Here is an 84,070-nt window from a genome sequence, read left to right as displayed (position 1 = left end):
ATATAATCACCTCATTAGTTATGTCAGTTATAACCTCTGAGCGTGTCTAAATCTATTAAGCCACTACACAGACACGCTCCCGGCGTGGCTGCGACTCTCGCGGAATTATTCGCCCCATCCATGGGGCTCACCCCTTCGGGGCCAACGCTTTGCGTTGTTCAAATTGGCTCCCGGCCAATTTGTCCTGTGTGCTCGCCCGGCCCTGCGGCTCCATTCGGCAATGATTTTTACGCCCCCACCACCTCTGCAAATCTTTTGGTATGTAAGGAAATAGTAGGTAGGGGTATTCATGGATTCTTATTCCAGCGTAAAGGCGCAATATTCGCTATGCTGTCGCCCTTTATTCAGCGGCAACAGGAGTCTGCATGCCCGTTCCCCCCGCACTGCTTGAACTAAACAGCGTCAGTTACCGCCTTAACGATCGCCCCCTGCTTCAGGCCCTCTCCTTTTCCCTTGCCCCCGGCGAGTTTGTGATGCTGCGCGGCCCATCCGGCAGCGGCAAAAGTACCCTGCTGAAGCTGATGGCCTCGATGCTGACGCCTGACAGCGGCCGCATCCTGTTTACCGGGCAGGACATCGCCGCGCTTGACCCGGTCGCCTACCGGCGGCAGGTCTCGTACGGTTTCCAGTCGCCGCAACTGTTCGGCGACACCGTGCGGGACAATCTGGCGTTTCCTTACCTGATCCGCAACCTGCCGGTGGATGAGGCGAGGATCCGTGACGGGCTGGCGCAGGCCGCGCTGCCGGAGGCGACCCTGACGAAGCCGGTCACGGCGCTCTCCGGCGGTGAAAAACAGCGGGTGGCGCTGCTGCGCAACCTGCAGTGTATGCCGCGCGTGCTGCTGCTTGATGAAGTGACCAGCGCGCTGGATGAGGAGAACAAACAGCGGATCGGCGCGTTTATCCGCCACGAGACGCGCCAACACCGCACCGCCGTGGTGTGGGTCAGCCACGACCGGCAGGAAGAATGCCAGGCTGACCGGGTGCTGTGGCTGGAAAACCAGCACGTCACTGACCTTCCCCCCTCTGCCGTGGAGCAACCATGACTCACCCTGCGATAACCAACAGTTCCCTGATAATGGCACTGGGTCTGGTGCTGGTTGCCCTGCTGGTCAGCCGCCGTGAAAAACTCGGGCTGGAAAAAGAGATGATCTGGAGCATCATCCGGGCCGTGGTGCAGCTGGTGCTGGTCGGCTACGTGCTGAAAACCCTCTTCGCGCTGGACAACACCTGGCTGACGCTGCTGATGGTGCTGTTCATCTGTTTCAACGCGGCGCTCAATGCGCGCAAGCGCAGCCGTAACCTGCCGCACGCGTTCACGATCTCGTTTGCGGCCATCGGGGTGGCCACCGGGCTGACGCTGGCGCTGCTGCTCGAAAGCGGCGCAATTGCCTTCCTGCCAATGCAGGTGATCCCTATCACCGGCATGATCGCCGGTAACGCGATGGTCGCGGTGGGCCTCTGCTATACCCAGCTCCGCCAGCGTTTCCGCGACCAGCAACAACAGGTGCTGGAGATGCTGAGCCTCGGCGCAGCCCCCGGCCAGTCGTCACGCGCCATTCTGCGCGGCAGCATCCGCGCGGCGCTGATCCCGACCGTGGACGCGGCGAAAACCGTGGGGCTGGTGAGCCTGCCGGGCATGATGTCCGGGCTGATTTTTGCCGGGGTCGATCCGGTGATGGCGATTAAGTACCAGATCATGGTGACCTTTATGCTGCTCTCCACCGCCAGCCTGGCGGCGATCATCGCCGGTTACCTCGCCTGCCGCACCTTCTTCAATGCCCGGCAACAGCTTACCCTGCCCGGCACGGAGTAACGGCGGATACGGATTAACGGATCGTGAGGCGGTACTTCTGCAGCAGCCCCAGCGCCGCCTCCAGCGGCAGCGAGACCTCGTTGATGGCGTTGCTTTCGGCGTCCAATACCAGCCCTTCGCTGTCGAGGAAATTGGCCCCGTTCAGGCAGCAGTGCTCAAAGGTGGTGTGGATGAACTCGCTGCCGGTGAAATTGCTTTTGCGCAGGTCACAGCGGGTGAACTGGGTGTCGATCAGGTTGCAGTGGGAGAACTCAATCTCCGGCAGGCTGTTGCCGTGGAAAGTGTTGTAGATAAGTTTGCTGCCGGTCATGCAGAAAGAGAGTGGAAAGTTGAGGCTTTCCCATTGGATGCCGAGCACTTTGCACGCCTGAAAACGCACCGACAGCACTGAAAGGTGCTGGTGCGTGAGGTTGGTCAGGCTGCAATTGATAAACTCGCACTGTTCAAACGAACAGGAGGCGAGCGCCAGCGAGGAGAAATCACACCCTTCGAAGGTGCACTGGTAGAAGCCCAGCCCGCTGATGCGTTTATCTTTAATCCGCAGTGATCTGAAATGCCGGTTCTCGACCGGGCGATAGTGGCGCATAAATACGTACCTGTCCTTTGCCGGGAATGGCGGGGGTAATCCGGTTACAGCCGCAGATTTTCCCCCTTAATCTGCCCGATCCCCGGCAGGCAGGCAACCGGCCGGTGCCGGTTTTCAGCATTATGCCCGGTGGCGCGTCAGCGCCTGTCCGGTGCGGGCTGTACCGCCCCGGATTCCAGCGAGGCACGCAGGCAGACCGTCTGGTGGATTTCGATGTCGAAATAGTCCGCTTCCGCCCCTTCGTTCAGGTAGCGCTCATAACAGGCACCCAGGCACGGGCGGTATTCGCTCTCCAGCAGGCGCTGCTCGTAGAACTCACGCCACGCTTTCACAAAATCGGTCTTGAACACCCGGGTGCGCCACATGGCGTAGATTCCGCCGGGGATTACCTGCTGCGTAATGCGCACATTGCCGCGCGTCATCTGCTCCGGCGGCGGCAGCGTCATGCCCTCTTCAAAGGTGAACACCACATCAGCGCGCAGCGTCTCCTGCGCAATGGTCAGCGGGTTGTCCCAATAGAGGCTCATGATGTCACCGCCGCTGATATTGCGCGCCTTACGCCAGCGGGTCAGTTGGGTAAACCCCAGCGGAATGGTGCGCTCATAAGGGCCGACGACCCGGACGCCATACACGACCTGATCCGGCTGTTCCGTAATAATCAATGACATACTCTCTCCTCACGGCATGGGCTGTGGCCGCAGCAGCAGGCGGAACACGCCTGTTTCCCGGGCGGGCGCGGGCCTGATGCGCCCCGCTTTACAGGTTAGGATAGACTATCCGGCGCAGGGTGGCAGCAGGCGGCAGGGTTAAGGATGGCCTCTTAATGCAGGATAAATCTTATACATTCTTTCTCAATCGTATCGGTTCTGATAGGCTGGTTATAATTACAGTGATGGAGTGAATGTTTTGGCCAGACGTGCTTCCGCCCACCGGCTTGAGTTTGAACCGGCGGCAATTTACCAATACCCCGAGCATCTGCGTGACTCCCTGGACGCCCTGCCGAAGTGCCCCGGCGTTTATGTGTTTCACGGTGACAGTGACGTGATGCCGCTCTACATCGGCAAAAGTGTCAATATCCGCAGCCGGGTGCTGTCACACCTGCGCACGGTGGAGGAAGCACGGATGCTGCGCCAGTCGCGCCATATCACCTTTATCCCCACGGCCGGGGAAGTGGGCGCATTGTTGCTGGAAGCGCAGATGATCAAGCAGCAACAGCCGCTGCACAATAAGCGGCTGCGCCATAACCGCCAGCTCTGCTCTTTGCAGGTGCTCGACGGCAAACCCACGGTGGTGTATGCCAAAGAGATCGACTTCTCCCACGCGCCGGGGCTGTATGGGCTCTACTCCAGCCGCCGCGCCGCCCAGCAGACGTTGCTGACGCTGGCGGATAACCACCAGCTCTGCCACGGCCTGCTCGGGCTGGAAGCGACCCGCGTCGGGCGCGCCTGTTTCCGCGCCAGCCTGGGGCGCTGTGCCGGGGCCTGTTGCGGTAAGGAGACGGTAGAGGCGCACAACCAGCGCCTGCTGGATGCGCTGGCCTCGGTGCGGGTGGTCTGCTGGCCCTACCCGGGCGCGATTGCCCTGGTGGAGGAGCGGCCGGGCATGAAGCAGTACCACATCATCCATAACTGGTTCTATCTGGGGTCAGTGGAGGATCTGGCTGATGCGCCGCGCCTGAAAGCCACGGCCAAAAGCTTTGACAGCGACGGCTATAAAATCCTGTGCGGGCCGATCGTCCGCGGCAAGCTGCCGATCGTAGAGCTGTAACGGGTAACCGGGCGGGATAAGGCGGAATGTGCCCTCTGTCCCGTAAATGAAAGTGCCATAAATGAAACGCCTGTGCCGGCCATGAAATGTTTAACGCGGCCGCCGGGCGTCAGCGCACCGGCAGGCGGCGCAGAAACGCCGTATGGGCGGCAGACTGCACCTGTTTCAGCGCGGTTTTCAGGGCCACCAGGGCGGTGTCACACCAGTCTACCCGCAGATCCAGATCGGGGTAACGGCGTTCGCCATACACCTGCAGGGCAGCCGCTTTAACCCCGCGCACATCACCCCCGGCATGTTCACCGGCCAGCAGCGCCAGCAGCAGCCGGGTCGCCAGTGGTTTGCCCTGGGATTTCAGCCAGCTGTTCATCATCCCTTGCAATACCCCACGCCCGGCCAGGAAACTGCCGGCAATCGCCACCTGATCGGCCTGCACATGCCCGGCATACCCCTCACATTCTGCCCCGGTCCAGGCCGCCGTACGGCCAAAACGATCCAGAACAATCAGTTGCCGCCCGGCCCGCCCCTTATCGGCACTCAGCAACCGCTCCAGCGTACAGGCGGCATTGACGCCTGAACCAAGCTGCGCCAGCCCTTGTGCGCCGTAAAGCGGGTTCGGCATCCCCTGGCTGGCAAGCACCCCAACCTGTGAAAACCCGTGCGGCACCAGCGCGCCAATTGCCGGCTGGCCGGCGGCCACCGCCACTCCCAGCGCCCCTGTCGCCTCATCCCGCGCCACAATAGAAAATGTCATGCCAATCCTGCCTGTGCTGTCCTGCAGCCTCCCCGGCTGCCCTGCTGGGTTACAGGGACTTCCCTGTTGTTGATGACAAAACCGGGAACGTTCCCTGATATTAAAACATTTATGATTATAAATAACATCATGTCTATTTGTTAGCAAAACCTTGGTTTCTTGTATATTTAGTGTGCCGTTGCTCACATATCTATATTAAAAGCGCATCTAATTACTAATGATTGTCATAAAAATAGTTCATCATGCTAAGTATTGTGTTTCGCCGCCTTTAGTGATCCCTCTATGCTGGCCAGGCTTGCACATCCGCACCGGAAAACTCCGCCTTTCCGGCTGACCGTATCTGCATGCTGCCCTCACCAGGTGATACGTTAATATCGCCGCTGCGAACGCATTTTCCATCGTTAATTTTTCAGGCCTGGCTTTGCCGGCCGATGTTGCATATTGCAGAAGGGCCCTGACACGAGCCCCAGGAGAATGCCTTTTCCGTGAACCGGAAAAACGTATGTGCCCGATATGTAACTGGGCAAGGCTGGCCCCCTGCTGTCCGGCATGGGTTTTTTAAGGGAACTATGATGACTGAACACGACGACAAGCCAGACGTGGCCCGGCGTAAACGCACTGATGAAATCGCCCACGCAATTAAAGACAACATCATTGAACAAAACCTGGGGCCGGGCGACCGCCTGCCGCAGGAGAAAGACCTGATTAACCAGTTTGCTGCCGGTAAAAGCACGGTGCGCGAGGCGCTGAAATCCCTGGAGGTACAGGGGCTGATCCGCACCCGCACCGGCCCCGGCGGCGGTGCCTTTATTGAAACCATGTCTGAATCCCGCGCCATGAGCCTGCTCTCCAACTACCTGTTTGGTAAAAACATCTCCATTGCGGACATCTATGCCCTGCGCAAGGCGCTGGAACCGCTGGTGGCTGAGAGCGCGATTGGCCGGATTGATGAAGCGGGGTTCGCACGGCTGGAGGCACTGATTGCGGTCTATGACCATGAGCCTGCGGACAATGATGAACGCTGGCGGCAACGGATGGCAGAACTCGATTTTCACTCGCTGGTGGCCAGCTACTCTGATAACAGCCTGCTGGCGTTTATGTGCCGTTTTTTACAACGACTGCTGAAGGAGCTGGCGATCTGCAAAGACATCTACCTGCTCTCCCGGCCGGTGGTGCGCCATCAGGGCATTGAATGGCAGCGCCAATTAATTGCGGCCCTGCGTGACCAGGACGGCCCATCAGTACACCGGATTACGACAGACCACATGCAGCATGCTGAGCAGGCGATGCTGGGGTTACAGGCGACGCTGACCAGTCAATTCTTACATGATGAATAGCTGCATGATGACTGGCTGTGCGTTACAGCGGAATGTGATCTGTTTCAGAATTTTTGTTTTATTGGGTTGGAAATTGGATATTTAATTTCAAAAAAGCGTTGGCGGTGGCTAAGGTAACGGCTTGACCTCTCTCAGCACAGGATCGCTACTATGCCACTTCCAACCCATCTCCCTGCTCCCCGGCGGTTGCCGGCCGCTCAGATCCCTGCATTACGCTGGGGCATTTTCGGCCCCGGCTGGATTGCGGAACGTTTTGTTCAATCCCTGCTGCAACACTCCCACCAGCGGATTGTGGCGGTCGGGTCACGCACCCGCCACCACGCGCAGGCCTTTGCCGACAATTTCGGCATCCCACGTGCCCACGGCGGCGGCATCAGTGCGCTGGTGAACGACCCGAATGTGGATGTGGTGTATATCGCCACGCCCCATAACCACCACTTCCCGGCGGCGCTGGCGGCCATCAATGCCGGTAAACATGTGCTGGTAGAGAAACCGCTGGCGCTGAATGCCCAACAGGTACAGGGGCTGGCCGAGGCCGCCGCAGCGAAAAAGGTGCTCTGTATGGAAGCGTTCTGGAGCGACTTCCTGCCGAAATTTGATGTGTTGCGGCAGGTGCTGGCCGACGGGATGCTGGGTGAAGTGCATACCCTGCTGGCAGACCACGGGGAGTTTTTCACCCCCGATCACCGCATTATGGATGCCTCACTGGCCGGTGGGCCGCTGCTCGACCTCGGCACCTATCCGGTGGCGCTGGCGACCAAAACCCTGGGCGCGCCCACGCAGATCCTGGCGATGGGCGAACCGGCCCCGGCCGGGGTAAACGGCCAGGCCTCGATGCTGTTCCGCCACCCGGGCGGCGCACAGTCGGTGCTGAATACCACGCTGTTCAGCCAGACGTCCAACCGGGCGCTGATCGCCGGCAGTGAGGCTACCCTGACCCTGCCGGACTGCTTCTATGCGCCCGGCCCCTTCACCCTCACCACCCATGACCGCCGCCAGACGCTGCACTGGGAAGAGGAGTGCAACCGCTATCAGCAATTGCACCATGAGGCGGAGCATTTCGCCTGGTGCGTGGGGGAAGGGTTGCTGCAATCCCCGGTGCGGCCGCTGAGTGACACGCTGCTGACCATGGCGACCCTGGACGAGGTACGGCGGCAGCTCGGTATCGTGTTTAACGAAGAGAAAGCCTGATCGCCTGACGTTTTCTGTGGCGGCATCCGGCGCTTTTTCATCACGCCCGGCCACGGCTGAAAGATTTCTACATACTCGCTTACCTGCGGTGGGCAGGAATGCCCACCGCATCCACTTTTTCTCCATAATTGCCCCGCAGACTGTCCCCCGCCTGATTTATTGCGCATTTCCTTTATGAATGAGTGACTTGCCTTTCTGTTATTTCCCGCTGACCTGATGGTGATGTTTTCCCCCATGTTTTTTTCCACGCTGCTTCGCCGTTTACCCCCGCTGCTTGCCCTGTTCCCGCTGGTGTTATTTCTGCTGTTGCCGCCCACACCGGCACAGGCCGCGACGCGGAAACCGCGCCTGCAATCGCGTTCGGTATATGTGATTAATGCCGTGACCGGCCGGGTGCTTTACAGCAAAAACAGCGCCCGCGCCTACCCGCTGGCCTCGCTGACCAAACTGATGACCGCGATGGTGGTGCTGGAAGGAAAGCGCCCGTTGACCACCCGCCTCCAGGTTAACCCCACGGATCGGGATCTGCTGAAGAAAACCCATTCGCGCCTCACTGTCGGGTCGGTGCTGTCCCGCCGCGACATGCTGCACATTGCGCTGATGTCCTCGGAGAACCGCGCCGCCGCCGCGCTCAGCCGTTATGCACCGGGCGGGCGGCCCGGTTTTCTGCGCCAGATGAACCGCAAGGCGCGGCAGCTCGGGATGCGCCACAGCCATTTCGTTGATCCGACCGGCCTGTCGCCGCGCAATGTGGCCTCCGCACAGGATGTGGCCCGGATGGCGCGTGCCGCCTGGCACTTCCCGCTGATCCGCCGCTTCTCAACCGATCAGGGCGAGGTGGTCTACCCCGGCCACGGGCGGCTGGTGTACCACAGCTCCAACGGGTTGATCCATAACCACCACTGGCACATCCAGCTGCAAAAAACCGGCTTTACCAACGAGGCGGGCCACTGCATGGTGGTGCGCACACTGATCCACGGTAAGCCGGTGTTAATGGTGATCATGGGCGGGAAAAACCGCTACGCACACTACAGTGACGCGCTGCAACTGAAAAACTGGCTGGCGCGCCACGGTTAGCGCGCCGGAAGGGGTTATTTCTCCTGTTCGACCAGGAAGGTTTTGAACTGCGGGGACATGTAGTGGGCGAAATGGTCGCCCTCGCGGGTGATCAGGTAGACTGCCAGCTGCTGCTGTTTCGCCAGCGCCAGCGCTTTGTCGGTGCCGAGCACCATCAGCCCGGTGTCCCAGGTATCTGCCAGGGTGGCCGTCGGGGCGATCACCGTGGCGGAGACCAGTTTGTGGTTAATCGGGTGGCCGGTGGCCGGGTCGATGACGTGGGAGAGGCGTTTGCCGTCCAGCTCATAGTAGTTGCGGTAGCTGCCGGAGGTGCTGATGCCGTGGCCCTGCAGATCCACAATCGCCTGCACCGCGTTCTCCCGGTCGGTGGGTTTCTGGATCGCCACCTGCCACGGTTTGCCCTGCGGGTTATGGCCGCGTGACAGCACCGCGCCGCCCACCGACACCAGATAGTTGCTGATGCCGTGTTGCTCCATCAGCCGGGCCAGGTGGTCCGTGGCGTACCCCTCGCCCACCGTGGAGAGATCCACATACAGCCCCGGCAGATCCTTTTGCAGCCACTGGCCGTCAGCGCGCGCGGTCACCGTCAGGTGTTGCAACCCCACTTTTTGCTTTGCTGCGGCAATCTGTGCCTCATCCGGCGTCTTGACCGGCTGCTTGTCTGGCCCGAAGCCCCACAGGTTCACCAGCGGGCCGACGGTAATGTCCATGGCACCCTGCGTTAATGTCCCGATCCGTAAGGCCGTGACCACCACATCCGCCATGTCGGCGCTGATCGGCTGCGGCGCACTGCCCTGGTAACGGTTAAAGCGTGACAGCACCGAGTCCGGCTTATAGGTGGAGATTTCGTGGTCGTCGGTGTTCAGCACGTTCAGGATGTCGCGTGCCAACGCCGGGCGCTGAGCCTTGTCGACCCCCGCCACACTGACGCGGTAAACGGTGCCCATGATCTTGCCCTCAATCACCATGCCGGGGTCGGCGGGTGCGCCGTCACACCCGGCCAGCAGCAGCACCCCGGCCAGCAGGCCCCACGTGCGGGCGGGAAAAAGGGAAGATAGGGAAAGGGGGAATGGCATAACAGGTTATCCGGCAAAAAAATCAGGCGCTGATTTCACCAAATCGGGCGGGGAATTGCAGCAACCCCGCCTCAACAAAGCGAAAAAAACCGGCCTGGGGCCGGTTTTGGCGGGTCAGCGGCTGTGTTTGGCGTGCCGCTCCCAGTTTTGTTGCTTGGCCTGCGCGGATTTTTTCAGCACCACGTAGCAGGCCCCCGGCCCGCCATCCTGTTTCAGCGCCTCGCAGTACGCCTGTACCTGATCGAGCTGCTTCAGCCATTTGGCCACGTAACTGCGGATGATATTGGCATGGCTGTTGGCGTCGCGCCCGCGGCCATGCACAATCAGCAGGGTACGCCACTGGTTTTCCTGCGCGCTGAGGTAGAAGTCAAACAGCATCTGGCGGCACTCCGCCACCGGCTTTCGCAGCAGGTTCAGGGTGGCCTGCGTGGGATATTTGCCTTTGCGCAGCTTGTCCAGTACGCCTTGCTGCACGCCGGGGTCTTTGTAATCCAGCGGCTCATCCAGCGCGATAATATCCAGAAAACCCTGGGTCAGCGGGTTGTCCAGCGCCTTGAGGCGCGCCTCTTCCGCCTCGCGGCGTTCGGCCGGGCTGCTGCTCTTGAGGTAAACCACACTGCGCTTCTCTGACAGCGGCGTTACGCCCGCCATCTCCTGACTGAACAGGTCATCATCATCACTCATTCTGGTTTCCTCCTGAGGTGTAGTGTAGCCACGATGTTGCCCGCAGGAAACCGGTACGCCGCAAGCAGCTATACTCAAGGCCGGGCCATCAGGGAGCAGCGCAATGGGACGAGGTATCAGGCGGGGAGTGGTCATTGGGGTATTGGCTGCCGCAGCGATCGCCGTGCCGCGGCTGTTTCCGGACTGGCGGCCGTGGATCATGGCGCAGATCCCGCCCGGTTATAACCCGTTTGTGCCGCTGACGGTGGATGACCCGCCCACCTTTGTGACCCGCTTTAAATTGCGCCGCCTGCAAAACGATCCGGCGGCCTGTTTGCAGGTGCTGACGCAGGCGCGCGAGCGCGGCCGCATCAGCTTTACCCTGCCCGCCCCGCTGGGCGGCAAATGCCCGTTACCGGCCCCGGTGCGCGTCACCCGTTTCGGCCCGGTGGCGCTGAGCAGCAGCTTTCTGGCCAGTTGCCCGCTGGCGCTCAGCAGTGCGATGTTCGTCAGCCAGGCCGCCGCGCCGCAGGCCAGAGAGCTGCTCGGCAGCCGCCTGACGCGCATTGACCACCTCGGCAGCTACGCCTGCCGCAATATCTACCACCGGGAACATGCGCGGCTGAGTGAACATGCCACCGCCGAGGCGCTGGACGTCGCCGGGTTCCGCCTGGCGGACGGGCGCAGCATCAGCGTGCTGAAACAGTGGCCGCAGGCCACCCCTGCGGCCGGTTACCTGCATCAGGTGTTCAGCCAGAGCTGCCAATTTTTCGGCAACACCCTCGGGCCGGACTACAACGCCGCCCACGCCAACCACTTCCACCTCGGGATGCGCGGCTTCGGCATCTGCCGGTGATTAGCCGCCTGAATGCCTTTCGCCGCGTGATTTATCCGCCGTTTTGGGGTTATGGCAAAAGGATACGCTGGCTGGTGCAAAAAACAGCAATGATAACATTCAGAATTTGTCTGTTTACAGCCGAACCATTGCCTGTCTGAATAGCGTATATACTTTTAACTGGCCACACCGTCACTGTGACAGAAAAGTGCCGTGCAGGGGGCCGGAGGCTCCCTTGTCCACGGAACGCAGAGAGATCGGCTGAGTGCGCGATCAGGACCATGATTTGGGGAACGACAATGCCGTATCTGGATAATTCACTGCTTATTTTTACCGATTTGGACGGCTCCCTGCTGGATCACGACGATTACAGCTGGAAGCCCGCACAAGGCTGGCTCGACCAGCTGGCGGCGCATCAGGTGCCGGTGGTGATCACCACCAGCAAGACCGCCGCAGAAGTTACGGAACTGCAAAAGGCGCTGAACCTCACCGAGGTGCCGTTTATCGCCGAAAACGGCGCAGTGATTGCCCTGCCGGAGAGCTGGGGCGACCACCTCGCGTATCCGCGCAAAGTGTTTGGTGCCGAATATGGCGAAATCCGAAAAATCATCGACGCGCTGCGGCTGCGCTATGATTTTGAGTGCCGTGGTTTTGGTGACGTCAACGCCGCGCAGGTGGCGGACTGGACGGGTTTACCGCTTGACGACGCGCAACTGGCCATGACGCGTGAAGGCTCCGAGCCGCTGGTGTGGTTCGGTGATGAGCGGGATCTGACGCGTTTTGAGGGTTACCTGAACCAGGAAGGCCTGGCGCTGACCCGTGGCGGCCGGTTCTGGCATGTGATGGGGGCCGGCGTCAGCAAGGGCCAGGCGGTGCAGTGGCTGGCCGGGGAGTACCGCCGCCGGCGCGGCCACCCGATGGTGACCCTCGGCCTGGGCGATGGGCCGAATGACCTCACGATGCTTGAGGCGGTAGACCATGCCGTGGTGATCCGCGGGCACCATGACCAGCCGATGCCGCTGAACCATGAGGGCAGCGACAGAATATTCCGCACCACCCTGTACGGCCCGCAGGGCTGGAAACAGGGGCTGGACCATTTTATTAAGAAGAGTGCGCCGGTCTGAGGCCGCGTTTTCTTCCATTTTTCAGGACAGGTTTTGCCGTTTCTCTGTTTTGGGTAAGGGAATACCGGCACCCGCAGAGGTGCCCTGCGCCGGCCTTTATGGGCGGCTAAAGTCCCAATACGTTTATTAATTCTAAAAGTGGAGCGTTTATGAGTGATTTTTATCAGGACGGTGTGATTACCAACTTCCATAACTTTTCCCGCCGTAAGCTGGAAGAGCTGGAGTACGATCTGCAGGTGTTCTCCGGGCGACGTTCCATGGGGCTGATTCTGCCTTCCCTGTTCTCCGAACTGGAAGGCCCGGCACTGACGCACATCGTGGATGAGCTGTGCAAGGTGAACTACCTGGAAGAGATCGTCATCGGCCTGGATCGCGCTGACCGCGATCAGTTTTTGTTTGCCCGTGAGTTCTTCAGCCGCCTGCCGCAACGCCACCGTATTCTGTGGAATGACGGCCCGCGCCTGAAAGCGCTGGATGAGGAGCTGGCGAAAGAGGGCCTCTCCCCGCAGGAGCCGGGCAAAGGCCGTAACGTCTGGTTCTGCGTGGGTTACACCCTCGCCTCACGCCGCACCACCGCCGTCGGCCTGCACGATTGTGACATTGTCACCTATAACCGTGAAATGCTGGCGCGCATGATGTACCCGATCGCCAACCCGAACTTCCATTACGACTTTTGTAAAGGGTATTACGCGCGCGTGGCCAACGGCAAACTCAACGGCCGCGTGGGCCGCCTGCTGGTCTACCCGCTGCTGAAATCCCTGGAGCGCGTGTATGGCCGCTCGGACTTCCTGGAGTACCTGCGCAGCTACCGCTACCCGCTCTCCGGCGAGTTCGCGATGCGTACCCATGTGCTGAATGACCTGCGCATCCCGAGTGACTGGGGCCTGGAGATCGGCGTGCTCTCTGAGTTGCACCGCACTACCTCCACCAAGCGTATCTGCCAGGTGGATATTGCCGACAATTACGACCACAAGCACCAGCCGATGTCTGAGGATGACGCCACCGCCGGCCTGCAACGCATGAGTATCGACATCACCAAGGCGCTTTACCGCAAACTGGCGATCCTGGGTGTGCCGATCACCAGCGAATCGTTCCGCGTGCTGCGCGCCACCTACTACCGCACGGCGCTGGACATGATCGATGACTTCGACCACGACGCGCGCATGAATGGCCTGACCTTCGACCGCCACAGCGAAGAGTCGGCGGTGGAGATGTTCTCCAACGCGATCATGGAAGCGGGTGCCGCCTTCACGGACACGCCAAGCGAAAAACCGTTCATCCCGAGCTGGAGCCGCATCCAGTCTGCGTTCCCGGATATGCTGGAACGCATCTACGACGCGGTGGAAAAAGATAACGCGGGTGACGTGTAGCCTTTTAGTCACGCAATAAGCGTATAAGAGATGCCGGTCAGGCCACTGACCGGCATTTTTTATGGCAGTCAGGCACTGCGCACCTGGATACTTTCGTCAAACTGCTGCCGGTATTGGGTCGGGCTGAGGGCTACATGTTTACGGAAGAGGCGTGAAAAGTAGAGCTGGTCTTCATAACCTACCATTCTGGCGATGGTGGCAATCGGCAATTGGCTTATCTGTAACAGGCTTTTGGCACGGCTGACCCGCTGCGTCTCGCGCCAGCAGAGGATGGTGGTGTCCAGTTCCTGCCGGAACAGGTGCGCCAGCCGCGAGGGGGAAAGATAGACGCGCTGCGCCAGCTCCTCAATTTTGACATCCCGGTCGAGATTCTCATTCAGGTACTGGCAGAGGGCAGCAATACGCGGATCGCAGGTGGGCACCGGCTGCGCCGGCAGCAGTTGCTGGCAGCACAAAATCAGCTTCTCCAGCGCATTCATCGCCAATGCTTCAGAAAGGTGGCCACCGCTGTCGCTGAACGTCAGGATCGCCTGGAACAGCGTCATCACTTCTGCCGCCGGCTGCGCACCCGGCAGCCGCAGCCGTTTGACGCCCAAACCGGGCTGGTGCCAGTCCAGCCAGTCAATCCAGTAGGGGCGTGGGCGGAAATAGACCCACAGATGATCCCAGCTGTCGCTGTCTGCCGCCCGCCGATAGTGGTGCGGCGCACCGGGCGGGAACAGCAGCATGTCGCCCGGTACACAATATTGCCGCGTGTCGTAGGTTTCCACCTCCCCTTTGCCGGTCAGCGTCAGGTTCAGGATGTAGCCTTTCATGCCCTTGGGGCGGTTGATCAGGTCATCCAGTACGCTGCCGGCGGCGATCGGCGTAAAGCCGGCCACCAGATAGGCGTGGAAGCTGAAATTTTTCATCAGCGGTGAATGGCGCAGAAAATTAAACGCCGCCGGGTTGTCCATCTGCCCTGCTCTCCTGTTTTTGGTTATGACGGGGAAGCCACGATCGCCACGCCCCACGGCGGCAGATCCCAGGTGCCGTCCATGTCGTTTCCGCTGAGCAGTTCGCGGCCTGTTATGCCGGTGACCTGTTGCGGTTCGCCGGAGAAATTCAGGCAGTAGCGCACCCGTTCCCCCGCCGGGTTGACGCCGCCGCGCACCACCAGCGGAAACACCTGTGCGGTGTGCCGGGATGCCAGCGCCTCACTGCCCAACCGCTGCATCAGGATTTTGATCAGATCACCGTGCGGCAGGAAACCGATATACAGGGCGGTGCCGCGGCCATAGCGGTGTTCGGTCACTGCCGCATAATCCCCCCAGGCCGGGTGGTCGTAGTGCGCCAGCACGTCTGCGCCGTCCGGGGTCAGCAGCTCCATCCACATCCCTACCTGGGTTGCGGTTTCCGGCAGTGCCAGCCTTTTTGGGCGCAGCGTGGCGCCGTCCGGCAGTACAAACTGGCTGTAACGGACGCCGCAGCAGTGGCTGAGCAGCCCCGGTTGCACGCATGTCCGCACTTTGACCTGTTCGTCACTGAACCCCGAGCGGAAACTTAGCAGCGCCTTGCCGCCTTTCTCCACGTAAGCATTGATCCGGTGCAGCAGCGCATCTTCCGCCGCGTACAGCGCGGGGATCACAATCACTTTATACCGTTCACTTGATTCATTCACGTCATTGATAATATCGATCGGGATGTTCTCTTCATACAGCGCATCATAAAAGCGCCGTACCACATCATTGTAGGCATTGCCCTCTGTACCCTGCGGTTTGAACGCATTGAAGGCATCCATCGCCTCGTTGCTGACCAGCAGCGCCACCTCATTGGTGACCCGCAGATCTGCCAGTTGCGGCGCCAGCCGCTGGAAATCTGCGCCAATGGTGGCCGCTTCCCGATACGTTGGGTTGGCGGCGAAATCATGGCTGAGCAGCCCTTTCCAGTACGTCTCAAACGAGTTATGGATCGAGTGCCAGTGCCAGTAAGAGACCATATTGGCCCCGGAGGCCAGGTGGCTGAAGGCCTGCAACCTTAACTGGCCGGGGAATGGCGTCCACTGTGCGAAGCCCTGGGCCTGCGTCTCCATGACAAAATAGTTGCCGCCGCCTTTCATACCGCGCGCCATATCACCGCCAAAGGCGATCTCTTTGCCGGTTAGCTGGCGTTGGGACGGGTGGTAAATATCGACGCTGGCAAGGGTCATCGCTTTTGCCGCAGCAAAATGGTCGACCCGGGGCTGCACACCGTAAGAGTAACCACGCCACTCAAAATCAAAATTTTGGGTGACAAACTGATCCGGGCGGCGTACCTCATTCACCAATGCGGCCTGCCACGCCAGATACTCCGTGACGCACCGGCGCTGGAAGCGTGAGAAAGCACAGGCCAGGCTGGCGTTGATGGTGGCTTCCGGCGGCGGGAAGTCCTGCCAGTCGTCAATGCGGTTGCTCCAGTAGTCCAGCCCCCAGGCACGGTTTATGGCATCGGTGTCACCAAATTCTTCCTGAAGATGGCGGACGAACTTCCCGCGCATTACCGGCCCGCAATTGTCATAGTGCTTGGTTTCGTTATCCACCTGATAACCGATAATCGCCGGGTGATCTTTCACATGCGCCAGCAGCGTGCGGATAATGGTTTCCGCATGGCGTAAAAAGTCCGGGTTGACGATGTCCATGATCTGCCGCCGCCCATACTTCTGCTGCCCCTCCGGGGTGGTGACCATGATGGCGGGATACTTACGGGCCAGCCAGGCCGGGATCGCGTAGGTCGGGGTGCCGATGATGACGCTGATGCCGGCCGCATGCATGGCATCCAGCACCCGGTCAATATGGAAAAAGTGATACTCGCCCTCACGCGGCTCTAAGGTGCTCCAGGTGGATTCCGCAATCCGCACCACATTAATATTGGCGTCGCGCATCATGGCAATATCCTGCGCCAGCCGGTCGGCGGGCATATATTCATCATAATAGGCTACGCCATAATAGAGTTTGCTCATGTCATTTCTCTCTGTTAGTAATAATAAATCAGCTGGGAACGGCATCCTGTACTATTGGGCGGCGAATGGCCGACAGGGTGACACAGGAAATCAGGGTGAACCCCAGTGCGGTTAATCCGAGGATAATATAGGTGTCACGGAAATCGAGGGTGCTGTACATTTTCCCAATCACGCTCGACAGGAATATTTCGCTGAACCGTTTTGAAAACTGGAAACCGATTAAATACACGGTGGCGGAAATGGCGGCATTAAAGTTGGCCCCGATATATTTCAGCCCCGCCACCAGAAACACCGAACTCTCAAAGCCGTGCAGCATTTTAACGGCGCTGATGCTGACCGGCCCGATGGCATAGGCGGAGCCGACAATCCGCAGGCTCATGATTAACCCGCAATAGATCAACGCATTTTTGGGGCCGATTTTATTCACAAACCAGGGGGCAAAAAACATCACGACGGCATCCAGGAAGATCTGCGCGGTATAGAGGTAACCGAAGACCGCCGCCCCTTCTGCTTTGGTGGCAAAGAACCTGCTGTAATAAATGGCGAACTGCTGGTCATAGGTTTCATAGACTGCCCCGACGCCCACCATATACAGGGCAAAAAACCAGAAACGCCGCATTTTCAACAGGTCACCGACATCGGTCAGGGTAATTTTGCGCGTCACTGCCCCCAGTCCGTGCAGGGGGGCCGGGGCTTCCGGCCGGGTCACATACACCACGGCCAGCAAAGCAACACCGGCCAGCGACGCCATCCAGAAGATGTAGTCCTGATTGATGCCGTACAGTTCCCCCGCCATAAAGGTGCCGAAGGCTGCGCCCAGCCCACCAAACATCCGGGCGCGGCCAAACTCAAAGCCACTCATCCGGCTGACTTTATCAATATAGGCCTCACAGACGCCGCACCCGGCACCAAATGCAAAGCCAATATAAATACCGCCGGCTAACGCACCCAAAAAGACGTTATATTTCATCAGGGGGGCGAACACCAAAATCCAGTAAGGTGCAAACAGCACCATAATAACGGCCAGCATCCACATTAAGTTTTTACGGAATTGCAGGCGGTCGGAAATAAACCCAAACAGTGGCTGAATACAGACTGAGACAACGGCAGTAAATGAGTAAACCAATCCAACATCACTGTAACTGACGCCAATCGTATCGGTCAGCCATAATGACAAATAGGGATAACAGGCTCCCCAACAAATAAAAAAGAAGAAAAAGAACAGACAACTCATAAGGTAATTTTTATTGGCCCTGAACATGATGCCCTTCCTTTATTTTCATTATGATTATGCCGGTAACGCGATACTGCTGCGCCTTCACAGGGTAAAACATGACTGCTATCCGCGTGATGCGGATACCAATCGGGCGATACACCGTGTTCTGCTGACTAACATACGCAGGCCGCAGTCAGGAATTTAGAGGGAAATCCGCTACCCGTATGAAAAAACTTGCTGCGCCGCAGCAATGTGTGATGCAGCTCCCGATTAGGCAGCGACAACGGTGCACGGGCAGGAAGTCAGCAAAGGGCGGATGGGTGATAACGGGCGGCGAGCCGCCCTGACCAAGGAAAGGGGAAATATGTGGCCGTTACGCCTGTTCAGGCAGCCAGACGCCGTGCGGCCGGATGCCGCTGCAATAGACCACATGAAAACCGTCCGGCGAGCGGAACACCGGGCTGAGGGTGTCGGCGTCCAGCGCGAACAGTACCCGCTCCAGGCAGGCGGGCAACATGCCGCGGGTTACCCAGCCAAGTGAGCCCCCTTCGGCGGCGTGTGGGCCGTCGGAGTGGCGTTGCGCCAGCCGGGGAAAGCGGCGGATGTCGATCAACAGACGCTGGTAAAGGCTGCGCATACGTTGCTCCGTGTCGGCGGCCTGCGCCGGGGTGCAGGCGAGAAACAGATGGCTGGCCAGCCGGCGTTCCGGCAGGTGCAGCGGCGTGGCGGCTTCCGGACGGCGCGCGGAGGCAGGCCGTGGCTGCGGGGCCGGGGCGCAGAATGCCCATGCCTGTTCCGTGGCGTGATGAAGTGTGTCCTGCTCTGCCATGATATCTCCTCCTGCTGCTATGCGACGCAGATGCGATGCTGTGTGATGACCGGGCTGACGCCGCTGCTTCAGCCTTGGTTATAAGGAGTAAGCAAAGGCTGTGCCAGCCCACCGGGCGCGCCCTGCCCACCTTTTCACCCCGCATTTCCCGCGGGTTGGCAGATAACGGTGCAACCACAGCCCCCCGGAAGAAAAGCTGCACACTGCCGGGGCAGCACGCGCTACACTCGGGGTTCTGACAAGCATTCAGGAGAGTGACGATGCTGACACTGTTAATCGGGAAAATGCCGACGCCGCTGGGGGAACTGCTGGTGGTGGCGGATGAGCAAGGCCGCCTGCGCAGCGTGGAGTGGCAGGAGTTTGAGGGCCGGATGCAGCGGTTACTGGCACTGCATTACGGGAAGCCGGGGTTTGTGCTGCGGGAGGCGGTGAACCCGCATGGCCTCGCCACCGCGCTGGAGGCCTACTTCAGCGGCGAGCTGAGCATCATTGATACCCTGCCGGTCGCGACCGGCGGCACAGAATTCCAGCGGCGGGTCTGGGCTGCGTTGCGCACCATTCCCTGCGGGCAGACCCTCAGCTATGGTGCGCTGGCGCAGCAGCTCGGCGTCCCCGGCGCATCCCGCGCAGTGGGTACTGCCAACGGCGCGAACCCGGTGAGTATTGTGGTGCCCTGCCACCGGGTGATTGGGGCCAACGGCACCCTGACCGGCTATGCCGGGGGCGTAAACCGCAAGCAGTGGCTGCTGCACCATGAGGGGGTCACCGGTCATGCCCCGGCACAGCATAAACAACAGTTAAGCTTGCTTTAAGTTAAATTTAAATTCTCTTAAACAGCGCCGGCACCTCTTTTTCTGCGTGTGCACCACCCCTTTTCTTTTTATTTTGGGGTTGGTGTCACGTTTTTTTTGCACAAAATAACAGCACCGAGATCTACCTGTTATTTCCCTATGTAAAATAAGTCTTTATTTTCATGTGCCTATCCCTAACCCCATGCCCTGTCTCATTTTTTTGACATACACCGCGTCTGGGGTGGCTTATCAGTGACCAAAAAAGATGTTAAAATTGACCAATATCAATTCCTGCCTGAGTGACTATTATGATCCCAGAAAAACAGCGCATCATTCGACGTATCCAGTCTGGCGGTTGTGCCATCCATTGCCAGGATTGCAGCATCAGCCAATTGTGCATTCCCTTTACCCTGAACGAACATGAACTCGATCAGCTCGATAATATTATCGAAAGGAAGAAGCCGATTCAGAAAGGACAGGCGCTGTTCCAGGCGGGCGACGAGCTGAAATCACTGTATGCCATCCGTTCCGGCACCATCAAAAGCTACACCATCACCGAGCAGGGCGACGAGCAGATTACCGGGTTCCACCTGGCGGGCGATCTGGTGGGGTTTGACGCCATCGGCACCCATCAGCACCCGAGTTTTGCCCAGGCGCTCGAAACTTCCATGGTCTGTGAGATCCCGTTTGAGACCCTGGACGATCTCTCCGGCAAGATGCCCAACCTGCGCCAGCAGATGATGCGCCTGATGAGCGGCGAGATTAAAGGCGATCAGGACATGATCCTGCTGCTCTCCAAGAAAAATGCGGAAGAGCGGCTGGCCGCCTTTATTTACAACCTGGCGCGCCGTTTCGCCCAGCGCGGCTTCTCACCGCGTGAGTTCCGCCTCACCATGACCCGCGGTGACATCGGCAATTACCTCGGCCTGACGGTGGAAACCATCAGCCGCCTGCTTGGCCGTTTCCAGAAAAGCGAGATCCTCAGCGTGAAAGGCAAATACATCACCATCGAAAATGGCGATGCGCTGGCCCAGCTGGCCGGAAACCCGCGTCAGGTCGCCTGATTTCCCCCCGCGGTTACTGATACAAGTTGTCTATTGGTCGGGATCAATAAATTCAAGCAATTTATTGATCCGACTCACTTCTCCGTCTGTCCTGTTCGCCAATGTTGAGTTACTCTGTATGCTGACAGTCTGTATTTTACAGCTCTGTGAGGAGGACCTTATGGCGAATTATCAACATCTGCTGGTGGCAATTGACCCCAACCAGGATGACCAGCCCGCCCTGCGGCGTGCGGTTTACCTGGTGCAGCACAATGGCGGGCGCATTAAAGCCTTTCTGTCCATTTATGATTTCTCGTATGAAATGACCACCCTGCTTTCGCCGGATGAACGGACTGCCATGCGTCAGGGCGTGATCAGCCAGCGGGCAGCCTGGATCAGTGAGCAGTGTCGTCACTATATTGATGCCGGGGTCCCGATCGAGATCAAAGTGGTGTGGCACAACCGCCCTTACGAAGCGATCATCCAGGAAGTGCTGGCCGAGAAGCACGATCTGGTACTGAAAATGACCCACCAGCACGACCGGCTGGAGTCGGTGATTTTCACCCCGACCGACTGGAACCTGCTGCGCAAATGCCCCTGCCCGGTCTGGATGGTGAAAGACCAGCCGTGGCCGGAAGGCGGCAAGGCGCTGGTGGCCGTCAACCTTTCCAGTGAGGAGCCGTACCATGACCCGCTCAACCTGAAACTGGTGAGCGAAACCCTGGCGCTGGCGAAAAATGTGAACCAGACCGAAGTGCATCTGGTGGGGGCCTACCCGGTGACGCCGATCAATATCGCGATTGAGCTGCCGGACTTTGACCCCAGCGTCTATAACGATGCGATCCGCGGCCAGCACCTGCTGGCGATGAAAAGCCTGCGGCAGAAATTTGGCCTGGGCGAAGAGATGACCCACGTTGAAAAAGGGCTGCCGGAAGAGGTGATCCCCGATCTGGCCGAGCACCTTCAGGCCGGGGTGGTGGTGCTCGGCACCATCGGCCGCACCGGGATTTCAGCGGCCTTTATCGGCAACACCACGGAACATGTGATTGACCACCTGAAATGTGACCTGCTGGCGCTGAAACCGGATGATTTTGTCTGCCCGCTGGAACTGGAACAGCAGGAACCGAAAATGCCGACGGCGGAGCCTACCCCGCCCAGTGAAAATAACCCGGTCTCCTGAGGGCAGCCGGGCCGTTATAAAAGACGGGCCGTTATCAACCGGTCGCCAAAAAGCAGCAAAAAGGGTCGCCACGGCGACCCTTTTACTTTCTGTTCAGCGTTACGGTTCGTTTACCGTGATCTGTTTACCGTTATAGCGCCCGCAGGATGTTGTCCACGCTCTCTTTGGCATCGCCAAACAGCATCTGGGTGTTTTCCTTGAAGAACAGCGGGTTCTGCACCCCGGCGTAGCCGGTGTTCATCGACCGTTTAAACACAATCACATTCTGCGCCTTCCACACTTCCAGCACCGGCATCCCAGCAATCGGGCTGCGCGGGTCGTCTTGTGCGGCCGGGTTGACCGTGTCATTCGCGCCAATCACCAGCACCGTGTCGGTGTCACTGAAATCATCGTTGATCTCATCCATCTCCAGCACGATGTCATACGGCACTTTGGCTTCGGCCAGCAGCACGTTCATGTGGCCCGGCAGCCGCCCGGCAACCGGATGGATGCCGAAACGCACCTTAATGCCGCGGGCGCGCAGTTTGGCAGTGATGTCATGCACCGGGTATTGCGCCTGCGCCACCGCCATGCCGTAGCCGGGGGTGATGATCACGGAAGTGGAGTTTTTCAGCAATTCCGCCACCTCTTCCGCCGTGGTTTCGCGGTAATCGCCCATCTCTTCCGCGTCGCCGGTGGAGGAGCCGTCAGTGCCGAAGCCCCCGGCAATCACGCTGATAAACGACCGGTTCATCGCCTTGCACATGATGTAGGAGAGAATTGCACCGGAGGAACCCACCAGCGCCCCGGTCACGATCAGCAGGTCGTTGCTCAGCATAAAACCGGCCGCCGCCGCGGCCCACCCGGAGTAGGAGTTCAGCATCGACACCACGACAGGCATGTCCGCGCCGCCGATGGATGCCACCAGATGCCAGCCGAACGCCAGCGCAATCACAGTCATCACCAGCAGGGCAAAGGCTTGCCAGCCGGCGCTGTCGGTACGCACGAAGATGATCAGCATCATCGCGGAAACCACCAGTGCGGCCAAGTTCAGTTTGTGCCGGTTCGGCAGCATCAGCGGTTTGGAGGAGATTTTGCCGCGCAGTTTGCCGAACGCCACAATCGAGCCGGTAAAGGTCACCGCACCGATAAAGATCCCGAGGAACACCTCAGTGAGGTGGATATTCTCCATTACCGGCATCATCGGCGCGCTGCCGTGATCCAGATAGCTGTTGAAGCCGACCAGCACCGCCGCCAGACCGACAAAGCTGTGCAGCACCGCCACCAGTTCCGGCATTTCAGTCATTTCGACTTTACGCGCCAGGTGGATGCCGATGGCCCCGCCAATCAGCATCGCCACAATAATCCAGCCGACGTGCCCGGTATCGGGGCCGAGAATGGTGGCAATCAGCGCGATCGCCATCCCGGTGACGCCAAAGATATTCCCCTGGCGGGAGGTTTCATGTTTCGACAGCCCAGCCAGGCTGAAAATGAACAGAATAGCGGCAACAATATATGCTGCAGTAACCAATCCTTCAGACATATAGGGCCTCTTAGTTTTTCCGGAACATTTTCAGCATGCGCTGCGTGACGGTGAAGCCACCGAAAATATTGATGCTGGCAATCAGCACCGCAATAAAGGAGAAGAAGCTGACCCAGCCGCCATGGCCGATCTGCAACAGGGCACCGACCACAATAATCCCCGAGATGGCGTTGGTCACAGACATCAGCGGCGTGTGCAGTGCATGGCTGACGTTCCACACCACGTAGTACCCCACCACACAGGCCAGCGCGAACACCGTGAAGTGCGACAGGAATTCACGCGGCGCGACATTGGCCAGCCAGCCAAACAGAATGATGGCAATCGCCAGGAAGGCATATTTTTTCAGCGGAGACGGCGGCGTTTTCGGTTGTGCAGCCAGGGGTTCCGCCGTGGCGGCCACCGCTTTCGGCTGGGCAGAAACCTGAATCGGCGGGGCCGGCCAGGTGATCTCACCGCGGTTGACCACCGTGACGCCGCGGATAACGGTGTCCTCAAAGTCGATCACCACCTCGCCGTTTTTCTCTTTACAGAGCAGTTTCAGCAGGTTCACCAGGTTGGTGCCGTAAAGCTGGGAAGACTGGGTCGGCAGGCGGCTCGGCAGGTCGGTATAGCCGATGATGCGCACGCCGTTTTCTGTCACCGTGATCTGGTCAGCCACCGTCAATTCACAGTTGCCGCCGGTTTGTGCCGCCAGATCGACAATCACGCTGCCCGCCTTCATCGAGGCAACCATCTCGTGGGTAATGAGTTTTGGTGCCGGGCGGCCGGGGATCAGCGCCGTGGTGACGATGATGTCCACCTCCTGCGCCTGCGCAGCAAACAGCGCCATCTCCGCCTTGATAAAGGCCTCAGACATCACTTTGGCGTAGCCGTCACCGCTGCCCGCTTCCTCTTCAAAATCGAGCTCCAGGAACTCGGCACCCATGCTCTGTACCTGCTCTTTCACTTCCGGGCGGGTGTCGAAGGCGCGCACGATGGCCCCCAGGCTGCCGGCCGCACCGATGGCGGCCAGCCCGGCAACCCCGGCCCCGATCACCATCACTTTGGCCGGCGGCACTTTACCGGCGGCGGTGATCTGGCCGGTAAAGAAGCGGCCAAACTCATGCGCCGCTTCCACAATCGCCCGGTAACCGGCGATGTTGGCCATGGAGCTGAGCGCATCCATGGACTGCGCGCGCGAGATGCGCGGCACCGAGTCCATCGCCAGCACTGTGACCTGGCGTTCGGCCAGTTGCTGCAAGAGTTCCGGATTCTGCGCCGGCCAGATGAAACTGATAAGCGTGGTGCCCGGCTGCAGCAGCGCCACCTCCTGTGCGTCCGGCGCATTGACTTTCAGGATGATGTCCGCATGCCAGATCTCATGGCTGTCTGTCAGGGTCGCGCCCACGTCCTGAAATGCCTGATCCGCAAAGCTGGCAGCCTGCCCCGCGCCCTGTTCAACGGCGACGCTGAACCCCAGTTTCAGCAGCTGCTCCACCGTTTTCGGTGTGGCAGCGACCCGGGCTTCATTGGCCGCCCGCTCTTTAGGTACACCAATACGCATAATGATCCTTTTACCGTTAAGAGGTGGTTGTTGTTGTAAAGGTGGTGATTGTTGTAAAGGTAGTCGTGGTAACGGTACCTGTTATTCATGCCACTGCACGCTTTGGCCCGGCGGAAAGTGCCGGTCTGCTTGCGGAATAACCCGTTACAGAACCGGTATAACCTACTGAATATGTGACCTATGATCTATAAATGGCCCGGTGGGCCACGCTTTTTTTGTTAAAAATGGAAGGCAGCACGCTTTTTTGCGATATTCTTTTCAAATAAAAGCAACATTTTGTCTAAATATTTGCAAACTCTCGCCCTTCGATGACAATCCCTCACCGTGTAGTCAGCGGCGCCGCCTGCTTAGCCGTTAGAAGAGTGTTAATTATTGCTGCTTATGCTGCGCATTGCGTTATAGATAAAACTAATCCACATTATTGCGTCAGCGGGGGCCGGGGGCGTCACCACCGCCTGTGGCGGCCGGTGCCATAAATAGCTGAGACACCCAACCTGTTTACATGTAATAATTATCGCTGTTTTGTTATACATTACTGTTACATAACAAGAAGTCAGCACGTTACTTATGTAAATGCGCAAGGCGAAAGGATTTATTATGAAGCTGAAGAACACGATTATCGCATCAGCCCTGTTTTCAATTTCTGCGCTCTCTGCTGCTCACGCCGCGCAGGAACTTACTCCAGAGAAAGCCGCAGCCCTGAAACCGTTTGACCGCATCACCGTCAGCGGCCGGTTCAACGCGATCAATGATGCGGCCGAGGCCGTCTCCCGGAAAGCGGACAAACAAGGGGCAGATGCCTTCTATATTCAGGACATCAATAATAGCAATAATGGCGGCAACTGGCGGGTCACGGCCGACATTTACCACAACAATGCCGCTGAGACTGCCAAGCCGGAATACCGCGTTTTCAACGGCGTGCGTGAGCTGCCGAAACCGGAAGCGTACCGCCTGGAGCCGTTTGATACCGTTACCGTCAGTGGTTTCTTCCGCAGCCAGCCGGACATCAGTGATGCTGTCTCCAAGGCTGCCGCGAAGAAAGATGCGGATGCGTTCTTCATCATCCGCCAGATTGATGCCAACCAGGGCGGCAACCAGTTCATCACCGCCTATGTCTATAAAAAAGACGCCAAAGAACGCAAACTGCAGAGCCCGGATGTGATCCCGGCGAACTCTGAAGCCGGTAAAGCCGCGCTGGCTGCCGGCGGCACCGCAGCGGCGCAGGTTGAGATCCCGGGCGTTGCCTCCTCCGGCACACCAAGCCGTGAAGTCGGCCGCTTCTTCGAGACCCAGTCCTCTACCGGCGAGCGCTATACCGTAACCCTGCCGAGCGGTACCAAGATCCAGGAGCTGAATAACGCCACGGCCGCGCAGATGGTGCCGTTCGACTCCGTGACCTTTACCGGCCACTTCGGCAGCATGACGGACATCTCGTCTGAAGTTGCCAAGCGTGCGGCGGACAAAGGCGCGAAGTTCTACCACATCACCCGCCAGTGGGAGCAGAACCAGAGCGGCGGCAACCTCACCATCAGCGCCGACCTTTACAAGTAACGCGCCTGCAGGTGTAAAAGGCAGCCCCGGCTGCCTTTTTTATTGCCTTTTCCGCAGCATACCCGCCTGAAGTGTGTTTATTTATGCGGATCGCCTGCATAATTTTATGCCGCAATCGTTGCATCCTCCGGCATCACTCCGTAGAATCTGCCCACTTTTTCAGGGCAATCCCCCGACATAAGTAAGCAACACATCAACATTGTGCTGACTTGAATTTAACACTTGGTCATTTATTCTGCATTGGAATAGGACATTGGAAAAAAAACTAGGGTTAACCGCACTGACTGCGCTGGTGCTCAGCTCCATGCTGGGGGCCGGTGTTTTCAGCCTGCCGCAAAATATGGCGGCCGTTGCCAGCCCCGCCGCCCTGCTGATCGGCTGGGGTATTACCGGCGTCGGCATTCTTTTCCTGGCACTGGCGATGCTGCTGATCTCCCGGTTACGGCCGGATCTGGACGGCGGCATCTTCACCTATGCCAAAGAGGGGTTCGGCGAGCTGATTGGTTTCTGTTCCGCCTGGGGCTACTGGCTCTGCGCGGTGATCGCCAACGTCTCCTATCTGGTTATTGTGTTTGCGGCGATCAGTTTCTTCACCGATACGCCGGACAGGGTGATCTTTGGTGACGGCAACACCTGGCAGGCGCTGATTGGCGAATCCATTCTGCTGTGGGGTGTGCATGCGCTGGTGCTGCGCGGGGTGAAAACGGCCGCCGGCATCAACATGGCCGCCACCCTGGCCAAGCTGCTGCCGCTGGGGTTGTTTGTGGTGCTGGCCGCCCTCGCCTTCAAGCTCGATACCTTCAGGCTGGACTTCAAGGGCCTGGCGCTCGGCACCCCGGTGTGGCAACAGGTGAAAGACACCATGCTGTTTACGCTGTGGGTGTTTATCGGTGTGGAAGGCGCGGTGGTGGTGTCAGCACGGGCGAAGAACAAGCGTGACGTTGGCCGTGCCACCATGCTGGCGGTGGTCAGCGCGCTCGGCGTCTACCTGCTGATTACCCTGCTGTCACTCGGCGTACTGCCGCGTGCAGAGCTGGCGGAAATGCGTAACCCGTCAATGGCCGGGCTGATGGTGGATCTGATGGGCCCGTCCGGCCAGATTATCATCGCTGCCGGGCTGATTATTTCGGTGTGCGGCGCTTACCTGAGCTGGACCATCATGGCAGCGGAAGTGCCGCTGCTGGCGGCAGAACAAGGCGCCTTCCCACGCATTTTCTACGGGCAGAACAACTATGGTGCCCCGGCCCCGTCACTCTGGATGACCAACGGATCGGTTCAGCTGGCGCTGGTGCTGATCTGGCTGACCGGCAGCGATTATAACAATCTGTTGACCATTGCCTCGGAGATGATCCTGGTGCCTTACCTGCTGGTGGGTGCATTCTTATTCAGGCTGGCCCGCCAGCGCCATGACCTGCGCCTGACGCTGGCCGCGTGTGGTGCCTGCGCCTATGGCCTGTGGATGCTCTACGCCTCCGGGCTGATGCACCTGCTGCTCTCGGTGCTGCTGTATGCGCCGGGGGTGCTGGTGTTCCTGTATGCCCGCCGCGGCCATGCCGCCCCGAAAGCCCTGAACCGGATGGAGTGGTCGGGCATTGCCCTGCTGCTGCTGGCGAGCCTGCCGGCCGGCTGGGTGATGGTGCATTAAAACGTAAATCCGGCGGAAACAAAAAGGCCGTATCGAAAGATACGGCCTTTTTTATCGGCTCATGCGCTTAATGCGTGGCGGGATTGAGGGTCACGGTCAGGCATTCGCCATGCTGCACCAGCACCACATCCTGTTCGCACTCCTCACGCACTACCGCCAGCTGTTCCGGCGTCAGCGCATAGGGCAGGCAGATGTCCACGGAGAGCAACCCCTGCTGCCTGGCCAGCAAAATCAGCCGGGCAATATTCACTTCGTCACTGACCTGGGTGGAGACCACCTGCAACGCCAGCTCCTTAAGCTGTTCCTGCCGCGACTGGGCATGGGCCGTACGGGATTTCAGCACCAGACCAAAAATGGGCATAACCCCATAAATCGCATCAACGAAACGCCACTGTTTCTTGCACGACGCAGAGAGATACTCCATGTAATTGAAGCAGACGCGTTCACTGCGCGCATCGGATGCAAGACGATCTGTCGTCATCCCCTGTTCCTCTCCTGGCCGGTGTCTGGCATTGAAATAATTCATTGAAAAGATGTTTCAAAGGTAACGGCGCTTATCATGGCATAACCGGCCCGGTTATTGCCAGCAACAGTCCATTCATAAAACAGGATAAACTGTAATGATTCATTGTCACCCTGAATATTACAGCGACGGCGCACTCATACCCTATTACCATTGCGGCGTGGCATCCCTTCCCGGCACGCGTTATGCTGGGGTTCCGGCTCCTTTCGTTTTCTTATCTGTGTAACGTTATGAATAGAATAGTCTTCGTTGAAGATGACCCGGACGTCGGCAAACTGATTGCCGCCTACCTGGGCAAACATGATATTGACGTGGTGGTGGAGCCGCGCGGCGATACTGCCCAGGCGGTGATTGCGCGCGAACAGCCTGACCTGGTGCTGCTTGACATTATGCTGCCCGGCAAAGACGGCATGACGCTCTGCCGCGATCTCCGGCCGGAGTTTCCCGGCCCGATCGTGCTGCTGACCTCGCTGGACAGTGACATGAACCATATTCTCTCGCTGGAGATGGGCGCGAACGACTACATCCTGAAAACCACGCCGCCGGCGGTGCTGCTGGCGCGGTTGCGCCTGCATCTGCGCCAGCACAGCCAGCAACCGGCGCGTGACGAGTCGCCGCTGCTCTCCCGCAATGCCCTGCACTTTGGGCTGCTCTGCATCGATCCGGTTAACCGCCAGGTGACGCTGGGCAGTGAGGTCATCACCCTTTCCACCTCTGACTTCGACCTGCTGTGGGAGCTGGCGACCCATGCCGGGCAGATCATGGATCGCGAAGCGCTGCTCAAAACGCTGCGCGGCGTGAGTTATGACGGCATGGACCGCAGCATCGACGTGGCGATCTCCCGCCTGCGCCGCAAACTCTATGACAACGCGCTGGAGCCGTTCCGCATCAAAACCGTGCGCAACAAAGGCTACCTGTTCGCCCCCAACGCCTGGGAGACGGCGCAGCCATGAGAAAACTGTTTATCCAGTTCTTCCTGCTGCTGTTTGTCTGTTTTCTGGTGATGGCGATGCTGGTCGGGCTGGTGTACAAGGTCACGGCGGAGCGCGCCGGGCGGCAGTCGATGGATGACCTGATGAAAAGCTCGCTCTACCTGATGCGCAGCGAACTGCGGGAGATCCCGATCCGCGACTGGAACAAGACTTTGACCACGCTCGACCTGAACCTGTCATTCAAGCTGCACATCGAACCGCTCGGTAAGCGCTCGCTGGGCGCGGATCTCGACCGCCGCCTGCGGCTGGGGGAGATTGTGGCGCTGGACGATGAATACACCTTCCTGCAACGGGTGCCGCGCAGCCATTACGTTCTGGTGGTCGGGCCGATCCCTTACCTCTTCTACCTGCACGAGATGCGGCTGCTGGATCTGGCGCTGCTGCTGTTCATCGGGCTGTCGCTGGCGTTGCCGGTGTTTTTGTGGATGCGGCCGCACTGGCGCGACCTGATGCAGCTGGAGAACGCCGCCCAGCGGCTGGGGGCCGGGCACCTGGATGAGCGCACGCATTTTGACAGCACCTCCAGCCTGAACCGGCTCGGCATCGCCTTTAACCAGATGGCGGACAACATCAACACCCTGATTGCCAGCAAAAAACAGCTGATTGACGGCATCGCGCATGAGTTGCGCACGCCGCTGGTGCGGTTGCGCTACCGGCTGGCGATGAGTGATAACCTGGAAGAGAGCGAACAGACCGCGCTGAACCGCGACATCGGCCAGCTGGAATCATTGATTGATGAACTGCTGACCTATGCGCGCCTCGACCGCCCGCAGGTGGCGCTGAAACTAGACCCGGTGGATCTGCCCGCCTGGCTGGCCGACCGGGTGGAGGATATCCAGCTGGTTAACCCACAGCGTGAGGTGACGCTGGCGATGCCGCACCAGGGCGATTACGGGGCCATTGACCAGCGGCTGATGGAGCGGGTGCTGGATAACCTGGTGAATAACGCCCTGCGCTACGCCAGCGAACGCCTGCGCATCAGCCTCTGGCTGAATGGCGAGGAAGCCTGTTTACAGGTCGAGGATGATGGCCCCGGCATTCCGCCGGACGCGCGCCAGCGGGTGTTCGAACCTTTTGTGCGCCTCGACCCGAGCCGTGACCGCGCCACCGGCGGCTGTGGCCTGGGGCTGGCGATTGTGTTTTCGATTGCGCAGGCGTTCCAGGGGCGGGTGTTTGTGGAAACCAGCCCGTTGGGCGGTGCCTGTTTCCGTTTCTGCTGGCCGGTGAAATCCGCCTTCAGCCTGACGGCCGAGCCGCGCTGAGCGCCCTTGACTGTTTTTAAAGAATGTCCTTTCTATCAAGGACGTATTGATTATGGAGAACGCGATGACTTCTGCTTATTCCCACCTGCAACGCACCTTTACCCGGCTCTCCCGCTTTGGGCACCTCTCGGCGATCGCCGGCTGGGACATGCAAACCATGATGCCGCCGCAGGGAAGCCAGGCGCGTTCGGAAGCGCTGGCTGAGCTGAGCGTGTTGTGCCACGGCATCCTGACCGCTCCGGAAGTGGGTGACTGGCTGACTCAGGCGCACCAGGAGACGCTGGATGAGGTGGCCCGCGCTAACCTGCTGGAGATGCAGCGCGCCTATGACAACGCGGTGCTGCTGCCCGCGTCGCTGGTTGAGGCGAAATCCCTGGCAGGTGCGCGGTGCGAACATGCGTGGCGCAGCCAGCGCCCGGCGAATGACTGGCAAGGGTTCGCGGCCAACCTGAAAGAGGTGGTGCGCCTGAGCCGCGAAGAGGCGGCCATCCGCGCACAAGCCGCCGGCACCGGCCGCTATGACGCGCTCCTGAACCTGTATGAACCGGGCATGACCAGCGCCCGGCTCGATACCCTGTTTGGTGACCTGAAACAGTGGCTGCCGGATCTGTTGCAGCGGGTGGTGGAGAAGCAGCGCGCCGAGCCCTGCCTGACGCCGCAAGGCCCGTTTGCGGTGGAGACCCAGCGCCGGCTGAGCCTGAAAGTGATGGCGCTGCTGGGCTTTAATTTTGACGGCGGCCGGGTGGACGTCAGTGCGCATCCGTTCTGCGGCGGGGTGCCGGAGGATGTGCGCATCACCACGCGTTACAACCCGGAAGAGTTCCTGACCGCGCTGATGGGCATTGTGCATGAAACCGGCCACGCCCGTTACGAACAGAACCTGCCGCGCGACTGGGCGGGCCAGCCGGTTGCCCTCGCCCGTTCAATGGCAATTCATGAATCCCAGAGTCTGCTGTTTGAGATGCAACTGGCGCGCAGTGCGCCGTTCCTGCACTGTTTGCGCCCGCTGGTCATCGCCGCGTTTGGTGATCAAGACGCGCTGAGCGAACAGAATTTCCTGCGCCTGAACCAGCGCGTGCAGGCCGGCCTGATCCGGGTAGATGCCGATGAAGTGAGCTACCCGGCGCACGTCATTTTGCGTTATGAAATCGAAAAAGCGCTGATTGAGGGCGAGATCGAAGTTGATGACATCCCTGCCCTGTGGGATGAAAAAATGCAGCACTATCTGGGGCAGGATACCAAAGGGAACTACCGTAACGGCTGTATGCAGGATATTCACTGGACGGACGGTGCCATAGGTTACTTCCCGACCTATACGCTGGGCGCGATGTATGCCGCGCAACTGTTCCAGGCCGCTAACCGCGCCCTGCCGACGCTGCAACAGGATATTGCCGCCGGTAATCTGTCGGGCCTGTTTGAGTGGCTGAAACAGAACATCTGGCAGCACGGCAGCCGCTTCTCCACGGATGAGCTGATCACCCGTGCCACCGGGGAGCCGTTGAACCCTGCGCATTTCCGTCAGCACCTGGAAAGCCGTTATTTGTAATTGATGTCGGGCCGGTTTATCGGCCCGTTTGCTGATGCCTGAGTGTGTATATTATGATAATAATATGTATGTTGTAACTAATAAGAGAGGTGATTGATAACTTTGCGCAATTCCAGCCTTCCAGCTCGCTTCTTTGCTGTTTTCCTGCCGTACATTCGGTTACACGCCGACACCAATCACTCACGGAAAGCGCCCGGTAACCGGCCTAGTATCACCTCACGGCCCTGCTCCAGGGCAACTTACCGAGTTCACTGAGGAATACCCGATGAAAAAATTAATCGCACTGGCTGTCGCCGCTACCCTGGGCCTCTCTTCCGCCGCGTTCGCTGCAGAAACCACCGCTGCACCGGCCACCGCATCCCATACTGCCCCGGCAAAACACCATAAAGCCCATAAAAAAGCCGCTGAGCAGAAGGCGCAGGCAGTGAAGAAACACAAAAAAGCCACGCACAAAAAACCGGCGGCCCAGAAAGCCCAGGCCGCCAAGAAAAAGCACGCGAAAAAACATCACGCTGCTCCGGCCGCAACGGCAACCCCGGCTGCCTGATCCGCCCCGCCGGTGAGGCCCTCCTTACAGTGCCCGCCCGTCTTACCGTCTGACACCCGGCTTATGCCGGGTGTTTTTTTATCAGGACCCGTTAATGAGGCAGGAGAGATATGCTGCGCCGCTACCTGTTTGAAATTATCCTGGCCGCCCTGCTCCTCTGTGGCCTGATTGCCGTCTGTTGTTATCTATGATGACTATTTGTGACCGGTGCCGGGTAAGCGAAAGAAATCCTTCGCAAAATCAAACGGCGCCAATTCATACTAAAGATGAATGCAGCTATAGTTACTTATATAAAAATCTTAGGGATATCCCCTTTTCAAGGCCAGCTTGTTATGCGCATGTCGTTAGTTGTTGTCTGTTTATTGGGGTTCTGCGCGCCACTGGCACACGCAGATTCACCGGAAAGTGAGCAAACCCGGCTGTTCTTTGGCCATGACGATCGTACCCGCCCTTCCCACGCCACCGACTGGCCGTGGCAGGCCATTGGCCAGGTAGAGACCGCAAGCGGCAATCTGTGCAGCGCGACCCTGATCTCCCCCCATCTGGCGCTGACCGCCGGCCACTGCGTGCTGGCCCCACCGGGCGTGATTGACCACGCCGTGGCGCTGCGCTTTATCAGCCGGGGCGGCAAATGGCGTTACGAATACACTAAGTTGCAGACGCTGGTGAACAAAGAATTGGGCAAGAAACTCAAGGCCGAAGGAGATGGCTGGATTGTGCCGCCGAAAGCCGCCATCTGGGATTTCGCGCTGATCCGCCTGCCGGAGCGGGTGAACGTGCCGCTGAAACCGCTGCCGCTCTGGCAGGGGACGCAACAGGAGCTCACCACCGCGCTGAAGCTGGCTGACCGTAAAGTGACGCAGGCAGGCTACCCGGAAGATCACCTGGAAACGCTCTACAGCCACCGCGACTGTGTGGTGACCGGTTGGGCGCAGAGCGGCGTGCTGTCGCACCAGTGTGACACCCTGCCCGGCGACAGCGGATCGCCGCTGTTGCTGAAGCAGGGGAAAAACGGCTGGGCGCTGATTGGGGTGCAAAGCTCAGCCCCGTCGGCGGAAGATCGCTACCGCGCTGACAACCGCGCCCTGGCCGTGACAGCCATCCGGGCGCAGTTAACCGCGCTGGACCCGCGCGCCGGGGCTAGCTCAGCTGCTCCATAGCCTGCAGAATGCGCTTGTCGGAGATTGGGTATGGCGTCCCGAGTTGCTGCGCGAAATAGCTGACGCGCAGCTCCTCAATCATCCAGCGGATCTCCGTCACCTCCGGGGCCTCACGGCGGGCAGGCGGCAGTTTATTCAGCCACTGCTGCCACGCCTGCTGCACCTGCTCCACCTTCAGCATCTGGGCGCGATCGCGGTGCGGGTCGGTCGGTAGTTTTTCCATCCGCCGCTCAATCGCCTGGAGATAACGCAGGGTATCCGGCAGTTTTTTCCAGCCGTTGCGGGTCACAAAGCCGCGGTAAACCAGCCCGGACATCTGGCTTTTGATGTCCGAGAGCGCCAGCGCCATGGACATGTCCACCCGCCCCTTCAGCCGTTTATTGATGTTAAACACCGCCGTCAGGATCTGCTCGACCTGCTGGGCAATCTCCACCACTGCCTCGTTGAGGCGCGCCCGCACAAACTCATGCAGCCGGGCGAAGCCGTCCTCATCCCAGGCCGGGCCGCCGAACTCGGCGATCAGCTTGTCCACGCCGCAGGCGATGCAGTCATCAATCAGCTCCAGCACTTTGCCGTAAGGGTTGAAGTACAACCCCAGCTTGGCCTTGTTGGGCAGCTTCTCATGCAGGTACTTGATCGGCGACGGGATGTTGAGCAGCAATAAACGGCGCGTGCCCTGCCACATCGCCTGCTGCTGTTCCGGTTCGCTGTCAAACAACCGGATGCCGATGCTCTCTTTCTCATCCACCAGCGCCGGGAAGGCGCGCACCTGGTAGCCGCCGCGCTTCTGCTCGTAGCGTTCCGGCAGCGCGCCGAAGCTCCAGAGATGCAGGCCGCTCTGCTCGATGCCGTCATCCGCCACCGCTGAGAGCGTCTCCTGCACTTTCTCTTTCAGCTGCTGGCGCAGCGCAGCCAGGTCTTTGCCCTCACGCAGCGTTTTGTTTTTCTCATCCACCACCCGGAACGTGATTTTCAGGTGATCGGGCACCTGATCCCACTGCCACTCCTCGCGTGACACTGTCACGCCGGTCATTTTACGCAGCTCTTTTTCCAGTGCGTCCAGCAGCGGCATGGCCAGCGGCGTGGTGCGCGCCAGAAACGCCTCGGCATAGTTCGGCGCCGGCACAAAATTGCGCCGTACCGGTTTCGGCAGGGATTTGATCAGCGCGATAATCAGCTCACGGCGCACGCCGGGGATCTGCCACTCGAAGCCCTGATCCTCCACCTGGTTCAGCAGCGGCAGCGGGATATGCACCGTCACGCCGTCGGCGTCCGCGCCCGGTTCAAACTGGTAGGTGACCCGCAGCTTGAGGTTGCCCTGATGCCAGAAGTTCGGGTAATCCAGCGCGCTGATGCTGGCCGCACCCTCTTTGATCAGCATCGCCTTCTCAAAGTTGAGCAGATCGGCGGGCTGTTTTTTCCACCAGCTGTCAAAATGCCGGGCTGAGATCACCTCATGGCCGATGCGCTGGTCATAGAAGGAGAACAGCGTTTCGTCATCCACCAGAATGTCGCGGCGGCGGGACTTGTGCTCCAGCTCCTCCACTTCCGCCAGCAATTTCAGGTTGGCGCGGAAGAAGGCGTGGCGCGTCTGCCAGTCCCCCTCCACCAGCGCATGGCGGATAAACAGCTCACGGCAGAGCGCCGGGTCGATCTGGCTGTAGTTGACCGGGCGCGCCGCCACAATCGGCAGGCCGAACAGCGTGACTTTTTCAGTCGCCATCACTGCCCCCTGCGCTTTCTCCCAGTGCGGATCGCTGTAGCTGCGCTTGATCAGGTGCTGGGCCAGCGGCTCGATCCATTCCGGTTCAATTTTCGCTGCAATACGCCCCCACAGGCGGCTGGTTTCCACCAGTTCGGCCACCATCAGCCACTTCGGCGGCTTCTTGAACAGCCCGGAACCGGGGAACACTGCAAAGCGGGCGTTGCGCGCGCCGGTGAACTCCTGTTTCTCCGCGTCTTTCTGGCCGACATGCGACAGCAGCCCCGTCAGCAGCGCACAATGCACCTCGCGGTACTCCGCCGGCAGGCTGTTGACCGGCAGCCCCAGCTCTTTCACCACCTGGCGCAATTGGGTGTAGATGTCCTGCCATTCACGCACCCGCAGGTAGTTGAGGAAATCACTGCGGCAGAGTTTGCGGAACTGGGCCGACGAGAGCGCTTTCTGCTGCTCTTTCAGGTAGTCCCAGAGGTTCACAAAGGCCAGGAAATCGGAGTCTTTGTCGGCAAAGCGGCGGTGTTTCTCATCCGATGCCTGCTGCTTGTCGAGCGGCCGCTCGCGCGGGTCCTGGATCGACAACGCGGCGGTGATGATCATCACCTCGCGCACGCAGCCGTTTTTCTGCGCTTCCAGCACCATGCGCGCCAGCCGCGGGTCAATCGGCAACTGGGCCAGTTGCCGCCCCTGCGCGGTCAGCTGGTAGTGCCCCTTCTCATTGCTGTGGATCGCCCCCAGCTCCTCCAGCAGGCGCACGCCGTCCTGGATGTTGCGCTTGTCCGGCGCTTCCACAAACGGGAACGCGGCGATGTCGCCCAGCCCGAGCGAGGTCATCTGTAAGATCACTGACGCCAGGTTGGTGCGCAAAATCTCCGGGTCGGTAAAGGCCGGGCGTGACAGGAAATCCTGTTCGTCATACAGCCGGATACAGATCCCCTCGGAGACGCGGCCACAACGCCCTTTACGCTGGTTGGCCGACGCCTGCGACACCGGCTCAATCGGCAGCCGCTGCACTTTGGTGCGGAAGCTGTATCGGCTGATGCGCGCGGTGCCGGGGTCAATCACATATTTGATGCCCGGCACCGTCAGCGAGGTTTCCGCCACGTTGGTGGCCAGCACGATGCGCCGCCCGGAATGGGACTGGAACACCCGGTTCTGCTCGCTGTTGGAGAGGCGCGCATAGAGCGGCAGGATCTCGGTATGCGGCAGGTTGAGCCGGCTCAGCCCGTCCGCCGTGTCGCGGATTTCACGCTCGCCGCTCATAAAGATCAGGATGTCGCCCGGGCCTTCGCGCCCCAGCTCGTCGACCGCATCAAAAATGGCCTGTAACTGGTCGCGTTCGGTGTCGTCTGCGTCATCCACCACCGGCCGGTATCGCACCTCCACCGGGTAGGTACGGCCGGAGACCTCAATGATCGGCGCATTGTTGAAGTGGCGCGAGAAGCGCTGCGGATCGATGGTGGCCGAGGTGATGATCACCTTGAGATCCGGGCGTTTCGGCAGCAGCTGGCGCAGGTAACCGAGGATGAAGTCAATATTGAGGCTGCGTTCGTGCGCCTCATCGATGATCAGGGTGTCGTACTGCATCAGCATCCGGTCTTGCTGGATCTCCGCCAGCAGAATGCCGTCGGTCATCAGTTTCACCTGGGTGGTGTCGCTGACCTGATCGTTGAACCGCACTTTATAGCCGATGGCCCCGCCGAGCGTGGTTTCCAGCTCGTCAGCAATACGGTTGGCCACGGTACGCGCCGCCAGCCGGCGCGGCTGGGTATGGCCGATCTGGCCTTTGATGCCGCGCCCGAGTTCCATACAGATTTTCGGCAACTGGGTGGTTTTGCCGGAGCCGGTCTCACCGGCCACAATCACCACCTGATGGTCACGCACTGCCTCCAGGATCGCCTGTTTCTTCTGGCTGACCGGCAGGTTTTCCGGATAGGTGATGCGCGGGCGCGCCGCCATACGCTGGGCCACCCGCTGGCGGGCTGCGTCGATGTCCTGGCTGAGTTCGGCGGCGATCGCCTCCTGTGCCTGCGGATTACTGACCTTGCGCGCGCCCTGCAAACGACGCTGCAGGCGCTGTTGGTCACGGAGCATCAGGTCCGGCAGGTGCTGGGCCAATGCCGCGAGCGGAGATTTCACAATGGTGTTCCTTGTTGCTGGCAAGCGCCCGGTAAGGCACTTGATTCTGAAAGAGTTCGGCTTTGGCGGGCCATACTGGTTTTTATGGTAGCACAGGCCGGCCCTGCTCCGGCACCCTTCGCACGGCAGGCGCTTCTACTTGTTCAATAAAATCGAATATAGCGCTCGAAATATTGCGCTTTTACCGTTGCGGTTTTACCCCTACAGTAGCAATCATTCAACGGGCATACAGCCCTGACCTGACGAACTAAGGAATAACCTATGAGCAAAGTTCTGGTACTGAAATCAAGCATCCTGGCGACCTATTCACAATCGAATCAACTGGCTGACTTTTTCACCGAAGAGTGGAAAGCAGCACACGCGGCGGATGAGATCACCGTGCGTGACCTGGCTGCCAACCCGGTACCGGTACTGGACGGCGAGCTGGTCGGTGCCCTGCGCCCGTCCGATGCCCCGCTGACCCCGCGTCAGGAAGAGGCGCTGGCCCTTTCCAACGAATTGATTGAAGAACTGCAGGCCCATGACGTCATCGTTATGGCGGCACCCATGTACAATTTCAATATCCCGACCCAGCTGAAAAACTACTTTGACCTGATCGCCCGTGCCGGCGTGACCTTCCGTTACACCGAAAACGGCCCGGAAGGCCTGGTAAAAGGCAAACGTGCGGTGATCCTGACCACCCGCGGCGGCATCCACAAAGATACCCCGGCTGACCTGGTTAACCCGTACCTGAGCCTGTTCCTGGGCTTCCTCGGCATCACCGACGTTGAGTTCGTGTTCGCAGAAGGCATGGGTTACGGCCCGGAAATGGCCAGCAAAGCGCAGGAAGAAGCGAAGGCAGTGATTAAGCAGGTTATTGCGGCGTAAGTTTTATTGGTTTAGATATCCTCATTTTTTGCCCTTTGTTGGGGTGAAGGTTGATTGGGCGCACTCTTTGGGGAGTGTGCCTTTTTTATTTGCGGGGGATTCGTAATGGCTTACGTGGGCGTTGAATGGGGATCGAGGGTTGTTCGTTGGCTTACGTGGGCGTTGAACGGGGATCGAGGGTTGTTGCGTTGGCTTGAGTGTGAAGTCATTCTGCGACCTCGCTGCCGCCACCGCGCAAGGGGCGCGTAAGCGCCCGCCCCTTGCATCCCCGCGCTTTGGGTGCCCCGGCTGAATCATTGCCCGCGTAGCGGGTACCCTCATTTCGCCTCCGGGCTTTTCGGGCCGGTACAGACACGCTCCCAGCGTGGCTGTCCCTCTCGCGGGCGTCCTGCCCGCTCACCCGGCCCTGCGGCTCCATTCGGCAATGATTTTTACGCCCCCACCAGACTGCAAATCCTTAAGTATGTAAGGAAATGGTAGGTGGGGGCGTGGCGCTGGATGTGCATGTATTCTCGCCCTGCGGCTCCACTCGGCAATGATTTTTACGCCCCCACCACTTCTGCAAATCTTTGGGTATGTAAGGAAGTAGTAGCTCGCCTATTTTCACTGGGCGTGGGTATGTTCATACCCTGCGGCTCCGCTCGGCTATGATTTTTACGCCTCACCGGAATGCAAGCCATAGGATATTTAAGCAAATAGCAGGGGAACATTTTTCTCAGTGAGAAAATGTGAGGGGAATATTTCAGGGATCAGACGCGGGTTGCCCTTTTTGCAGCCAGAGGCCGTTGATGCCGCGGACGTAGTCGCCGGGGCGGGCGCGGGCCACCAGTTTTTGACCGGCCAGGCGGGCGACGCTCTCCGCCGGTACCCGGTTCTCTTCGGCAATCGCGCGGTAGCGGTCGCGGCGCGCCTGGTTGATGCGATCGGCCAGTGCGGCGGCTTCCGGGTCGGGCTTCACCACCGCCACATACCCGTCAAGCGTTTCACCTAACCGGCCCTGCGTGCGGGCGTCGTCCAGCGTCAGCGCATGGGATAAGGTGCTGAAACCCAGCGCGCTGAGGGCCAGCGCCAGCCCGATAATGCCGTGTCGTCTCTTCATACGCGCTCCTCAGAACAGATCGCTTTGGCTCTTCAGCAGATCTTCCACATCCTTGTCCACCTTGATGTGAATCTCATGCTCAATTTTAACATTCATGTTAATCGTGATGGGCTGCGACGGCGTCGCCAGCTCAATGCGCGGCACGCAACCGGCCAGCAGCAACAGGGGCAGCAGGCCGGTCAGCCTGTGGGCGGAAAAAGGGGTCATGGTTGCGTCCTCGCAGGTTGAGAGAGCGTCTCAGAGAGCCACTCCTGCACATTGTCGCCAAAGCGCAAACTGCGCCACAGCTGAAATACATTCTCCTGATGGTGATAATTCAGGATGATATTGCGCCGCTGGGTTTCGCCCGGGCTGACGCCGTCAATCTTCGCCGCCAGCGTCAGCTCGCCCAGGTTATCCAGGCTCACCTGCGCCGAGGTGCGGCTAATCTCCAGATAGCGCAGCCAGTCCACTACCAGCCGGTTGGTCAGGTTGCCCTCGGCCAGCGCTTTCGCCATCTCCGGCGCCAGCCGCAGCGTCAGCAGGCCGTGGTTGCGCACCCAGCCCTCCTTCACCAGCCAGTGCGGGTTATCCAGCCAGAGCGGCAACTCGCCGTCTACTTTGCCGGACATGGCAAACTGCTTCGGCTTCAGCGCGGTGAACACCTCACTCAAATCGACCTGATCCAGCTTCAGCACCGCGGCCTGATGCTGCGGCAACCGCAGGGCCGACAGGCTGACATGGCCGCCCAGCATATCCACGCCAACGTTACTGAGCGTCAGCGGCAGGTGCTCGCTATAGGGGTAATTGCCTTGCAGATCGGCGGTGATGTTCTTCATCGCCACCAGATTACTGAGCAACCCGATGCGCAGCGACACCGGCTGCTGCGCGCCAAACTGCCAGCGATGGTTGTCCAGCCGGTAAGGCAGAATGAAATCCACCCCGCTCACCTCGCTATCTTTCAGCCAGGCACCGCCCTGCTGTACCACCCAGTGGCCGCCTGCCACCAGCCCCTGACCGCGGGCGGCAGAGAAGGCCGTCTGGGCGCGGAACCGCCCATCGCGCAATGTGATCTTCAGCGCCGGGTCCAGCAGCGACTGGAAAGCCGTCAGCGGTTGATCCGGCCACCACCCTTCACCGCGCAGCCGCTCACCGTCCCAGCGGCCGCGCAGGGCTATCGGCCCGATGGGTGCCGCCGCCAGGCTGCCGCGCCACAGGAACGCCTCCGGCGACGCGCCTTTAATCTGCAACGTCAGCGACGACGGCGGCAGATAGCCACCGCTGCCCAGCCCGATGCGATCCGCCGCCAGCGTCAGCCCACCTTTCAGGTCTTCCGGCGTTGGTGCAGCGGCCTTTGACGGGCGCTGCCAGACCAGCGGCTCGCTCAGCGTCAGGCGCGGTTTATCCACCGTCATCAGCCCATAGTGCAACTGGTTAAACCCGGTGGAGAGCGCAGAAACCGTAAGGCGCGCATCATCCCAGCGCCCTTTGCCGGTCATGTCCCAGCGTGCCTGTAACGGCGGCAGCGTGCCGTTGCCCCAGAAGTTGTACTGCCAGTGGCCGCTGTCCGGCCAGAAATCCTGCGCTTTGCCGTCGAGGTGCAGTTTAACCGCGCCCCAGTAGCGGTCGGTCAGCCGCACAATCGCCTGCAACGGGCCGTTAATCCCGGCGGGCGACAGCGTCACCCCCGCCAGCGGCCAGCGGGCTTCCTCCAGCCGTTGTTGATCCGTAAGGTTGCCCCAGGCACGCAACAGCGCGCCGCTGCGCAACGTGAGCGCCGGGCTGAGCAGCGGGCCGTGCAGCCACGCCGGGAGAGAAGCCGTAAACGAAAGGCGGGCGGCGTTCGCCTGCCCGGTCAGCTGGAGGCGCAGATCGCTCTCCGTCAGCCCGACCGTGCCCGGCCCGGCAGAGAGCACCACATTGGCGCGGCCGTTATGGCCGCGGGTGAGCATGTTCGCCCGGCCTTCCAGGGTGGCACGGGTAAAGTGGCTGTCCCAGTCACGCAACGTCAGGCTGAGGCCGCCCGCCAGCGGCTGTGCCGTGTAAGGCCAGCGCCAGGTGCCGTCGTGAATCGTCAGCGCCGCCGGGGAGAGCTGCCACGGCAGGCGCAACAGCGGCTCCGGGGCGTCTTGCGCGGACACGGCCAGTGTGCCCTGCGCAGCCTGCCAGTTCAGCGTCATCACCAGCGGGGCCGGTACCCCGGCCAGGGTCAGGTGGGCCTGTAAATCGCCCTGCTCCGGCAGACTACTGCCCGGCGCGACAGGCAGCGTCACCCGCCCGGCCAGCGTCAGCGGGGCGTCCATTCCGGCCAGGGTAACCGCGAAGCGGGAAAGGGTCAGTTGTTGGTGGCGATCGAGGGAGGCGTCCAGCGCCAGCTGCGGCGCGCCGTTTGCCGCCGGTTCGCGGCTGAGGTAACGCAGGTGCTGGCCTGCCGCGCTGCTGCTGAAGGTCAGGCGCCCGGCATAGGGCTGCCAGGGGGCGATGGTGAGCTGGTTGATGGCAATTTCCAGCGGCGGCAGCCGCTGTTGCCAGGCCGCCGGGGAGAAGGGCGTACCGCCCGGCTCGCCGGCGGGCAACTGGCTCAGGCAGGCGCTGTCCAGCGTCAGGCGATCGGCAGTCAGCACCCAGCGCCGGTGCCGGTGCCGGTACTCAAGCCGGGCGGCGCTGCTGTTGGCCAGTTGGCACCCGCCGGCCGAGAACACCATTGGCGGTAACCGCAGGCCGTGGCGGGTCAGGTATAAGGGGCCGCCCAGCGTCAGGTGCGTGCCTGCCGGCAGCCAGTGCTGCACCACCGCCGGCAACCAGCGCGGCAGTGTCAGCCAGCCGGTGCCCATAACCAGGGCAATGCCCGGCAGACCGATCCCCAGCGCTTTCCATCCTTTTCTCATTACCTGTCCTGTTTTCCCCAAAAAACGCTGCAAGATACCATAATTAACGCTATTCATCCGCCGCGGCGGCGTACCCGGTGCGTAGCTGCGCCAAAAACCTGTGACGATACACCGTGTTACCGTTGGTGATGGCCCCGTCTTCTGTTACGTTGGACTCAGACCTTTTACGGAGAACCCAGTATGAAAATGGCGATATACAGTACCAAGCATTATGACCGTAAATACCTGGAACTGGTAAATCAGCAGTTTAATTTCGAAATGGAATTCTTCGATTTCCTGCTGACCCCTGCTACCGCCAAAACCGCCGTGGGGTGTGACGCGGTCTGCCTGTTTGTGAACGATGACGGTGGCCGCGAGGTGCTGGAGGAGTTTGCGGCGCTGGGGGTGAAAATCCTGGCACTGCGCTGCGCAGGCTTCAATAACGTCGATCTGGAGGCAGCCAAAGAGTTGGGCATTCAGGTAGTGCGGGTGCCGGCCTACTCCCCGGAAGCGGTGGCCGAGCACGCCGTGGGCCTGATGATGACCCTCAACCGCCGCATTCACCGCGCCTACCAGCGCACCCGTGATGCCAACTTTGCGCTGGATGGGCTGATTGGCTTCAATATGCATAACCGCACCGCCGGGGTGATCGGCACCGGCAAAATTGGCCTGGCGACGTTGCGCATCCTGAAAGGGTTCGGGATGAAGCTGCTGGCCTTTGACCCTTACCCGTCGCCGCAGGCGCTGGAGCTGGGTGCGGAGTATGTTGACCTGAACACGCTTTATGCCCGCTCAGATGTGATTACCCTGCACTGCCCGCTGACCCCGGAAAACCATCACCTGCTGAATGCGCAGGCCTTCAGCAAGATGAAGGATGGGGTGATGGTGATTAACACCAGCCGCGGCGGCCTGATTGACTCCACCGCCGCCATTGAGGCCCTGAAGCAGCAGAAAATCGGCGCGCTGGGCATGGACGTGTATGAGAATGAGCGCGGCCTGTTCTTTGAGGACAAATCCAACGACGTGATCCAGGATGATGTGTTCCGCCGCCTCTCCGCCTGCCACAACGTGCTGTTTACCGGCCATCAGGCCTTCCTGACGGAAGAGGCGCTGACCAGCATTGCCGAGGTCACGTTGCAGAACATTTCCCAGTTAGTAAATAACCAACCCTGCCCTAACCTGCTGACGGCCTGATGCCGTTGTCCGGCCGGTCAGCCGGCCGGGCACGCCCCGCGCATCAGCGCCCACTCCTCACACTGTTTGCCGTCCGGTAACTGGCACATGCCGATGGTGCTGCCGTCCAGTTGCCGGGCCAGCGCCAGCGTACCGCCCACCAGCCCACAGTTGGCTGAAGCCGGGTTAGCCCGGTTCAGCGAATGTGACGGGTTTACACTGGTCGCCTGCTGTACCGGCTCATTGGAATAGAGTTCATCATCGTCGTGGCTGCTGCACGCGGTCAGTAAAAAAAGTGTGCCTGCAACCACTAAACCGGCGGTTAATTTCATTGGCCTGCTCCTGCTCATGATGGGCATAGGGAAAAAGGAACGGGCGACGGCGTAAACGGAAGAGAGGAGCCTGCCCAGCGCTATTTTTAGCGTTAATTGCCGGGCGAGTAAATATGGGATTGATAACGGCCGCGCAATAATTAATGGATACTGATATATGGATTTGATCGGTTGCCGGCGTCAGGTGCCCACGGTGAAATAAGCCAATAACGCAATATTTGCAAGATCAACCGGTTAGCTGCATCACCACTCCCGTAAGGAATGTCTGAAAAGGGTTGACAGCTATCCACTGCTTTTTTTAGCTCAGGCTGCGCCAGCCGGGCATTCTGGTAACATTTTATTTCTGCTGACTAATGCCGTAACAGCCCACGGCATTTTTTGTTGTTGCGGTTATTATCTCGTTTTATATAGTTCCCGGGCTAAGCAATTAGCATCCACTGTTTTTTCAGTTAATACTGACTGATTTTCTGCCGGCAAAACCAACCCTTTTGCCGGTCTTTTTTACGCCCTGATGCTTTTTTCTGATATATCCCCTGGATATCCACTTCCGGTAAAAAGAGGCTTTTCCTGACCTCAATGCGTTTTGTTTTTTATCACATGAGATCTGCCCTCTCCTTTTCTGCTGCCTGGCCTCTTTCTTTTTTTCTTAGGTGGAGGTTTGCACCGGTGTTATTCTGGCAATAATAAGTATGTTGTAACTAACAATGGATGGATAGCGATCTGCCGGGTAATTTTCCTGTTCACAGCACAAAACCCGCTGGCATTCGCCGCTGCAATCCGTACCATACAGCGCATTACTGACAGCAGACTCCCCGGCTCCCGCCCCGTTCTGCGGGCGGGCGCGATAACGATGCAAGAGAAAGACGTGGTTAATCAAAAAGAACAGTACAACCTGAATAAGCTGCAAAAGCGGCTGCGCCGCAATGTCGGCCAGGCGATTGCGGACTTCAACATGATTGAGGAAGGCGACCGCATCATGGTGTGCCTGTCCGGCGGCAAAGACAGCTATACCATGCTGGACATCCTGCTGAACCTGAAGCAGAGCGCGCCTATCAATTTCTCGCTGATCGCGGTGAACCTCGACCAGAAACAGCCCGGTTTCCCGGAGCATATCCTGCCGGCCTACCTGGAGCAGCTGGGCGTTGAGTATAAGATTGTTGAAGAGAATACTTACGGTATCGTTAAAGAGAAGATCCCGGAAGGTAAAACCACCTGTTCGCTCTGCTCCCGTTTACGCCGCGGCATTCTCTACCGTACCGCCACGGAACTGGGCTGCACCAAAATCGCGCTGGGCCACCACCGGGATGACATGTTACAGACGTTGTTCCTCAATATGTTCTACGGCGGCAAGCTGAAAGGGATGCCGCCGAAATTGATGAGTGATGACGGCAAACATGTGGTGATCCGCCCCCTCGCCTACTGCCGCGAGAAAGACATTGAGCGCTTCTCGGAGGCCCGCGCCTTCCCGATTATTCCGTGTAACCTGTGCGGCTCCCAGCCAAACCTGCAACGTGCGGTGATTAAAGAGATGCTGCGTGACTGGGACAAAAAATACCCCGGCCGCATCGAAACCATGTTCAGCGCCATGCAGAATGTGGTGCCGTCACACCTGGCAGACCACGCCCTGTTTGATTTCCGTGGCATCCGCCATGGCAGCGCGGTGGTGGACGGCGGCGATCTGGCGTTTGACCGCGAAGAGTTGCCGTTGCAGCCGGTGGGCTGGCAACCGGAAGACGCGGATGAGCCGGTGATAGCGGAACGCCTGAACGTGCTGGAAATCAAATAGCCGTTCTGTTTGAGCAGCCAGAAAGCGCACCCCGGTGCGCTTTTTTTATGGCAGAACGTGGGAGAACGCCCCAACGGCGGCGAAAAACAGGCAAAAAAAAGCCGGTCTGAAAGACCGGCATGGTATGAATCAATATGTGCTATGCAGTAATTCTAAACGTAAGAAATAAGACAATATGGAGCGCAACGCCCATCGCTTGACGTTGCATTCACCTGCGGAAGGGATAATGCGCCCTTTTGCCGTAACAAATGTTGATTTCGCTCAATTTTGCCTGCATTTACTGGAATAACATGCCGTCGCCTAGAGCCATTTGCGGCGTTTCAGCCACCAGGCCACACCCACCACCAGCACCATCAGCGACAGGCAGAAAGTCGCAAAGCCGTAGTGCCACTCCCCGCCGGGAATGCCGCCAAGGTTAACGCCGAACAGGCCGGTCAGGAAGGTGGTCGGCAGGAACACCATCGCCAGCAGCGACATGGTATAAGTGCGGCGGTTCATCGCATCCGCCAGCTGGCTGGCGATTTCGTCAGTGAGCACGGCGGTGCGGGCGATGCTGGCATCAAGATCGTCGAGGCCGCGCCCGAGGCGGTCAGCAATCTCCTGCATCCGGCGGCGATCATCCTCACTCATCCACGGCAGGCGCTCACTGGCCAGCCGGGTGAACACGTCCCGCTGCGGGGCCATATAGCGGCGCAGCACAATCAGTTGCTTGCGCAGCAGCGCCATCTGCCCGCGCTCCGGGATCTGCTGGTCCAGCAGCCCGTCTTCCATGTCGATGATCTTGTCATGCAGATCTTCAATGAATTCGCTGGCGTGCGCCGTCAGCGCGTCGCACAGCTCAATCAGCCAGGTGCCGCTGTTCACCGGCCCGCTGCCCTGTTGCAGGTCATTGAGCACGTCATCAATCGAATAGACTTTGCGGTGCCGGGTGGTGACGATCAGTTTATCCGTGATGTAGACGCGGATAGTCACCAGCTGATCGGGCCGGGAGTCAGCATTGAAATTGATGGTACGCAGGGTGATCAGCGTCCCGTCGCCCATGCGGCTGACGCGCGGGCGCATACTGTCGCCGCCCAGCGCATCACGCACGGAGTCCGGCAGCAGCGGCGTGGTGCTCAGCCACTCCCCGCTGGCCGGCAGCGTATAATCGAGATGGATCCAGCAGGGTTTTTCGCTGGTGACGTCACTGGTGGGATCGATGGGTGTGGCGCCGCCCTTGCCGTCCAGTTGGTAGGCATAGACTGCGTCGGAGATCTGAAGTTGCTTGCCGCTGATTACATCCACTGTTTCACCTGCATAAGAAAACATACCGCGCGGCCACGTGCCGCCGGCTTTTGCCCCATTCTAGCGTTAAGGACTTGGGGATCAAGGTTATGGGCCGGTAAGAAGTATGACTGACTGTTTACGCGGCCCGGCACCGGATCAGTGTTTCAGCAGATACAGGGTATGGCTGTAGGCCACATCTTCCGGGTTGGTGATCGGGTAGCCTTTCACCCAGGGCTTGATCAACCGGCCGTTGGTGTACTGGTAGATCGGCGCAATCGGGGCCTGTTCGGCAATCACCTGTTCTGCCCGGTTGTAGTCGGCATTACGGGCGGCGGCGTCGGTCTGTCGGCTGGCCGTGTCCAGCAGCCGGTCATAGGCCGGGTCGCTGAATTTGGCGATATTCCCGGTGTGCGTTGAGGTCAGCAGGCTCAGGAAGGTCGAGGCTTCGTTATAATCCCCGACCCAGGAGGCGCGCACCACGTCGAAATCGCCGCTGTTACGGCTGTCGATGTAGGCTTTCCACTCCTGGTTCACCAGCTTCACCTCCACGCCCAGCGTTTTCTTCCACATGGAAGCCACCGCAATGGCGATTTTCTGGTGGTTCTCCGAGCTGTTGTAGAGTAGCGAGAGGTGCAGCGGTTTGCCGGGGCCATAGCCTGCCGCCGCCAGCAGGGCTTTGGCCTGCGCATCGCGCTCCGCCTGGCTCAGTTGCTGTAGCGGGCTGGCATCCGCGTGAAAACCGGCGGTAACGTCCGGGGTGAAATGCCAGGCGGGCTTTTCCCCGGTGCCGAGCACTTTTTCCGCAATAATGCGGCGGTCAATGGCGTAAGAGAGCGCACGGCGCACGCGGGCATCACTGGTGGGGGCGCGGCGGGTATTAAAGGCGTAGTAGTAGGTGCCGAGCTGGTCCGGGGTGTAGACCTGCCCCGGAATATCCTTCAGCAACTTCTGGTACATGTTTTTCGGGAAGGATTCGGTGATGTCGATGTCCCCCGCCAGATAGCGTTTGGTGGCGTTGGACTCCTGATTGATCGGTACCAGCGTCACGCGGGTCAGCACCGTATGGGCGTGATCCCAGTAATGCGGGTTCGGCACCAGCACCAGTTTCTCGTTGACCACCCGTTGTTGCAGCGTGAACGCGCCGTTGCCCACCAGATTGCCGACTTTTGTCCAGTCATCACCATACTTCTCTACCGTGGCCCGATGCACCGGGAACAGGCTGAAATTCGCCAGCAGGCTGATAAAGTACGGCACCGGTTTTGTCAGGCGGATGGTCAGCGTATGCGCGTCAACCGCCGTTACCCCCAGCTTCTCCGGCGGCAAGGTGCCGGCGATGATGGCGTCGGCGTTCTCCAGCCCCGCCAGCCCGGCAAACCAGGCGGATGGCGAATGGTTTGCCGGGTCCACCAGCCGCCGCCAGCTGTAAACGAAGTCCTGCGCCGTCACCGGGTCGCCGTTCGACCAGCGCGCCTCTTTGCGCAGGGTGAGTCTCCAGTGCTGGTTGTCCTGGGTTTCCCAGCGCACCGCCACCCCGGGGATCACCTTGCCCTGCGCATCCTGATTGACCAGCCCTTCGAACAGATCCCGCGCCACCTGTGCTTCCGGCAGGCCCACCTCTTTGATCGGGTCAAGTGACGCCGGTTCGTCCTTAATGTGGCGCACAATCTCCTGTTTTTCAGCCAGTGCGGTGCCCGGCGGCACCTCTGCCGCCCCGGCAGCGGGCAGTATGGCCATCAGCAGCGCCGCCGTGCTCAGGCGAAAGCGAATGTAACGAGTTGGCATCAATTTTTACCCCGCTTAATTAGTTGATTTGTTTATATTGACTGTTGTATCACTCCTTTTTCCACGACAGAACAAAAATCCCCCGGCCGCTGTCACGAAAACGCAACTTCATCGCCCTGCCGCCCCTCCGCAGCCATGGTGCAAGAAAAGACTGTTACCAGCACAGAAACAGGCGTAAATAGGAAAGACACGCTTTCTGGAGAATAACACCATGACCTCATTACGTTTACGCAGTGAACGCGGGCCGTTAACGGTACCCGGCGTGGAGTATGGCCGTTCGGCCCTGGGCGCGCCGCTGCTCTGGTTCCCGGCCAGCCACAGCACGCCGGAGACCGGGCTGATTCTGGCGGGTACCCATGGGGATGAAACGGCCGCGGTGATCGCGCTGTCGTGCGCGTTGCGTTCGCTGTTGCCTGAACAGCAGCGCCACCATGTGATCCTCGCCGCCAACCCGGACGGTTGCCAGCTGGGGTTACGTGCCAATGCCAACGGGGTAGATCTGAACCGTAATTTCGCGACCATGAACTGGAAACCGGGGGAGACGCATTACCGTTGGAACAGCAATGCCGATGCGCGCGATGTGGCGCTGAGCAGCGGCAGTGCGCCGGGTTCCGAGCCGGAAACCCAGGCGCTCTGCGCGCTGATTAGTGAACTCGCCCCCCGCTGGGTGGTGTCGCTGCATGAGCCGCTGGCCTGCATTGAAGACCCGGACAGCACCGCGCTGGCGGAGTGGCTCTCCCAGGCTTTTGACCTGCCGATGGTGGCGAGCGTGGGCTACCCGACGCCCGGCTCCTTCGGCAGCTGGTGCATTGAACGCTCCCTGCCCTGCATTACCGTGGAGTTGCCGCCGATTTCGGCCGATGAGGCGAGCGAGCGTTACCTCCCGGCGCTGATTGGCCTGTTGCGCCACGACTGAGCGTCACGGGGTGGTGAGGTCAATGCTGCCGCAATGAAAAGTCAGGCGCGGTTCGGCGTCGGTGGCCAGCCAGGTCGGCCCGTCAAGATCAACAAAACGCGCCCCCGCCGCCAGCGGCAGCGCCGCCCGGATGGCGCGTGAGGTACAGAGCATACAGCCGAGCATAATCTCCAGCCCCTGCGCGCGCGCCGCTTCCGCCAGCGCCAGCGCGGCGGTCAGGCCGCCGGTTTTATCCAGCTTGATATTCACCATCTGGTAGCGCCCCGCCAGCGACGGGAGATCCTCTTCGGTGTGGCAGCTTTCATCGGCACAGATCGGCAAGGGGTGGATGAAATTCGCCAGCGCCCCATCTTTGCCGGCGGGCAGCGGCTGCTCCAGCATCAGCACGCCCAAATCGGCCAGCAACTGGCAGCGGGCCGCCAGCCCCTCCGGCTGCCAGGCTTCATTGGCATCCACGATCAGCGAGAGCTTCGGCACAGCGGCCCGGATCGCTACCAGCCGTTCGGCGATCAGGTGATCGTCGAGTTTAATTTTCAGCAGGGTGGCACCACACTCCTGTAACGCCCGCGCCGCGCCGGCCATCTCCTCCGGTGACCCGAGGCTGACGGTCTGCGCCATGCTGATTGCCGGCAACGGCGCAATGCCGGTGCGTTGCCACAGGCTTTCCCCCTGCCGGACGCACTCCAGGCTCCAGAGTGCGGAGTCCAGCGCATTGCGGGCCGCACCCGGCGGCAACAGCTGTTGCAATGCCTGCCGGTCTGCGCCGCGTTCTATCTCCGGCACCACGGCGGCAATCTGCGCCATTACCGAGGCCACGCTCTCGCCGTAACGCGGATAGGGTGTGCACTCACCCACCCCGTGCCGGCCTTGCTGTTCGATCTCCACTACCACCACCTGCGCGTCATGACGGCTGCCGCGGGCGATCACAAAGGCCGTGTGCAGCGGCCAGGTTTCTGGGTAATAACGCAGGGTTCTCATAGCAGCTCCGGTCTCAACATCTTGTTTTAAGTATGGATAACAAAACAGGATAGACAATTAATTAGAAAAGTTTATATACCCAATACCCAGGTGATGGCATACACTGAGAACCGGTGTTAAATACTTGTAAAAGGATGGCAGCATGACCCAAACAGTACATTTTCAGGGCAATCCGGTCACCGTCTCCGGCAAGGTGCCGCAGCCGGGTGAACAGGCCAGCAGCTTTACCCTGGTCGCCAAGGATCTGTCCGATGTGGCACTGAGCAACTTTGCCGGCAAGCGCAAGGTGCTGAATATTTTCCCAAGCATTGATACCGGCGTATGCGCGGCCTCAGTGCGTAAATTCAACCAGCTGGCCAGCAGCCTCGATAATACCGTGGTGCTGTGTATTTCCTCCGATCTGCCGTTTGCCCAATCCCGCTTCTGTGGTGCAGAGGGGCTGAGCAATGTGGTCACCCTCTCCACCCTGCGCGGCGAAACCTTCAAACAAGCCTACGGCGTTGACATCACCGAAGGCCCGCTGGGCGGGCTGACGGCGCGTGCCGTCGTTGTCCTGGATGAAGATGACCGCGTGATCTACAGCCAGTTGGTGGACGAAATCACCACTGAGCCGAACTATGAGCAAGTGCTGGCCATGCTGCGTTAAGCCGCTGTCAGCATGAAAAAAAAAGACAGAAGGGAAACCTTCTGTCTTTTTTATTTACTCGTCGGCAGTGCCGGGCTTTTTGCCGCTCAGCCCATACTCCCGCAACTTGTTGGCGATGGCGGTATGGGAGACACCCAGCCGCTTCGCCAGCTTGCGGGTACTGGGGTAAGAGCGGTAGAGCCGGGTCAGCACCGAGCGCTCAAAGCGCTTGCTGATGTCATCCAGCGAGCCGTTCAGCGCCTCTTCGGTCATCGCCAGGTCGGTTTCAAACTCCGGCAGCGCGATGTCCTGCGGCCGCAATTCATGCCCTTCCAGCTGCGTCAGCGCACGGTAGATCGCGTTCTTGAGCTGGCGCACGTTGCCCGGCCAGCCGTAGTGCGTCAGGAAACTGGCCAGCCCGGCCGCCAGTTTCGGCCGCGCCACGCCCTGCTCATCGGCAAAGCGCGCCACAAACAGTTCCGTCAGCGGCATGATGTCCGCCGGGCGCTCACGTAACGGCGGCAGGGTCAGGGTCAGCACATTCAGCCGGTAGTAGAGATCTTCCCGGAAGGCGCCGCGCTGCACCAGTTCCACCAGGTTCTTCTGCGTGGCGCAAATCACGCGCACATCCACATGCACCTCATGCTCCTCGCCCACCCGGCGGAAAGTGCCGTCATTCAAAAAGCGCAGCAGCTTAATCTGCATCCGCGGGGACATTTCGCCAATCTCGTCCAGCAGCACGGTGCCGCCGTTCGCCTGCTCGAAAAAGCCCTTTTTGCCTTCCAGCGCGTTCGGGTATGCCCCAGCGGCGTAGCCGAACAGCTCGCTTTCCACCACGTCATCCGGCAGGGAGGCACAGTTGAGGCCGAGGAACGGCTGCTTGCCGCGCGGGCTGCGCAGGTGGCAGGCGCGGGCCAGCAGATCCTTGCCGGTGCCGGTATCGCCGATGATCAGCAGCGGTGCGTCGAGCATCGCCAGTTTTCGCGCCTGATCGAGCACCTGGCGCATCTTCGGGCTGACCGCCACGATATGGCCGAACTCGCTGTCATCATTGACGGCCAGATCCTGCAGCTGCCGCCCCATGCGGGCAGTGGATTTCAGCATCACCACCGCGCCGACCGCGGCATTGTGGCGGTTTTCGTCATCCAGGTAGATAGGCGTGATATCCAGCAGGAAATCCTGATTGCGGATCACCACCCGCTCCGCCTGCGGCTGGGCGCGCTCCTGCTCCAGCCAGCGGCTGAAGTTAAAGCCGCCAATCAGGCTGCCGGCGGTATGGTTGCGGATTTTATCCTCATCCAGCCCGAACAGCGCCAGCGCCGCCGGGTTGGCCTGCTCCACTTTGCCGCGCATGTCGATGGAGAACACCGGCTCCGGCATGGATTCCAGCAGCGCGCGCAGGGCGCGGTGTTCGCGCTCAGACGGCAGGTAAGAGACGGTACGCACATCCGTGACGCCGGCAATCCGGCGGATTTCCGCCATCAGGGCGCGGAACGTATCAAAATCGAGCTGGGCAAAATTGAGGTAAATACGCCCAATTGGCGCAATCTCAATGCCCTGTAAATCGATGCTGCGCAACACCAGCAGGTCAAGCAGCTCCCGGGTCAGGCCCAGGCGATCTTCACAAAAGACTTCCAAACGCATCAGTTAACCTTTCAACAGGGTGCGGATCACTCCCGGCATCATACTCCTTCGACTTACCAGGAAAAAGTTATCTGTCACAAAAAGTTGACACAATCTGCGATTTTTCTCGACGAATCACTTAAACCGCCCTTTTTTACACTATTTCAGCCTGTTAATTGCCCCTTATTCCCTATGAAACAAGGCACTGTGCCAGCTGTGGCGAAGAGTCTGCGGGGGGCAGCCAGGCTTTCCAGCTGTCACGCGGATGATACGCTGCGTGGCATAGCCGGCAATTCCTGACAAAAGGGCGCGGCATCCGGCCTGAAACCGGATAAGATATTTCTGCCTTGTTACATAAATGATAACGATCGGTGACATTCTTTTGTGTGAGGAGTCCGTATGCATCAAACAATTTGTGTGTTTTGTGGGGCCAGTGAAGGGGTAAGCCCGGCCTACGCCCACCATGCCCGTGCGTTGGGCCACCTGCTGGCCCTGCAAAAGCGCCGGCTGGTGTATGGCGGAGGGAAAAAGGGGCTGATGGGCATTCTGGCGGATGCGGTGCTGGAAGCGGGCGGCCAGGTGACCGGCATCATCCCGCAGCGGCTGGTGGAGGCGGAGACCGCGCACCGTGGCCTGACCCAGCTGGAGGTGGTGCCGGACATGCACGCCCGCAAAGCGCGGATGGCGGCGCTGGCGGACGGCTTCATCGCCCTGCCCGGCGGCATCGGCACGCTGGAGGAGCTGTTTGAAATCTGGACCTGGGGGCAGATTGGCTACCACGCCAAACCGGTAGGGTTGCTGGACGTCAACGGCTTCTACCGGCCGCTGAACCAGCTGCTGCTGCACATGGCGCAACAGGGATTTGTACGCCATGACTACCTGCAAACGCTGCACCTGAGCGAATCCCCGGAGGTGCTGTTGCGCCACCTGGATGCGTACCAGCCGAAAAACTACGATCGCTGGGCCAGGTGATACGGGCGGCACGGCGGGTGATCATCGCCCGCCAATCTGCTACCATTCGGCCACTTTCTGCTTCCAGACGACACCGACTATGAAGTTTATCTCTTTCAACATCAATGGGCTGCGCGCCCGCCCACACCAGCTTGAAGCCCTCATCCAACAACACCAGCCGGATGTGATCGGCCTGCAGGAGACCAAAGTCCATGACGATATGTTTCCGCTGGACGAAGTCAGCCGCCACGGTTACCACGTGTTTTATCACGGCCAGAAAGGGCATTACGGCGTGGCCCTGCTGACGCGGGAGGCCCCGCTGGCGGTGCGCCGCGGTTTCCCGACCGATGACGAAGAGGCACAGCGCCGCATCATCATGGCGGATTTCCAGACCAGCAAAGGGGTGCTGACGGTGATCAACGGGTACTTCCCGCAGGGCGAAAGCCGCGACCACCCGACCAAATTCCCGGCCAAAGAGAAATTCTACCGCGACCTGCAAAGCTATCTGGAGCAACAGCTGACGCGTGACAACCCGGTGCTGGTGATGGGTGACATGAACATCAGCCCTACCGATCTCGACATCGGCATCGGTGAAGAGAGCCGCAAACGCTGGCTGCGCACCGGCAAATGCTCGTTCCTGCCGGAAGAGCGCGAATGGCTGGGCCGCCTGCACGGCTGGGGGCTGGTGGACACCTTCCGCGCCGCCAACCCGGAAGTGAACGACCGTTTCTCCTGGTTTGACTACCGGTCACGCGGCTTTGACGAAAACCGCGGCCTGCGCATCGATCTGGTGATGGCTAACGCGCCGCTGGCCGAATGCTGCACCGCCACCGGCATCGATTACGAGATCCGCGCGATGGAAAAACCCTCTGACCACGCCCCGGTCTGGGCGTCGTTTGACCTGTAATCCTGCCTTCTGCCCCGCCGACGCGGGGCTTTCCCGGAGAGAACCATGACGCCGATTGATGTGGTGGCCGCGATTATTGAGCGTAACGGCCTGATTCTGCTGGCACAGCGGGATGAATCGCGCGATCAGGCCGGGCTGTGGGAGTTTCCCGGCGGTAAGGTGGAAGCCGGTGAAAGCCAGCCGCAGGCGCTGGCGCGTGAGCTGGCGGAAGAGCTGGGGATTGTGGCCGGAGTGGGTGACTACGTCGCCAGCCAGAGCTGGCAGAGCGGTAAGCGGCTGATCCGCCTGCACGCCTGGCGTGTGCCGCAGTTCCACGGTGAACTGCGCCCGACCTGCCACCAGGCGCTGGTGTGGGTAACCCCGGAAGCCGCAGCCGGTTACGCGCTGCCGCCGGCGGACCTGCCGCTGCTGGCTGCCTACCGGGCGCAGCAAGGCTGAGCCTGGCGCGCCGCTAAACAGGCGCGCCTTACGGGTTATTTCACCCGCAGCCAGATCAGGTCATTGGTGCCGACTACCTGCGGGTCACGGGTGCACTGCATGGTGCCGCCGTCCACTTTCAGCAACGCCCCTTCCGAGTAGTTCTCATTCTGGTAGATGCAGCAGCGGCGGCACGGTGGCGCATTATCGCTGCCTGCCCCGCTCCAGCCATCCAGCGAGACCATTGCGTCCACGTTACCGCCGGTCGTCTGGCTATCGGTCATCTGGCTATCGGGCACCGGCTCGTGCGTGCGGTGGGCCTGAACCGGCAGGGCCAACAGGGCGCCGGCAGCGATACAAAGGGCCAGACAGTGGCGGCTGAGGTTTCTCATGTTCTCTCCTTGGGTTTGGCGGATTTGGTCGTCCGCCGCTTACGCGCCTTCCCGGCGGACGGCGCCGGTGAGAGGCCGCGGAATGCCGGGGAGGCGCCATTCTGTTTTGCCTGCTGAATCAGTTCCTGCAAGGTGGATTCCAGCGGCTGCATAAACTCCTGGTAACGGCAGCTCTTCTCGCTGATTTTGGTCAGCGTCGCTTCCCAGTTGGCGGTCATGTCCGGCCGCGCGGCAATATCCGGCAGCGAGTGGATCAGCGCCCGCCCGGTCTCCGTGGCGTGGATGTTACGCCCCTTCTTGACCAGAAACGCCCGTTTGAACAGCAGTTCAATAATGCCGGCGCGGGTGGCTTCAGTGCCCAGCCCGTCGGTGGCGCGCAGGATTTTCTTGAGGCTTTTGTCCTGCACGAAGCGCGCGATGCCGGTCATTGCCGAGAGCAGGGTCGCGTCGGTGAACGGCCGCGGCGGCTGGGTCTGGCGTTCTACCACCTCGCCGCGCTCGCACAGCAACGTGTCCCCTTTCGCCACCACCGGCAACGGCGTGCCCTCGTTCTCATCGTCACGCTCTTTCGCCCCCAGCAGCGCCCGCCAGCCCGCCTCGGCCAGAAAACGCGCCTTGGCGATAAAGTTGCCGCCGGCGATCTCCAGCTCGATCACGCATTTGCGGTAGACCGCATCGGGGCAGAACTGCATCAGGTACTGGCGCGCCACCAGGCTGTAGACCCGGCTCTCATCCTGGCTCAGCGACACGGCGCTGCTGCGTGCCGTCGGGATGATGGCGTGGTGGGCATCCACCTTTTTGTCATCCCAGCAGCGGTTGCGGCGGTTGCTGTCCACCGCCGGTTGCGGCAGCAGATCCGCCGCATGCACGCCAATCGCTTTCAACACCGCCTGACGGCCGGAGAAGTGCTCCTCAGGCAGGTATCGGCAATCTGAGCGCGGATACGTAATCAATTTGTGCGTTTCATACAACCGCTGGCAGGCATCCAGCACATTCTGGGCGCTCATGCCGAAGCGGCGCGCCGCCTCAATCTGCAGGGTGGAGAGCGAAAACGGCAGCGGCGCGGTTTCCGGTTCGCGCTTGTCGCTGTAGCCGGTGACGTTGGCGGGCTGGCCGCCGATGCGCTTCACCACGTGCTCCGCCAGCGGCCGGTGCAATAACCGCCCCTCTTCGTCCTGATAGGGTTCGCAGGCGTCACTGGGTTGCCACAGGGCGGTAAAACGCTCGTCGGCCGGGGTCACCACATGGGCTTTCACCTCGAAGAAATCTTTCGGCACGAAGTGCTCAATCTCTTCATCCCGCCGCACCACCAGCCCCAGCACCGGCGTCTGCACCCGGCCCACGGAGAGCACGCCGTCATAGCCGGCATTGCGCCCCAGCAGCGTGTAGGCGCGGGTCATGTTAATGCCGTAGAGCCAGTCAGCCCGCGAACGCGCCAGCGCCGAGACGCAGAGCGGCACAAACTCCTGGTTGTCACGCAGCCGCTCCACCGCCCGCGTCACCGCCTGCGGGTTGAGGTCGTTGATCAGGCAGCGGCGCACCGCACGGCGTTTGTCCGGGGCCAGTGCCAGATAATCGAGCACTTCATCCACCAGCAGTTGCCCTTCACGGTCCGGGTCACCGGCATGGATCACTTCATCCGCCTGTTTCAGCAGCCCTTTGATCACATTAAGCTGCTTGCTCACCGACGGGCGCGGCTGCAACAGCCACTTCTGCGGGATGATCGGCAAATCCGCCAGCGACCAGCGTGCGTAGCGGCCGTCATAGGCATCCGGCTGCGCCTGCTCCAGCAGGTGGCCGACGCACCAGGTCACGACCTGATCGTTACCGCAGGCGATATAGCCGTCACCGCGGCGGTGCGGTTTCGGCAGGACATCAGCAATGGCGCGCGCCAGGCTGGGTTTCTCAGCAATAAACAGCCGCATCAGGCACCTGCGACTCGGCAGGAAGACGCCTTCAACGGCAGAATCAGGGCAGACGGAATCATCGAAGCTCCTTCAGGATCGGTCATTTGGCCGTTATGGTAACGGCTGTCAGGCGGGTTGGTAAGGGGCAAGGCGGAAGCGCGGGACAGGTCGCTCATTTCGCCAGCGGAAAACCCCGGTTATCAGAGTTTTTACCGCCGGCGGCAGGGCCAGGACAGGCAGGATCAGAAATAGCTGACGAACAGGCTGCTGTCCGGCGCGATCACCTGGGTGGCTGATTTCAGCTGCGGGGTACCGAGATAGAGGAACCCAACAATTTCATCCTCCTCTTCGCAACCAAAGGCGGCGCGCACGCCCTCATCTTCTGTCCACGGGCCGGAGCGCCAGATGCCGTTGAAGCCCTGGGCCAGCGCCGCCATCTGCATCGCCTGCACGGCACAGCCGGCAGAGACCACCTGCTCCCATTTCGGCACTTTCTGGCTCTCTTTGCAGTGCGCCACCACCGTGATGATCATCGGGGCGCGGAACGGGGCCTGGGTGGCCTTCTCGATCCCTTTTTCATCCAGGTTTTCCGCCACGGCCGCTGCATGCAGCACCTGGCTGAAGCGGCTCAGGCCGTCATTTTCAATGATCACAAAACGCCAGGGTTGCAGCGCCCCGTGGTCCGGCGCACGCAGCCCGGCTTTGATGATATTTTCCAGCACGTCACCGGCCGGGGCCGGGGCCGCCAGACGGGACGCCGAGCGGCGGTTCAACAGCAGATCTAAAGCATCCATGGGTTTCTCCTGATAACCATTTGCAGGGGTGCCACGTTAACATAGGTTATAAGCGTGTTGCTACCGGTCACCGATCCGTTGCACATCTGCAACAGGAAGAGATGATTTAAAGCTGACTTTTCTCCGGCGGGTCATTAGGATAGCAACACTTTTTCCCCTTTTTGGAGTTCCCATGCGCACATTGTGGCGAATTATCGCCGGTTTCTTCCGGTGGACCTGGCGCCTGCTCAATTTTATCCGGGAATGCATTCTGAACCTGTTCCTGATCCTGCTGATCGTGGTGGCAGTGGGCATCTACTTCCAGCTCCAGCCGAAACCGGCGGAGACCGTCACCAAAGGCGCGTTGCTGGTTGACCTCAGCGGCACCGTGGTGGACAAACCTTCGGTCAATAACAAGCTGCGCCAGTGGGGGCGCGAACTGCTCGGCTCCAACAGCAGCCGTTTGCAGGAGAACTCGCTGTTTGACCTGGTGGAGACGCTGCGCCGCGCCAAAACGGACAACAACATCACCGGCATCGTGCTGTCGCTGAACGATTTCACCGGCACCGACCAGACGTCGCTGAACTACATCGGCAAGGCGTTGCAGGAGTTCCGTGACGCCGGCAAACCGATCTACGCCGTGGGCGACAGCTACAACCAGACCCAGTACTACCTGGCAAGCTACGCCACCAAAATTTTCCTGTCACCGCAGGGCACCGTGGACCTGCACGGCTTTGCCACCAACACGCTCTACTATAAGACGCTGCTGGACAAGCTGAAGGTCTCCACCCATATCTTCCGCGTCGGGACGTATAAGTCCGCCGTGGAACCGATGATCCGTGATGATATGTCCCCCGCTGCGCGCGACGCGGACAGCCGCTGGGTCGGCGGGCTGTGGCAGAACTACCTCAATACCGTGGCCGCCAACCGCCGCCTGACGCCGGAACAGCTGTTCCCCGGCGCGCAAGGGGTGTTGCAGGGGTTACAGGCGGTCAACGGTGACACTGCCCAGTACGCGCTGAAAAACAAGCTGGTGGATGAGCTGGCCTCACGCCCGCAGGTGGAAGCGGAGCTGAGCAAGGCGTTCGGCTGGGATAAGCAGGACAAGGATTTCAACTCCGTCAGCATCTATGACTACGAACCGGCGGCCAAGCCCACCAACCAGAACCCGCAGATTGCGGTGATCTTCGCGGACGGCGCCATCATTGACGGCCCGGAAGAGCCGGGTTCGGTCGGCGGCGACACCACGGCGGAGCAGATCCGCCAGGCGCGCCTCGATCCGAAGATCAAGGCGATTGTGCTGCGGGTTAACAGCCCCGGCGGCAGCGTCAGCGCCTCTGAGGTGATCCGTGAAGAGCTGGCCGCCGTCCGCGCGGCCGGCAAACCGGTGGTGGTTTCTATGGGCGGCATGGCGGCGTCCGGCGGGTACTGGATCTCTACCCCGGCCAACTACATTGTGGCCAGCCCCAGCACCCTGACCGGCTCCATCGGCATCTTTGGGGTGGTGAATACCTATGAGAACTCGCTGGACAGCATCGGCGTACACACCGACGGCGTAGCCACCTCCCCGCTGGCCGATCTGGCGGTGACCAAGGCGCTGCCGCCGGAGTTCGCGCAGATGATGCAGCTGAACATTGAGAACGGTTACCGCACCTTCCTGGGCCTGGTGGCGCAGTCTCGCCATAAAACCCCGGAGCAGATTGACCAGATTGCCCAGGGCCACGTCTGGCTCGGCCTGGATGCCAAAGGCAACGGGCTGGTGGACGAGCTGGGTGATTTCGATGACGCGGTGAAGAAAGCGGCGGAACTGGCGAAACTGCCGGCCTGGCAGCTTAACTGGTTTGTTGAAGACCCCAGCGTCAGCGACCTGCTGTTCTCCCAGATGAGCGCCTCGGTGCAGGCCGTGTTGCCGCAGGCGTTGCAGGCGTGGGTTCCGGCCCCGCTGACCCGGCTGGCCGAGTCAATGAAAGATCAGCCGGGCCTGTTTGGTACCCTGAACGACCCGCAAAACCGCTATGCGCTCTGCCTGACCTGTGGTGAGGTAAAGTAGCAGCGTTTCCGCTGAGGAAGCCCGGGCAACCGGGCTTTTTTTCGCGGCCCGGCACCCTATACTTTGGTTCATTCCCGTAAGCGTAATAAAGATTGCCCTATGAAAAAAAAATCGATTTACGTCGCCTACACCGGCGGCACCATCGGCATGCAGCGCTCTGAACAGGGCTACATTCCGGTTTCCGGCCACCTGCAACGGCTGCTGGCCGCGATGCCGGAGTTCCACCGCCCCGAGATGCCGGATTTCACCATCCAGGAGTATGCGCCGCTGATGGACTCCTCCGACATGACGCCGGAAGACTGGCAGCATATCGCCGATGACATCCGCGCCCATTACGACGAGTATGACGGTTTTGTCATCCTGCACGGCACCGACACCATGGCGTTCACCGCCTCGGCGCTCTCGTTTATGCTGGAAAACCTCGACAAACCGGTGATCGTGACCGGCTCGCAGATCCCGCTGGAAGCCCTGCGCTCTGACGGCCAGCCCAACCTGCTGAACTCGCTCTACCTGGCGGCCAATTACCCGGTCAAAGAGGTCTGCCTGTTCTTCAATAACAAGCTGTACCGCGGCAACCGCAGCACCAAAGCCCATGCCGACGGCTTTGACGCCTTCGCCTCGCCGAACCTGCCGCCGCTGCTGGAGGCGGGCATCCATATCCGCCGCCTGCCGACGCCGTCCTTGCCGATGCCGGCCGCCCCGCTGGTGGTGCACCGCATCACGCCGCAACCGGTGGGCGTGCTGACGCTCTACCCCGGCATTTCCAGTGAAGTGGTCGGCAACTTCCTGCGCCAGCCGGTCAAGGCGCTGATCCTGCGCTCGTATGGCGTCGGCAATGCCCCGCAGAAACCGGCGCTGCTGGAAGAGCTGCGCCAGGCTTCGGCGCGCGGTATTGTGGTGGTCAACCTGACCCAGTGCATCTCCGGCCGCGTTAATATGGGGGGCTACGCCACCGGTAATGCGCTGGCCCATGCCGGGGTGATCAGCGGCTTTGACATGACGGTGGAGGCCGCGCTGACCAAGCTGCACTTCCTGCTGAGCCAGCCGCTCACCGCCGACGAGATTCGCCTGCAGATGCAACAAAACCTGCGCGGTGAGCTCACCGATACCCCGTAACCCCTGCTGCCGGGGTGCAGGCTGCCCCGGCCCCTTTCCGTTGTGCTGAATCACCAAGGAGAGCCCATGAGTACCGCCCTGTTACTGATTGACCTGCAAAATGATTTCTGCCCCGGTGGCGCGCTGGCCGTTGAGGAAGGCGACCAGGTGATCGCCGTGGCCAATCAGGCGATTGCCGTGTGCCGCCGGCGCGGCTGGCCGGTGGTGGCCAGCCAGGACTGGCACCCCGCCGCCCACCGCAGTTTTGCCGTGAATTCCGGCCAGACACCGGGCACGCTGGGTGAGCTGAACGGGCTGCCGCAGGTATGGTGGCCGGTGCACTGTGTGCAGGATCAGCCGGGCGCCGCGTTTCACCCGGATCTGGCGCAGGACGGCATTGATAAGGTGTTCCGCAAAGGGCAGAACCCGGACATTGACAGCTACAGCGCCTTCTTCGACAACGGCCGCCGCACGGAAACCGAGCTCGACAGCTGGCTGAAAGGGCGTGGCGTTACCACGCTGGTGGTGATGGGGCTGGCTACCGATTACTGCGTCAAATACAGCGTGCTGGATGCGCTGGCGCTGGGCTACACCACCTCGGTGATCACCGACGGGTGCCGCGGGGTGAATTTACAGGAAGATGACAGCCTGGCGGCGTTTGAAGAGATGCAGCAGCATGGCGCACACCTGATCGCGCTGAAAACCTTTGAGATGGGCGCACACTGACCGTTGCCGCATCGATAAAAAAAGCGCGACCTAAAAGGGCGCGCTTTTTTTATTTCAGCCTGCTTCAGCAACCCAGAGGTTATTGGGGCTTCAGGGTCACCAGCGGCGAGGTAATGCCGAATTCCTGCTTCAGCTCCTGCTTACTTTTCATCACCATCTGCCCCTGCGTATTGATGGTCATGTGCTGGGCGTCATGGTTATGGCGCGCCTGATAGAGCATCACCGCCTGTAAACTGTGCGCTTTTTGCGCGTCGGTCAGGGCCACGCCGTCCGGCCATTTCCCTGTCTCTACCGCCAGCAGCAGACGCTGGTAAATTTCCGGTGTCATTACCGCAATCAGCTCATCTATTTCCACAGGATTATTCCTCTTTTTACCGCGACAATGAATAATTTGCTGAATCGATTCCATTACTGCGATCTATCAATTAACCTGCGGTTTTTTCGCCGTTTTCACCGTCAGTGAAGCTGAGCGAGGCAGAATTAACACAATAGCGCTCTCCGGTGGGTTGCGGACCGTCCGGGAAAACGTGCCCAAGGTGGGCATCACATTGCGCACAACGGATTTCAACCCGGTGCATATTGTGCGAGTAATCATCAATATATTTAATTGAATCGTCCCGTACCGGCTCATAAAAACTGGGCCAGCCACAACCGGAATCATATTTGGAATCGGAATAGAACAAAGGTGAATTGCAGCAAAGACAGTGGTAAATGCCCTCGCGTTTATTATGGAGCAGCTTGCCGGTATAGGGTGCCTCGGTGCCGCGCTCCTGGGTGACGTAGCGCTGTATCTCGTTGAGTTGTACAGGATTTTCTGCGCGTTCAGTCTCTTTCGTCATGGTCATGTGTCTCGCGTTGGCGATGTTACAAAATAAATAACGTTTAATTATAACAAAAAATTAACAACCATGCCGATTATTTTGACCTAAACTTGATGCCTTAAAGGCTACGCTTACCTATAGTGTGACGGTGATCACATATATCCGGTGAGTGGGGTTTAGACAGGGGTTCACCGCCCCCATGTGACCAGAGAGACGGCAGAAAACGGAATGGGTGATAAGCGTGCGATTAATGCTGGCAGCTTTGACTTATAGCAACAATTGACACGATTCCGCTTGACGCTTGATAAGGTTTTTGTAATTTTACAACCAACCTTTTATTCACTAACAAATAGCTGGTGGAATATATGACTATCAAAGTAGGTATCAACGGTTTTGGCCGTATCGGCCGCATTGTTTTCCGTGCTGCTCAAGAGCGTTCTGATGTTGAGATCGTGGCAATCAACGACCTGTTGGATGCAGAGTACATGGCTTACATGCTGAAGTATGACTCTACGCATGGTCGTTTCAACGGGACTGTTGAAGTTAAAGACGGTCACCTGGTTGTGAACGGCAAAACCATTCGTTGTACCTCTGAAAAAGATCCGGCTAACCTGAAGTGGGACGAAGTCAACGTTGACGTGGTAGCAGAAGCGACCGGTATCTTCCTGACTGACGAAACCGCGCGTAAGCACATCACCGCGGGTGCCAAGAAAGTTGTTCTGACCGGCCCGTCCAAAGACAACACCCCGATGTTCGTGATGGGGGTGAACCACAAGTCTTACGAAGGTCAGGAGATCGTTTCCAACGCCTCTTGCACCACCAACTGCCTGGCACCGCTGGCTAAAGTCATCAACGACAACTTCGGTATCGTTGAAGCACTGATGACCACCGTTCACGCTACCACTGCGACTCAGAAAACCGTTGACGGCCCGTCCCACAAAGACTGGCGCGGCGGCCGCGGCGCATCTCAGAACATCATCCCTTCCTCTACCGGTGCAGCTAAAGCGGTAGGTAAAGTGATCCCTGAGCTGAACGGCAAACTGACCGGTATGGCGTTCCGCGTTCCGACCACCAACGTTTCCGTGGTTGACCTGACTGCCCGTCTGGAAAAACCGGCGACCTATCAGCAAATCTGTGACGCGATTAAAGCGGCTGCAGAAGGCGAGCTGAAAGGCGTTCTGGGTTACACCGAAGACGAAGTGGTATCCACTGACTTCAACGGCGAAAAACTGACTTCCGTGTTCGACGCGAAAGCCGGTATCGCCCTGAACGACAACTTTGTGAAACTGGTTTCCTGGTACGACAACGAAACCGGCTACTCCAACAAAGTTCTGGACCTGATTGCCCACATCTCCAAATAAGTGCGCATCAGAGCAGAGTAAGAAAAGGCGACGTTGAGTCGCCTTTTTTATTGGGTACGGTTTCTACACCGGGCATTTTTCCTGTTAAGAAGGCCACGATCATGAATGAGAATATTTTTACCCTTCCCGTAACACAACAGATCACCCCTACCCTCAGCGAACGCCAGATCGGCCAGTTGCCGGCCATCGTGGTGGATCACCCCGCCTGCCGTGCCGCCATCACCTTGCAGGGCGCGCATCTGCTGGCATGGCAGCCTGCGGGCGAACAGCCGGTTATCTGGCTCAGCGGCAACTCCGCCTATGAGCCGGGCACGGCCATCCGCGGTGGCGTACCGATCTGCTGGCCGTGGTTCGGCCCGGCGGGCACGCCGTCGCATGGCTTTGCGCGCAATATTCCGTGGGAACTGAGCAGCCACACGGAAAATGGTGAAGGCGTCACGCTGACCTTTACCCTGACGGATAATCCGCAAACCCAGGCACTCTGGCCGCACGCCTTTACCCTGGTGGCACGCTTCACGCTGGGCGTGGAGTGCCGTATTGAGCTGGAGTCCACCGGTGATTTCACCACCACCGCCGCGCTGCACAGCTATTTCCGGATCGGTGACATCGACACCGTGGCCGTGCGCGGGCTGGGCAGCCGCTACATTGATAAAGTGCTGGATGGCGCGGAAGGCGAGCATCAGGGCGAGCTGGTGTTTACCGGCCGTACCGACCGCGTTTATACCCAGCCGCAGGCGGTCAGCACCATTGTTGACCCAGGCCTGAACCGTGAAATTGAGGTTGAGCACCATCACCACAGTGATGTGATCGCCTGGAACCCCGGTGTGGCACTCTCCACCAGCATGGGTGACATGACGGATGACGGCTATAAAACCATGGTCTGCGTGGAAACCGGCTGCGTCAGCACGCCGCAGGTCAGCAAGCCGGGCGAACCGGCGCGCCTTGCCACCACGCTGCGGGTGCGCGCCTTGAACCAGGCATAATCCTGCTGTTTACCTGCGAAAAGGTTTGCCTGAGACGAGGTTTGCCTGAGAAAAGGTTTTCCTGACACAAAATCTGCCTGATAAAAAGGAGCCGCCCGGCTCCTTTTCACCTCATACGATATCCAGCGGTAGCTTGCGGGACGGCGGCGGAAACGCCTGATCGAGCGCTGCCAGGTCATCCGGTGAGAGCGTCAGCGTCAGGGCGCGCGCATTCTGCGCCACGTGCTGCGGCTGTACCGCTTTGGGAATAGCAATCACCCCACCGCTGCGGGTAACCCACGCCAGCGCGATTTCTGCACTGCTCACGCCATGTTCGGTGGCCAGCCGGGCAACGGTGCTGTCGTCGAGCAGGCGATGCCGCAAGTTCCCGGCCTGCGCCAGCGGGCAGTAGGCCATCACCGGCAGCGCATGCGCCCGGCACCACGGCAGCAAGTCATACTCAATCCCGCGCGAGGCGGCATGGTACAGCACCTGGTTGGTCTGGCACTGGTCACCGCCGGGCAGTTGCCATAGCTCCTCCATGTCGGCGGTGTCCAGATTAGAGACGCCCCAGCGCGCAATTTTGCCGCTGCGTTGCAGGGTCTCCATCGCCTCAATGGTTTCATCCAGCCCAAAACCGCCGCGCCAGTGCAACAGATAGAGATCGATCTGCTCGGTGCCGAGCCGTTTCAGGCTATTTTCACAGGCAGTGACCGCCTTTTCCCCGCCCGCATGGTGTGGGTAGACTTTCGACACCAGAAATACCTGATTGCGCCGCCCGGCGATCGCCTCGCCCACCACCTGCTCGGCCCCGCCGTCGGCATACATTTCGGCGGTATCAATCAGCGTCATGCCCGCATCCAGCCCCTGTTGCAGGGCGCGAACCTCCGCCGCCCGTTGCGAGGGGTTTTCGCCCATGTACCAGGTGCCCTGCCCGATGGCCGGCACGCGGGTGCCGTCGGGAAGTAAAACGTGCTCTGCCATAGCATATCCTCCATTTCAGCGTATCCGCCCGGCCATTGGCCGGGGAAAGGTGAAGCGTAGCAATAAAAAACGGGGCCTGCGCCCCGTTTGCATGACTGCCACTGACACCGCCCGGTATCAGAAGGTGTAGGTTGCCCCGGCCCAGAGCACGCCGGTCCAGGATTTGTCCACCATCGGGCTGTTTTTGACCTCATCCGCCAGGCGCACATAACGCGCCATGGCAAACGCATTCCACTGCGGCGCGAACTGATAATTGGCAGACAACTCAGCATAAGGGGCGAAGCTGTCATCCGGGTGGTAGCTGTCAAGGCCGCTGCGGCGTGCTTCCGCATTATCGATGCCGTAGTAGTAGTTATTCTGGTTTTTGCTGTTCCAGGTCACACCCACGCCTGGCGTCAGGCTCCAGTTATCCTGGCGGAAACGGTAGAGGTACGCGACATCCCCCACCAGCCCATTGCTGTTGTCCAGCACATCGCCGGAGAACAGCGTGCGGATGCTGCCCCACTGCGCGTTATAGGTGTAACCCAGCCCGGCCATTACCGTACTGCGACGCTTGCTTAAATGCTTCATTTCGTCATTGTCGCTGTCTCCTGGGGAGAAGTGCAGCGGCGAATAGAAGGCGTTGAGGCTGAGCTGGTGGGTGTCATCTTTCCACAGGTAGTAGCCGGCCATCAGGCTGCGGAAGAAGAAATTCTCCCCTTCATAGTTAATCACCGGCACCGGGGTAACGCGGTCCTGATTACTGCGGTAAGGGTCAGGGCTGACCAGCGCGCCTGCGCCGAGGGAGAGGGTACCGGCGGTCGCCATCTGGCTGCACAAGAGGCCGGTCATCAAGGGTAACAAGGCTAAACGAGTAATTTTCACACTTCATCCATTAATGTCATCAATAAATCCTCAAGGATTTTAAGACAAACTGAATGAGTGTGCGAACAGAGGATGCCTCCACGGCACCCTTTACTAAAAAAACGGAAAAGGCGGGCGTAAAAAAGCGGTAAAAACGGTGTCATCAGGTTGTCACCCACCTGTTATAGGTTACAGCGTGCCGGTAAACCGGTCATGCAGATCGCGCTTTTCGCCTGCAGCCCTTGTGCCGCTTGGCTTGCCCCGGATAAGCGCAACCGCGACCTAAGAAGAATCCTAAACACAAGGGCTTCAAACCGGGTGTGATGAAGGCCGCTAAACTGGTGTCCGCCTAAAAATTTACGCACTAAAGAATCTTTCGATTGGTCAGCGTATTTCCATAAATAAGGATGATATCTCGGAGCTATCCACTGTAAACCTGATAAATTGCAGCTTTAGTAACCATTTTTTGCTGATTTAATCAGCAACCCGCCTATTTTATCGCCGGAAAAGCCACTTGCTCTTTAGCCGATAGCCGTCCATAACAATAAGGTAAGAGTTTCATTATTTTACTCAAAAAAGAGAAGCTCTTAATTTTTGTTCCCAACCAAAACAACAGGACGGGCATCGCTATGAACATATTTGACCACTACCGTCAGCGCTATGAAGCTGCCAAGGACGAAGAGTTCACACTGCAGGAATTTCTTACCATTTGCCGGCAAGATCGCAGTGCTTATGCCAACGCGGCGGAACGCCTGCTCACGGCCATCGGTGAACCAGTCATGGTAGACACCGCGCTTGAGTCACGCTTATCCCGCCTGTTTTCCAACCGTGTAGTCGCCCGTTACCCGGCGTTTGAAGAGTTCTACGGAATGGAAGAGGCGATTGAGCAAATCGTCGCTTACCTCAAACATGCTGCGCAGGGCCTGGAAGAGAAGAAACAGATCCTCTACTTATTGGGGCCGGTGGGTGGCGGTAAATCGTCACTGGCTGAGCGTCTGAAAGCGTTGATGCAACGGGTTCCCATTTATGTGCTCAGTGCCAACGGCGAGCGCAGCCCGGTCAACGACCATCCCCTGTGCCTGTTCAACCCACAGGAAGATGCCAATATCCTGGAAAAAGAGTACAACATCCCGACCCGCTACCTCGGGACCATCATGTCGCCGTGGGCTGCGAAACGCCTGCATGAGTTCGGTGGCGACATCACCAAATTCAGGGTAGTGAAAGTCTGGCCATCCATTCTGGAACAGATCGCCATCGCCAAGACCGAACCCGGTGATGAGAATAACCAGGATATCTCCGCGCTGGTAGGGAAAGTGGATATCCGCAAACTGGAAAACCACGCCCAGAACGACCCGGACGCCTACGGCTACTCCGGTGCGCTCTGCCGCGCCAACCAGGGCATCATGGAATTTGTGGAGATGTTCAAGGCCCCGATCAAAGTGCTGCACCCGTTGCTGACCGCCACCCAGGAGGGGAACTACAACGGTACGGAAGGGATCTCTGCCCTGCCGTTCAACGGCATTATTTTGGCGCACTCCAACGAATCGGAGTGGGTGCAGTTCCGCAACAACAAGAACAACGAAGCCTTCCTCGACCGCGTCTATATCGTCAAGGTGCCCTACTGCCTGCGCGTCTCGGAAGAGATCAAGATCTACGACAAGCTGCTTAACCACAGCGAGCTGACCCACGCGCCGTGCGCGCCGGGCACCCTGGAAACCCTGGCGCGCTTCTCCATTCTGTCGCGCCTGAAAGAGCCGGAAAACTCCAGCACCTACTCCAAGATGCGCGTCTATGACGGTGAAAGCCTGAAAGACACCGATCCCAAGGCCAAGTCGTATCAGGAATACCGCGACTACGCCGGGGTGGATGAAGGGATGAACGGCCTCTCAACCCGTTTCGCCTTTAAGATCCTGTCACGGGTCTTTAACTTTGACCATGTCGAGGTGGCGGCTAACCCGGTACACCTGTTCTATGTACTGGAGCAGCAGATTGAGCGCGAACAGTTCCCGCAGGATCTGGCCGAGAAATACCTGGAGCACCTGAAAGGTTACCTGATCCCGAAATACGCGGAGTTCATCGGCAAAGAGATCCAGACGGCGTACCTGGAGTCCTACTCCGAGTACGGCCAGAACATCTTTGACCGCTATGTGACGTACGCTGACTTCTGGATCCAGGATCAGGAGTACCGCGACCCGGACACCGGCCAGCTGTTTGACCGTGAATCCCTCAACGCCGAACTGGAGAAGATTGAAAAACCGGCGGGTATCAGCAACCCGAAAGACTTCCGCAATGAGATCGTCAATTTTGTGCTGCGCGCCCGCGCCAACAACAGCGGCCGCAACCCGAACTGGACCAGCTATGAAAAATTGCGCACGGTTATTGAGAAGAAAATGTTCTCCAATACCGAGGAGTTGCTGCCGGTTATCTCGTTCAACGCCAAAACCTCGACCGATGAGCAGAAGAAACACGATGACTTTGTCGACCGGATGATGGAGAAAGGGTATACGCGCAAACAGGTGCGCCTGCTGTGCGAATGGTATCTGCGGGTCAGGAAATCATCATAACCGCAGCGGCCATGTCATCATAAAGAGGCAGGGCAACGTCGTTTGGGGGAGATATGGGCTACTTTATTGACCGACGGCTGAACGGCAAGAACAAGAGTATGGTGAACCGCCAGCGCTTTTTACGCCGCTATAAGTCGCAAATCAAACAGTCGATTGCTGAAGCCATCAACAAGCGTTCGGTAACCGATGTGGAGAGTGGGGAGTCAGTGTCGATCCCCACGGATGATATCAATGAACCGATGTTCCATCAGGGGCGGGGTGGCCGGCGCCACCGTGTCCATCCGGGGAACGACCACTTTGTACAGAATGACCGGATCGAACGCCCCCAAGGAGGCGGGGGCGGCAGCGGCAGCGGCCATGGCAATGCCGGCCAGGATGGCGAAGGCCAGGATGAGTTTGTTTTCCAGATCTCCAAAGATGAGTACCTCGATCTGCTGTTTGAGGATCTGGCGCTGCCGAACCTGAAGAAAAATCAGTATAAGCAGCTGAATGAATTCAAAACCCACCGGGCGGGCTACACCTCCAACGGGGTGCCTGCCAACATCAGCGTGGTGCGTTCGCTCCAGAATTCCCTGGCGCGCCGCACCGCCATGACGGCCGGTAAACGCCGCGAACTGAAAGCGCTGGAGACCGATCTCACCGAGCTGGAAAACCAGGAACCGGTGCAGTTGCTGGAAGAGGAGCGGCTGCGTAAAGAGATTGCGGAACTGCGCCAGAAGATCGCGCGGGTGCCGTTTATTGACACCTTCGATCTGCGTTACAAGAACTACGAGAAACGGCCGGAACCCTCCAGCCAGGCGGTGATGTTCTGCCTGATGGATGTCTCCGGCTCCATGGACCAGGCCACCAAGGACATGGCGAAACGCTTTTATATCCTGCTCTACCTGTTCCTGAGCCGCACTTATAAAAACGTGGATGTGGTCTATATCCGTCACCATACCCAGGCCAAAGAGGTGGATGAACAGGAGTTCTTCTACTCGCAGGAAACCGGCGGCACCATAGTCTCCAGCGCCCTGAAACTCATGGATGATGTGGTGCAGGAGCGTTACGACCCGGCGCAGTGGAATATCTATGCGGCGCAGGCGTCAGACGGCGATAACTGGGCGGACGACTCCCCGCTCTGCCATGAATTGCTGGCGAAGAAAATATTGCCGATGGTGCGTTATTACAGCTATATCGAAATAACCCGCCGCGCCCACCAGACATTGTGGCGGGAATATGAGGCGTTGCAGGCGAAGTTTGATAATTTTGCCATGCAGCATATCCGTGAACAGTCAGATATTTATCCGGTGTTCCGCGAATTGTTCCACCGCCAGACGGTAGATAATTAATTTTTGCCGCCCGGCCAACGGGTTAACCATTAAAAAACCGGCGCACAGACGCCGGTTTTTTTATTTCCTGCCCCCGGCTTACCCGCCTGCATTTTCCGCCCGGCGGCGGGCCGCCCATAAAAAAACCGCCGGTTTCCGCGGCGGTTTTTGCGTTTATTGTCCCAGGGCAATGACAGCCCAGGGCAATTACAGGTTGTACACCAGCGACACGGTGGTGGTGGTGTCGGTTTTTTCCGGCGCGCTGGCCGGCGGTTCGGTGTTATAGGTAACGTTATAAGCCAGCTTCAGGGCGAACGATTTATTGATGGCCACGTTCAGCGCCGTTTCGGAGTTGAAGGTGGTTTCGTCGTTTGCCAGCACCGACAGGGCCTGGGTGAATTTGGCGTTGTCAGAGAGCTGGTAGTCATAGGTCAATGCGCCGTAGGCCAGGGCGCGGGTCTGGTTGCCGCCCTGCTGGAATTCGTCATGGCGCACACCCGGACCGGCTTCCATGCGCAGCGTGTGTACCGGGCCGTTCAGGATCTGGCGGCCGTAACCTAAGGTCGCCACGCTGCGGGAGCGGTAGCCGTTGTAACGGTCGCTCAGCCAGCTCGCCTGGCCAAACAGGTAGTTGTCAGCAGACAGGTTGTAGCGGGTACGGCCGCCGAGCTGGTACTTCTCGGAGGAGCGCTCATCGTTGGAGGAGGCGTTGCGCGCCGAGCCCCACAGGCTGTAGGCAGTATCCGGGTGGAACCAGGTCATGGTGGTGTCCGCGCTCAGCACGGAGTTTTTGGTGTTGCCGGTCTGGGCGCTGTAGCCCGCCTGCACGTTGCCTTCAAAGGTCTTTTTCGCGGTGGAGGGATCGTCCAGCGCCGTAAAGAGTGTGCTGTCCGCAAAGCTGTTAACGCTGAACAGCGTGGCACCACACACTAAGGCGTAGCGTGGTAATGAACGTAAAACCCGACTGGCAATCATGTCTTCCCCAATAAAAAAACGGCAGTATAAAAATATATCCACAGGCCCGGCCTGCGCGGCGCTTATTTTCAAATTTTCGCCCGGATAAAGTCAATGCCGGAATATACCGCAGATTATACCGAATAATGTAAATTACGGTTCTTTTTAGATTATTCTTAATTAATCGCCGGTTCTGAGACAGAATTTGACTTAATTTTTACACACCATCATCTTGACTGGTTAAATAATAAACACGCCCGTTCTTTTCCTGCCAGCAATAATAAGGGCAGAGGGATGTTATTCCCCCTGCCCTTTACAGGACAATTTACGCCTGCCGCGACGGGTTACAGAAAAACCACCACCTGGTGATCGCCGTCGGTCAGCGGAATCACCAGTTTTTCTCCCGCAGCCCAGGCCAGCGGCGCATCATCCAGCGTTGCGTGGCGCTGCCCATACCGCTGGTTATGGAGCGCGATCCGGCAATGCCGCCGGCCAAGCATGACGGTCAGCGTTGCCCCCGGCCAGGCCACGGGCAGGCAGGGGTTCAGTATCAACGTATCACCCGCCCGGGTCAGACCGAGAATGCCCTCAAGCCCGGCCCGGTACATCCAGCCTGCCGAGCCGGTATACCAGGTCCAGCCGCCCCGCCCCTGATGGGGTGCCACGGAGTAGACATCGGCCGCCATCACATACGGCTCGACCTGATAGGTTGCCACCTGCTGCGCAGTGGCGCTGTGGTGAATCGGGTTCAGCAGCGAGAAGAGTGAGGCCGCGCGCTGGCTGTCGCCCAGGGCCGCATAGGCGAGGATATTCCACATCGCCGCGTGGGTATATTGCCCGCCATTTTCCCGCAGGCCGGGCGGATACCCCTTGATGTAGCCGGGATCGTGCGCCGTCTGGTCAAACGGCGGGGTAAACAGCAGCGATAACCCTGCGTCCGGCAGGATCAGCTGTTGCGACAGCGAGGCCATGGCGCGGCGCATCCGCACCGGGTCAGCCTTGCCGGAGAGCACCGCCCAGCTCTGGGCAATGGCATCTATCCGGCACTCCTCGCTCTGTTGGCTGCCCAGCCAGGTGCCGTCATCAAAGGTGGCACGACGGTACCACTCGCCATCCCAGGCATGGGTTTCAATCGCATTCAACACCGCCTGCGCATGGGCCTCCCAGCGCGCCGCACGCGGCGCATCGTAACGGCGGGCATAGGGTGCAAACAGCGCGACAGCCCGGATAAACAGCCACCCCAGCCAGACGCTCTCCCCCTTGCCCTGCTCACCCACGCGGTTCATGCCGTCATTCCAGTCACCGGTGCCGATCAGCGGCAGGCCGTGTTGGCCGGTCAGCGTGATGCACTGGTCCAACCCACGCGCGCAGTGTTCAAACAGCGACGCCTGCTGCAGGGAGACCGCCGGTTGCAGGAAAGCATCATGCTGGTCGGCAGCCAGCGGCGGCCCCTCCAGGAAGGGCAGGCTTTCATCAAGGATCGCCTCATCCTGCGTCACGCCCAGATAGGTTGCGGTGGCAAACGCCAGCCAGACCCGGTCATCAGAGATGCGGGTACGCACCCCCTGGCCGGAATGCGGCAACCACCAGTGCTGCACATCCCCTTCCGGGAACTGCCGCCCGGCTGCCCGCAGAATGTGCGCCCGGGTCTCGTGCGGGCGGGTCATGGTCAGTGCCATGCCGTCCTGCAACTGGTCGCGGAAGCCATAGGCCCCGCTGGTCTGGTAGAAGCCGCAGCGGGCCTGAATGCGGCAGGCGCGCGTCTGGTAGAGCAGCCAGCCGTTGAGCAAAATATCCATCGCCCGGTCGGGGGTCTGCACCTGGACCGCCTGGGTGACCTCCAGCCAGTGTGCAGTGACCTCCTGCAGTACCGCATCCAGATCGGTTTGGCGGTAATGGGTAATCAGCCGCTGGGCGTCCTCCTCATTGCTGCCCTGCCCGAGCAGGAATACCACCTCAGCACTGCCGCCCGGCGGCAGGTCCAGCGTGTGCTGCAAGGCACAGCAGGGGTCGGTGCGCGTGCCGGTAAACCCGGAGAGCGGCTCCCCGCTGATTAACGCCAGCGGGGAGCCGGTGTGGCCATTACGGCCGAGAAACTCACGCCGGCTGGCAGTCGAGGCCTCGGCCTGTTCACGCAGGCAGCCGAAAGCCACCCGGCCGGGAAACTGCATGCCCCACAGGTTGCGGGCACGGATGGCCCCGCTGCGGGCATCGCGGTCGGTTATCACAAACGGCGCACTGGCCCCCCGCTGGCTGCCCAGCACCCACTCTGCATAAGCCGTGACCTGGATGACGCGCCGCCGGTTACTGAGGTTGCGCACCGTCAGCCGTGAGATTTTCACGGCATCCGCTAGCGGCACAAAGTGCAGCAGGGTGGTCTCAATCTGGTTGGCGCGGTGGCGGAAGCGGCTGTAGCCCCAGCCATGGCGCGACTCATAGCGGCCGCCGTCATCAATCGGCTGTTGGGTCGGGCTCCACAAGGCCCCGCTCTCCCGGTCGAAGAGATAGAAGGCCTCGCCGGAAGGATCGCAGACCGCATCGTTACTCCAGGGGGTCAGTTGGTTATCCCGGCTGTTTTCCGCCCAGGTGTAGCCGCTGCCGCGTGCCGAGACCTGGAAGCCAAAGGAGGGGTTGGCCACCACATTAATCCAGGGGAGCGGGGGCATATTCCGGCCTTCGAGCCGGCAGACATACTCCCGCCCCTGGTTGGCGAAGCCGCCGATGCCGTTGAAAAACTCCAGTGCCTCATCGTCCGGCAGGGGATCAGGCAGGCCATGGAAGGTCGCGGTTTCCGCATACGCCTCCTGGGCCACGGGCGGCATAAAGCCCAGCTGGCGATCCAGCGGCCCGTTGCGGGCATGCAACACTACCCGCGCCGCCGAGGCCAGCAGCGCATAGGCGGTGCTGCTCATCAAATCTGCCCGCAGCGTATAGACCTGCCCCTGCACCACGGCCCCCAGACGCGGCTGTGACTGACTGCTGCGCACGGCGGTATCAATCGCTATCTGCAGATCCTGGATATAGGAGGAGGCGCGGTCATTCACGATCACCAGATCGACACTCAGCAGCTTCAGCCGCCAGTATTCGTGGGCGCGCAACAGCTGCTTGACCTGGGCAATATCACTGATGTCATCAATACGCAGCAACACAATCGGCAGATCGCCGGAGATGGAGAGCGGCCACAACTCTGCCTGTGGCCCGGCCCCCCGTATAATCTCCCCCGGCGATGAGCCAAAACGCGGATCGGCATACAGCAACGGCGCGGTCAGCCGCTGGAAATCGGCCGCTTCGCTGTGTTTCACCGCCAGGTGACGTAATTGCACCTGCGCCTTTGTCCAGGCCAGGGTTTTGGCGCGGTCAAAGGCGTGGCGATCGTGGTGCTTGTCAATCAGGCTGAGCAGGGCCTCACGTGAACCGGCGACCACCGTCCAGAATGCCACCCGCACCGTTTTTCCGGCCCCGACCCTGACCTTGCGCCGCAGCGAAAAGATCGGATCAAGCACGGTGCCGGTGGTGCCGGAGAGCGGCTGTTCCGGCTGCATGGCCTGCGCCTCCAGCACCGAATACCCGTTACCAATAAAGCGGGCGCGGTCAGTTTCATAGCCGATCTCATTATGCGTATCGCCCTCCACCACCACAAAATGCCCGGCCCAGATCACCGGCTCATCCGGTGTGCGGCGGCGGCGGGTCGCGATCAGCGCGCCATACTCCGCCAGGAACTCGGTCTGGATAAACATCCGGGCAAACGCAGTATGGGCATTATCGGTAGCGGCCTGGGTCAGGACGAGCTCCATATAGGAGGTCAAATCCAGCTCACGGAGCCGCAGCCCACGGTTGGTCAGGGTAATGCGCCGCACCTCGCTGTCATCCTCGCCGGAGACCAGCATCTCCAGCCGCGATATCAGCCGCTGTTCGTGGCGGGTAAAGGCGGCGTGATCCTCGCCGAACAGCACGGCATGGTGGTTGTCAGGATGTGGCGTCCGGCGTGACGGCGTCAGCAAGCGCGCCGGGCGGCCGCCCTCCTGCGGCGTTTCATCCGGGGATTGCAGGGCAGCACAGGCTGACCAGATGCGGCCACTGCGCAGGTCGCGCAGCAGGATCAACGATCCCCAGTTGTCCCGGGTGCTGTCCTCACGCCAGCGGGTCACGGCGATGTCGTGCCAGCGGCTGTAACCGCCACCGGTGGCCGAGATCATCACCGCATAGTTACCGTTGGAAAGCAGATGGGTAACGGGCGCGCCCGGCGGGGTGCCGGTAAAGTGGCGGTAAGCCCCGCTCTCTTCCTCGTCGTTCCCGGCAGAAGCGCGCACTTCATCGGCCAGCGGCCGCACTGACGCCGGTGCCTGCGGCAGGCGTTCCTGCAGCAGCAGCGCCACCGACTGAATGGCCGGTTCCCGGTGGAAGCGTTCCCGCATCAGCCCGTTGTGCAGCACATTGGCCAACGCCACCAGCGTCATGCCCTGGTGGTGCGCCATGTAGTTGTAGACGACCGCGACCCGCTCACCACGCGGCAGGCGGCTGGGGGTAAAGTCGAGCGCCTCATAAAAGCCATAGTGGCCATAAGCCCCCAACCGTGCCATGCGCCGGTAGTTCTCCGCCGCGCCGGCCGGGTCGATCATTGACGCCAGCCCGCTGGCATAGGGGGCGATCACGGTGTTTTCGGCCAGCCCGCGTTTCAGCCCCAGCCCCGGCACGCCGAAGTTGGAGTATTGATAGGTGAACTCAAGATCCCGCGCATTATACGCGGATTCAGAGATGCCCCAGGGAATGCCCAGGCGGCGGCCATAGGCCTGTTGCTGCGCCACCACCAGGCGGTTCGTTTCCGCCAGCAGGCTCTCTTCCGGCGCACGCAGCACCAGTGACGGCATCAGATACTCAAACATCGAGCCGGACCAGGAGAGCAGCGCCGCCTGGTGCTGCAACCGCACGGTGTTGCGCCCCAGCCGGAACCAGTGCCGGGTGGCAATATCCCCTTTGGCGATAGCAAACAGGCTGGCCAGCCGCGCCTCGGAGGCCAGCAGGTCATAACAGCTGCTGTCAAGTTGGTTATCCGCGACGGAATAGCCGATGGACAGTAACTGGCGGTCGGTATTGACCAGGAAACGGAAATCCATGCCATAGGCCAGATCGCGCGCCTGTTGCGCCAGGCGCAGTAAGCGCGGGGCCAGCCACGGTGAGCCGTCCTGCCGGCGGCGATCGTAGTCGTGCTCTTGTAACATGTCATCGAGCGCCCGGCAGGCAAACAGCAACGGCGGTTCTTCACCGTCCGGCGTGATGGGAGCCACCTGGCGTGCCGCCTGTAACAGCGGTTCGCTCAGCGGCAGCAGCTTCGTTAACAGAGTCGGCCAGGGTTCCTCCAGCGCCAGATCGGCGCGCAGCTCTGCCAGCTGTGCGTGGAACGTCTCCGCCGGGTTGCCGGCAGGCAGCGGCTCAGCCGCCAACGCCTGTTCCATTAACCGCAGGTGGTCGTCCACCGCACTGTAGGGATCCTCCACCCCGCTCTGATTGCACCAGGCTTCACAGGCGGCCGCCACCACCAGCAGGTGCCCGGCCAGGTTGCCGCTGTCCACGGCGGAAACATAGGCCGGTTGCAGCACCTGTAAATCCCGGGTGCCGTACCAGTTCAGGAAGTGGCCGTTATGGCGCGGCATCTGCATCAGCGTGCCGAAGGTGGCTTCCAGCCGCGCAACGGTGCGCGCCAGCCCGGTCCAGCCGAAATCACGCGCTGCCAGGGTGGAGAGCAGATAGAGGCCAATATTGGTGGGCGACGTCCGGTGGGCGATCACCGGCTTAGGCTGCTCCTGAAAATTATCCGGCGGCAGCCAGTGTTCCGCGGCGGTGACATAGGTTTCAAAATAGCGCCAGGTCTGGCGGGCAATCAGGCGCAACGCGTGGCGGTCAGCGGCGCTGAGCGCCAGCCGCCGGGTATGTGCCGGTTCACGGCTGACCCAGCAGGCTATCGCCGGGGCGGCCAGCCACAGCCCCCCAAACAGCAGAATCAGTGCACTGTTCCAGGGGGCGGCCCACCCGGCCAGCAGGCAGAGCGCCAGGGCCAGCAACGTGCCGGGCATCATCAGCCGGTAAAAACCGGCAAAGGTTGGCGAGGGGAGCGCGGCCAGCTGCGCCGCCGGTACCCACTCCAGCAGGTGTTTGCGTGACACCGTCAGACGGTAAAGGGTGCGGGCAATCGCATCCAGCATCCGCCAGGCGTTATCCGGCAACAAACAGAGGGTCAGTAACGCCTGCTGGCTGGAAAGCGCCCACTCCTGCCTCATTATCCGCAGGTTATCCGCCGCGGATAACGTCGGTTGGCGGCTGCGCAACAGCGCCTCCCACCACGGCGGGGCCATGGCCGTTAACAGCATAACGGCCAGAAGTGACAACGTCACCAGCCAGGCAGCGGCCGCCGGCAGTGTCCAGCCCGCGGCCAGGGTCAGCAGCAACGCCGGGGTGACCAGCGAACGCCGCAGGTTATCGATCATCTTCCAGCAGCCTACCGCATCCAGCCCGCTCCGGCCGGTGGGGGTCTCTGCCCCGGCCGGGGCGTTGCCCACCAGCCACGGCAACAGCTGCCAGTCACCGCGTGTCCAGCGGTGCTGGCGGCGGGCAATCACGTCATAGCGCGCAGGCGGGGCCTCGACCAGCTCAACATCCGAGGCCAGCCCGGCGCGGGCACAGGCCCCTTCAAACAGGTCATGGCTCAGCAGGGTGTTTTCCGGGATGCGCCCGTGCAGCGCCTGCTCAAAGGCATCCACGTCATAGATGCCCTTGCCGGTGTAGGAGCCTTCGCCAAACAGATCCTGATAGACGTCCGACACCGCGGCCGCATAAGGGTCAATGCCGCCCTGCCCGGCGAAAATACGCTGGTAACGTGAGCCCTCCCGGCCCATCGGCAGGGCCATGGTGACACGGGGTTGCAGGATTGCATAACCGGAGATGAGATGCGTATTCCCGGCGTCCCAGCGGGGCTGGTTCAGCGGGTGGGCCATCTTACCGATCAATTTTTGCGCCACCTCACGCGGCAGGTGGGTATCCGCATCCAGGGTAATAACGTAGCGTACCTCCGGCGGTACCCAGGGGGCGTTGCCCTCTTCTGCCATGAAATGGGTATCTGTGGCCCCGCGCAGCAGCCGGTTCAGCTCATGCAGTTTGCCGCGTTTGCGCTCCCAGCCCATCCACACCCCTTCTGCCGGGTTGTAATGGCGGCGGCGGTGCAACAGCAGGAAACGCGGCCCGTGGCTTCCCGGCCCGTGACGCGCATTCAGGGCGGCCACCGCCTGGCGGGCGCCCGCCAGCAGGGCGGCATCCTGCGGGGTGGTTTCGGTCGCGGCGTCCATGCCGTCGGTCAGTAAAGCGAAGGTCAGATCGCCGGAGATACCGGTCAGGTAGTGAACCTCCAGCTGTTCAATCTGCGCATTGATGTCCTCTTCCCGCGTCAGCAGGGTCGGCACCACCACCATGCTGCGCAGCGCGGCGGGCACCCCCTGTTCCAGGGCCATCGCCGGCAACGGTTTGGCGGCAAACAGGCTGTTGATCGTACGGTTGACCAGCACGCCCGCCAGCCCGCTCAGGGGGAACAGGCTCAGCAACAGGGCAACCCAGCCTGCCGCCCCGAACCCGCCGGGCATCAGCGCGGCCAGCCCAGCCCAGAGTGCCGCGCCCCCGGCGGCCGTGACCGCCAGTTGTGCCAGCAGGTAGCCGGTGAGCCCGATCCGCCGGAAGCCGCGCTGCAGCCGCAGGGTAAGCGACGGGGTAAAACCAATCTGCGCCTCCAGCTGATGGCGCCCGTGGTCAATCAGGTAGTAACCCGGCTCGTTCTGCTGTTGCGATCGCGCTTCACCGGGCGCGCCGGCCAGGGCCACCGCCTCCGCCGCCACCACGCCCTCCGGCTGGCCGGAGCCGCGTGCCAGCTGTTCAATCGCGCTGCGGTAGCGGTTACGGGTCGGGAAATCCATCGCGGCAAACGTCCCGGCCTGCCGCAGGGTGCGATCGACCAGGCTCACGCTCTCAAACATCACGGGCCAGTCGAGATCGGAGATCATCCGCATACTGGTGATCACATTGCGCACCGAGACGTTCGACGCCCCAAGCCGCTGCTGGGCATGCAGCACCACCTCATCCGGGGTGGTGCCCTGCTGTTGCAGGCGGTGCGCCAGCCAGCTCAGCGCCGGGGTGGTCTCCGGATCCTGGCCGCGCAGGTTTTTCACCAGTTGCGCGGCGTACAGCTCCGGCAGCGGCGCGTTGCCCAGTGCGGCAGACGCCGACGCCAGGGCCATCAGGGCATCTTCGCCGGTAATCAACTGGGCGCTCAGCCGATCGGCAGCATCACGCGCCCGGCGGCCCTGGGTGATCTGTTCCGCCAGCCGCCGCAGGTTCTCAATCAACACAATCCGCAGCGTGATCGCCACCGCCCACAGCTCGCCAATGGTCAGGGGCTGAACCTGCTGATAGGCGTTAATAAAGCGGCGCAGGGTCTCCGGGTCAACATGGCTGTCGGTGTGCGTCACATAGGCCCAGGCCAGCCCGAACACCCGGGGGTAACCGGTAAACGGGCCGTCCGCCAGTTTCGGCAACTGCCGGTAATAGCCGGGCGGAAGATGGCGGTGGATGTCGGTGATTTGTGCCGCGACCAGGTGGTAGTTGTCCAGCAGCCATTCGGCCGCCGGCACCACCTGACGCCCCTGCGCCAGTTCTTCTGCACTGTCACGGTAGGCCGCCAGCAAAAGGGCGGCGTTCTGGTCGAGCCGGGCCTGCAATGGCCTGACCACCTGCGGGCGGGCGGTCACCGGCTGCGCGGCCGCCAGCGACGCCGCGTGCTGCTCCAGCCGTTCAATGCCGAACATCTCACCGCGTACCGGGCGGAGATCGCCCCATGGCCCGCGACCTTCGCGGCTGGTGAACAGTAATCCGGATAACATCATACTTTCTCCTTTCAGGATGCGCCGGGCCGTAACCACAGGCCGGGAAAAGACGCACGCCGCGCAAGGTGGCGGCAGCAAAACAGGTGAAGAGCGGGCATCTGGCCCTGAAGGAACCCGGCAATACGGCCGGTCAACGGCGTATCGGGGGGTGGCGGCGTGAAAAAGGTGAAAGATTCAGAGAGCAGGCCGGGCAAGCCGGAGTAAGAGTGGCTAAAAAATAACCTCCGCTACAAGATAACATGAATTCTCTGAGAATTCAGGTTAAGCCAGCGTGATGTCCTATAGTTAGTGGTTGCACCATCTGAAGGTCATCCCAAAGCGCACCGATAAGCGCGTCGCCCCAGAGGAGTATTGCTCAATGTCGAAAACAACAGGTCATCAGACAACCCTGAAAACCGCGACCCACACGGCCCCGGCCACCGACGGCCAGGCCGCGAAGCCCGGCCTCGGGGATCTTGCCCCGGCAGATAACTCGCACCAGCCCTCCCCCACGCCTACCCCGCCCGGCCAGGAGCCTACCGCCCCCGGCAGCCAGAAAAGCCCGGACATCCACAATGCCAAGCTCGATGCGCTGGAGATCCACCGCAAGCAAGGGGCCAACCAGCCGCTGACCACTGACCACGGCACCAAAATTGCCAACGATCAGAACTCGCTGCGGGCCGGTGTGCGTGGCCCGACGCTGCTCGAAGATTTTATTATGCGGGAGAAGATCACCCATTTTGACCATGAGCGTATTCCGGAGCGCATCGTGCATGCGCGCGGCTCGGCGGCTCACGGCTATTTCCAGCCCTACCGGTCAATGAGCGACGTCACCAAGGCGGCCTTTTTGCAGGACCCGGCGAAACAGACCCCGGTCTATGTGCGCTTCTCCACGGTGCAAGGGTCGCGCGGCTCGGCAGACACCGTGCGCGACATCCGCGGTTTTGCCACCAAGTTTTACACCGACGAGGGCAACTACGACCTGGTCGGCAACAATACCCCGGTGTTCTTTATCCAGGATGCCCATAAATTCCCGGACTTTGTGCACGCGGTAAAACCGGAACCGCACCATGAGATGCCGCAGGGCGGCAGCGCCCACGACACCTTCTGGGACTACGTCTCACTCCAGCCAGAGACGCTGCACAACGTCTTCTGGGCGATGTCCGACCGCGGCATCCCGCGCAGCTACCGCACCATGGAAGGGTTCGGCATCCATACCTTCCGCTTTATCAACGGCGAAGGGAAATCGACCTTTGTGCGCTTCCACTGGAAGCCGCTGGCGGGCAAGGCCTCGCTGCTGTGGGATGAGGCGCAGAAACTGGCCGGTAAAGACAGCGATTTCCACCGCCGCGACCTGTGGGAGTCGATTGAGGCCGGGGACTACCCGGAGTATGAGCTGGGGGTGCAGCTGATCCCGGAAGAGGATGAGTTCAACTTTGACTTCGATCTGCTCGACGCCACCAAGCTTATCCCCGAGGCGCTGGTGCCGGTGGAGATCATCGGCAAGATGGTGCTGAACCGTAACCCGGACAACTTCCACGCCGAAACCGAGCAGGTGGCGTTCCACCCCGGCCATGTGGTGCCCGGCATCGACTTCACCAATGACCCGCTGTTGCAGGGGCGGCTCTTCTCCTACACCGATACCCAGATCAGCCGCCTGGGTGGGCCGAACTTCCATGAGATCCCGATTAACCGGCCGGTCTGCCCTTACCACAACTTCCAGCGTGACGGCATGCACCGGATGGACATCGACACCAACCCGGCCAGCTATGAACCGAACTCCATCAACAACAACTGGCCGCGCGAAACCCCACCGGCCGCGTCGGGCGGCGGCTTTGAGAGCCATTACGAGCGCATTGACGGCCACAAGGTGCGCGAGCGCAGTGAATCCTTCGCGGATTACTACTCGCAGCCGCGCCTGTTCTGGATGAGCCAGACGCCGGTCGAGCAGGAGCACATTATCGGGGCGTTTTCCTTTGAGCTGAGCAAAGTCGGCCGCACCTACATCCGTGAACGGGTGGTAGACCTGCTGGCGCGGGTGGACATCAACCTGGCGGAAGAAGTCGGCAAAAACCTCGGTTTCCGGCTGCCGGATGACGCGAAGAAATACCCGCTGCCGCACAGCGTCAACGGCCTGCAAAAGGATGAGACCCTGAGCCTTTACGCCACCGGTGACGGTGTGCTGAAAGGGCGCTGCGTGGCGGTGCTGCTGAGTGACGGTGTGCACGCCGCTGATGTGCTGGAGATCCTGCAGGCGCTGAAAACCGAGGGTATCCACCCGAAACTGCTGGCCCGCCACATGGGTGAAGTGCTGGCGGATGACGGCTCCTCGGTGCCGGTGAACGGCACCTTCGGCAATACGCCGTCGGTGACGGTGGACGCGGTGCTGGTGCCGAACGGCAACATCGACTCGCTGCTGCTGGACGGTGACGCCCGCCACTTCCTGCTGGAAGCCTACAAGCACCTGAAGGTGATTGGCCTCAGCGGCGATGCCGACCGCATCAAGCCGCTGCTCGGTATTGATGACAGCGCCCAGGAAGAAGGCATTGCGGAGGGGGCCAAGGCCGAAGGGCTGCTGCAAAGCTTCCTGGATGCCATGGAACAGCACCGCATCTGGTCACGCAGCGCCAAGGCGGCCGCCGTCCCGGCCTGATGACGTGTCGGGGAGGCGCGCCCTCCCCGCCTATTTTTTTAAGGAGGAACCATGAGCGAACACACCCTGCCCAAACAGCACCAGGACCAGCAACCCGGCCGTGAGGCCCCGATGGAGCCGAAACCGCTGTATGACGATCAGGACTACCGCGCCGGTGGCAAGCTGAAGGAGAAAGTGGCGCTGGTGACCGGCGGCGACAGCGGCATCGGCCGCGCCGTGACCATCGCCTATGCCAAAGAGGGGGCGAAAGTCGCCATCGTTTATCTGGAAGAGGATGAAGACGCCCGTGAAACCCAGCGCCTGGCGGCCCAGTATGGCCCGGAGCCGCTGTTGATCCGCGGGGATCTCGGCGATCAGGCATTTGCCACGGATGCCGTGGAAAAAACCGCCGCCCATTTCGGCGGGCTGGATGTGCTGGTGAACATCGCCGG

General features: G+C 60.2%; 66 protein-coding genes and 1 pseudogene (1 of these 67 only partly in view). 37 read left to right on the top strand and 30 right to left on the bottom strand.

Annotation, left to right across the window (positions count from 1 at the left end):
- Positions 1-365 precede the first annotated feature (365 nt).
- Both fetA and fetB read left to right on the top strand, forming a co-directional pair.
- Complete coding sequence (gene fetA / locus CYR55_RS13860; RefSeq protein ID WP_101816724.1) at positions 366-1,046, top strand: iron efflux ABC transporter ATP-binding subunit FetA; 681 nt, start codon at positions 366-368, stop codon at positions 1,044-1,046.
- Positions 1,043-1,816 (top strand): iron efflux ABC transporter permease subunit FetB, encoded by a 774-nt coding sequence (gene fetB / locus CYR55_RS13855; RefSeq protein WP_101816722.1) that lies wholly within the window; start codon positions 1,043-1,045, stop codon positions 1,814-1,816. Before fetA ends, fetB begins: the two co-directional genes overlap by 4 nt.
- A 13-nt stretch (positions 1,817-1,829) precedes the next feature.
- Here fetB and CYR55_RS13850 read toward each other — a convergent pair whose 3' ends face one another.
- Both CYR55_RS13850 and CYR55_RS13845 read right to left on the bottom strand, forming a co-directional pair.
- Positions 1,830-2,402, bottom strand: a complete 573-nt coding sequence (locus tag CYR55_RS13850; protein ID WP_101816719.1) for a pentapeptide repeat-containing protein — start codon at positions 2,400-2,402, stop codon at positions 1,830-1,832.
- A gap of 137 nt (positions 2,403-2,539) precedes the next feature.
- A complete protein-coding gene (locus CYR55_RS13845) occupies positions 2,540-3,070 on the bottom strand; it encodes a GyrI-like domain-containing protein (protein WP_101816716.1) in 531 nt (176 codons plus the stop codon).
- Positions 3,071-3,308: 238 nt separating this feature from the next.
- Here CYR55_RS13845 and cho point away from each other — a divergent pair, with 238 nt between their 5' ends.
- The gene (cho, locus tag CYR55_RS13840; protein ID WP_101816714.1) at positions 3,309-4,169 is read left to right on the top strand and encodes an excinuclease Cho; all 861 of its coding nucleotides are present in this window, start codon (positions 3,309-3,311) and stop codon (positions 4,167-4,169) included.
- Positions 4,170-4,278: 109 nt separating this feature from the next.
- Here the strand turns inward: cho and CYR55_RS13835 are convergent, their stop codons facing one another.
- On the bottom strand, positions 4,279-4,920 hold the full coding sequence (locus CYR55_RS13835; protein WP_101816712.1) for a DUF1028 domain-containing protein: 642 nt from the start codon (positions 4,918-4,920) through the stop codon (positions 4,279-4,281).
- 569 nt (positions 4,921-5,489) lie between these two features.
- Between CYR55_RS13835 and CYR55_RS13830 the strand changes: the two genes are divergently transcribed.
- From CYR55_RS13830 to CYR55_RS13820, 3 genes are all read left to right on the top strand, one after another.
- Complete coding sequence (locus CYR55_RS13830; RefSeq protein ID WP_101816709.1) at positions 5,490-6,257, top strand: FadR/GntR family transcriptional regulator; 768 nt, start codon at positions 5,490-5,492, stop codon at positions 6,255-6,257.
- 150 nt (positions 6,258-6,407) lie between these two features.
- Positions 6,408-7,448 carry a Gfo/Idh/MocA family protein gene (locus CYR55_RS13825; protein ID WP_101816706.1) on the top strand — a complete coding sequence of 347 codons (1,041 nt, stop codon included), beginning with the start codon at positions 6,408-6,410 and terminating at the stop codon, positions 7,446-7,448.
- A gap of 234 nt (positions 7,449-7,682) precedes the next feature.
- On the top strand, positions 7,683-8,525 hold the full coding sequence (locus CYR55_RS13820; RefSeq protein WP_206604041.1) for a serine hydrolase: 843 nt from the start codon (positions 7,683-7,685) through the stop codon (positions 8,523-8,525).
- A gap of 14 nt (positions 8,526-8,539) precedes the next feature.
- On the opposite strand, the gene apbE is transcribed toward CYR55_RS13820, so the two are convergent.
- Both apbE and smrA read right to left on the bottom strand, forming a co-directional pair.
- The gene (gene apbE / locus CYR55_RS13815) at positions 8,540-9,601 is read right to left on the bottom strand and encodes an FAD:protein FMN transferase ApbE (RefSeq protein WP_101816701.1); all 1,062 of its coding nucleotides are present in this window, start codon (positions 9,599-9,601) and stop codon (positions 8,540-8,542) included.
- A 114-nt stretch (positions 9,602-9,715) separates the two neighbouring features.
- Positions 9,716-10,285, bottom strand: coding sequence for a DNA endonuclease SmrA (smrA, locus tag CYR55_RS13810; protein WP_101816700.1), 570 nt, complete (start codon positions 10,283-10,285; stop codon positions 9,716-9,718).
- Between the two features lie 199 nt (positions 10,286-10,484).
- On the opposite strand from smrA, the gene CYR55_RS13805 reads away from it, so the two are divergent.
- The 3 genes from CYR55_RS13805 to CYR55_RS13795 all read left to right on the top strand — a co-directional run bounded on the left by CYR55_RS13805 (position 10,485) and on the right by CYR55_RS13795 (position 13,593).
- Positions 10,485-11,120 (top strand): extensin-like domain-containing protein, encoded by a 636-nt coding sequence (locus CYR55_RS13805; RefSeq protein WP_420912734.1) that lies wholly within the window; start codon positions 10,485-10,487, stop codon positions 11,118-11,120.
- 278 nt (positions 11,121-11,398) lie between these two features.
- Entirely contained in the window at positions 11,399-12,223 is an 825-nt protein-coding gene (locus CYR55_RS13800) for a mannosyl-3-phosphoglycerate phosphatase-related protein (protein ID WP_101816698.1), read from the top strand.
- 149 nt (positions 12,224-12,372) lie between these two features.
- Complete coding sequence (locus CYR55_RS13795) at positions 12,373-13,593, top strand: glycosyltransferase family protein (RefSeq protein WP_072929785.1); 1,221 nt, start codon at positions 12,373-12,375, stop codon at positions 13,591-13,593.
- Between the two features lie 68 nt (positions 13,594-13,661).
- Here the strand turns inward: CYR55_RS13795 and araC are convergent, their stop codons facing one another.
- From araC to CYR55_RS13775, 4 genes are all read right to left on the bottom strand, one after another.
- A complete protein-coding gene (gene araC, locus CYR55_RS13790) occupies positions 13,662-14,549 on the bottom strand; it encodes an arabinose operon transcriptional regulator AraC (protein WP_101816697.1) in 888 nt (295 codons plus the stop codon).
- Between the two features lie 23 nt (positions 14,550-14,572).
- Complete coding sequence (locus CYR55_RS13785; protein WP_101816696.1) at positions 14,573-16,570, bottom strand: beta-galactosidase; 1,998 nt, start codon at positions 16,568-16,570, stop codon at positions 14,573-14,575.
- Positions 16,571-16,598: 28 nt separating this feature from the next.
- Entirely contained in the window at positions 16,599-17,831 is a 1,233-nt protein-coding gene (locus CYR55_RS13780) for an oligosaccharide MFS transporter (RefSeq protein WP_101816695.1), read from the bottom strand.
- A gap of 328 nt (positions 17,832-18,159) precedes the next feature.
- On the bottom strand, positions 18,160-18,615 hold the full coding sequence (locus CYR55_RS13775) for a peptidylprolyl isomerase (protein ID WP_101816694.1): 456 nt from the start codon (positions 18,613-18,615) through the stop codon (positions 18,160-18,162).
- Positions 18,616-18,875: 260 nt separating this feature from the next.
- Between CYR55_RS13775 and ogt the strand changes: the two genes are divergently transcribed.
- The 3 genes from ogt (at position 18,876) to uspE (ending at position 21,629) form a co-directional block, all read left to right on the top strand.
- Positions 18,876-19,427: a methylated-DNA--[protein]-cysteine S-methyltransferase gene (ogt, locus tag CYR55_RS13770; RefSeq protein WP_101816693.1), complete on the top strand. Its 552-nt coding sequence runs from the start codon at positions 18,876-18,878 to the stop codon at positions 19,425-19,427.
- 287 nt (positions 19,428-19,714) lie between these two features.
- Complete coding sequence (gene fnr, locus CYR55_RS13765; protein WP_101816692.1) at positions 19,715-20,470, top strand: fumarate/nitrate reduction transcriptional regulator Fnr; 756 nt, start codon at positions 19,715-19,717, stop codon at positions 20,468-20,470.
- 160 nt (positions 20,471-20,630) lie between these two features.
- Positions 20,631-21,629: a universal stress protein UspE gene (gene uspE / locus CYR55_RS13760; RefSeq protein WP_101816691.1), complete on the top strand. Its 999-nt coding sequence runs from the start codon at positions 20,631-20,633 to the stop codon at positions 21,627-21,629.
- Between the two features lie 130 nt (positions 21,630-21,759).
- Here the strand turns inward: uspE and pntB are convergent, their stop codons facing one another.
- Positions 21,760-23,151: a Re/Si-specific NAD(P)(+) transhydrogenase subunit beta gene (gene pntB / locus CYR55_RS13755; protein WP_101816690.1), complete on the bottom strand. Its 1,392-nt coding sequence runs from the start codon at positions 23,149-23,151 to the stop codon at positions 21,760-21,762.
- Between the two features lie 10 nt (positions 23,152-23,161).
- Positions 23,162-24,694, bottom strand: a complete 1,533-nt coding sequence (pntA, locus tag CYR55_RS13750) for a Re/Si-specific NAD(P)(+) transhydrogenase subunit alpha (RefSeq protein ID WP_101816689.1) — start codon at positions 24,692-24,694, stop codon at positions 23,162-23,164.
- Positions 24,695-25,291: 597 nt separating this feature from the next.
- Here pntA and ydgH point away from each other — a divergent pair.
- Together ydgH and CYR55_RS13740 are read left to right on the top strand one after the other, a co-directional pair.
- Complete coding sequence (ydgH, locus tag CYR55_RS13745) at positions 25,292-26,245, top strand: DUF1471 family protein YdgH (RefSeq protein WP_101816688.1); 954 nt, start codon at positions 25,292-25,294, stop codon at positions 26,243-26,245.
- A 253-nt stretch (positions 26,246-26,498) separates the two neighbouring features.
- A complete protein-coding gene (locus tag CYR55_RS13740) occupies positions 26,499-27,890 on the top strand; it encodes an amino acid permease (protein ID WP_101816687.1) in 1,392 nt (463 codons plus the stop codon).
- A 67-nt stretch (positions 27,891-27,957) separates the two neighbouring features.
- Here CYR55_RS13740 and CYR55_RS13735 read toward each other — a convergent pair whose 3' ends face one another.
- Positions 27,958-28,371 carry a hypothetical protein gene (locus CYR55_RS13735; RefSeq protein WP_101816686.1) on the bottom strand — a complete coding sequence of 138 codons (414 nt, stop codon included), beginning with the start codon at positions 28,369-28,371 and terminating at the stop codon, positions 27,958-27,960.
- 272 nt (positions 28,372-28,643) lie between these two features.
- Here CYR55_RS13735 and rstA point away from each other — a divergent pair, with 272 nt between their 5' ends.
- From rstA to CYR55_RS13710, 6 genes and pseudogenes are all read left to right on the top strand, one after another.
- Complete coding sequence (rstA, locus tag CYR55_RS13730) at positions 28,644-29,366, top strand: two-component system response regulator RstA (protein WP_101816743.1); 723 nt, start codon at positions 28,644-28,646, stop codon at positions 29,364-29,366.
- Complete coding sequence (gene rstB / locus CYR55_RS13725) at positions 29,363-30,667, top strand: two-component system sensor histidine kinase RstB (RefSeq protein WP_101816685.1); 1,305 nt, start codon at positions 29,363-29,365, stop codon at positions 30,665-30,667. Before rstA ends, rstB begins: the two co-directional genes overlap by 4 nt.
- A gap of 64 nt (positions 30,668-30,731) precedes the next feature.
- Positions 30,732-32,213 carry a carboxypeptidase M32 gene (locus tag CYR55_RS13720; RefSeq protein WP_165699595.1) on the top strand — a complete coding sequence of 494 codons (1,482 nt, stop codon included), beginning with the start codon at positions 30,732-30,734 and terminating at the stop codon, positions 32,211-32,213.
- Between the two features lie 265 nt (positions 32,214-32,478).
- Positions 32,479-32,754, top strand: a pseudogene (gene asr / locus CYR55_RS13715) (acid resistance repetitive basic protein Asr); the annotation flags it as partial.
- Positions 32,755-32,870: 116 nt separating this feature from the next.
- Positions 32,871-32,951 (top strand): small membrane protein YdgU, encoded by an 81-nt coding sequence (gene ydgU / locus CYR55_RS24270; protein WP_479415243.1) that lies wholly within the window; start codon positions 32,871-32,873, stop codon positions 32,949-32,951.
- A 141-nt stretch (positions 32,952-33,092) separates the two neighbouring features.
- Positions 33,093-33,920 (top strand): trypsin-like serine peptidase, encoded by an 828-nt coding sequence (locus tag CYR55_RS13710; protein ID WP_101816682.1) that lies wholly within the window; start codon positions 33,093-33,095, stop codon positions 33,918-33,920.
- Here CYR55_RS13710 and hrpA read toward each other — a convergent pair.
- Positions 33,901-37,776, bottom strand: a complete 3,876-nt coding sequence (hrpA, locus tag CYR55_RS13705) for an ATP-dependent RNA helicase HrpA (protein ID WP_101816681.1) — start codon at positions 37,774-37,776, stop codon at positions 33,901-33,903. The genes CYR55_RS13710 and hrpA overlap by 20 nt on opposite strands.
- Before the next feature lie 261 nt (positions 37,777-38,037).
- Between hrpA and CYR55_RS13700 the strand changes: the two genes are divergently transcribed.
- The gene (locus tag CYR55_RS13700) at positions 38,038-38,643 is read left to right on the top strand and encodes an FMN-dependent NADH-azoreductase (protein WP_101816680.1); all 606 of its coding nucleotides are present in this window, start codon (positions 38,038-38,040) and stop codon (positions 38,641-38,643) included.
- Between the two features lie 742 nt (positions 38,644-39,385).
- On the opposite strand, the gene CYR55_RS13695 is transcribed toward CYR55_RS13700, so the two are convergent.
- Genes CYR55_RS13695 through CYR55_RS13685 form a run of 3 tightly spaced genes read right to left on the bottom strand, consistent with a single transcriptional unit; the run spans position 39,386 to position 42,609 of the window.
- A complete protein-coding gene (locus tag CYR55_RS13695) occupies positions 39,386-39,742 on the bottom strand; it encodes a YdbL family probable chaperone protein (protein WP_101816679.1) in 357 nt (118 codons plus the stop codon).
- A gap of 9 nt (positions 39,743-39,751) precedes the next feature.
- The gene (locus CYR55_RS13690; protein ID WP_101816678.1) at positions 39,752-39,949 is read right to left on the bottom strand and encodes a YnbE family lipoprotein; all 198 of its coding nucleotides are present in this window, start codon (positions 39,947-39,949) and stop codon (positions 39,752-39,754) included.
- The gene (locus CYR55_RS13685) at positions 39,946-42,609 is read right to left on the bottom strand and encodes a YdbH family protein (RefSeq protein WP_101816677.1); all 2,664 of its coding nucleotides are present in this window, start codon (positions 42,607-42,609) and stop codon (positions 39,946-39,948) included. The genes CYR55_RS13690 and CYR55_RS13685 overlap by 4 nt, the downstream gene beginning before the upstream one ends.
- A gap of 180 nt (positions 42,610-42,789) precedes the next feature.
- On the opposite strand from CYR55_RS13685, the gene CYR55_RS13680 reads away from it, so the two are divergent.
- On the top strand, positions 42,790-43,782 hold the full coding sequence (locus CYR55_RS13680; RefSeq protein ID WP_101816676.1) for a 2-hydroxyacid dehydrogenase: 993 nt from the start codon (positions 42,790-42,792) through the stop codon (positions 43,780-43,782).
- Between the two features lie 17 nt (positions 43,783-43,799).
- Here CYR55_RS13680 and CYR55_RS13675 read toward each other — a convergent pair whose 3' ends face one another.
- Positions 43,800-44,093, bottom strand: a complete 294-nt coding sequence (locus CYR55_RS13675) for a putative hemolysin (protein WP_101816675.1) — start codon at positions 44,091-44,093, stop codon at positions 43,800-43,802.
- Between the two features lie 850 nt (positions 44,094-44,943).
- On the opposite strand from CYR55_RS13675, the gene ttcA reads away from it, so the two are divergent.
- Complete coding sequence (ttcA, locus tag CYR55_RS13670; RefSeq protein ID WP_101816674.1) at positions 44,944-45,879, top strand: tRNA 2-thiocytidine(32) synthetase TtcA; 936 nt, start codon at positions 44,944-44,946, stop codon at positions 45,877-45,879.
- Positions 45,880-46,179: 300 nt separating this feature from the next.
- Here the strand turns inward: ttcA and zntB are convergent, their stop codons facing one another.
- Both zntB and CYR55_RS13660 read right to left on the bottom strand, forming a co-directional pair.
- Entirely contained in the window at positions 46,180-47,163 is a 984-nt protein-coding gene (zntB, locus tag CYR55_RS13665) for a zinc transporter ZntB (RefSeq protein WP_101816741.1), read from the bottom strand.
- Between the two features lie 138 nt (positions 47,164-47,301).
- On the bottom strand, positions 47,302-48,927 hold the full coding sequence (locus CYR55_RS13660) for a peptide ABC transporter substrate-binding protein (RefSeq protein ID WP_101816673.1): 1,626 nt from the start codon (positions 48,925-48,927) through the stop codon (positions 47,302-47,304).
- Positions 48,928-49,138: 211 nt separating this feature from the next.
- Between CYR55_RS13660 and mpaA the strand changes: the two genes are divergently transcribed.
- A complete protein-coding gene (gene mpaA, locus CYR55_RS13655) occupies positions 49,139-49,843 on the top strand; it encodes a murein tripeptide amidase MpaA (protein ID WP_101816672.1) in 705 nt (234 codons plus the stop codon).
- A gap of 3 nt (positions 49,844-49,846) precedes the next feature.
- Here the strand turns inward: mpaA and ycjG are convergent, their stop codons facing one another.
- Positions 49,847-50,821: an L-Ala-D/L-Glu epimerase gene (gene ycjG / locus CYR55_RS13650; RefSeq protein ID WP_101816671.1), complete on the bottom strand. Its 975-nt coding sequence runs from the start codon at positions 50,819-50,821 to the stop codon at positions 49,847-49,849.
- 142 nt (positions 50,822-50,963) lie between these two features.
- On the opposite strand from ycjG, the gene tpx reads away from it, so the two are divergent.
- Positions 50,964-51,467, top strand: coding sequence for a thiol peroxidase (gene tpx, locus CYR55_RS13645; RefSeq protein ID WP_101816670.1), 504 nt, complete (start codon positions 50,964-50,966; stop codon positions 51,465-51,467).
- Between the two features lie 54 nt (positions 51,468-51,521).
- Here the strand turns inward: tpx and tyrR are convergent, their stop codons facing one another.
- The gene (tyrR, locus tag CYR55_RS13640) at positions 51,522-53,090 is read right to left on the bottom strand and encodes a transcriptional regulator TyrR (RefSeq protein ID WP_101816669.1); all 1,569 of its coding nucleotides are present in this window, start codon (positions 53,088-53,090) and stop codon (positions 51,522-51,524) included.
- A 378-nt stretch (positions 53,091-53,468) separates the two neighbouring features.
- Here tyrR and CYR55_RS13635 point away from each other — a divergent pair, with 378 nt between their 5' ends.
- From CYR55_RS13635 to CYR55_RS13625, 3 genes are all read left to right on the top strand, one after another.
- On the top strand, positions 53,469-54,041 hold the full coding sequence (locus tag CYR55_RS13635; protein WP_101816668.1) for an LOG family protein: 573 nt from the start codon (positions 53,469-53,471) through the stop codon (positions 54,039-54,041).
- A gap of 79 nt (positions 54,042-54,120) precedes the next feature.
- Positions 54,121-54,927, top strand: a complete 807-nt coding sequence (xthA, locus tag CYR55_RS13630) for an exodeoxyribonuclease III (protein ID WP_101816667.1) — start codon at positions 54,121-54,123, stop codon at positions 54,925-54,927.
- Between the two features lie 45 nt (positions 54,928-54,972).
- Positions 54,973-55,365, top strand: coding sequence for a pyrimidine (deoxy)nucleoside triphosphate diphosphatase (locus CYR55_RS13625; RefSeq protein WP_101816666.1), 393 nt, complete (start codon positions 54,973-54,975; stop codon positions 55,363-55,365).
- 35 nt (positions 55,366-55,400) lie between these two features.
- Here the strand turns inward: CYR55_RS13625 and CYR55_RS13620 are convergent, their stop codons facing one another.
- From CYR55_RS13620 to CYR55_RS13610, 3 genes are all read right to left on the bottom strand, one after another.
- On the bottom strand, positions 55,401-55,736 hold the full coding sequence (locus tag CYR55_RS13620; RefSeq protein WP_338153010.1) for a DUF1496 domain-containing protein: 336 nt from the start codon (positions 55,734-55,736) through the stop codon (positions 55,401-55,403).
- Positions 55,733-57,661, bottom strand: coding sequence for a DNA topoisomerase III (locus CYR55_RS13615; RefSeq protein ID WP_165699594.1), 1,929 nt, complete (start codon positions 57,659-57,661; stop codon positions 55,733-55,735). Before CYR55_RS13615 ends, CYR55_RS13620 begins: the two co-directional genes overlap by 4 nt.
- Positions 57,662-57,885: 224 nt before the next feature.
- Positions 57,886-58,437 carry an NAD(P)H nitroreductase gene (locus CYR55_RS13610; RefSeq protein WP_101816664.1) on the bottom strand — a complete coding sequence of 184 codons (552 nt, stop codon included), beginning with the start codon at positions 58,435-58,437 and terminating at the stop codon, positions 57,886-57,888.
- Positions 58,438-58,609: 172 nt separating this feature from the next.
- Between CYR55_RS13610 and sppA the strand changes: the two genes are divergently transcribed.
- The 3 genes from sppA (at position 58,610) to pncA (ending at position 62,287) form a co-directional block, all read left to right on the top strand.
- A complete protein-coding gene (sppA, locus tag CYR55_RS13605; RefSeq protein WP_101816663.1) occupies positions 58,610-60,466 on the top strand; it encodes a signal peptide peptidase SppA in 1,857 nt (618 codons plus the stop codon).
- 99 nt (positions 60,467-60,565) lie between these two features.
- Positions 60,566-61,582, top strand: coding sequence for an asparaginase (gene ansA / locus CYR55_RS13600; protein WP_101816662.1), 1,017 nt, complete (start codon positions 60,566-60,568; stop codon positions 61,580-61,582).
- A gap of 66 nt (positions 61,583-61,648) precedes the next feature.
- The gene (gene pncA, locus CYR55_RS13595) at positions 61,649-62,287 is read left to right on the top strand and encodes a bifunctional nicotinamidase/pyrazinamidase (RefSeq protein ID WP_101816661.1); all 639 of its coding nucleotides are present in this window, start codon (positions 61,649-61,651) and stop codon (positions 62,285-62,287) included.
- A 79-nt stretch (positions 62,288-62,366) separates the two neighbouring features.
- Here pncA and CYR55_RS13590 read toward each other — a convergent pair whose 3' ends face one another.
- Together CYR55_RS13590 and msrB are read right to left on the bottom strand one after the other, a co-directional pair.
- The gene (locus CYR55_RS13590) at positions 62,367-62,642 is read right to left on the bottom strand and encodes a YeaC family protein (RefSeq protein ID WP_101816660.1); all 276 of its coding nucleotides are present in this window, start codon (positions 62,640-62,642) and stop codon (positions 62,367-62,369) included.
- Positions 62,643-62,712: 70 nt separating this feature from the next.
- Positions 62,713-63,126: a peptide-methionine (R)-S-oxide reductase MsrB gene (gene msrB / locus CYR55_RS13585; RefSeq protein ID WP_101816737.1), complete on the bottom strand. Its 414-nt coding sequence runs from the start codon at positions 63,124-63,126 to the stop codon at positions 62,713-62,715.
- Positions 63,127-63,473: 347 nt separating this feature from the next.
- Between msrB and gapA the strand changes: the two genes are divergently transcribed.
- Positions 63,474-64,469, top strand: coding sequence for a glyceraldehyde-3-phosphate dehydrogenase (gene gapA / locus CYR55_RS13580; RefSeq protein ID WP_165699593.1), 996 nt, complete (start codon positions 63,474-63,476; stop codon positions 64,467-64,469).
- Positions 64,470-64,570: 101 nt separating this feature from the next.
- Positions 64,571-65,452, top strand: coding sequence for a D-hexose-6-phosphate mutarotase (locus CYR55_RS13575; RefSeq protein WP_101816658.1), 882 nt, complete (start codon positions 64,571-64,573; stop codon positions 65,450-65,452).
- A 111-nt stretch (positions 65,453-65,563) separates the two neighbouring features.
- Here CYR55_RS13575 and CYR55_RS13570 read toward each other — a convergent pair whose 3' ends face one another.
- Entirely contained in the window at positions 65,564-66,415 is an 852-nt protein-coding gene (locus CYR55_RS13570) for an aldo/keto reductase (protein WP_101816657.1), read from the bottom strand.
- 117 nt (positions 66,416-66,532) lie between these two features.
- Complete coding sequence (locus tag CYR55_RS13565; RefSeq protein ID WP_101816735.1) at positions 66,533-67,246, bottom strand: MipA/OmpV family protein; 714 nt, start codon at positions 67,244-67,246, stop codon at positions 66,533-66,535.
- 641 nt (positions 67,247-67,887) lie between these two features.
- Between CYR55_RS13565 and yeaG the strand changes: the two genes are divergently transcribed.
- Together yeaG and CYR55_RS13555 are read left to right on the top strand one after the other, a co-directional pair.
- A complete protein-coding gene (gene yeaG, locus CYR55_RS13560; protein ID WP_101816656.1) occupies positions 67,888-69,822 on the top strand; it encodes a protein kinase YeaG in 1,935 nt (644 codons plus the stop codon).
- A 53-nt stretch (positions 69,823-69,875) separates the two neighbouring features.
- The gene (locus CYR55_RS13555) at positions 69,876-71,153 is read left to right on the top strand and encodes a YeaH/YhbH family protein (RefSeq protein WP_101816655.1); all 1,278 of its coding nucleotides are present in this window, start codon (positions 69,876-69,878) and stop codon (positions 71,151-71,153) included.
- Positions 71,154-71,339: 186 nt separating this feature from the next.
- Here CYR55_RS13555 and CYR55_RS13550 read toward each other — a convergent pair whose 3' ends face one another.
- Both CYR55_RS13550 and CYR55_RS13545 read right to left on the bottom strand, forming a co-directional pair.
- Positions 71,340-72,107 (bottom strand): DUF481 domain-containing protein, encoded by a 768-nt coding sequence (locus tag CYR55_RS13550; RefSeq protein WP_101816732.1) that lies wholly within the window; start codon positions 72,105-72,107, stop codon positions 71,340-71,342.
- 323 nt (positions 72,108-72,430) lie between these two features.
- Positions 72,431-81,007 carry a GH36-type glycosyl hydrolase domain-containing protein gene (locus CYR55_RS13545; RefSeq protein ID WP_206604040.1) on the bottom strand — a complete coding sequence of 2,859 codons (8,577 nt, stop codon included), beginning with the start codon at positions 81,005-81,007 and terminating at the stop codon, positions 72,431-72,433.
- A gap of 358 nt (positions 81,008-81,365) precedes the next feature.
- On the opposite strand from CYR55_RS13545, the gene katE reads away from it, so the two are divergent.
- Entirely contained in the window at positions 81,366-83,639 is a 2,274-nt protein-coding gene (gene katE, locus CYR55_RS13540) for a catalase HPII (RefSeq protein WP_101816654.1), read from the top strand.
- A 51-nt stretch (positions 83,640-83,690) separates the two neighbouring features.
- Positions 83,691-84,070, top strand: partial view of an SDR family oxidoreductase gene (locus CYR55_RS13535; RefSeq protein ID WP_101816653.1) — the 5' end (the start) only. 475 nt of this gene lie beyond the right edge of the window; only the first 380 of its 855 coding nucleotides appear in the window; its start codon is at positions 83,691-83,693; the stop codon falls past the right edge of the window.

Source organism: Chimaeribacter californicus (assembly GCF_002858675.1).
In the GTDB taxonomy this organism is placed as follows: Bacteria; Pseudomonadota; Gammaproteobacteria; order Enterobacterales; family Enterobacteriaceae; genus Chimaeribacter; species Chimaeribacter californicus.
This window is presented reverse-complemented; position numbering and strand designations above follow the sequence as displayed.

Coding starts and splice junctions, on each gene's coding strand:
- CYR55_RS13845 (WP_101816716.1), bottom strand. CDS start 3,070: ATGTCATTGATTATTACGGAACAGCCGGATCAGGTCGTGTATGGCGTC.
- ycjG (WP_101816671.1), bottom strand. CDS start 50,821: ATGAGAACCCTGCGTTATTACCCAGAAACCTGGCCGCTGCACACGGCC.
- CYR55_RS13635 (WP_101816668.1), top strand. CDS start 53,469: ATGCATCAAACAATTTGTGTGTTTTGTGGGGCCAGTGAAGGGGTAAGC.
- CYR55_RS13780 (WP_101816695.1), bottom strand. CDS start 17,831: ATGTTCAGGGCCAATAAAAATTACCTTATGAGTTGTCTGTTCTTTTTC.
- CYR55_RS13825 (WP_101816706.1), top strand. CDS start 6,408: ATGCCACTTCCAACCCATCTCCCTGCTCCCCGGCGGTTGCCGGCCGCT.
- ansA (WP_101816662.1), top strand. CDS start 60,566: ATGAAAAAAAAATCGATTTACGTCGCCTACACCGGCGGCACCATCGGC.
- CYR55_RS13675 (WP_101816675.1), bottom strand. CDS start 44,093: ATGAAATTAACCGCCGGTTTAGTGGTTGCAGGCACACTTTTTTTACTG.
- pntA (WP_101816689.1), bottom strand. CDS start 24,694: ATGCGTATTGGTGTACCTAAAGAGCGGGCGGCCAATGAAGCCCGGGTC.
- uspE (WP_101816691.1), top strand. CDS start 20,631: ATGGCGAATTATCAACATCTGCTGGTGGCAATTGACCCCAACCAGGAT.
- tyrR (WP_101816669.1), bottom strand. CDS start 53,090: ATGCGTTTGGAAGTCTTTTGTGAAGATCGCCTGGGCCTGACCCGGGAG.
- smrA (WP_101816700.1), bottom strand. CDS start 10,285: ATGAGTGATGATGATGACCTGTTCAGTCAGGAGATGGCGGGCGTAACG.
- fetA (WP_101816724.1), top strand. CDS start 366: ATGCCCGTTCCCCCCGCACTGCTTGAACTAAACAGCGTCAGTTACCGC.
- CYR55_RS13785 (WP_101816696.1), bottom strand. CDS start 16,570: ATGAGCAAACTCTATTATGGCGTAGCCTATTATGATGAATATATGCCC.
- CYR55_RS13575 (WP_101816658.1), top strand. CDS start 64,571: ATGAATGAGAATATTTTTACCCTTCCCGTAACACAACAGATCACCCCT.
- CYR55_RS13830 (WP_101816709.1), top strand. CDS start 5,490: ATGATGACTGAACACGACGACAAGCCAGACGTGGCCCGGCGTAAACGC.
- CYR55_RS13835 (WP_101816712.1), bottom strand. CDS start 4,920: ATGACATTTTCTATTGTGGCGCGGGATGAGGCGACAGGGGCGCTGGGA.
- CYR55_RS13685 (WP_101816677.1), bottom strand. CDS start 42,609: ATGAGAAAAGGATGGAAAGCGCTGGGGATCGGTCTGCCGGGCATTGCC.
- apbE (WP_101816701.1), bottom strand. CDS start 9,601: ATGCCATTCCCCCTTTCCCTATCTTCCCTTTTTCCCGCCCGCACGTGG.
- fnr (WP_101816692.1), top strand. CDS start 19,715: ATGATCCCAGAAAAACAGCGCATCATTCGACGTATCCAGTCTGGCGGT.
- mpaA (WP_101816672.1), top strand. CDS start 49,139: ATGACCTCATTACGTTTACGCAGTGAACGCGGGCCGTTAACGGTACCC.
- CYR55_RS13550 (WP_101816732.1), bottom strand. CDS start 72,107: ATGATTGCCAGTCGGGTTTTACGTTCATTACCACGCTACGCCTTAGTG.
- ydgU (WP_479415243.1), top strand. CDS start 32,871: ATGCTGCGCCGCTACCTGTTTGAAATTATCCTGGCCGCCCTGCTCCTC.
- CYR55_RS13850 (WP_101816719.1), bottom strand. CDS start 2,402: ATGCGCCACTATCGCCCGGTCGAGAACCGGCATTTCAGATCACTGCGG.
- ogt (WP_101816693.1), top strand. CDS start 18,876: ATGCTGACACTGTTAATCGGGAAAATGCCGACGCCGCTGGGGGAACTG.
- ydgH (WP_101816688.1), top strand. CDS start 25,292: ATGAAGCTGAAGAACACGATTATCGCATCAGCCCTGTTTTCAATTTCT.
- araC (WP_101816697.1), bottom strand. CDS start 14,549: ATGGACAACCCGGCGGCGTTTAATTTTCTGCGCCATTCACCGCTGATG.
- CYR55_RS13610 (WP_101816664.1), bottom strand. CDS start 58,437: ATGGATGCTTTAGATCTGCTGTTGAACCGCCGCTCGGCGTCCCGTCTG.
- CYR55_RS13615 (WP_165699594.1), bottom strand. CDS start 57,661: ATGCGGCTGTTTATTGCTGAGAAACCCAGCCTGGCGCGCGCCATTGCT.
- sppA (WP_101816663.1), top strand. CDS start 58,610: ATGCGCACATTGTGGCGAATTATCGCCGGTTTCTTCCGGTGGACCTGG.
- CYR55_RS13710 (WP_101816682.1), top strand. CDS start 33,093: ATGCGCATGTCGTTAGTTGTTGTCTGTTTATTGGGGTTCTGCGCGCCA.
- rstB (WP_101816685.1), top strand. CDS start 29,363: ATGAGAAAACTGTTTATCCAGTTCTTCCTGCTGCTGTTTGTCTGTTTT.
- CYR55_RS13570 (WP_101816657.1), bottom strand. CDS start 66,415: ATGGCAGAGCACGTTTTACTTCCCGACGGCACCCGCGTGCCGGCCATC.
- CYR55_RS13800 (WP_101816698.1), top strand. CDS start 11,399: ATGCCGTATCTGGATAATTCACTGCTTATTTTTACCGATTTGGACGGC.
- CYR55_RS13555 (WP_101816655.1), top strand. CDS start 69,876: ATGGGCTACTTTATTGACCGACGGCTGAACGGCAAGAACAAGAGTATG.
- fetB (WP_101816722.1), top strand. CDS start 1,043: ATGACTCACCCTGCGATAACCAACAGTTCCCTGATAATGGCACTGGGT.
- katE (WP_101816654.1), top strand. CDS start 81,366: ATGTCGAAAACAACAGGTCATCAGACAACCCTGAAAACCGCGACCCAC.
- gapA (WP_165699593.1), top strand. CDS start 63,474: ATGACTATCAAAGTAGGTATCAACGGTTTTGGCCGTATCGGCCGCATT.
- CYR55_RS13660 (WP_101816673.1), bottom strand. CDS start 48,927: ATGCCAACTCGTTACATTCGCTTTCGCCTGAGCACGGCGGCGCTGCTG.
- CYR55_RS13820 (WP_206604041.1), top strand. CDS start 7,683: ATGTTTTTTTCCACGCTGCTTCGCCGTTTACCCCCGCTGCTTGCCCTG.
- xthA (WP_101816667.1), top strand. CDS start 54,121: ATGAAGTTTATCTCTTTCAACATCAATGGGCTGCGCGCCCGCCCACAC.
- CYR55_RS13565 (WP_101816735.1), bottom strand. CDS start 67,246: ATGACCGGCCTCTTGTGCAGCCAGATGGCGACCGCCGGTACCCTCTCC.
- CYR55_RS13700 (WP_101816680.1), top strand. CDS start 38,038: ATGAGCAAAGTTCTGGTACTGAAATCAAGCATCCTGGCGACCTATTCA.
- msrB (WP_101816737.1), bottom strand. CDS start 63,126: ATGACGAAAGAGACTGAACGCGCAGAAAATCCTGTACAACTCAACGAG.
- CYR55_RS13805 (WP_420912734.1), top strand. CDS start 10,485: ATGGCGCAGATCCCGCCCGGTTATAACCCGTTTGTGCCGCTGACGGTG.
- yeaG (WP_101816656.1), top strand. CDS start 67,888: ATGAACATATTTGACCACTACCGTCAGCGCTATGAAGCTGCCAAGGAC.
- CYR55_RS13625 (WP_101816666.1), top strand. CDS start 54,973: ATGACGCCGATTGATGTGGTGGCCGCGATTATTGAGCGTAACGGCCTG.
- pntB (WP_101816690.1), bottom strand. CDS start 23,151: ATGTCTGAAGGATTGGTTACTGCAGCATATATTGTTGCCGCTATTCTG.
- pncA (WP_101816661.1), top strand. CDS start 61,649: ATGAGTACCGCCCTGTTACTGATTGACCTGCAAAATGATTTCTGCCCC.
- ttcA (WP_101816674.1), top strand. CDS start 44,944: ATGCAAGAGAAAGACGTGGTTAATCAAAAAGAACAGTACAACCTGAAT.
- CYR55_RS13620 (WP_338153010.1), bottom strand. CDS start 55,736: ATGAGAAACCTCAGCCGCCACTGTCTGGCCCTTTGTATCGCTGCCGGC.
- CYR55_RS13735 (WP_101816686.1), bottom strand. CDS start 28,371: ATGACGACAGATCGTCTTGCATCCGATGCGCGCAGTGAACGCGTCTGC.
- CYR55_RS13720 (WP_165699595.1), top strand. CDS start 30,732: ATGACTTCTGCTTATTCCCACCTGCAACGCACCTTTACCCGGCTCTCC.
- rstA (WP_101816743.1), top strand. CDS start 28,644: ATGAATAGAATAGTCTTCGTTGAAGATGACCCGGACGTCGGCAAACTG.
- CYR55_RS13680 (WP_101816676.1), top strand. CDS start 42,790: ATGAAAATGGCGATATACAGTACCAAGCATTATGACCGTAAATACCTG.
- CYR55_RS13775 (WP_101816694.1), bottom strand. CDS start 18,615: ATGGCAGAGCAGGACACACTTCATCACGCCACGGAACAGGCATGGGCA.
- CYR55_RS13545 (WP_206604040.1), bottom strand. CDS start 81,007: ATGATGTTATCCGGATTACTGTTCACCAGCCGCGAAGGTCGCGGGCCA.
- CYR55_RS13695 (WP_101816679.1), bottom strand. CDS start 39,742: ATGAAGAGACGACACGGCATTATCGGGCTGGCGCTGGCCCTCAGCGCG.
- CYR55_RS13690 (WP_101816678.1), bottom strand. CDS start 39,949: ATGACCCCTTTTTCCGCCCACAGGCTGACCGGCCTGCTGCCCCTGTTG.
- tpx (WP_101816670.1), top strand. CDS start 50,964: ATGACCCAAACAGTACATTTTCAGGGCAATCCGGTCACCGTCTCCGGC.
- CYR55_RS13795 (WP_072929785.1), top strand. CDS start 12,373: ATGAGTGATTTTTATCAGGACGGTGTGATTACCAACTTCCATAACTTT.